Origin of the sequence: Bacillus sp. AY3-1 (assembly GCF_008368785.1) — a bacterium.
In the GTDB taxonomy this organism is placed as follows: domain Bacteria; phylum Bacillota; class Bacilli; order Bacillales; family Bacillaceae_G; genus Bacillus_A; species Bacillus_A wiedmannii.
The window spans coordinates 167,578-255,605 of sequence record NZ_QORZ01000014.1; the positions used below are offsets into that span (position 1 = coordinate 167,578).

Genomic DNA, 88,028 nt, shown 5'->3' on the forward strand with positions numbered 1-88,028 from the left:
TATTTTCCACCCTTTCATGTAATGTAAAATTAGTAAGGAATTTATTTTATGAAAAAATGTTAATTAAACAAGAGTTAGAAGTGGTTATTTGAAGAAATTAATACTATGTTTTTTATTAACTACATTCTGTCTATATATTGCAGGGTGTTCTAATAATATAACTACACCCGAGGATACACCTAAAACTTCAACACCTGCGAAGTGTAAATACATCAACAAAGCTTGGTATAAGAAACCTATAAAATGTAATAATTGATGATATAAGTTATAAAAAAGACACCGTAAGGTGCCTTTTTTTATAGAAATTAATAAGATATTCATCAGAAATTATGAATCATTTTTTATTTTGTTTTTCAAAATATTTTTCTTTAACCATTTTTATTAGATTTTCTTTTTCTGTTAGTTCAAAGATAAATAATGCTTTTTTCATGTTGTCAGCCACATCTTCTTCATTATATTGTTCTAGCTTTAGCAAGTTCCAAGATTTTCCATAATATAATTCACCTAATAAATATAAAGTATTTAGATTAATAGCTAATTTAATCCCCATATCATTGTATTTTATTGCCTCTTCATGTTGATTTGCAAGACCTAAAATTTTCGCTAAATTAAAAATGATTTTTAATTTAATCTCTTTATCTCTAGGAAAATCTAACTTATTAAAATTAGCTAAACACCTTCTTAATATAGTAATACTCTTTTCATACTCTTTATTTGCCCAATGAAATATAGCCATCGACTGCATAATATCTATTTCTCTTTCTGATAAAAAATCAACATTCGTTACAGTTAGTTTTAGTGCACTATTTAAAAGATTTAAAGCAGTTTTTATTGATTTATTTACATGAAATATAGCAATGGCTTCATGCCATATTAGAAATTGTTTATCTTCTTTTAACTGGAAATTATTTTCGTTTTTCTCTTGTTTCACTATTTCGTAAAGTTCATTATATTGTTTTTGCTTTGTACAATCTCTCATTACATATTTTACATTTTCTACATATTTTAGTTTTTTATTTTGCGTTAGTGCGAAAATATTATTTGGATCAATACCAAGTCTTTCAGATAACTGATATAACAATATACTAGATGGATAAATCATACCTTTTTCTATTTTGCTAATTTGACTTTGCGAACATATTCCATGACACAATTCGGATTGTGATATATTCTTTTTCATTCTAAGTTCTTTAATGGTAATACCCAAATCGTAAAATCCCATTTTCCCTCCCCAAATATAACCCTCAATGAGTATCAGAATATTTTTTCATCCTTTAATGTAATGTAAAATCAATATAGTTGCAATTATTGTTTCTTCTATCGGTCTTTTCACTTCTTTGTTCAGCTGCATTTTGAGGCAAGAGTCTTCCTTCACAGAAAAACAGGCTAGGGAGAAAGTATCCCTCCTTAGCCTGTCCCCTCTCAGCAGAAGAGTTTTCGCACTTATTAAGAACACACATCCATTACTCATTTCCGTCTCTTTTTAACAACAATTAAAAACGCAATAAACAATACGTTCACACCGACGATTAAAGAGATAAATAGCCAATTCACACCTGTTTCCCCGTTAACTTTATATACATTTGATTCTTCACGCTTTAAAACGAGATAAAAATTCCCGTTTTCTTCTCTTATAATTTCATCTTCTAACAATCCTCGTAACTCTTGTTTTTCGCCAATTGCACTTACAGGTAAAGCAACTTTTTGTGTTTCTTTCGTATTATTAATCGCTACTAATGTTACTTCATCTTTATACTTTCGTTTCAGTACACTCATTCCATCTTTATCGTATAAAAGCTCAAACGTTCCATGGCGTAAAGATGGTCTCGCTTGTCTAAGCTCACCGAGTTTCGTTATGTGCTGCACAAATTTTTCATCTGATTTGAAATCCATTAATCGTCTATTATCCGGGGTATCCCCTCCATCTAATGCAATTTCAGTCCCGTAATAAAAATTCGGAATACCTGGTGATGTTAATAAATAGGTAAGGGATAGTTTCAAACGAGATGGTGGATAATTCATATTCTCTTTTGCAATACGGGCAAACCTTTTTGTATCTTGATTATCTAAAAATGTAACGGATTCCCCTTCTTTTTTACTCACATCATATAAAGGTTTCACCGATACATCCACTTTAGAAAACGATTCTACTATTTTTTCGTTATATCCACTATCTTCCTTTGTCATAATACGAAAATCTTTCTTTATCACTTGCATATCTTTTTGCACGTCATCCCAGAAAGAACGCGACTTTTTTTCACCATGTATCACATAACTTCCATCTAAATCGACTTCTTTAATCCACCATTTCATCGCGTCGATAACTTGTTGTTCGTTTTCTCCAAGCGGAAATTGTAATATAACTTTCATCCCTTTTGCATGCGCTTCTTGTACAAGTTCTTTCACATCATTTTCTGTTCCGAAATGTTCATTTACCTTTTGAAAATTTTGCACATCTAACCCATCGTACTTTCCACTTTCAAAAAACGGTGAAAGCATAACAGTGGTAAAACCCATTTCTTTTATGTAATCCAGTCTTTTTATAATCCCTCTTATATCTCCACCCTGATATCCTTCTAAATTGCCAACTTCTAACTGTTTGTCATTTTTCGGTTCTCCATTATTGAAGCGATCAATCATAATGGAATATACGACTTCGTCTCGCCACTCTCTTTTTTCATCTGCAAACGTATGTATTGGCACAAACAAAACGACAGCTAAACAAAAACAAATAAATAGTTTCCTAGTCCGTATTTTCCTCACACGCATCCCCCATGTTTTTTAATTGTAAGAATATTATACCAATTTTCAGAGCGAATCACATACGTTGATTTCATTCCCTCAAAATACTTCACGTTAGATTTTCTAACATGAAGTATAAAGTTTTCTGAATTTTTAGTTGATTTTTCATTTCATTTCGAATATGATATGAAACATAACAAATCGATGTTATTTTTTCTAACATCATAGGAGGAGAGAGAATGAATACAGGAGATACGGTTTTTATGTTTGTAACGACAGTAATGGTCATGTTAATGACACCAGGATTGGCACTTTTTTATGGGGGCATGGTTCGCAGTAAAAACGTACTCAGTACGACAATGCATAGTTATAGTGCAATGGCTATCGTTTCGATTCAGTGGATTGTGATCGGCTATTCTTTATCATTCGGACCAGATTGGCACGGACTTATCGGTACACTCGATTGGTTCGGTTTAAACGGAGTTACCTACGCACCAAATCCAGACTACTCATCTACTATTCCTCACAATTTATTTATGATGTTCCAACTCATGTTCGCCATTTTAACTCCCGCTTTAATTTCAGGTGCATTCGCCGAAAGAATACGATTTTCTGCTTTCCTTATTTTCATCCTTCTATGGACAACAATCGTTTACAATCCTGTCGCTCATTGGGTATGGGGCGTTGGCGGATGGCTAAGAGAACTCGGCGCGTTAGACTTCGCTGGCGGTAATGTCGTTCATATTACATCTGGGGTCGCCGGCCTTGTATTAGCTATTTTCCTTGGAAAACGAAAAAACATAAACGGTACTTCTCCTCACCATTTACCATTCACAATGTTAGGCGCAGGCTTACTATGGTTCGGCTGGTTCGGTTTTAACGTCGGAAGTGCATTATCTTTAAACGACGTAGCTTTAACTGCATTTATTAATACAAATATAGCCGCTGCTGCCTCTGCATTAACTTGGATGCTTTCAGAATGGTTCTTCCAATCAAAACCGACTGCGATGGGAGCTGCTTGTGGTGTAGTTTCCGGTCTAGTCGCTATTACACCAGCTTGCGGGTTCGTTACACCTTTCTCCGCCCTTCTTATCGGAGCAATTGGCGGCGTATTATGTTTCGGTGCTGTCTTCTTCTTAAAAACGAAATTTGGGTACGACGATACACTTGATGCATTCGGATGTCACGGCATCGGAGGAACTTGGGGCGGTATTGCAACAGGACTCTTTGCAACTACTACTGTAAATGCTGATGGCGCTAACGGATTATTTTACGGAAACGCTGCTTTACTATTTAAACAACTGGTAGCAATCGGCGCAACATATGCATTCACGATCATAATGACGTACGCCATTATTAAAGCGATTAACTTCTTCCTCCCTGTTCGGGTAGATGAACACCAAGAACATATGGGACTTGATATTTCGATGCACGGAGAGAAAGCTTATGAGTATACAGAGCGAGTGAACTAAAAAAAGAGATGCAATCTATTAGTAGTAGATTGCATCTCTTTTTATTATACTGTCGGTGGTATACCCTAGTTGGTATATTCATGAATATATCAACGATTATTCGGATATATCGACGATTTTTTAAATATATCAGCGATTCTTTCATTATATCGACGTTTCGACACAGAATATCGATTTACCAACAAATTCCGACATGACGAAAACGAAAAACACCCCGTGTAAAGCTTATTTTACACATAAAAAGACGACCGAAACCCGGTCGTCTTTTTCTATTTATTTCGGAGCATTTCCCACATATTGCGTAATATCAACATTTAACGCTTGCGCTAAACGCATACCGTACTCTTGATCTGCACGGAAGAAGTTACAAACAGCTAGTAATTTCGTGCGCTCATTTACGTCTTTTAAGTCATTTGTTAAGTTTGCAATTAAATTGTCTTGCTCTTCTTTAGAGAATGAACGGTAACGCTCACCTGCTTGTTTGAAATCATTTGGTTTGTCAATTTTTTCACGAGATACATAGCCTTCTACTTTCATAGTTGAATCGCGGTAAGTTGGGTCTTCAACTGGATTTTCAGTATGACGGCTCGGTTCGTAGTTAATTGTAGATGGGTTTTGATTGATTTGCATCGCACCATCACGTTGTTGATTATGAACAGCTGCGTACGGGCAGTTTACAGGAATTTGTAAGTAGTTCGCACCAAGACGGTAACGCTGTGTATCTGGATAAGAGAATAAACGACCTTGTAATAATTTATCTTCAGATGGTTCAATACCATTTACAGTTGCACTTGGAGAGAACGCCACTTGTTCTACTTCAGCGAAGAAGTTTTTCGGGTTACGATTTAACGTCATCGTCCCTACTTCAATTAACGGGAAGCGATCTTCTGGCCATACTTTCGTTGGGTCTAGTGGATCAAAGTCTAAAGAATCCGTTTCATGTAGTTGCATCACTTGCACGTGTAAATCCCACTTCGGATAATTTCCTTTTTCGATTGCATCGAACAAGTCACGAGTTGCATGGTTGAAGTCTTTTCCTTGTACTTCTTGCACCTCTTTTGCACTTAAGTTACGTACACTTTGCTGTGGTTTCCAGTGATATTTAATGTAGACGATTTTACCTTCTGCATTAATCCATTTAAATGAATGGACACCGAAACCTTCCATTTCACGATAGCTTGCTGGTGTACCGTAATCAGAAAATACCCACGTCATCATATGTGTAGATTCCGGACTTAACGTCATGAAATCCCAGTAACGATCTGGTGTTTGAACATTTGTATCAGGTGCTGGTTTTAAAGAATGCACCATATCAGGGAATTTAATTGCATCACGAATGAAGAAGACTGGTAAGTGGTTACCTACGATATCGTAATTTCCTTCTTCTGTATAAAATTTAACAGCGAACCCACGTGGATCACGAGCTGTTTCCGGAGAACCTTGACCATGAATAACCGTTGAGAAACGAACAAATACAGGCGTTTCAGTTCCTTCATTTTGTAAAAATGCTGCTTTTGTATATTGCTTCATGCTGTTTTTCGTTATGAACACACCGTGAGCACCTGCACCACGTGCATGCACAACACGCTCTGGAATACGTTCACGATCAAAGTGCGCAAGTTTTTCTACTAAATGATAGTCTTCTAATAATACCGGTCCACGGCGACCAGCTGTACGAGAATTTTGGTTGTCTCCAACTGGAGCACCTTGGTTTGTTGTTAAGCGATTATTTGGATTCATCTAGGGGGATCCTCCTCTTTCTTTCATGGTAATTATTATTTATTTAAAATTATTATAAACTAATTATTATTCAAAACTAAATTCTTGTCAACTATTCCCTTCATTTTTTTGGAAACAATTTCAGCTAAGCAATCGATAAATACAGATTGTGAATTTGGCATATTTGGTCTAAAATATGCCACGTTTAATTCATCAGTTACAACTTTACATTCGTAATCATTGTCATATAAAACTTCTAAATGCTCTGCTACAAACCCAACCGGACAGTATACGAAAGATTCATAACCATGCTTTTCAAATAAATCTCTCGTTAAATCTTGCACATCCGGACCAATCCATGGGTCAGGCGTATTTCCAGCACTTTGCCAACCCGTTGTATAGTTTCGAATATCGGCAGCCTTCGCAATTAAATCTGCCGTATGCTGCAATTGCTCCACATAAGGGTCCCCTGCTGCAATAATTTTCTCTGGCAAACTATGTGCTGAAAAAATTACGACTGCTTTCTCTTTATCTTCAATCTTTGTAAATGTTTCTTTTAGTTGCTCTGCCCAATACGAAATAAACTTCGGTTCATCGTACCATTGTTCAATCGGTTCAATAACAGGACCACCGATTTCTTTTGAAAGACGAATAGCACGATCATTATACGCTTTAATGCTAAATGTAGAATAGTGCGGTGCTAATACGATACTAACCGCTTGCTCAATTCCATCGCGCTTCATCTCTTCTACTGCATCTTCTATAAATGGAGCAATATGTTTTAAGCCTAAGTAACAAGTAAATTCATACTCTGTAAATATATTATTCATAGAATCTGTTAATTTATGCGTTTGCTCTTTCGTAATTTTTACAAGTGGTGAAATTCCGCCAATCGCTTTATAGCGTCTGATTAAGTCTTGGAGTGCTTCTTCTGAAGGTTTATGCCCGTGGCGAATATGTGTATAGTACGCTTCTACATCATCTAATGATTCTGGCGTTCCATACGCCATTACGAGTAAACCTATTTTTTTCTTTGTCATCTATATAACACCTCAATTTTATAAATGAGAATCTTTTTCAAGAACATTTGTTTCCAATTATAACAACTAATAATAAGTACGTCAAAATAATTATTCTAAATAAGTATTATTTCTAATATATTTTTGAATTTTATATGACAATTTATTTAATAGAAAAGCGACTTACTTTTATGCAAGTCGCTTTTCTTCTATTCTTTAATATTTACCCCATACTCTTTAAACCAAACATGAATTTGCGCTAAATGAGCTAAAAGCTGCGGACCAGTCATTAATTGACCGAACCAAGGGGATTGAAATGCACTGCCACCTGACTCAATTAATCCACTCAGCTGTTCTTTATCAAATAGTTCGTGCAAAATTGAGCCTTTATCTGTTAATAAATCTTGTAGCCATACTGTTACCGCTTTTGTATAATGCGGATTATGGGTTTTCGGATACGGGCTCTTCTTTCTATATAAGATGTCATTTGGAAGTAATCCTTCTAACGCTTTACGCAATAGACCTTTTTCGCGGTTTTTATACATTTTCATTTCCCAAGGAATATTCCACGCATATTCGACAAGTCGGTGATCCGCAAATGGAACACGTACTTCTAAGCTTGCCCCCATACTCATACGGTCTTTTCTGTCTAATAATGTTGTCATAAACCATACCATGTTCAAGTAAAATAGTTGTCGTCTCTTTGCTTCAATTGGGCTTTCTCCCTCTAAAACAGGAACTTCTTGAATAGATTCTTCATAACGCTGCTGTACATATTGTTGTAAGTTTAATTTATTTCTCCATTCTTTCTTTAGCAGTTGTTCACGCGCTTCTGTAGAGCGCATCCACGGAAATGCACTCGATTGTAAATCATCTTCTCTATAAAACCACGGATAACCACCAAATATTTCGTCTGCACATTCCCCAGATAAACCGACGACAAAATCTTGTTTAATTTCGCGGCAAAACCATAATAATGAGGAATCGATATCTGCCATACCAGGCAAATCACGAACGAGTACCGCTTCTGTTAAATACTGTGCTAATTGTTCATTTGAAATGACACAGCGATGATGGTTTGTTTGAAACGTCTCAGTCATCAAATGAATAAATGGCGCATCTGAATTCGGCTGAAACGCATTCGCTTTAAAGTATTTGTCATTATCTTCATAATCAACAGAGTATGTGTGTAATTGCCCTTTTCCTGACTTTGCGTATTCTTTCGCAGCAATTGCTGTAATCGCACTCGAATCTACACCGCCTGATAGAAAAGTACATAGTGGTACATCAGAAACGAGCTGCCTTGTAATCGCATCTTGTAATAAAAAACGTGTTTTCTCTACTGTTTCTTCAAAGGAGTCTTCATGTTTTTTGCTTTCTACATTCCAATATCTCCATATACATAAACCGTTCTTTGAAAATGTCATCGCATGCCCTGGACGTAATTCTTTTATACCAGCATAAATGCCATGACCAGGTGTTCTAGACGGTCCAAGACCGAATATTTCGGATAACCCTTCTAACGTTACTTCTGCCTTCACATCTGGATGCGCTAATATCGCTTTTAACTCTGAACCAAATAGTAATCGCCCACTATCATATTTATAAAATAGCGGTTTTACACCTAGTCGATCTCGTGCAATAAATACTTGTTCCTTCTGTTCATCCCATACAGCAAACGCATATATACCGTTTAAATGATCGACACATTCTTCTTTCCATTCAATATACGACGCTAATAGCACCTCTGTATCAGAATGACCTTTGAACGTATATCCTCTTCTTAATAATTCCTTTCGAATATCTTCTGTATTATACAATTCACCGTTATAGCAAATTGCATAATTCGTTTCATCTTTTAAACAAGTCATCGGTTGTTTACCACCCTCAGGATCAACAACGATTAACCGTTTATGCCCAAATGCGACATTGCCTTTAATCCAAACTTTATTATCATCCGGGCCACGCTTTGCTAACGTCTCAGCCATCTTCGTAACGACGTCCCGTTCTCCTTCTAATGAGCGTTTATAATCCACCCATCCTGTAATCCCGCACATACGAATCATCCTTCCATCTTATTTCTTTTCCTAAACAAGCAGTAATCCACACCTTAGAGGTGCGGATCAAAAAAATGAAAAACTTGACGATAACGTACTATCCACATACGGAATAGCATTTTCACTCAGTAAAACGTGTGTTATTGTATGCCCACCTATGTCTAGGTGTGTCTAGTTATAAAGAATGCCCGAACTGTCTATAACAGAAATAACTACTTTTTATAAAGGAGAAATCATATATGATACAACGTAACCATATTTTATATAACCAGCCACGCGCTCATACAGTCGGTAATGTAGAATATATAAACAATGAATGGGTATTCTTTGATGATGAAAATGATGAAGCTTTTTTATTAGAAGATATTGTCGAAGATGGCTTTGAGATTTTATATAACAACAACTGGCTACCAGCTCGTTTCTATGAACAAGATGTACTACAAATCGCCAACGAACAGCACCATTTGCAAAACGGAGAAATGATACGAATTCGAAAAAAATTACTTCTTAGCTATACGGAATGGCTTGAGGAATTACCTGACTCTGTCTTTACATTATTAACCGAATCATTGCAATCCCTTCATTACTCTTTATATGATTGCATGTATTGTCATAATTATTTATCTTTCCTACCGAAAGAGGAAGCATGCGAAGGAGTAAATATTCTTTTATTTGATAACGAAGAGATGATTTGTACATTGCAGCACCATTTCGTTCGTCACGCTACGTCAAATAAAAACATGTTTCGTTTTACGAAAGTAAACGGAGAAGAGTTGCATATCGATGCAACATAAAGTAAAAAAACCACCTTATCTCCCAAATACTTGAGATTATAAGGTGGTTTTATTTTTAATTAAAATACTTGCCAACCAATTGGTAATTTCAGTCCAAGGTAAAATACTGCTACTAATGCAACAATAAATAGTCCCCAAACTGTCCCTGTTGCTTTGTTTTTGCTCATTTTTACAAGAACCATTTCCATTCCACCGATAACTAAAATACCAGCTACCATTTTTAAACCATACCACATGTGCATGTTACTTGTTGCAGTCTTCATTATACCCATGTACAACATGAAACCTGTCACAATAATGATAATGTACATAAGACGAAGCCCCATATGTACACCTTTACCTTTTCTTCCTGCTGAATAAAGTGAATACGCAACGAAGAATAAAATTAAACCTAACGCCCATGCTGTAATATGCATATGTACCATCGTATCCCCTACCTCCTCTTTTCACACTTTTTCACTCTATATGATAACATGTTCATTTATTTTCAGGAAATGTTTCGCTTTTTTACATTTAAATGATATAATATTTAGAGTATTTACAAACTTCTTGTAATAACAAAAGGGGGAACAATCATGATTCAAACTAAGGATATTATCGAACTTACAGACACATACGGAGCAAATAACTATCACCCACTTCCGATCGTTATTTCTAAAGCAGAAGGCGTTTGGGTAGAAGATCCTGAAGGAAATCGCTATATGGACTTATTAAGTGCATATTCTGCAGTAAACCAAGGTCATCGTCACCCAAAAATTATTAACGCTTTAATTGACCAAGCTAATCGCGTTACGTTAACTTCTCGTGCTTTCCATAGCGATCAATTAGGTCCTTGGTACGAAAAAGTTGCGAAACTAACTAATAAAGAAATGGTACTTCCAATGAATACAGGTGCAGAAGCTGTTGAAACTGCAATTAAAACAGCTCGCCGCTGGGCTTATGATGTGAAGAAAGTAGAAGCAAACCGTGCTGAAATTATCGTTTGTGAAGATAACTTCCACGGACGTACAATGGGTGCTGTTTCTATGTCTTCAAACGAAGAGTACAAGCGTGGATTTGGCCCAATGCTTCCTGGCATCGTTGTAATTCCTTACGGTGATTTAGAAGCGTTAAAAGCTGCTATTACACCAAACACAGCTGCATTCATTTTAGAGCCAATCCAAGGTGAAGCAGGAATTAACATCCCACCAGCTGGTTTCTTAAAAGAAGCTCTTGAAGTATGTAAAAAAGAAAACGTTTTATTTGTAGCAGATGAAATCCAAACAGGTTTAGGCCGTACTGGTAAAGTATTTGCTTGTGATTGGGACAATGTAACTCCTGACATGTACATACTTGGTAAAGCACTTGGCGGCGGCGTATTCCCAATCTCTTGCGTAGCAGCAAACCGCGACATTTTAGGCGTATTCGAGCCAGGTTCTCACGGTTCTACATTCGGTGGTAACCCACTTGCATGTGCTGTTTCTATCGCAGCTCTTGAAGTGTTAGAAGAAGAAAAATTAACAGAACGTTCTCTTCAATTAGGCGAAAAATTAGTTGGGCAATTAAAAGAAATTGATAACCCAATGATTACTGACATTCGTGGTAAAGGCTTATTCATCGGTATCGAATTAAACGAGCCAGCTCGTCCTTACTGCGAACAATTAAAAGCAGCTGGTCTATTATGTAAAGAAACACACGAAAATGTAATTCGTATCGCACCACCTCTAGTAATCTCTGAAGAAGATTTAGAGTGGGCATTCCAAAAAATTAAAGCGGTATTATCATAATAATAAAGAGGTTGTCCTACATGTTGGGACAACCTCTTTCTTTTTTTAGTAGTTTACTGTAAAGTTAGATTGAATATTCAGTTTATTTTACAAGGGGTAATTGTATGCTTTTGAAATACGGCAAACATATTAACTATTTAGCTACTATTCTCATTTCCATTACATTCATCGGATTCCTATTATCTATAACGTTACTCAGGTACTACTCAACACCTCATACATTCATGCTACTTAAAATCTCATTTTGGGCTGCTGTTTTCCTTACAGCTATCGGTTTTGGCCGCGAAAGAAGTTCTCTTGCCGTTATGCTAATCGGGATTTGTACGTTAATACTCATCGGATTATATATTTTTGCTATTTTAGATTTTTTCAATAACCCATGGCCATAAAAAAGAGCTATCTATTAATGAGATAGCCCTTTTCTTCATTTCACTACATTTCGCAAAGTACCAATTCCTTCTACTGTAATGACCACTTCATCACCCGCATGCAAAAACTTCGGTGGTGTGAAACCTTTTCCGACACCAGCTGGCGTTCCTGTTGCGATAATATCGCCTGGCTCTAACGTCATTCCTTTACTTATCGTTGAAATGATTTCTTCTATTGAAAAAATCATTTTATTTGTATTTGAAGTTTGTCTTACTTCCTCATTTACTATTGTTTCAATGTGTAACGCATTTGGCGTTTCAACCATTGATTTATGAATTAGATACGGTCCCATCGGACAAAATGTATCGAAACTTTTTCCAAGAAAAAATTGTTTATGCTTCCTTTGAATGTCGCGAGCAGTTATATCATTTATAATGGTGTAACCAAAAACATGCTCAAGCGCTTTTTCTTTTTTTATTTGTTTCCCTCGCTTACCAATGATGATAGCTAGTTCTCCTTCATAGTCTAGTTCATTCGTTGCGTGGGGGTGACTATTAATTTTTTCATTCATTCCAATAACTGTCGTTGGCGCTTTCGTAAAGATCATTATATTTTCTGGAATTGACTCTACTCCACCCATTTCTATCGCATGCTCACGATAGTTCTTTCCAACGCAAAGAATATTCTTCCTTGGCCTTGGAATTGGTGCTAATATTTTCACCTCAGTTAACGGATAATACGCCGCCCCTTCATTTTCCTTCGCCCAATTTACAATATCACATATTTTTTCAAAGCATTCGGTTCCTCTTTCAATACACTCTAACATTGTAATCGGAATCGTAACCTTTTCCCCTTTTTGTCTTTGCGCTTCTCTTACATGCAATACCTTTTCTTCCTCTTCATCCACAATACCTACAAATACCTTTTCATCTTTTTTCGCCGTTACCAAACGCAATATTTCCACTCTCCATCCTAAAACTCATGACCTTTAATTGTATTCGCATCCGTCAGAAAAAAACCTTCTCATGCACGCTAATTTTTACAATATTCTTCTCATATTCTATTCGTTACTCCTTTATATTTGGCATAAAATGTAGAAATTTTACTTTTTTTAGCGAAGGTGTTTCTTTTTTATTGGTTTTTTGTATAATATGTACTACATATATACTAAAAATTTCATTTAGAGATGGAGCCGATTTCAATGTTTGAGCAAGCGATTGAAAAAAAACGTGAAAAAATGATTTATTTTGCTGAACGCTACGGAATGACTTCTCAAAAAACAGTGGATTGTAGCCAAGAACTGGACAGGCTCTTAAATGTAATTTGGCATGTACATACGGATTTTTACCCTAATCAAACACTCAATACACACACGCAATAACGTGTGTGTTTCTTTTATAAAAAAAAACACATTTTATTGAAAACGCCCATACAATAGTAGAAAAGAAAATTTAAAAAACGAAAGGTGTTTTGTATGCCAGCTATGGTCGGACATATTCGTATCGTCAATATTGGATCAAGTGGTATTTTTCATATTGGAGATGTATTTGCGATTAGGCCTATTAGTTATTCACGCGCTTTTGCTGGGGCCGGCTCTTTTAATGTTGGAGATAACGTTTCTGTCTACAATTATCAAAGCGCAACGACTGTCAATGATTCAGATGTAATTGATCAAGCGATAATTGGTTCAACTTAGAGGAGGCGATTGCATTGAATTTTTATGTAAACCAAAGCATCATCATTAATAACATTAGAATTGATAGCATTACAACCTCTTCTGTATTCCAAATTGGTACTGCAGGAAGTATTAAAGCTCTATCTAAATTCTCAAATAGCGGTGGATTTACAGAGCCCCTTCGCCCATTGCAGGCGAAAGGACAAATTATTTCTATCAAACCATCAACTAGTTCTTCTTGAGACATCCTTGTCATAAATATATAGCAGGAATATTTTTACCCTCCCTACTGAAAAGGAGGTTTCACAAAATGAATCAAGATATATATACTTACTTACACCAACTTCAACAAGCTCTTCAAGCACAACAAGCAACCATCCTTAACCTAGAAGATCAAGTTCGCCAACTCCAAGAAGAGCTTAACGAATTAAAAAATCGCCCCTCCTCTTCTGTAGGAAAAGTGGAATACAAATTCGATCAATTAAAAGTAGAAAATTTAAATGGTACTTTAAATATCGGTTTAAATCCGTTTTCAGCAAAAGGACAGCAAATTGAAGATTTCCAAGTGGATACAGAAACATTAAAAGTAAATCCTGAAACAGATACAAACCCAGATTTTTACCAAGGCATCCTTCAAGAAATGCATCGTTACTTAGATGAAGAAGCATATAATCGAATTCTCCATTTTGAACAAGAAGAGAGAACGCCGCTCGATGAAATGTATCGACAAATGATGGTTGATGACATAAAAAAACAGATGGAGCATAGACTTCCTTATTATTTATCACAAACGCAATCCTATGAAGGGATTTCAACAGATCCAGATTATTTACGAGATATCATTATTCAAGCAATGAAACATGATATCGACAAAGCTTTCCTCTCTTTTATTCAACACATACCGGGCAATTTCCGAAAGGAGTAAGTATGTATGAATCTTAACGTTGTAAATCGCGAATTAAAAGTTGGCCAAATTAAAATGAACGGTGTATCGTCGTCCGCACTCTTTTTAATTGGGGATGCAAATTTCCTCATACTATCTTCTATTCTTGATACACCATTTGAAACTGTTACAGAGGGTCCATTTGTACCATTAGTCACAGATGTCCCTCCTACTCCAGGTTAAGGAGACTGAGAAACTATGTTACATCATGTGTCTGTTGTCCAAAATGTTTCTATTATTTCTTTAGGGATTAGTGCCGTATTTCAAGTTGGAGATGCCAATCAAATGGAATTAAAAAGTAGAGCTCTTGCCGTCCATAGGGAAATTCCTTGTTATATAAAAGACGAAGGCCGCTTAGACGCATTTGAAATCTTTACAGATGAACACATCACAATCCCAAAACGAACGACAGATGTAAAATTAAACATTGTAAATGAATGCCCTTTTATTGAAGTAAACAATGTTGAATTGCGAACACTTTTAAATTCTGGTTGCTTTCAAATTGGAAATGTTGATTATGTTTTTAATAACTCTCGTATTATGCAAATCCGCCAATATATTACGGATGAACCTTCCGCACAATAATTCATATAGTAATTAAAAAGCTTAGTAAAGTAGGTGGATGGTATGCCTTCTGTTGTTGGAAATCTCGTCGTTCAAAACAGTAATGGTTCTTTTAATTTAGGGGATTTTTATAACGTGTCTCCGAAAGAAAATACGAAAGCTTATAATGGTTCCGGAGCTTCCAATGTTGGATTTGTCGTGAATACGTTTAACGGTGTTAGTGCAACAAATACGTTTGATTCTGATGTGGCTGATCAAGATCAAATTGGAACAGCGTAAAAAAAAGTAGGAGAATATCTCCTACTTTTTTCTTTTACCTCATTCAATATTATCAAAAACTCCACTGTTTACTGTTTCATTTTATTTAAATGATAACCCCTTCTCCTCCAAAGCATTTCTAAGCTTCGGCATAGACGCAGGTCCCATACCATGTAGTTTTAAAATTTCTTTTTCACTATACTTTGAGAGTTCTTCTATCGTGTGAATTCCATGGTGCTCTAGCGCATTTCGTGCTGGTGATGAAAGAAGTGAAAGAAATCCTGTTTTTGGTTTCTTTTCTTTCTCACAGGTTGGGCAAGTTGGACAATCGCTACTTTTATAATATTCATGTCCTTTTTCACATGTTCTTAACGTTTTTTCCGTTGTCATTTTCAAGCCTCTCTATTCTTCAATTTTTACAACATGGTTGCCATCAAAGAAGTATAAGCATTTCTCTTTCACAGGATGTTGCAAGCTTTTTTCAAGTGCCTTTGCATATAAAGAAAGCTGCACTTTATATCGATCTTCTAAAATTGGTTTCGCTTGATCGAATCCGCCTGGGAACTTCCCTTCAATCGTATCCGTTTTAAAGTCGATTAGCGTGATACCATCTTCCTCTTCAATCATGCAGTCAATAACCCCTTGGACAAGAATTGATTCCCCGCTCTTCCCTTGCCAATCTTGATATGCTTCTTCTGCTGCAAGCATCATCGTAAATGGCACTTCACGCTCAACGCTTTTCGCCGCTAATACCCTTTTACCTAAGTCACTGTCAAAGAATGAAATCACTTTTTCAATCGCTATTTCCTCTGCTTGCTCGAATGTTAATAGCTCTTTATTAACCATGCCACTAATTTGCTCTCGAATCACTTCTTCTGTAATCAGCTTCTTCAAATCAACATGCTGCATGACAGCGTGAACTGCCGTACCTCTTTCAGCGTACGTTAATCCTTTTTTCTCCATAAAACGAGGGCGTGTTTTAATTGGTGCACGTAGTTTTTTAATAAAGGCATTATCGCTACCTTCTTCAGATTGATAATTTCTCTTTATTTCTGTAACAGACTGTTTCGCACGATGAGATGTCGCTTCCTCATATCCGTACTTCCACATTAATCTGTCGTACACTTCTTCTTTCCGTTCACTTTGTAGCGGAACAGCTTTTTTCTCACGAAGTGCTTCTAACAATTCTTGTTTCTCTTCTTGAACCGGTTCCGGTGCAAGTAACGTTTTGCCGTCAACAACTTCTACTTTCCAGCTCGTGTCATATCCATAAATTTCACCCGGAATGCTTCCTTGTCCTAATTCAAGAAGCATTTCACTATCACGATGTCTATATAATGAAGGTGCAATCCAGTCTAAATAACAAGACGCTCCGGCACGTATATGGTCTGGTAATAACCATTCACTATGCTCCCTTGCATCGAGCCATTTTTCCATTTCTTTATTGGCATCTTTAACCGTTCCAATTAAAATTAACTTCTCTTTCGCACGCGTTAACGCTACGTATAACACGCGCATTTCTTCCGCGATTAATTCCATTTTCATTTTACGCTTAATTGCTAGTTGCGATAATGTCGTATATTTAATGCGTTTACGAGGATCGATAAATTGTGAACCGAAACCAAAGTCTTTATGCAGTAAGAAACGTTTCATTAAATCTTGTGTATTAAAACGACGACCTAGTCCCGCTACAAATACGACTGGGAACTCAAGTCCTTTACTTTTATGAATCGTCATAATACGAACGACATCTTCTTGTTCACCTAAAGCTCTCGCCGTTCCCATATCATCACCGCGTTCTAAAATACGCTCAATAAAGCGTAAGAAGCGGAATAATCCTCTAAACGATGTTGCTTCATATTGTCTTGCACGGTCATAAAGTACACGCAGGTTTGCTTGCCTTTGCTTTCCGGCTGGTAAACCGCCAACAAAGTCGTAATAACCTGTCTCACCGTACACTTTCCAAATTAAATCAGAAAGTGACTGTTGACGCGCGAATTCACGCCATCCTTGCAGTAAGTTATAGAACCACTCTAATTTATCATGTAGTTCTTGTTCTTCTTCAAGCGGTGCCCCTTTTAAGAATGAGCTCATTACTTCATAAAACGAACCTTTCTTTCCGTGAGCACGCAATGTTGCAAGTTCTTCATCATTTAGTCCAACTATTGGTGAACGAAGTACGGCGGCAAGCGGAATATCTTGCATCGGATTATCGATCACTCGGAATACATTCATCATAATATTTACTTCTGTCGCTTCAAAGTAACCAGTCGCAAGATCAGCGTATACTGGAATTCCTTGCAGCTTTAACTCTTCCATAATTTGCGGCGCCCATGGCATAGAGCGAAGTAAAATAACGAAGTCGCGGTATTGTACAGGGCGCATACTATCCGTTTTACGATCATACACTTCATAACCTGAATCAACCATCGCTTTAATACGCTGCGCCATAAGGCGAGCTTCAAGTTGCGCTTTTTCTACTTCCGCACCTTCTTCACCGTCTAGCACTTCTTCTTCTGTTTGCTGAATACATAGTAGTTCAGCTGTTACATCTTCACCTTCTGGATAGCTAGCACCTAACTTTAATTCAGCGTCAGCATCATAGTCGATTTCTCCGACTTCTTCGCCCATAATTTGTTTGAAAATAAAGTTCGTACCTGCTAACACTTCATGACGGCTACGGAAGTTTTTCGCTAAATCGATTTTCATTCCGCCGTCTAATCCTTCTTGCGTAAAGCGTTTATACTTTCCTAGGAACAGGCCTGGTTCTGCTAGTCGGAAACGATAGATCGACTGCTTCACGTCACCTACCATGAACAAGTTCCCTTCACTCTCAGAATCTTTCGTTACGAATTTAATAATGGATTCCTGCACAAAGTTCGTATCTTGATATTCATCGACTAGTACTTCAGCAAATTTATTACGATATTGAAGCGCTACTGCTGACGGCTTCATTTCACCGTTTTCACTTTGTTCACTTAAAATTTGTAGACAGAAATGCTCTAAATCTGTGAAATCAACCATCCCTTTATCACGCTTCATCGCTTGGAAACGCTCTGTAAATACTTTTACAAGCTGTACGAGTTTTTCTAATACAGGATGCATATCTTGAAAATCTCGTAAGAAACTTTCAGGTCTGCGGCTAAATAACTCTTCTTGTAATTTCTTCACTTCATCTTTCGCTTTATTACGAAGAGAGTCTACTTGTTTTACAACATCCTCGTTGTAATCACTTTTCTTAATACGCTTTAACGTTTGCCACGATACATTTTGCATCGCTTCATACACATTTGTCCATGACTCACAAGCAGCTGATGACAACGTTCCAAGTAAAACTGCATCTGCTTGCAGGGTTTCAACGCGGGGCGCCGGACCGTCAGGAAGCATCGCGAGTTCAGTCGCTTTACGAATATGTGTCTCTGCTGTTTCAAGCTGGAATTTCACATCTTCTAATAAGTAAGAAGCGTACACTAAATCTTCAATTGTCTTTCCTTCCACGTCGTATGCTTCTACTAATTTATCGAGCCATTTTTCCGGATTTGGATGCGCTCTTGATTCTGTATGAAGCGCTAAAATCATACGCTGTAAGTCATCATCACTACGGTCACTCGTATAACGGTCAACGAGTTCAAAGAAAATACTATTATCTTCAATTCCATACTCTTCTTCTAATATGTCATCTAACACTTCTTCTTTTAATAATTCGTTTTCTGTTTGATTCGCAATGCGGAAACGAGGATCAACATCAAGCATGTAATAATATCCTCTAATTACTTGTAAACAAAATGAATGGATCGTTGAAATAGAAGCTTTATTTAATAAGCTAAGCTGCTTTCTTACGTGCTGCGATCCTGGCTCATCAATTAATACCTTTTCTAACGCTTCCCCAATTCTGTTTTTCATCTCTTGCGCCGCTGCATTCGTAAATGTTACAACGAGCAGGCGGTCGACATCGACTGGATTTTCTTCATTTATAATCTTTTTAATAATACGTTCAACTAATACTGCTGTTTTCCCTGATCCAGCTGCTGCCGCGACTAATATATCACGTCCGTTCGCTACAACCGCTTTCCACTGGTCATCCGTCCACTGACTACCTTCTGGTTTTTTAGGCCAATTTTCAATCATTCTCCGCCAACCTCCTCTCTAATTTTCTCCATCGCTTCGCTATCTTTCATATCTTTTAGCGTACGGAACTGGTTATCTTCGAGTGATTCATCGAACTGACAAACAGATTTGAAGTTACAGAACGTACACGCCGCTTTATTCCCCTTCTTATAAGGAGCAATATCAATAACGCCTTCTGTAATGTCTTTTCCGATATTTTCAAACGTATGGTGTACGTATTTTTGAAGTACGTTAAACTCTTGTTCACTTGCAATACTCGAACGCGCACTAAAACTGCCGTCTTTTTTCAAACCAGCAGAAATAATATCAGAGCTTCCTGTCGAAAGTTTGTTATCCATTAAACGAACAACATCAGCATCCCCTAGTACAAGTCCTTTCATTTTAAATTTCTTTAAAATCTCTTTCTCAATTTCCGCTTCAGATGCGTCACCCTTCATCTCAACGATCGGGTTATGAATATGGAAGTACAGTACACCAGCCGGTGATGCAGTACCTCCCTTTTTCATCCACGTATGTGCATTCGAAGTAACAACATCTAAATACGTTAACATTTGAAGTGCTAATCCGTAATACACTTCCGTTAAGTCTAACGCTTTTGAGCTTGATTTATAATCAATAATACGTAGGAACGTCCCATTTTCATCTTCCGCCTTATCAACACGGTCAATACGACCAACTACTTCCATCTTTACACCATTTGGTAATGAGAATTCCATCGGCGGAAGCGATCCTGTACCGCCCATACCGAATGGCACTTCTAAATCAACTGGTACGAAACCGCTTGACTTCGCATGTTCACGAAGAATGATTGATGTACGGAAAATGATTTGTTGTAGTTTTTGTTTTAAATAGAAATGACGATTTGAACTTAATAAAATTTGTCTTTGTAATAACGGTGCGATCTCTTCTATTACTACAACAGAAAGATGCTCACACTCTTTTATTGATAAATCCGCCCAAGTACGGTTTTCACGTAATAGCCTGTCCGCAATTCTCTTCAGCGCTGCATGGAATAGTTCCCCGATATCGGGTGCATCCAGTTTGAAAATGTCACGCTCTCTTAACGATAAACCGTGCTGCGCGAAATGAGCATATGCGCAACGGTTAAATAGTTCCATACGAGATACGCTTCCTTTTATTTTATCTCCATATAAATCTCTACTTACAACTGTACTTAGCTTTTGCGCACGATTTCGGTAGAATAAACTTGATAATACGCGGCTACTTTTTTGTTTCCATTCATCTGAAGTTACGTAGAAGTTATATACATCCCACCAAAAATCTAAATTCCCTTCAAATCCATATCGCTTCCACGTTTGAAGTTGCTGCATAACATATGACAACGTTACTTCTGGCGTTGCTACGTATGAAATTTGTTCCGAACGTGATAAATCATTTACGTCATTTGTAATAAATGTATCTTTCACATCAGGGAACATTCTTTTTATTTTCTTAATAAAGCTAGACGCAAGTAACGTCTTCCCTTCCTCATCTGCAAGCGGGCATGAAATATATAATTTCTCAGTTGCTCTCGTTACCATTTGGTACATAACGAACTGTTCTTCTAATAAGGTTTGTCTCGTCGTTGGTGCTAATTCGATACCTGCAACACTAAGAACATCTCTTTCCTCATCAGAAAGCATCCCTTCATCCATCGGTGCTGCCGGAATAACTCCTTCATTCACGCCAATGACAAATGTTGCTTTCACATTTGATAATCTAGAACGATCAATATTAGCAATTAACACTTGGTCTAATGACGGCGGAATGTTTGCAAATTGAAGCGCCTCAAGACCTGTCGACATAACGTCTGTGAACATAGAAAGTGACATTTTCTCTTCGCCAAGCATCTCAACGAACGTATCAAGAAGACTCATTACTTCTTCCCATACTTGCTCATGATCTGTCGCAAATAAGAAATCTCCGCTCTCTTCTGCACGAATACGTAATGCTTCTAGTTTTTTCGGAACGTCTAGCTCTTCTAAAAATAAATAAACAGCTTCGCACATTTGCATCACTGTTCCCGCTCGCTTCAGTCTTTTTTGCATACGAATAACAGGCGTTCTTACAACGTCGCGCAGTCGATTTATTCTCTCTTCCATTTCACGTTCACTGTCTGTAATCATCTCGTCTGTATCGTCAAGAGAACGATAGCGGCGATACAGCCACGGATCCTCAGAAGTCCATCTCTTCCCTTGTACACCGTACGCTAAACAGTAGTTTTCAAACTCATCCATCTCTTCGCGCATCGTTTCTTTTCTTACGTCTAATGGATATAAAAGCTCTGTTTTCACGCAGCGGAACACTGCATCATAACGCCAATTTCCGCTAATAATCTCGAGTGCAGAACGAATGCATTCTACTAGCGGATGATGTGACATCGGGCGTTTTTCATCGATGAAATGCGGGATATTATAATCTGTAAATAGCGTTCGCATCACATCGTAATAACTTTCTCCGTTACGAAGAATGACTGCAATATCTCGGTAACGATAGTCTTCATCTGCCACAAGTCTACGAATTTCACGGGCAACACCTTCTACTTCAGCTCGTAAATTCGCTGCTGTACTAATCGTTACACTTGCTTCTCCGTGAAACTTTTCATTTGGACGTGCTTCGTAATGCGTTTCTAAATGCGCTAATGCTTGCGAATGAAAACGCGGTTGTTCCATAAGTGGAATCGTTTTTTCAATTTCTATCTTCTCTTCACGCGCCACTTGCTTTATTTTTTCATACGTTAACGTCGTTTCATAAAATAAATCTAGTTCATTTACTGGCTGTGCTAACGTTTTTTCATCTATCGTTAACGTGATCGTAACTCGCGCACCGCAAATCATAAGCTGTCTTACAATTTCTAGTTCTTGCGGTGAAAATGAATGAAATCCATCTATATAAATTTCAGCCCCATTTACATATTCAGACTGTGGAAGCTTTTCGACTAGCAATTGTAGGTAGTCTTCTGAATCCAAATATTTTCCGATTAAAGCACGTTCAAAATCATCATATAATAGTTGTAAATCATACACTTTATTCGCTAATAGCTTTTGTTCTGCACTGCTACTATGCGCATCTAATTGTTGCCACATTTCATATACGTTAGATGGCGTCACGTTGTAACGTTTAAACTCCGCAATCATACTGCCAAGATGTTCAAAGAAACCGTTTTGCTCCGCTGCTTTTTGGAACACCGATAATCCATCTTTACGAGACTCTACAATTTTACGAAGTAACATATGTACGCCCGCTTCATCAATGTGAAGACGACTCGCTCCACCAACTTCTTGCAGTACCTTCCATGCTAATCGTGAAAAACTAAAAACTTGTGCCCGAATAGAACCTCTTACATCCTCACTACCAATTAACGCCTGCTGCGTTTGGAATGTCATCTGTTCTGGCACAAGATATAATATTGTTTTCCCTCTTGGGCGTTGCTTTAACTCTTCCTGCACTTCGTGTAAACAAAGTGTACTTTTTCCACTTCCCGCTCTACCAATTACAAATCGAAGTGACATGTAACCCCACCTTTCACTTACATAACGAACGTTAGTTTGCTACTATAATTGTATTATAGTACACGAAAAAAGACAAACAGAGTAGTTTGTCTTTTTCTATACTTCTACCTATTATATCAACCTTTTGAAAAATTCGTTTGCACCTCTTGAATTGGCCAATATCGTAAATCAACTTTACCGACAACTGTATCAGCTTTTACAAATCCAAAGTGTCTACTATCCCAGCTCCCGAGGCGATTATCACCTACTACAAAAATATATCCAGGCGGCACCGAATTTTCTTTCGTTAACTCTTCTAGTTTAAAATCACCCGTTAGTTGTCGTCCATTTATCTCTTTCTTATATGTCTCTAAATAAGGTTCATCCACGAATTGTCCGTTTATATACAGTTTATCATGCTTATATTCAATTTGATCCCCAGGTAAACCGATAATTCGTTTTACGTAGTCCTCTTTTTTATTCGCATGAAACACAACAACATCAAACCTGTTCAAGTCCCCTACTTGATAACTCACCTTATTTACAACGAGCATATTGCCATCTTGCAATGTCGGCATCATTGACTTCCCCTCTACAACGTACGTTGAAAAGAAAAACGTTCGAAAAAATACAGCTAATAATACACCAATTAAAATTGTTCGTATCCACTCTATGCCTTCTTTTTTCAAAGTTTTCTTCATCAGCTTCTCCCCTTATCCTTTAATAATGAAGCCTGCATTTATAAAATGAAACTGAATCGGCGGAAGTTTTGTTCATCCCACTCCTTATCAGCCGCACCAATCTAGCATTTACGAGCAACAAGGCTCTCACCTATCCAACCGAGTTTTGAGGCGGGAGTTTTACTGCCCTCAAATAGCTAGATAAAGAAGACTATTCTTAATGTAGTTCTAACTTTACTTCGATTTTCTTACCGACATACCATAAAATAAAAATACCAATTGCTACAATGACTGATTTCACCGGATTATGAATAAATGACATTAAATCATGACCGATATACGTTAAAATAAAAATCATCACAAGCTTTCCGAACGCAAGCGCAAGCCCGAACTGTTTTACACTAATGCGAGATAAACCAGCGACAACATTTATAAGCGCAGACGGTGTAAACGGAAAACAAAATATGACGAAAATTGGCGCAAACCCTTTCCTTTCAATCCACCCCATTGCCTTTCGTACTCTCTCATGCTTATTTACAAAAGAAAAGAAACGACTTCGGCCAAAATGGCGGATAATGAAAAAGACAAGTAAGGCGCCCATTACTGATCCAAGCCAAGAATAAAGAAAACCGAGCCAAAATCCAAATGCAACAGCATTTGCCAGTACAAATACGATGAGTGGCAATGCCGGAATCAACGCTTCTATCATCGGTAAACCAATACCAAGAAGTGGTCCGAACGCTTTATAGCTTTCAACAATATGATCCATATTTTCTGGTGAAAAATACTCTTTGATTGTCTGAAAATCCATTCTACACTTTACCCCTTTACTCTAAGTACTACCTCTACTGTATCATTGCTTATATGAAAGAGGAAATGGTAGATACGACATATGGAGATGTAATTATTAAGTTTCCATATCTTTCATTAGAATTCCTTCATTATTACGCTATGATAATCTATCAATATTCGACAGGACGTTTCGCGGTTTTAGAAGTGACACTTTTGTTTTGTTGACAAATTCCTCAGTAGGTGAAATTATATCGGGGATTTCTCAAATATATCGACTTACCGATAAAAACTGACAAATAAAAAAGATGGGGATTTTTCCCCATCCTCTTAAACTTCCTCTTCTTTCACAAAATATACTTTCTCGTATGCTGGTTTTAATCGAGATTCTTGAGTTTTATCAATCTCTTTAAAACAAAGGTTTCCTTGTTTTTTTCTACGATCTTCATATTCAGTACGCAATTTCGCTGTACGATTTAGTTGATTTTCAAAACTGCTTTTTGATATTTCTAATTTCACAGCAAATCCATTTATAAATCTAACAATAACATTTCCATCTTTTAACTCTTTATTACTTTCAATATAAAAATGAGACAACCAAGCGCACTCTTTTCTAGAGTAAGAATAAGTAGGAAAAAAATAAAGTTGATCTGCTGGACTAATCGCAATCGGTGCTTTATGTGTAATATGAGTTAACTCTTTCGTTCCTTCTTTTCTGCCTAAGAAACTAGAGCCATGCTTGCGGCAACTTCTTTCTATAATATCTAGGGGCCTTTGAAATACGAAAAAAGAATCTTCCATCTCAACAACTCGTGTAACAATTTTCTTCTCACTTAGAATAACAGGAAGTAAGGCCATTGTATTTTTATTTACCACATAGTTTTCGACATAGCGTTCTACTTTACTTTCCATATTCTACTGTCTCCTTTTTTCCATTTATATTAGCAGCTGCATATATAATTTTAGCATCTATGAAAAGGAAATGGCTTACAGATTCCGCTTTTTTACAATACTTTATCATTTATCAAACATCTTTTAAATTATAAAATAACAATATAGTGTTTTTGTAATAAAAACCTATATAAAATGTATTTATACTACCAATAAATATTTACAACTGCTTCCTCATTTCGCATCATTACGACAATTAACTTTGCTATAATTAAAAGAAAAATCCAATATATGGAGGTCCACTATGGAAGAAAAAGAAATGCAACCAACGATTCAAATGAAAAATAGTAGCATTGTGATCGTGAAAAATTCAGCTAGTATTATATTCGGTTTGTTTTTCATTCTACTATTCTTCGCAAAGCCTTTCCGTAAATCGAAATGCTCTGAATGTAAGAAACGTGAGAAGAAAAAGATTGGAAAAGAAGAGTAAAAGGCCTTCCATTTTGGAAAGCCTTTTACTCTTCTTCGTCCTCAAAAAAACCGACTATTTTTTCTTATTCATCTAAAACGGGCGAATGAGATTTCTTCAATCGTATTGTGTAGATCTTCTTTATTCCCACTACGAACATCGAGTATGACTTCATTTGTATACTTTTCCCCCAAATATAATCATTATGCTCGTATATTACAACAAAAAAAAGGATGGCAGCAGCCATCCTTTTTCCATAATGAACTATAAAATTATAGTTTGATTACGTTTTTAGCTTGAGGTCCACGGTTACCATCTTCGATTTCGAAGCTAACTTTTTGACCTTCTTCTAGAGATTTGAAACCTTCAGTTTCGATTGCAGAGAAATGTACGAATACATCGTTTTCGCCTGGAACTTCGATGAAACCGAATCCTTTTTCGTTGTTAAACCATTTTACTTGTCCTGTTACTGCCATAATTATTTCCTCCTAAAGAAAACACAATTTATTTTAGTCTTCCTGTATAAAAAAAGAATCCACACATTATCAAACACGAAACATAAACTAGTTCTCACATACTTTTTCTCGTTCGTTTTTCGGCACTTGATAATATATGGATTGCTTAATTTAACTATTCAACTGACTTCATCATAGCATACTTAAAATGAAATGTACAATCTTTTTTGAAAATAACTGACAAATTAAATTGATTATACATTCGTAAATAATTGATTTTAGTATGTGCGGATTTCACTATGAAGTGAACACAAACATCATTTGAATACGATTACATCCCTTGTTCTGAAGTGTTACAATATAATCGTACAGTCGTTATATTGGAGGGGATTATATGTCAAACTACACCAACGAAGAAAAGCTTACAGGGGGAAATGTATCAAATGTGTATCGTTCTGAAAATACTGTTCGGCGAGAATTAAAGCCAGGTAGTGCAAAAATTCATACATTATTACAGCACTTAGAAAACAAAGGGTTTCATCATGCTCCAAAGTTTTTAGGTGTAGATGAAAAAGATAGAGAGATTTTATCCTTTATTGAAGGAGACGCTGGGAATTATCCTTTAAAAGAATATATGCGATCTAATGATGTTTTAAAGGAAATAGCAAAGATGCTCCGCCTTTATCATGATGCGGTAAGTGACTTTCCCTTATCAGATGAATGGCAACCGATGGATCTTACTCCAAATAACATTGAGGTTATTTGCCATAACGATTTTGCTATATATAACATTATTTTTCATGACGAGAAACCAGTAGGTATTATTGATTTCGATGTTGCTGCTCCTGGTCCGAGAATTTGGGATATCGCTTATACGCTTTATACTTGTGTACCTTTAAGTAGAGTGTATTATACAGAATCGGGTGAGGCAGTTCATTATGAATCGGCACAACATGCTAGCCGTATGAAAGAAAGAGTGAAATTGTTTGTCCAGTCCTACGGTAAACATATGGACGAAGATTACTTAGGAATAGTGTTACTACGATTAGAAGCATTATGTACATATATGAAAAGAAAAGCACAAGAAGGCGACTTGAATTTCCAAAAAATGATTGATGAAGGACATTTAGAGCATTATGAGAAAGATATGAAGTTTATTCGCGATCATAGAGCTGAGTGGATTTGATAATATCTTCTTTTTTGTCGGTAAATCGATATATGTGAAAAATCGTTCCGAAAATAACAAGGGCACCCTTTAAAAAGGTGCCCCTTCCTTTTATTTCGTAAACTGTGCTTCCTCTGTAGAACCTTTTAACGCTGTCGTTGATGAAGTACCGCCTGTAATAACTTGTGCTACTTCATCAAAGTAACCTGTTCCTACTTCGCGTTGATGACGAGTTGCAGAGTAGCCGTGTTTTTCTGCTGCGAATTCTGCTTGTTGCAGTTCAGAGTACGCTGCCATGCCGCGCTCTTTATAGCCACGTGCTAATTCAAACATGCCGTAGTTTAACGAGTGGAATCCAGCTAGTGTTACGAACTGGAACTTATAACCGTAAGATGCGATTTCTTTTTGGAAGCTTGCAATTGTTTTTTCATCTAATTTTTGTTTCCAGTTAAATGAAGGTGAACAGTTATATGCAAGCAATTTCCCTGGATGCTCTTTATGAATTGCATCCGCAAATCGTTTTGCATCTTCTAAATTTGGTTCAGATGTTTCGCACCAAACGAGATCTGCATAAGGAGCGTATGCTAAACCACGTGCAATTGCTTGATCAAGACCTGCTTTCGTACGGTAAAATCCTTCTGGAGTTCTTTCACCTGTAATAAATGCTTTATCAACTGGATCGATATCGCTCGTAATTAAATCTGCTGCATCCGCGTCTGTTCTTGCAACAATAATTGTCGGCACTCCCATTACGTCTGCTGCAAGGCGTGCCGAGATTAAATTACGCACCGCTGTTTGCGTTGGTAATAATACTTTTCCGCCTAAATGGCCGCATTTTTTCTCTGAAGATAATTGATCTTCAAAGTGCACACCTGATGCACCCGCTTCAATCATACCTTTCATCAGTTCAAATACGTTTAGTTGTCCGCCAAATCCTGCTTCTGCATCTGCTACAATCGGTACGAAATAATCTGTATCATCGCTTCCTTCCATATGCTGAATTTGATCCGCACGTTGAAGTGTTTGATTAATTCGTTTCACTACAGCAGGTACGCTGTTCGCTGGATATAGACTTTGGTCTGGATACATATGTCCAGAAAGGTTCGCATCCGCAGCGACTTGCCATCCACTTAAATAAATTGCTTTTAGCCCAGCTTTCACTTGTTGCATCGCTTGGTTTCCTGTTAATGCGCCAAGTGCGTTAATATAATCTTCCGTATGAAGCGATGACCAAAGCTTTTCAGCACCGCGGCGCGCTAATGTATGTTCAATATCAATTGACCCGCGCAAGCGAATTACATCTTCTGCCGAATATGGGCGTGTAATCCCTTTCCAGCGCGTATCTAGTTCCCAACTCTCTTGTAATTCCTCGATTCTTTCGTTTTTCATTTGTTCCATCCCCTTTTCATTTTTTATAAAATTTCATAACCCGGTAATGTTAAAAATGGTACGAATTCATCATTCCGAACGAGATTTGTAAACAACGTTGTCGCCTCTTGGAATCTCCCTTTCTTAAAGGCTTCCTTACCAATCTCTCTTTCTATTTTTGCTAGTTCTTCTTCTTTTAGCTCTTCCATCAATTCAAGCGTAATATTACGGCCGTCATTTAGCTTTCCACCTTCATGGCGGATCCATTGCCATACTTGTGCCCTAGAAATTTCCGCTGTTGCCGCATCTTCCATTAAGTTATAAATTGGTGCCGCTCCCCGTCCGCTTAACCAAGATGCGATATATTGAATGCCTACGTTAATATTTAGGCGAAGCCCCTCTTCTGTAATCGTTCCCACTGGTACTTCTAATAAATCCTTTTCTGTAACATGTATTTCTTCACGTTTTCTAAAAATTTGATTCGGTGTTTTCATAATGTGATTAAATACTTCCGTCGCGACTGGTACAAGTCCCGGATGGGCAACCCAAGTCCCGTCATGACCGTCTAAAGCTTCGCGCTCTTTATCTGCACGCACTTTTTCGAAAGCTGCTTCATTCGCTTCTGGATTGTTTTTAATTGGAATTTGTGCTGCCATTCCTCCAATAGCTGGTGCATTACGGCGGTGACACGTTTGAATGACTTTCAAAGAATACGCGCGCATAAACGGCGCCGTCATCGTGACTTGCGCTCTATCTGGAAGTAAAAATTTATTATGATTACGGAAACTCTTTAGAAAGCTGAAAATATAATCCCATCTTCCGCAATTTAACCCAGCAGAATGATCTTTAAGCTCATACAAAATTTCATCCATTTCAAACGAAGCGTGAATCGTTTCCAGTAACACCGTCGCTTTAATTGTTCCGTTTGGAATACCGATATATTTTTGAGCAAATACGAAAACATCATTCCATAACCTTGCTTCTAAATGGCTTTCCATTTTCGGTAAGTAAAAGTATGGACCGCTTCCTTTTGCTAAGAGAGCTTTCGCATTATGGAAAAAATAAAGTCCGAAATCTACTAAGCTACCAGACATATTCTTCCCATCAACTTGCATATGTTTTTCTTCTAAATGCCATCCTCTTGGACGCACAATTAATACTGCTGTTTTACTATTTAAACGATATTCTTTTCCATTTTCATTTTTATGTGAAATCGTTCCCTGCACTGCATCTCGTAAATTTATTTGACCTTCAATCGCATTTTCCCAAGTTGGTGAATTCGAATCTTCGAAATCTGCCATAAAAAGATGCGCTCCTGAATTTAAAGCGTTAATAACCATCTTTCTATCCACTGGTCCAGTAATCTCTACGCGGCGATCCTCTAAATCTTTTGGCAATTGAGCAATTGTCCAATCCGCTTCACGTATGCGCTTTGTTTCTTCTAAAAACTTCGGAAACTCTCCTGCATCAATTCTCTTTTGTTTCTCCGCACGCTTTTGTAAAAGTTCTATGCGGCGCTTATTAAAATTTTCATGTAGTTCCTTTAAAAAACTAAGCGCCTCAGGTGTCAATATTTCGTTGTACGCTGGTAACATTTCTCCGGGCAATGTAACCCGTGAAGTTTGCGTCGACATATTAGCATCCCCTTCTTAAACTGTTTTATAACAGATTTGATTTTATGTTTTATATTATATAACAAATCTTCAGAAAAGGAAGTTTTTTTTGAAAATTCATTTCGTTTTTTTTCAAAATACCTTTCTTTCGCGCTTTATCCCATACAAAAAAGGCCACTGTTATACAACAATGACCTTTTTGTATTATTTTTCAAATATCAATTTACTAGTTAAACCTTATTGCTGTCCTTGTTCCATATCATGCAAAATTGCTTTGTATAAAAACTGTGCGTATTGCTCTCTTTTACTTTCATGGATGGGCCGAATTTATTATCTCCGATTCCCACCGTAATACCATTTGTTTGAATTGCACTAATTGCATTTGTTGCCCATGAATTTGCTGAAACATCATTAAACGTATGAGATCCCTTCGCCTGTAAATCAAAAGCATTCGTAAGCACTTGCGCCATTTCCGCACGAGTTAACGTTGCTTTCGGTCTAAAGTTTCCATGCTCGTCTCCCATAAAAATTTCTAGTTCCGTTAAAGCTAATATCTCTTCAATAAAGTTTGTTGAGTTTTCATCGATATCCCCATATGGGTTTTCATATTCCTCTTGTTCTTCTATATCAAATACACGATAAATTAAAGCTGCAACTTGTTCACGTGTTGTAAGGTCTCCAACACCATACTTTCCATTTCCGTATCCAACTATAATTTTATTATAAGCTAAATCTAAAATAGCATCATATGCCCAAAATCCGTATGGAACATCATCAAATACGATCATTTCCGGATATTCTTCCGCTTTTACAGGGGCCACATTCGTCCCTGCAAATATACCGCCTACCATTGTCGCAATCATCATTACACCCAATATTTTTTCTTCATTGTCCTCTCTCCCTATTTCTATTTTATGTTAAATAGAAAAATAATAGATAATACGAAGTTATCCATACTACATATGAAGTATTTTCAAATAAAATGAACTTCATTATTTCAGGAGTATTAATTTGTTGGTGAATGTAAGATAAAATGCAAATCTTCTAGAAGAACCATTTCGACTACCTCTCTGCTTTATACCTCCTTCTTTCTTATTTCAAAAAGGAAGCTTTCACATCTAAGGTACTATATATTAAAAATTCTACAATCTCTTTGTGAACTCCTTTACATTTTTAAATTTCACTTTATTGACACAAAAAGACGCAAATAGTATATATATGCGTCTTTTCAATATCATTTTATTCAAATTACAAAGTAGCACTTTCCTTCATCGATAAATCCTTCTCTGTTCCCTTGCGAAAAGTAAATGCCATTCCTACAAATATAAGAACAATCCCTACTACTTGCATACTAGTCGGTCTAAACCCGGTAAAGACTGTATCTAATAATATTGCAACCGCAGGATCTAAAAACACTAATACAGAAATTAATCTCGTCGATAAACCTCTTAAACTGTCAAAAAATAAGTAATATACAAATCCCGTATGTATAAGTCCTGTTGCTGTAATCATCATCCAGTTCATCTCTGTTAACCCTTGAAACTTGCCAAAATCTACGAATGGTAGCAATAAAAATATACCTAAAAACGTTTGTAAAAATGTCATCGCATATGCGCTCGTATGCTGAATTCCTTTTCCTAATAAAGTGGTAAAAGCATAAAATGACGCTGCAAGAAGTGCCCATACCATTCCAGATGACATTAATTTCTCTAACGACATACTACCGTCTACTCCAGCTACTAAAACGGTACCGATAAAACAAATGACAATGGACATAACCGCAAATACTGTAAGTCTCTCTTTAAATACAATACTACCAATCATTAATACGATAATGGGTGCAAGATGGTACACTGAAATCGCAATTGTAATCGACATAACTTCAAACGCTTTAAATAAAAATACCCAGTTAAAAACGAGAAATACGCCGCATGCTAATATTTGCATTACTTCTTTTTTATTCCATTTCTCACTTTTATACTGTCCTGTTACGAGCCAACACAATGCTAAAAATATAGTTGCACAAATGCAACGAACGAATACTAATTCAAAAGACGGTAAACCTGTTTGAGTAGAAAAAAATCCAATTGATCCGAAAATAGACATCGAAAGGATCATTTTTATAGCCGGCATTGATTTTTTATTGAACACCCTTTCTCTCCTCCTATAAACTATCTTTTACAAATGAAAAATCTCCAAAACATTACGTATTATTATATATTACAATCGGAAAATTGTAAAAAATTAGAATATATTAAGTGATAACTAAACAAAATTCCCATAAAAAAATCATCCTTTGTTATATAGGATGATTTTTTTATTTATTGAGTGGAATTTTTCTATATTGAAACTTAAATATACTACTACTTTTGAAGAGTAAATTGGGCAACTATTTGTTTTAATCCCCCTGCTGCATTATGCATATGTTCAATTGAAACCGAGATCTCTTGAACAGATTTTTCTTGCTGTTGAATAGACTCTTTTACCCTATCAGTGCGGTCAGATGATCTTTGGGATATTTGAGCCATGTCTTCTGCAGAAGCCGAAATCTCTTCACTACTCGCTGCAATTTCATCTGTAGACATAGATACCGTTTGAATTTGCTCAGATACTTGCTGTACTTTTTCTGTAATTTTTCCAAATACTTTTTCTGTATGCATTACTACTTGTGTACCTGCCTGTACCTCATTATCTACTTTCCCCATCATATGTACCGTATGGTTCGTTGTTCCCATAACTTGAGTAATAAGCTTCTCAATTTGTTTAGCAGAATCACTAGATTGTTCTGCTAATTTTCTTACTTCATCTGCCACAATTGCAAATCCTCTACCACTTTCCCCAGCACGAGCAGCCTCAATTGCGGCGTTTAATGCTAATAAGTTAATTTGAGAGGTAATACCTTGCATAACATCAATGATTTTAACAATTTCTTCTGATTGTTCTTTCATAGTCTCTACTTGTTTCACACCGTTATGTACTGAATTTTGGATTGTATCCATCTGTTGAATCATTTGTTTCATTAATTTGTTACCACTCTCTGCATCTAATGCTGATTGAGCAGACAATTCATTTACAGAGGATGATGTATTCACTATACTCTGCATTCCTTGTGTCAACTCTTCCATCGCACCCGCAGTTTGCTCCATTGCCTGCATTTGGCCCTCTGCACCATTTGCAACTTCTTCAATATCTATAGTGATTTTCTTCGCTGCACCACTAGATACTTCCGATGCAGATACTACTCCGTCTGCATGTTGGAATAAAAGCTGAATATTATTCTCTACTTCTTGCATATTTGTTCTTAGCCCTGCAATCATTTCGTTAAAATCACTTACTAATACACCTAATTCATCCTTAGCATTATACTCACCATGTACAGTTAAATCTCCTTCTTTTGCTCTTTCCATCATACGACTAACCGTTTGTAAAGGAGCAACTATAAGCTTGCTAATAATATAACTTACTATACATATAACGATTGTAGTAACTACTACAAGAATGATAAAAGTAATAACGGACCGATCTATCATTTTTTGAGAATCTTTAAATACTTGGTCAGCTAAATTTGAAACATACGCTTCTAGATTTACAGCATAACTAGCTAACTCTACTCCCTTCGGTTTTAATTCCTTATGAAATTCGTTTACCATTTGAGATTCATTTGTTACCTTCGCTTTATCAAACAACTTCTTATATGTCTCCATATAACTTGGCAAAGATTCCTTCATCTTCTGAAACAGCTCATCCTCTTGCTTACTTAAATTGAAGCCATCATCATATTCTTTTAATAAAGAATCATATTTTTCAAGATCCTTTTCAATATTACCAATAATCCCCTCTTTATTTGTCCCCTCATTTGGTGACGCTGTAATTAATTCTAGTAAGTTATACTCTAGTGAATTTTGTGTACGAAGCATTCCTTCTAATAAAACTACAGAATGTTGATAATCATCTACTACAACCTCTGTATCATGCTTAATCTTGTTAATAGAATTAATTGCTACACAGCTCATAATTACCATACCTAAAACTGCTAATGAAATAAGCGATAATAATTTATATTTCACTTTTAAATTTTGTAAAAAATACATTTTTCCACCTTTATTCCTTTATATATAGATTTTTAGAATTTTATAGCTTATTATTTACAAAATCACAATAAAAAGCAATGATAAATATTCCCAATATCAAACTTATATCTCTATAAAGAAAGAAGTAGCATAATAGCTACTTCTTTTTGCTTTGTTTCTCATATTGTTCAAACGTATGAATTCTTTCGAAAATTGGTGGATGTGTGTATAGGAAAAACTTCACTAACGCAGGCGGATTTACTTGGCTTAAACTCGTTTTTGATAAATATTGAAACGTTTTTACACCAGATTTCCCGTCCTTCGTCATATCTAAAGCATATTGATCTGCCGCTCGCTCTTCTATACGAGAAACATAGTTTGTTGCTGGTTGTGATGCAAAAGAGAGTACAGAAGAAATTAAGAAAAATAAAGGTAAAATTGAAAAACATGCTACTTTTGAAATTTGCAGCGTACCTCCCCATTTTCGAATACACATATTTATAATACGGCTAATGAGATACATCCCTATAAACGATAGCAACACATAACTCGCAACGCCCCAATATATATGTTTCATAACATAATGCCCCATTTCATGGGCCATTATAAATAAAATCTCTTTATCTTTTAATTGCTTAAGCGTTGTATCCCACATTACAATACGAGCGTTAGGGCCAATTCCTGTTACATATGCATTTAATGCATTCGTTTTTTCCGACATATTTACTTCATATACATGTTTAGCTGGAATATCAGCTTTTTCTGCTATCGCTAAAATCTTCGTTTCTAATTCTTTATTTTTCAGCGTCGAGAAGTCATTATAAAGTGGATCAATAACGACCGGCTGTATAAATGTTAAAAAGATTGTAAATGGAACAGAGAGTGCCCACCCTGCTAGCCACCATCTCTTCGGGAATTTACGGATAAGCCATAACAGAACGGTAACTACGATTAGCATCGTCGCATAACTCTCCCAAAAACCGATAACGTGATCTTTTATCCAGCTTTGTGTACTTTGCGTTGAAATGCCGTAATCAACGGACACTTTTCTGCCAATCCATTGCATCGGCAGAGCAAGAACTGTTGTGAGTAGTGATAAATAAAAAAAATAAATCGCAACTTGCAGGACACTTATTTTCGTCGTTTCCTTCGACCATTTCTCAAACTTTTTCGAAACACCGAGCACAAGTACAAATAATAATATAATCCATTCCAGAGGCGCCGCTAAAAAGTACAGTAAATTTTTCACGCGCGAATAATCTTGGCTTAGCGTAAGCTCTCTTGCATTCATAAACGTTTCTGGATCTGCACTCGTTCCTTTATACATGTCCGGAATAAGTTCATGATTCCATCCAAATAAATACCAATATATAAGCAATGCAAACCCAACGTACAAAAAAAGCGACCACCCAATAACCTTCCTCACGCTATTCCCTCCTCTATGCTGCCTGTCTATTATTATTGTAAGTTCGTACATGCTAAATTAGAACAAGCTTATTACGCGAATTGCTCGAGATCCTTTTATTTACATAAAAAAACTCTTCTACAAATAGAAGAGTTTTACCTACCTTTAGACACTTTCTTCGGTTCATACTCTGGGATAAGAAACGTACTTACAACCCAGCATATTAAACCAGCTCCTTTTATATAGCGTATATATTCATAGTCTTGAAAAAATAAAGTCGTTACAATAAGCGTAAAAAATCCAATTAAAACTAGTACGTATCCTATTTGCTTCTTAGATAACATAACGTTCCTCCTTAAGGAAGTACATCCACTAACAAACTAAAATCTTGTAAAGAAAAAGAACTATATTTCATAATACCTTGTACAGCTAAAAGTAAAATAAGACCGGTCACACACATATAATTAACGCTTTCTTCACTCTTTTTTTCAGCAACTATTCCGCCGCTTATACATAATATTCCTAACAAATGGAGTGCTAAATACATAAAGAAATAAGCTTCCTCCCAGCGAAGAATAACATTGACTGTCGTTATCAGCACAATACTAAGCAAAATCAAATAAAAAAACTTATTTGATGATATTGTTTCATTCATATAATTTTATACATCCCTTTCAAATTTAGAATTAATGATGTTTCAAAGCTATAAAGTAAATAATTGTTTTCATACTATAAAACAAAAGGAAAGCCACTATTACTTTCTCGAATATTTTATGAACCCACATATACTTCTCTTCATTTCTTCTGAAGATGCGCTTCATCATTTCTTCTACAATTAGACCAAATATTAATAAAACCCCTAACACAATAAGAAGAGAAATAATATTTTCTTTTAAATGAGTACTAGAAAATAAGTAATACTCTGGAAACACAATCGTATCTACTACAGGTTGCACCCAATGACAAACGCTTTTATCACACATATCTGTAATAGACGTAGCATCTATAATGTCTTTCAATATTTTTTCAATCGTCTTCTTCATCTCATTTACTCCCCACTACGTCTGAAAAACTCTTTTCCTGCTCTACATCTATAGCTGGCATTTCTTTACTCCAATATTTGCGGTTAACAAATAAAAAGATGAGTACTAAGTTTAATCCTGTTATAAAAATAATAAGTCCTGGAAAGAACGTCGTATAATTTGAGAAATCTGCAAGACTTATTATCTCTTCTTTATTTACTAGAAAAGAAACGCCGATTACAAATGCATTGTTTAACATGTGAATAGCAATTGGCATAAGTAAACTATTCGTACGAATATATACGATTGATAGTACAACGCTAAATACTACTGCGCCCAAGAAGTCAACATGTAACAACGCAAACAACATCGCTACTACAATGATCGCTATACTCGTTCCCCATTTTGCTGCAAAGCGTTGCAGTAAAAATCCGCGAAAAACAAATTCACCAATAATTGGTGCGATGAACACGACCATAATAATTTGATATACATATCCCCCTGTGCTATCAATAACCGGTTCACGTAACGCGTTCATAATAAATTCGGGTGTAATCCATGCAAAACTATACATGTACAAAATAAGATATCCATAACTAAACACGGCTAACATAAGTGCAATGTATAAAACTTGCACCAGGTTAAATGTTTCATTTTTATTAATAAATAATGAAAATGAAACACGGTGTTTTCTATACTCAAAAAAAATCCATGTAATCGGAAGGATATAGAATATAAGAATATTTATAAAAGTAGAATTTTGCATATGAAATGTATTTTCTATCAATTCATTACTGACCCTTGCAACTAAAGTTAATAGTGCAAATACAATTAAAAAATACCTAACTCGCATCGTTTGAAACGGATTCACACTCATCTCCTCCCCTATGTTACTTTTATCATATCATTTGATTCTTAATTTTTTGAGAAAGAAAACCTTAAAATTCCCTTAAAAATTCCATAAGTTACCGAAAGATGATATGATATTCGAGGAAATTAGGAGGGATTTTTATGTATGAAGCAAATATTTTGCTCGTTGATGATGAAACAGCAATTTTACAATTACTAACTACCATTCTTGAAAAAGAAGGTTTTTCTCATATTACAACTGCAACATCAGCTGAAATAGCGTTATCTCTCACGCAGCAAAACGATTACGATTTGATTATTTTAGATGTCATGCTTCCTGGACAATCTGGTTTTGATATTTGTCCAATCATTCGCCAGAAAACAGATTGCCCTATCTTCTTCCTCACAGCTAAAACATCTGATGTAGATAAAATATCTGGATTTTCACATGGTGCAGATGATTATATTACGAAGCCATTTAATCCACTTGAAGTAGTAGCTCGTATGAAAGCACAACTCCGTAGACATATGAAACAAGCAGTACCCAACGAACAAAAAGCACACTCCAGTTCATTTGGCAGATTTGAAATTGATCGATATTCCGCAGAACTTACAGTAGGTGGACATGTTGTCGAATGTTCCGCCCAGCTATTTCAGCTATTACTCTTCTTTTGCGAGAATCCGAACTACGTATTTTCGAAAGAAGAAATATACGAAAAAGTTTGGGGAGCACCTGCCTACAATGGCGATGACAATACCGTTATGGTCCACATTCGAAAACTACGTGAAAAAATTGAACAAGACCCAAGTAAACCAGAATATATAAAAACCGTTCGCGGACTTGGCTATAAGTTCATTACAAAGTAGGGTGACGATATGAACTTTAATAAACGACTTATTATCCAGTTTATCATGCAACACGTATTTGTTTTAGTTACATTACTGATTGCTGTAGTAGCGGCTTTCACTTATTTATTTTTTCTTGTTACGAGTACTTCATACGAACCGAACATTCCAGATTCTGATAATTTTACGATTTCCAGATATATCTCTTCAGAAGATGGCGATATTTCGTTAAAGGCTGAAGTAAAAGACTTAATTAAAGAGAAAAATGATTGGATTCAAGTTGTAGAGAAAGACGGAAAAGTTCTCTATCACTTTAATACGCCTAGTGACGTGCCAACATCTTATACGGAAACATCATTATTCTCTTATATACAGAATCACATAGAAAGCCCTTATACGTTTACATATTGGGAAATTGAATTGGAAGAAAAGAACGTACTTGTTATTTACGGCGGTACGGTAAAAAGCAATGTATTACTGAAAACAATACAGAAAGAGCACCCTTCTGTATCTACGGATACGTTCACATTAACAGAAGAAGAAAAACAGTTACTTTCTAAAGAAAAAGCAACGCTTCAAATCTTTAATAGTATCGGCGAAGAAGTATTCTCCTATCCAAATGAAAAGAAAAAAACGTTTTCTGCCATACAAGCTGCTCTTAGCGAAAAGGAACCGTGGAATCATAAAGAAAACACGTCTAGCTTTTACGATACAAATAGCAATCACCTTCTCGTTATAACTGCAAAAAATGAGCACTACTACCCAGATGATGAAATAGACGATGTATTTGCTAAAAAGTTTCTAATCGGATGCGGGTTAATCCTTCTTATCGTATTTGTTTATTTAGTCATTCTTTCTATTTGGTACGGTAATAAATTTGGAAAACCGTTACTCCATGCGATGCGCTGGCTTAAAAACATCGCTGGTGGAAAGTACGAAGAACCTGTTAGTAAAAAAGGGAAACCTGTCAGGTTCCGGCGATCTGGTAAAGAAAAATGGTCATTCCGCTTATTTAGTGATGTGACAAATTCACTAGAGCACCTTTCTATTACACTCAAAAAAAATGATGCGATGAGGCAAGTACTGCAGCAAACACGTGAAGAATGGATTACCGGTCTCACACATGATTTAAAAACGCCACTAAGTTCTATGTATGGCTACGCATTATTACTAGAATCACAGCAGTACAACTGGACTGATCGCGACATTCAACAATTCGGCAGCGTTATGAAAGAGAAATCGCAATATATGACGACATTAATTGATGACTTAAGCTTAACGTATCAATTAAAAAATAACAGTCTTCCTGCGCAGCACGTAAACATTGAAATGAATCAATTCGTTCAAAAAGTATTATTACAATTTATTAATAACCCGACACTTCAAAATCAAAATATTGAATTCGTACCGAGCTCAAACAAAATTCAATATTTCATTGAAGAAAAATGGTTCCAGCGTATTATCGAAAACTTACTCGTAAACGCTGTAAAACATAATAATGAAACGACAAATGTCAGCGTAAAACTTTCCCAAAACGCTACTTCATTTACACTCTCTATTTCAGATAATGGAAAAGGAATGGATGACAAAACGAAAGAGCTTCTCTTTGAGCGCTATTACAGAGGAACAAATACAGAAGAAAGCAACATCGGAACTGGACTTGGCCTCGCTATTACGAAACAGCTCGTTCATGCTCATAACGGAACGATTTCTATTGATAGCGAACTTGGAAAAGGAACAACGATTATACTTGTGTTCCCATTTCATTCGTAGAAAAGACGCTATGTGGCGTCTTTTCTTTTTTCTTTTCTAGGAGAATTCAGCGGTTTTTCAAATATATCGATTTGTCGACAAAAACCAACAATACCAGTCTACTTCTCCTACTATACAAAGTAAAAATAAAACTAGTAACAACTACATTTCTAAACTGTTATACTATAAATAGAAATATAAACTAACTAAGTTTTGCATAAAATGAAGTAGACGAGGTGCTTCCAACACCCTGTCACTGCAACTAAAGCTTATTTGCGCTTAGAAGACTTCCCACGCTTCGCAGGCAGACGGGTGGTCTTCTTTTTGCGCTTTTTTGTCGTTAATTTCTTAAATCCCATAACTATACCTTCTCTAGCTATAGTTTTTGTGATTTTCAACGAGGTGGGGTTCTTACTGCCCATTAAAGCGGGGTAAAAATAACCTTTCACAACTCACTATGAAAGGTCATCTCCATATTTTAGCTATTTCCCTACTAACACAAACACATTCTCATCAGGTGCTTCCATTACTGCAACATGCCCTGATTCTGTTGGAAATGGTTCGCGAATCCATTTCACATCTTTATTATCTTTTAAACTATCATACGTTTGTTGCACATCTTCTACTAATACTTCGACTTCCATAAAATTAATATCTGGATGATTGCTTATTACTAACTCCGAACTTTTCTCATCTGGAAACTTCAATCCTATTAACGTCCAAATAACCCCTTCTTCTAATTCTCTTTCTATAACCCAGTTTTGCTTCATTCCCATTTCTTTATAGAAAGAAACTGATCTTTCTATATTCTTCGTATGTATAGATACACATTCTAGTTTTTTGAACATTGTCCCATTTCCCCCTTTATAAAAAAGCGAACCATCTCCCAATGATTCGCTCTTATCCTATTACTTCTTCTTCACCGGTATCCAAAGTTCAATTTGAGCGAACTCACTTTTATCTGCATGCGAACGCTCATCGTATAGTTCAAATTCATTAACGCCGCAATGTTCGTATCCTGAATGCGGGAACCATTCTGAGAATACAGCATTCCACGTTTGGTGAATAGACGATACCATTTCTTCATGAGGGACTTTCGGCGTTGTAAATACAGCATATGTCGCTGCTGGGAAAGTACGCTTCGCAACTCCATTTGGTACATTTTCAAATCCTGTAACTTCCATTCCAATTATATAAGTGAAGTCCCCTGTTTCTAAATTAAAATCAGTACATAATCCAAGCTCTACCCATTGGCTCGTATCTTTACGATTCGGAATTGTCGTTCCAAGATCTTTCTGTAAATATTCTTGCCAAAATGCTGGGATGTCTTGATGGTTTTTCCCTTCTTTACTTGTCGTCTTCAGCTCATAACCCGCCACTAAAAATTCTGGTTTATTTACAATACGATATTCCATTTGTATGCCTCCTAAATACGGATTTAATTTTCTTTGCTTTACATTTACGCTGTAATACATCGGTGTTTCAATTTCTTGTTTTCGATATTCACTCGGTGTCATTTGAAATATTTTTTTAAAGGCTCTCGTGAACGTTTCGTGAGATTGAAAGCCATGCTCAAATGCGATATCAATAACTTTTTCATCCGTATGAGAAAGTTGATAAGCTGCCCGGGCTAACCTCCTCTTTCGAACATACTCCATTACTGTATCACCTACTAATGCCTGAAATACACGATGAAAATGTGACTCAGAAAAACCTGCAATACGTGCTAAATTACGCAGCGTTTGTTTTTCCATTACATCTTCTTCAATATAATCAATTGACCTTTGAATTTGTGTTTCATAGCTTTCCATCTCTGTTCACCCGCCTTATATGTATTATGATAAAAGAGAATTCTATCCAATTCTTGACGTTTTTTACTATAATTCCATAAAAGATTGTAACTTTTTTATATGTATTTCGTTGTTATGTATGAAGGGAGGGAAATGTAGTGAAACATAAACAATCATTAGAAAACATTTACTCCGAGCATATGCATGATTTATTTCGCTATCTTCTCTCCCTAACCGGAGATTCTCACTGTGCTGAAGATCTCATGCAAGAAACATTTTACCGAATGCTCGTCCATATTGACTATTATAAAGGAGAAGAAATTAGGCCGTGGTTATTTACAATTGCCTACAACGCCTTTATCGATTGGTATCGAAAAGAAAAAAGATATAAAACAACAGAGGTTACAGAATTCCATTTACCAAACGTACCAAGTACAGAGCACTCTTATTTTGTAAAACATGAGATTGCTAGTTGGTTAGACAGTTTATCTTCTCTTCCCCTTGAAAGACGAAATGTGTTACTACTACGAGATTACTACGGATTCTCATATAAGGAAATAGCAGAGATGATCGGTCTCTCACTAGCAAAAGTGAAAATTGAATTACACCGGGGACGAAAAGAAACGAAAAGCGTAAAGGAGTGATAGAGATGGGTTGTACAGAATTAAAAAAACTATGGGAGAAGTACGAAAACGGAACGCTCACGCATGATGAACAAGAGCAATTAGAAAGTCATATTGAGACATGTGAAGAATGTGAAGCTTACTTAGATGAGTTGCTTTCAAAAAGTGAACCGATAAAGAAAAGACTACCACCACAAAATCTGAAAGTCCCGTTTTGGAAAATAAAATGGAAACAGCGTTGGCAAACCTTTAGTTTTGTCCTTGCTGTTTGTATAGCAATCTATTTTGTTGGTCATTTTGCATCTTCTTTTTACTTCTATTCGAACGAAATGGAAAACTTCCGGAAAGTGGATGAGATTCCAGCACTCGCACTAGAAGCAACAATGCCGAATAGTCGTTCCGCTGGAGGAAATACGAAGGTTAAACCCTTCTTCCGTACAGAAACTGAAATGAATTTATATAAAACAATCGGCAAAAAAGAATTTCCAATTGGTACAGTAACAATGAGTAGTTTCTTATCATCTGTAACTGTCACAAATCAATCTTGGGAAAACAGAACCTATTCAAAAAAACTTTCCTTTGTTCATCCAAAAATCAAGGAAGATGCTTCTTTGAAAGAATCATCTAAAAAAGTTTGGGATACACTTGGAAAAATACATGAAGGCACCGTTGCAGAATTAGCCATATCGTTTGACAAACCTTACACGTTACAAGAAATAGAATCCATTCTATATAGCGCATTTGAAGTACAAGAAATGCCGCCAACTCCTGTATGGTACGCTTTAGACACAGGACAAGAAAGAATAAATGAAGAAGATTTTATCTTGCATAGCGGAGAGATTATCGGATTTCGAGAACATATAGATCTTCCTGAAGATGAAACAAAAAAACTACACACAAAAGAAGATAAAGTAATCGAAATGATGCGCATTCTTTCTATAAATAAAGAAACTGTAAGTAAAACGACTTGGACTCCTGAAAAAGAGCTGAACTTAGATAAGCGCTATCAGTATGTAAAAGATAACGGTGTCAAAGTATACGGCATGGTCATTACTGGTCCATCGAAAGAGTTATTAAAACTACAAAACTCGTCGCACGTTCGTTATGCGACTCTTGGAGATATTGAGGTTTGGAATTGGTTTGATTATTAATGAGGAAAAGGAGAGCAAAGATATGCTCTCCTTTTTAATCCGAAATCACTTTCACATACATCCCTCTCACCGCTTTTTCATAAGCAATCTCGCTCATCTGTCTTATTTTTTCCGACACAGCAGACGATGGAACAACTTCACCTTCACGAAATAATGGAGGATCAATGAGACGGACTTTATTTTTCTGATACAAATCATAATTGTTTCTATCTTCTTTTACGTTTACATTCGGATGAACTTTGCTTAATAAAGCATGTACTTCTGGATCATTACATTGCTGCAATTTCGAAATAAGCTCATCATCTTCAAGAAGAAAGTCATCTGCATGAATAATCTTTTTATGAAGAGCTAACTTTAGCGTTTTCGCTAACATGTCGTTTCCGTATATATTCATTGGCTTCATAAAGAAATCGATTACTTCTTTGTAATACGTTTCTGTAAACCATTCAGCCATTTCGATATTTTGAAGAACCATCTTTCCATCAACTGGGATTAAATCATCTAAAAAATCTTGAGCTTCTTCCAAAGAAATATATCCATATGTATACATATCTCTCAATGTATAATCCACTCGATCTGCGCATAATTCGGGCGCTGACCTTTCCAGTAACTTCCACTTCGAATCATCTAACAAAATATCTTCATAGTTATAGCCATACTTCGCAAGGATCGCTGGAATTTCTGAGTTTTTCACGACAGAACTAAATATCTCTTCATGATAACTTTCATTTCTATTATCAAAAACGTAATCAATCACATGAGAAAAAGCAGTATGTGATACGTCGTGCAGTAAACCTGCCATTTGCTCTTCTACTGAACCACCGAGTTTTTTTATTAACAACATAACACCAACTGAATGATCAAAACGTGTTACATTCCATTTCTCATTCATTAAGTAACTTGCTCCTGCTTGATGAATTCCTTTCAGTCTTTGCACAGACTTACTTAAAATTAATTCTTCTAACACTTGATCCACTTCAAATTCTCCGTATAGTACATCTGATATGATCACTTATAATCCCCCTTTATTTCAGCCATGTCTTATAATCGTACCTCTTTTATGAAATTAGCACCAACAGAGATATTTATTGTTATTTGTTTTTATTGAAAAAAATAGAGAGCCATCAGCTCTCTATTTTTTAATCCTATTCAAACGTAACCTCCACCTGTACAATCTCCGACCTACTTCCAAGTCTAAGCGGTGGTCCCCAAAATCCGAAACCAGAAGAAACAATAGCGTGGAATGCACCTTTTTGTACGTATCCCCAGTCTAGTTCGTACATTCTTCTCGTTACAATATGATTCGGCGCCATTTGTCCACGGTGCGTGTGACCGGATAATAGTAAATCTACACCAGCATCCGCTGCTTGTTTTAATTCAAATGGTTGGTGATCCATTGCGATAACTGGCATGGATTTATCCACTGTACTCATAAGTTTTTCAAAGCTTTGGCGATCTCGCTCAGTTTTATCTCTTCTTCCAACGAGATAAAACTGATCTTCAATTGTAATCACTTCATCTAACAGAATACGAATATCGATCTTATCCATCTCTTGTAAAAACTCTGGAACTGCTCGTCCGTAATATTCGTGGTTTCCTAACACACCATATACGCCTAGTGGAGCTTTCATTTGTTTCATAATTGATCCCATATTTTTTTGAATGAACACACCTGGATGATCATCTATAATATCACCTGGCAGTAAAATAATATCGGGCTCCATCTCCTTTACATGACGGACAAGCCTTTTTAAATGCGAAACGCCAGATAATTTACCGAAATGCATATCAGAAGCCATCGCAATGCGTAAGCTTTTACGTCCCTCTACTTTTTTCGGTATGTGCACCTCGTATTTTCTTACTACTGGGCTATATGCGTTGAATACTCCATACGCAAAAATAAAGATAAATGCAACTAACACAGCCGTTCCTGTCCAAATAATTGCCGCTTCTTTCTCCACTGAAAACTGTAAAAGAAAGACTGTAATATTTGCTAACGGCAATAACATAAGCGCATATTGTATGACCGCAAACCAAATTGAACCTATCGTTCGTAGAAATGGCAAAAACTTAAACACTTGTACGAGAATGTATGCATATGAAATAAATCCGACTACGAAAGCGTAATATCCCCAAGATTGCCAGCCGAATACTGCATGAAGCCAAACCCATCCGTTCCAGCCGATGTAAAACATAAGTAGTGTGTATATAATTAATATCGTAAATATATTGAGATAACGAAGATTTTTCACAGCGAGCCTCCTTCTTGATTTCTTCTATTATATCTTGTTATGCACGTTTAACGTAAATATTAAGCACAGCAATCTTCACAATAAAAACCTCTAACTGCTAGATGCAAATCTAACAATTAGAGGTGCAATTCAAAACAAAACTACTTTTACAGATTTTCATTATAGAAACTTATAAAACCACCCTTACTTTATTTTTAATTTACACTTGTGAGAGTTAATACTCACGTGTATATTTATAATAAAGCGAGCAACCACTTGTTTCAATGACCACATTTACGCATTTGGGTGATAATACACACATAACGAAATATATGTATCAATAACGGAGGAACATCATATGGAGAAAATCGATAGAAGAATTATAAAATCACAAAACGCCATTCAATCCGCATTTATTGAAATGTTAATTGAAGATGGCTTTGACGAAATTACAGTAAAAAACATTACAGAAAAAGCGAACATCGGAAGAAAAACTTTCTACCTACACTACCTAGATAAATACAATTTATTAGACAAAATTGTAGACGACCATTTAAATCAATTAAGAGAAATATGCGATATAAAACAAACAAAAGGCTATATAGAAGGAACTGTCATATGGTTTGAATACTTCAAAGAACACAAGCCATTTTTCGCATCGTTATTTAGAAGCAACAGCACATTATCATTTCAGAAAAAGTTCCTAACATTTATCATGGGGGAACTAGAAAAAAAATTAAACACAAATACGTCAGTAAATAAAAACATTGATACACACATCGTTTTAAAATTTTTAGGAACAGCTGTCATGGGCATTTTGGAATCTTACGTATTGGATGAAATTGATAATGATGTTGAGTATGTTGCGACGCAGGTTGGGGAGTTGATGGAGAGGAATATATAAACAATACAGCGGCGATTCTCTTGATAAGGATTCATAAAATTTCATTATCCAAAACTCAACTATGCAATTCTGCATATGCATCCCTTCCGTTTTATTTTCATATTACGATACAAACGAAATATGACATATATCGACAAAAAATAAAAGGAATTGATTGCATGAAACGTTCTAAAACATATTTAAAATGCTTAGCATTATCCGCTGTTTTTGCTAGTAGCGCTTTAACCCTTTCAACACCGGCTGCTTACGCTCAAACGACATCACAAGTTGTAACAGATATCGGGCAAAATGCCAAAACACATACAAGCTATAATACATTTAATAATGATCAAACTGATAATATGACAATGTCTTTAAAGGTAACTTTTATTGATGATCCAAGTGCCGATAAACAGATTGCTGTTATTAATACAACTGGTAGTTTTCTAAAAGCAAATCCTACTATAAGTAGTGCGCCTATTGATAACTACCCAATCCCTGGCGCTAGTGCAACATTACGCTATCCTTCACAATATGATATTGCATTTAATCTTCAAGATAACAGCGCTCGCTTCTTTAACGTAGCACCTACAAACGCTGTAGAAGAAACAACTGTAACCTCTAGCGTATCTTATCAACTTGGTGGTTCTGTTAAAGCTTCTGCAACACCAAATGGGCCTAGCGCTGAAGCTGGCGCAACTGGTCAAATCACTTGGTCTGACTCTGTAAGCTATAAACAAACAAGTTATAAAACAAACTTAATTGACCAAACAAATAAAAACGTAAAATGGAACGTATTCTTTAACGGATATAACAACCAAAACTGGGGTATTTACACACGTGATTCCTACCATTCTTTATATGGAAACCAACTGTTCATGTACTCTCGCACATACCTATATGAATCTGATGCAAAAGGTAATTTAATACCGATGGATCAACTTCCAGCACTAACAAATAGCGGTTTCTCACCTGGTATGATTGCTGTTGTTATCTCTGAAAAGAATACAGACCAATCTAACTTACAAGTCGCTTATACAAAACACGCTGACGACTACCAACTTCGTCCAGGCTTCACATTCGGAACTGCAAACTGGTTTGGAAACAACGTAAAAGACGTTGATCAAAAAACATTTAATAAATCATTCACACTAGATTGGAAGAATAAAAAGTTAGTAGAGAAAAAATAAAAAAACCGAACCGCTATTTAGATGGTGGTTCGGTTTTTTATGTGAACAGCAAACTTTTCATTTCTTTTAGGTAAAAATATACAATATTCATTTTTTCGTAACACAATCATCCTTATCCCCCGAATCAATATCTACTGATAAAATATATTATGTTATTGTACTGCTTCCGCGCGGCTTACCGCTTCATCTGGAACCCAGCCCTTATCTGCTCCAACTGAAATATTTTCTTGAATTAAACTATTAACATACTTCGCACCCCAATAATTTTTTTAAGCAGCACATTTTTTAGTAGTTTCATATTTTCATTTGTTTGCTCTTTATAAGTTTTAAAATTAACATCGTATGTATCAGCTGCTTCCATATGAATATACGCAACACAATCCCTTCATTGATAATAATTATCAATGAAGTGTAAAAAATATCATTTCCTACACAAATATGCCTTTCGCTCATTTTTAAACAGTAAATAATGCGCCGTGTGAACTTTTCTTTCCAAATAATCAATAGAATACGAGCTTGATGGATCGACTAAATCACCTATCGCACCTGAAAGATGATCGATTACTTGCTGCAGTATTTCTAAGTTTTTCTTCTCACTTTCAGCGTTCATTTCATCCATAATGTCACAAATAAGGTATTGAACTCTCCGTAAACGTAATTCCTTTTGCTCCACGTATATCTCCTCCTTATTAGTCATATTACGGTTTAAATATATGGGGCTATAGCTTAACCAATTCTAAAAAATACAAAGGCAACCACCTTCATAAAGATGGTTGCCCCCCATTTTTAAACTTGCATCGCTTTCTCTTTTAACGCTCTTCTTAACAATTTACCTGTCGTATTCTTTGGTAATTCTGTTAAAAACTCGATACTCTTTGGTACTTTATATTTCGCTAAATGTAACGTGCAATAATGCATCAGTTCTTCTTCTGTTACTTGAGCTTGTTTCAAAACGACGTATGCTCGGACTGCTTCTCCTAAGTTTTCATCAGGAACGCCAATTACGACAACTTCTGCTACAGATTCGTGTGTATATAATACTTCCTCTACTTCACGAGGGTATACGTTATAACCGCCAACTAAGACGATATCTTTTTTACGATCAACGATATAGAAGTAACCTTCTTCATCCATTTTCGCTAAGTCACCTGTATACAACCAACCATCTTTCAATGTCGCTGCTGTATCTTCTGGCGCGTTATAGTATCCTTTCATAACGTTAGGCCCGCGAACAATTAATTCACCGACTGCGCCAACAGGTACTGCTTCCCCAAGTTCGTTCACAATTTTGTTTTCTACATGCCAAATATTTGTACCGATTGATCCTGGTTTACGCGGACGATCTAGCGGATTAAAACAAGTAACTGGTGATGCTTCCGATAAACCGTATCCTTCTGAAACGATTACGTCAAAACGTTTTTCAAAGTTTTGCAGAAGAGCAACAGGCATTGATGCACCACCTGAAATACAAAGGCGAAGCGTCTTCACATCTTCTGCGCTTGCTTCTTCGAATAAATATAAATAATTGTACATCGTCGGTACACCAGCAAAAATCGTTGGCTCATACGTACGACAAATACGGAATACTTCTTTCGGACTAAATTTCGGTAACATTAAAATAGTTGCTCCGTTCACAATCGGTGCATTTACCGCCACTGTTAAGCAAAATACATGGAACATCGGCAGTGCCGCAACGACGCGATCATCAGCCGTATATTGTAAATATGCCGCCACATCGCTCGCATTACTATATAAGTTTTTATGTGTTAACATCGCACCTTTCGGTTTTCCAGTTGTACCTGAAGTGTATAGAATAACCGCTACATCTTCTTCATCTAATTCTGGGCCTTCAAAAGTTAAATCTCCAGCCCCTATCATTCTCGTAAACGTTTTCATTTTTTCGGTTTCTGTATAGTTAAAATCTGATGAGGTTTCGCATATGATGATGTTTTCAAGTGAAGGAAGTCTTGTTGTAAGAGATTGTATAACAGGTAGAAGGACGTCGAGTACGATGATTGTTTTTACATCTCCATTTTGTAAAATATAATGCATTTCGTCTGCTGTATAAATTGGATTAACTGGAATAACAGTTGCTCCAGCTTTCATTGTTCCGTATAAACCGACCAAAAAATGTGGTGAATTTCCAACAACTAATGCGACATTGTCCCCTTTTCCAATGCCCATTTCTGCTAAATTGCTAGAAAACCTTGTGACCATTTTGTTTAATTGGTCATATGAGACCGACTGATCCATAAATATATAAGCCGGTTTATCCCCCTTCTTTTTCGCCGTTTCAGCCAAAGATTGAACGAGATTCACACAAACCCCACCTTTATAAAATTTAGAATATTTAAAAATTCTAAATTAATTATATTAAAAGAAAATTAAAGTAGCAAGTGATATTCCATTAACTGCATATACAAGGATCACCTCCTGTTGATTCACTTTAGAAAAATAAGGGAATTCTATTCGCCTACACATTATGAAACTAAGGCTAAAATCATTTCAGGATAATATGCACTCATCTTTTCACTAAGTTTTTCTAGTTCCTTTTTATTCAAGCTCGTATGCTCCCCATACAAGTTGATTGCATCCGCTCCGTGTTCATGAAAAAACAATGTTACATATAATGTCGGTAACCCGGTATTGGCCTCATCTATTGACAAGACAAGATCTGGCGTTTTATTCATCGTACTAAAAGCTTCATTTCTTTTCCATTTCTTATTTTGAAACATAGCTTGTATATCAGCTATCTTTCGTTTATTATCCGTATTCGTAAAGTATATAACATTATCCTTCCCTGGCTTTCCAATCGATAAAAGTGTGCGACTTGAGGAAGTTTCATCGTTACAAGCTGTCATTCCGATGACGAAGCTGAGCAATAATGCAACGTACATTACCCTTCTCATTTCAATTCGCCTCCTTTTGAATATATATATTCCTTTATGAGAGGCAAATGTCCTGTGATTTTATGATGAGTGAAATTATATCGGTGATTTTTAAAATATATCGACTTACCGATAAAACGTGACAATCTACGCAAAAATAAAGAGGCTGCCCGTTACGGCAGCCTCCCTTATTTTTAGAAGAATAAATGTAAGAAATCTTCTGTTGTAATATTACCGAAGTAGCGTTTGATATCTACATCTTCTAAAGCTACAGTGAATGCATCTTTATCAAATTGTACGCCTGTTAGACGCTCTTCAATGTCATGGACATCTAGTGAACCGAAGAAGTCACCGTAAATTTTACATTCTGTTACTGTTCCTTTTTTCACTTCAAGACGAACGTCAACTTGTCCAACTGGGAAGCGGTGTGAATGTTGTAAGTTGAACTTCGGAGATTTTCCGTAGTTCCAGTCCCAATTTTGGTAACGTTCTTCAGAAAGTTTATGGATCTCTTTCCAATCATTTTCTGTTAATTCGTACGTCGGAATTTCTGTTTCCCCTTCGAAAATTGTTTCTAGAAGAAGTTGTCTAAACTCTTCTGTCGTCATTTTTTCGTTTAGGAACTCTGTAATGTTCGCAACGCGGCTACGGATTGATTTGATTCCTTTTGATTGGATCTTATCCATTTTTACTTTTAACGCTGATACGACGTGATCGATTTCAGAGTCAAATAGTAACGTACCGTGACTGAACATACGACCTTTCGTTGAGAACTGCGCGTTACCTGAAATTTTTCTGCCTTCAGCTAAAATGTCGTTACGACCACTTAGTTCTGCATTTACGCCTAATTTACCAAGCGCTTTCGTTACAGGTTCTGTAAATTTTTTGAAGTTGCTGAAACTGTCTCCATCATCTTTCGTAATAAAGCTGAAGTTTAAGTTTCCTAAATCATGATATACTGCACCTCCGCCTGATAGACGACGAACGACATGAATTCCTTGTTCTTTTACGTAATCTGCATTAATTTCTTCTACTGTGTTTTGGTTTTTACCAATAATAATGGAAGGTTCGTTAATGTAGAACAGTAAATATGTTTCGTTAATATCTAAATTCTTCACACAATATTCTTCAATTGCTAAGTTTATTCTAGGATCTGTAATCCCTTTATTATCAATAAATAACATCGTATCACCTCATGAGTTCCAAATGTAACCACTATGCGCTAGCGTAATATGGCCACTGAAAATTTGTTTTGCTTCTGTTACTAAATCAGATGTGTTTCCTGTATGCGGTAAGTGCGTTAATAAAAGTTCTTTTACATTCGCATCTTTCGCAATACTTGCCACTTCTGTACTATTCATATGCCCTGCTTTTGCAGCCTCTTGATGTGCATACATATTACACTCACAAATGAAAAGATTAGCATCTTTTGTGAATGGAATGAATTCAGGAATATAACTTGAATCAGCGCTATATACTACAGCGTCACTACCAGCTGTAATACGCATCGCAAAGCATGTAACAGGATGAACAGTTTTTAAGAATGAAATCGAGAACGGTCCAATTTGAAGTGTTTCTTCTGGATTGTACGCGATTCCTTTCGTATGTGGTTCATGCGTTAAAGAATGGAATCCATTCTCGTCAAACGTATGACCGTATATTGGTAATTCCGGTAGTTGCCCCTTTGTCGCACTTGTAATTAATCTCGCATATTGCAATACCCCAATGTCTGCAACATGATCGTGATGATAGTGTGACAGTACAACTGCATCTATATCAGATGGTGTTATATATTTTTGAAGCTGTGCTAGTACACCACTACCACAGTCTACAAGTAAACGAAAACCATCGTGTTCAAACAAATACCCCGACGTTGCGTCTCCCGCTTCTGGAAAGCCGCCCCAAAAGCCGACAACAGTCATTTTCATATGTATCCATCCTTTCTAAAACCGAGTAGGAATGCATGTTTCACTTACATTCTACATTGTTAACTATAATCCATTTCCTAAACTTTTTCATTATTTTTCACTTTTGTTATAAAACAGTTATTGACTTTTGTTTTTTGTACTAATACAATGATAGTAAGAAATGGAAATGGAGGGATTGACATGATCGATCAACCAATGGAGTTTTTCAGAAATTTACCGACGAAAACTTGTGCACATTGCGGGAAAGAAATTGATGAGCAGCACGAAGCATACCATAACAAATGTGACGATTGCGTTCACGAAGAATAGTAGTTTGTGAACATAAAAAAACCTAGCAGACATAGTCTACTAGGCTAATAACATCGTATCCTTCTTCATCGTCGAACCTTTCACCAAGAGCTCCAGTTCAAACTCATATAATTCTTTTTTTCGATAATTTTTCGTATGGATTTTATCCATCATCAGGTCAACAACTTTTCGGGCCATCTCATCGATTGGCTGTTCAATTGTCGTAATACCTGGCTCTGTAATCTGTGATAAAATTTGATTATCAAAACCGATAACAGCGAGATCATCTGGAATGCTCCAGTCATGGCGTTTCGCCTCTGAAATAATTCCAGCTGCTACTTCATCGCCTCCTGCCAAAATCGCGGTAGGATTTTTTTTGTCCTTTAATACTTCATGGAATATTCTCTTTCCATCATCCCAAGAGAAAGCGTTTTCAAGAAAATCGATCGCTTCTACTTGGCGGCTCTTCTCAGTTATTGCACGTAAAAAGCCCATTTTTCGCTGCTGGCTAACCACTTTGGTTTCGTTACCACGACAAAAAATAAGATTACGATATCCTTGTTCTAACACATGCTTAGCAGCTATGTATGCTCCTTGCGCATGATCAAACTTCACTGTTGGAACATTTGCTTCCTCAATATATTCATTACATAACACGATTGGACCGTGCTGTAAGTATGGCTCTACATCTTCCCACGGATTTTCTAGTGAACATAGAATAATCCCATCTACTTGTTTCGTAGATAATAATTGTAAATACTCCATCTCTTTTTCCGGTAAATATCTTGTTTGACAAATAATCAGTTTATATTTATGTTCAGAAGCAGCAATCTCGATTGCTTCAATAAATCTACTGAAGAAAGGATTTGTAATCCTTGGAACTAGCACCGCAATTGTTTCCGTCTTTTGTTTACGAAGCCTTCTCGCCGCAGAATTAGGAACGAAACCTAAATGCTTCATTGCTAATTGAACCCTTTTTTTCTTCTCATCTGAAACATATGGATGATTATTAATCACCCTAGAAACCGTTGTCCTTGATAACCCCGCTAATTTCGCCACGTCCTCTATAGTCGACACGAAATCCTCCCCCTTTGCATGAAAACGTTTTCTTAAACTGATTATATAGTATATTATTGGAAACTGCAATATGGGTTGTTATGATTTTACTATATTAATATTATACATAGGAAAAAGTCTGTTAATGGGAGGAGAGTTTATACTACTTTTAGAAGTTTATAGTAGGCATATTCATAAAAGATAAAGGGGAATTTTCATGAATCGGACAGATCGTTTGTTAGCTATATTAATTGAATTACAAAGAAGACAAACTGTTACAGCACAAAGCTTAGCCGAAAAATTCGAAACAAGTATAAGAACTATTTATCGAGATATGGATGCACTTAATGAATCGGGTGTTCCTATTTTTTCAATGCCTGGCCAAGGTTATTCATTAATGGATGGTTATTTCTTACCACCTATTCAGCTTACACCTGAAGAGGCTGTTACTCTTTTACTAGGCGGTGATTATATCGAGAAAACTTTCACTTCTTCTTTTTCTGTACATGCAAAATCGGCAAAAGAGAAACTTGAGGTTGTCCTCCCTACTGATCAAAAAAAGAAAGCCCAGGAATTACGGGGAACTTTTCGTTTCCTTTCTCCTATATTTTCACACAAACAATCTGAACAAGAAAAACTTGAAAAACAACTTATCCTGTTGCAAGAATCTATCCAAAAAGAACAGGCTATCTCTTTTTCTTATCGTAAACCAAGAGAAACTACAAAAATAAAACGGACCGTTCATCCTTACGGCTTAGTCAATATTTCTGGAATTTGGTACGTCGTTGCCCATTGTTTACTTCGAAAACAAATACGTAATTTCCGCTTAAATCGAATGGAGGAATTACAGCGAGAACAAGAATTCTTTACAAAACCCGAAGACTTTTCTTTGCAAAAATATCAGCCTGAAAGCAACCGTACTGTGATGATTCATTTATTATTCCCAGCCCATATTGCACATAAAATTATTGAATCACGATACTTCTTTATCGATTCATACGAGCATAGAGAAAATGGTTTTCACGTCTTTTTGAAATCAAGAAACATAGACGAAGTATTTCAATGGGTATTAAGCTGGGGAAGCCAAGTGCAAGTACTTGAACCAAACGTTCTATCTGAGAAAATCCGTGATGAAGCAAAGAAAATGTTAAAACTTTAATTTTTTTATTTCACTACTGACATAATGTTGTCAGCATTAGTTCTTTATAGTAGGTAGTAACAAATACATTTTCATAAAAAGGAGTTAGTGATATGAAGAAATTTGAAGAGTTAGCAACGTACTACATAGAGGAATTAGAAAAGTACTCTATAGAACAATTTAGGATGAAGCCTTCTAATGAGGAATGGTCTCTCGGTCAAATGTATAATCACTTAATTTCAGCTACCCGCATGCAGTTAGATGCAATCGTGAAATGCAGAACTGAAGTACCTTCTGTAACTAACAAGAAAACGGATATGGGAGAAAAGGTATATATGATGGGAGCTTTCCCAGACATAAAAATCAAATTACCAGATCATCCTGGATATACGCCTGAAAACCCAGCTAATAAAGAAGACGTACAGAAACAGCTTCTAGAATTAATTACAATTGTAAAAAAAATAGAGCCAACACTTCCTTCTATTCCAAATGATTGTAAGGTACAGCACCCTGGGCTTGGTTACTTACATGCAGCAGAATGGTTCCAGCTTATTTCTATGCATTTTGCACATCATCTGCGCCAGAAAGAGCGACTGGAACTTAAAGTTTACTAAATGTAAACATTTCCACTAAAAAGAGACTGCCAATATGCAATAATACATATCGGGAGTCTCTTTAGTTTTGATATAATATCTTTAAATCTATATAAAAGGAATATATAAAATGAATCCAATCTTAACAGCTGCAAAACAACTATTACATAAAGAAGAAAAAATTTTATCAACTTTAAATTGTTCACTTACCGGCTACATTATTACACATAATGTCCCGTATCCTGGTATGCTACTGGCTACTAATAGAAGACTCCTCTTTTATAAACAATCTAAAAATACATTAATCGCTGAATTCGAGTATAAAAAAATTGAATCCATAGAAACGAAGCGAAGAATTTTTGATAAAAAAATAATATTTTATTATGAAGATGAATATATACGAGTGGGATACATTACAAGTTCAAATGTTGAAGAGTTCCTAGACTTACTTCAAAGAAAATGTAAGACTAGCACGGACTTATAATCAGCAGGGATTCCCCCTGCTGATTCATTATTTTAACTCCTCCCACTTCGTCCAAACTTCTCTCCCGTTTATATGGTACATATTATCCTCTCGATCCATAAATCCGTGCACAATAAACTCACGTCTAATCGTACAGAAATCATCGTGATATTGTTTTATAAATGTATTAATTTCTTTTTCCGTATATTGATTTTCAGCGTTTAACTTGCTAATTAAATGCTCTAACAATACTAGTTTTTTCTTCTTTTGACCTGGAATCGATTTTAGGCGGTCCTCTTTATCGAAAAAGTTACGAATGGTTGTATCACGAAATTTCATTTCACTTTCAGTCATTTTGTTGTCCTCCATCGGTTTTTATGCCATGAAACTTTATTATTTGTCCTTACTATTCTTCTTCATTCTTTCACTTACAACATCCATAAGGTAATACCCGCTAATTAGCACATAGTAAACTAAAAGTATTCCTAGTGCATCTTTCATATTTATATATTTTTCTTTATGAAACAAGATAGGTGAAAGGGCGTAAACAAGAAAGATGATTAGCGGATTTAAGATAAAATAATAAGTAAGATTTCCTTTCATCATATCAACTCCTCTATTCTAGTTTTCTCTGTAAATTGTTGTAAATCCTTTTCTTTCGTCTCTATAGCTTTTAAAAAGGTTTATATATAAACTACAGAAAAGATACCCTACATTAAAATAAAAAAGCACCGAAAAGGTGCTTTTTTCTATGCTTCAATCGATTGGTTTTCCGCAATATTTCTAAATTGTCGTTTGTGCATCCAAGTTAAGGATGCGATTGTTCCAAGTGATAATACAACGATGAAAATCATGAGTATTCCTACATTTTGCCACATGAAGTTAAAGTCTCCACTTGATACGACTGCTTTCAATCCTGATACAGAGTATGTCATCGGTAACCAAGCATTGAATGGTTGTAAAAACTTCGGAATCAATTCTAGTGGGAATGTCCCAGCACTTGTTGTAAGCTGAATGATTAATGTGATGATGGCGATGAAACGTCCTGCATCACCGAATGCAGTTACTAAACATTGAATTAATGCGATAAACGCTAAACTTGTAACGATGCTAAAGAGTATAAAATACGGCATACTTTGTACTTCTACACCTAATCCAAATAGTAATATAATATCTGCTACAATCGCTTGAATAATACCGACTGATAGTAACACACCGAACTTACTAATAAACCAGCTAAATCCTGATTTCGGAACGCCCACTGTATCACGTAATGGATATACGATTGATAATAGTAATGCCCCAACAAATAAACCGAGTGATAAGAAATACGGTGTAAATCCAGTTCCGTAGTTTGGAACTTCCGCCATTTTCTCCGTCTTCACTTTTACAGGACTTGCAAACATATCATACGTTTTATCCGTCCCTTTCACTTCACCCGTTTTCTCTGCCCCTTCGCCAAGTTTCTCAGCAAGTTCACCTGAACCATCGTTTACTTTTACGAGACCATCTGTTACTTTTCCGGATCCGTCTGCTAGTTTATTTACGCCGTCGATTAGTTGGGTTGAGCCGGTTGACATTTTATTTAGGCCACCATTTAGATCGCCCAGACCTGTTGTCACTTGATTTGAGCCATCTGCTAATTTGGTTACTCCTACTGATAATGTACCTAAACCACCTGTTACTTGACTTGAACCGTCCGCTAATTGATTTATTCCACCTGCCATTTGGTTTGCTCCTACAGATAACGTACCTAAACCGCCTGTTACTTGGTTTGAGCCATCTGCTAATTGATTTGCTCCTGCAGATAATTGACCTAATCCAGCTGTCACTTTTCCGGATCCGCTTTGTAATTGTGTTACTCCATCAATTAATTGAACTGATCCATCTTTTAATTTATCCGCACCTATTTTTGCTTTATCTAATCCTTCACCAAACCCATGAAACTTACTAACAAATTCATTTTGTGCGTTCGTTAATTTCTCAACACCACCTGCCAGAGTTTTCACCCCTGCTGGATTTGGTAATTTGTTTTGCAATCCATTTGTTGTTTGATGTATTTCGCCTGTTAATTGTTTTACTTCTTCATTTAATTTATTTGTTCCACCTGCTACTCCGGCAGCTTTTTGCTGAACTGTCGCTGTACTTTTTACAGCACTTGTTACGAATGGTTGTAACTGCTCTTGATATTCTTTCGGTAAACTTTCAATTTGCTTTTGTAAATTCGCTACCTCTTGCGCTGCATTTTTTGCATCTCCTGCTGTTGATTGTGTAATTTCATTTAACTGATTTACATTCGCCCCAGCTCCATCTATTTTCTCATTTACTGTATTCAATATAGAAGGAACTTTCGACTGCATTTCCTCTAAGCCTACAGCAGACTTTTGTACGTTATTATTTAACTCTTGCAATCCCTTTTGAATTTCTTGAGACCCTTTTTCTAATTGACTTTGCCCTTCAGCAAGTTTTCCCATACCATTTGATAGGTCAGTTGTTCCTGTTTGTAATTCACCAGATTTACTTACTAGTTTGTTCAAGCCACCAGTCACTTTCTCAGATCCATCACGCAATTCACCCGTTTTGCTATTTAACATATTTAAACCGTTCGTTACTTTTCCGGATCCGTCCACTAATTTTCCTATACCTGTCTGCATTTCACCTGTTTTGCCATTTAGCGTATTTAAACCGTCTGTTACTTTTCCGGATCCATCTTGTAATTTCCCTATACCCGTTTTGCTATTTAATGTATTTAAACCTGCTGTTACTTTTCCAGACCCATCTACTAACTTATTAGATCCATCTGCTAATTTCCCAACTCCATCCTTCATCTCCCCAGACTTTCCTTGAAGTGTATGAAGGCCATCTGTCACTTTACTTGAACCATCGTGCAATTCACTTGATCCGTCATGTAGTTTATTTGCTCCTTCCGCCCCATCTGCTAATCCTTTTGAGACGTCTTGAATAGAATCAAACATTTTCTCTGCATATGTTTTCGTTAACGTACTTGATACTTCACCTTTAATTTTTTCAATGGCTGTTCCGCCAATTTGTGAAGATAAGAAGTTTAAGCTTTCGTTTGGAATGTATTCTAAGTTTAATGGTTTTGGATCATCTTTTAATAACGTTGTAGCGTTACTTGAGAAGTCATTCGGAATGCGTACTAACATGTAATACTTTCTACCTTCCATTCCTTTTTTCGCTTCTTTTTCACTTACAAACTCCCATTTGAAACTTGTATTATCTTTTAAATTATCAACGAGCCCTTTTCCAACCTCAATTGGTTTCCCATCAAATACTGCACCTTTATCTAAATTGACTACCGCAACTGGTAAATCATCTAACTGTTTATACGGATCCCAAAAGGCCCATAAAAACATACCTGCATATAAAATTGGCACGAATAAAACCGCGATAATTGGAATTAATATTTTTTTACTTTTTATAATTTCAGTAAACTCTTTACGAAGTAATTGATTCCATTTCATCATTTCTCCCCCCTTCATTAAAATGACCAAAATGTTCATTTGGTCATTTTCACCCAAACAAAAAGGCTATACCTATTCATACATATGCCTTATCCCCGAATTTATACTATGCAACTGTTCCTTACTATGAAGTGAATATTTCTATTATCCCTCCTAAAATTAATATATGACCATTTTGTTCAATCAGTCACTTTTTTATAATAATAAAAGGATTATCTTAGTTTGACAATCCTTTTAATAAATAAAGTTCAAATAATTCTGCGATTTTTTCTTTTTCTAACGGTTTATGATTTTTTTCCCAATCAAAAATAAGCGATACGTATAAGCGAAGCATAATAAATGCTGTAATTTCTGGATCACATTTGCTAATTTCACCTTTATCAATCGCAATCTTTAAATACGATTGAATAACAGAAACGATTTCCACATCTACTTGTTGCATCACTTCTTGTACTTCTTTCGTCCCCATATCGCGCTCTTCTTGAATTAATTTAATCATGAGCTGATGTTCTTTTCTGAATTCTAATATGCTATATAATGCTCTATGTACATTTTCAAAAAATGAAACATCTGAACGAATTGCATTTTCTGCAACTTGCTTCATTTCTGTAATTAAATTAGAAATAATTTCACCAAATAGCTCTTCTTTATTTTTGAAAAAAGTATAAATCGTTCCTTTTCCTACATTCGCTAACTTCGCTACTTGATCCATCGTTGTTGCTTTATAACCGAACGCTGAAAAAGACTTTGTTGCAGCTTCAATAATAGAACGTTTTCGATCTATCGCCACATCGTCACCTCCAAAAATGACCAATTGGATAATTTAGTCAATCAGTACATCTTTGATATTACCACACGCTTACATTCTAGACAAGTTCTCTTTTTTATTATTTCCAGTATAAAAAAATTCCAGTCAGTGTATATCATACTGTCCATAGTTTATCAGAAGAAAAGAGAAAAGGAAAAGGTGTTCTTAAGATATACAATTAAACCTTACTTAACAACAACAAATTTCCCTTTTTTCAAATAATCAAATAAAAAAACAAGAAAATCTTTACATTTAATAGTAATATAGAAAATAGACAAGTTTATCAAAATAGTGGAGGCTTTTTCAGTCATGATGCGTGCGCTTCGTTTAAATATAAAGCAAGCTTTTTGTAGTCGTATTTCTTTAATTATTATGTTTAGTGGATTCGTTCTTATTTGTATTTATCACTATTACTATGTCATTCGTTATTTAGGAGACGCAGCGAGTGGACCTATTTCAACAGATATAAAATGGATCGGATTTCGCGACAATGAAATGGATGTTTATTTATTATTAATGCCAGTTATTGCGAGTTTCCCCTTTAGTACAAGTTACAATTCGGATAAGTCAGATGGTTTTAAACCGTTTGTGAGTAAGGGGATTTCTTTATTTCCTTATTCAGTAATGAAATATATCGTTACGTTTTTTTGCGGAGGATTTCTTTATACATTTCCATTCATCTTATCGTTATTATTTTGCAAATTAACCATTCCAGACGGAACACCTACGATTGGTTCAGGCATCATAAATGCTGATGGAATGTTCGCAAACCTATATTTCGATGCGCCTCTCACTTACATTACTGTATATATCGGAATTAATTTTTTATTTGCAGGTTTAATGGCCCTTTTAGGACTTGCTGCATCTGTATGGTCACAAAAGGACTATATGGCAATTCTCTTTCCATTTGCAGTTGCCTCCATTCCTTACGTCCTGCTAAATACAATATTTCCTTCAATAGGCGGAGCACCTATTCATTTATACGATCCGAAACAACCACTGCAGGGCATGTCACCGTATATTTTAACGATGCAATGTGCTTTCTTCCTTCTCGTTAGCTTATTTATGTATATACAAGGAGTAAAGCGGGATAGAAAAAAATATAGAAGAAGACTGCAAAAAAGAGAGCGGTGTAGAAAAGCGTTTCAAGCAATTTCGGACTAAATAATTGAACGAATAAGAGCGTAATTCCCTAAGTTAGCTTAGAGAATTACGCTCTTATTCTCATTTACATTTATCAATCGTATAATCATCTCCCCTTTACGGCGTACCTGCCAATCCCCATAAAATAACGACCGCCGCAAAATAAATCGCTTTAATACCTACAACTAAACATAATAAAACAACTGCATATTTACTTAATTCTCTTCTTGCGCCTATTAGAGTAAAAATGACTGCGAAACTAAATGTTACATAGGACAATGCTGTATGTATTAAGTTATACGTAATATCCAAATTTTGAGTAAGTCCTGTTACCTCCGCTACAAATTGGAGCATGACGATTGTACAAAACAAAATTGCAAGCTGATTCATTAATTTTCCATTTAACCACGCTTGCATCTTTAACCTCCTCATTATAAAAAGCTGAATTTTTAATTAATTTTAACATGATTTTTACAGAAAAAGAACGCTCAGTATATCTCTAAGCGTTCTTTCATGACTATTTAAGAAGCTTTCTTCAAATCAATTTGAGCAAGTACTGGATCGTGGTCACTTACACGTCCATGTTCTTTCATAATGTTTGAGTTTAAGTGTACTGGGTCTACAATTGTGTGTGGTGCGATGTTGTTTGTTACTAAAATATGATCTAACACTTGTGCATTTCCTTCATGAATGTACGTGTAGCGGTTCTCTTTCGGCACTGTGTTTAACATATTTTTTAAGTTTGTTCCTTCTAATGTTTTTAGTGGTTTAGCGAACTCAAAATCGTTCATATCTCCTAACACAACAACTGGTGCATTCGTGTTCTTTTTCTGAATTCCTTGTACGAATTGATTTACTTCTTGCGCTAACTGAATTCGTTTTTCTTCACTCTTTAATACGAGCGGCTGCACTTTTCCAAATGGCGTTGCATCTCCTATTTTTGAGTTTAAGTGATTTGCAACGACAACAACGTTTTGTCCTTGGAACGTAAATTCTGCTGCAAGCGGTTTACGTGTACTTTCAAATAATGGATTTTCGTCTCCAATGCGAACGACATTTTTATCAAGTAACTTCGGTACTGCTGCTAATTTCACGCGTGATGGGTTGTAGAAGAAACCGACGCGAATATTCGCTCCTGGTGCTCCTCCGTCTAGATTATTATTCGGAGCAATTTCTACATACTCATACTTTGGTCCACGAATTTCTAGAACTGCATCAATGATACGTTTTGCGCTTAAAGAAGCATCTGTTGTACCGTCATTAATCGTTCCGTTATTATCTTGCATTTCCTCTACACCGATAATATCTGGCATTTTTAAGTTGTATTTAATAGAATACGCTAACGCTTTTACTTTTTCATCTGTTGTTTCTTTTTTATTCGCCGAGAAGTTTTCAATGTTATATGTAGCAACGGTTAACTTATCAAGACGAGGCTGAATATTCGCGCCTACTTGCTTAAATCCACCTTCCACTACAGATGGTAATTCCGTTATTGGCGCAATGCGGAACGAACCGTAATCATATCCGACTACCCCTGTTATATCTCCAGTGAAAGTATCTCCTACTTTTGCTACATAATCACGAGGGACTTTTACAGAAAGACGCTCTGGATTTAATTGATTTTCATCTAATACAGGTGTGCCATATTTCGTTACGACTTTATTTCCGCCATTTTCTACTGTTACATATAAATTCCCGTTTTTCTGAGGTGCAATAATTTTTGGCGTTGGCATCGTAACGCGCATACCTTCTATACTTTCATAAAAGTCGATTGCATCTTCATTTGGATCAAATAAACCAAATGCATCATTATCGATAATTTGATCAGGAATTTTCACACCGTTTTCTCCAAGTACAATCGGCGCTGGTAAAGCTTGATCTTTTGCGATTACAGCAACGCGGCTCGCTTTAATTTCCGTCGTCGTTAAGTCTGTTTCAAATCGCTCTGCATATCCAGGCCCAACATATTCTTCTACTTCTCCATCAACTTGAATAAGATCTCCTACCGCTACATTCGCATCTTTTTTGTATACGTACATACCTTCTGACGTAGCTGGATCATTATCCGGCTGGTTATCTTCTATATAAAAACCATTTTTATCAAGTGCTGTTACAACGCCTTCCACATTGTATACTTTCTTTCCTTTGTAAGGGGAAAGATGTGATTTTCCTTGAATATCATGAATACGAACTGGTTCATTATTTACGATAATAAATGAAAATGTTGAAATGGCTGAAGAAGTAAGCCCTTCTTTCTCTGCGATTGCTTTAATCACACTATTTTCATTCACTACAATTTGTCCGTTATAACGAACACTCTTATTTGTAGGGTTAGAGCCATCTAACGTATAGTAGATTGTTGCTCCTTCTGTATTCGTTGTTAATGTTACCGCTGTTCCCTTCGCAACTTCTCCACTACCAGGCGAAGCTACTACATCGCTAACACGGTTTTGTCCTTCCCCTTGAAACTTATGAGCTGTTACCGATTTTAAACCTGGGCTACTAAAATATAATTCAAGCGTCCCTGTTAAACTAACTTTCTTCCCGATATTTTCAGGATGATCTTTCACGTTTACTGCCGCTCTCACATCGCCTTTTGGCAACTGAACAGGCATGATTTTGTCTGGATTCGTTTCAGTTGGCGAATCCGCAATTGCTACGTTTGTATCATCAAACTTAGCAGGATCTTTCGTGTATTTAGAAGGACTTTGCGTATATCCAACGATGTATCCTTCCACTGTCCCCTTCGTTTTCCCTTGCTGCTTAAATACTTGAATTGCTTTTTCTACTGACATAGAAGTATTTTCTTCTGCCTGCGCTAAAGTTCCAGTAAATGAAAGCAATAGCAATAATGATAAAAAGACACTTAACAATTTCTTCACAGCCATTTTCCTCTCCCTATTTCATATTTTCTCAGCATTTCTATCATAACAAATGATTCGTTATATAGAATGCTATTTCGACAAGTTTTACAAAAAATTTATTTAATTTACAAGCTTTCAAACTATAATACAAAATAATAATTTTACACCTTCTACGAATGCGACCTATAATAGTAGAGAGAGAAAACAGAAAATATCGAAATTTCATTGGCATGTAAAATGGATTCATTTGAATAGGAGTGATTGGATGGAAGTGCAAACAGAAACATACCGCGCAGCTATGAATGGAACATTAGAACGTCATTTTTCAGATATGATTGCCGTTATACCAACTAGAATTACAATTGAACAGTTAAAACAGCGGCTAGAGACTATCTCTACTAAAGTGGATGAATTAAAAATTGTTTACAGTGATGAGACAAGCCTTATTGTTGAGTTACATATGAATGAAACAATCATACCGTATGAACTGCATATTGATGAAACGAGCGATCCAGAAGAATATAAAATGTACAATAGACAAGATTCTACAATCGTAGATCGTAATTTTGAAGATGCTGCTTATGGCACTGAAATTTTCACTCGTACGCTATTTGTAGGCGATGTGCTGGACTGCTTTTTCCAGCAGTTACAGTTTTTATGGAACCTCGCTCCAGACTTGTTATTTGTAATCGATTCAAGTGCAGCAATGAAAGTAATATCTAGAAGCTATATTGAATATCACGTTGAAAATGAATTATTACCTGACATTCCTGACTTGTACGTTATTCATTCTGTTTATGAAGACGATAAAGAAGGTGAGCCTACGCAATATTGGTTTCATACACATGGCCTTTTAAGAGCAGGCGTAACAGAAATAGAATTAATTATTCCAAATCGCATTTCGTCCTATTACGGCATTGGTGATCTCTTTCAAACATTTGCTAATAATGCCGTTGAGAATGGACAAGTCCCTATGAATGAGCCTATCGTGATCGCGCATAGTCAGCAAGGTTCTATCCATACAGTAGCTGTTCCGTGGGAAAAGGGATTATCTTATATTGGGCATAAAACGAGTATGGATCAATTGTCTTCAATCGAGGATGAAGAAGTGAAACTACAACCAATAGATGCACAAAACGTATTCTTAGGCGGGATGGATGACCGAGATGAATACCATCAATCTCCGTCCGTTCTTTTATTCAAATTTAATACTTCAGAAGAATATATTGAAAGTTTTTTCAAAGAACGCGAGGAAGCTACAGGGCTCATGTTCTATAAAACAAATAGTGAAACCGATCGTATGGCTTACAATGCGAAGAATACTTTCGGGTATTTCAGCAATATTTTTCACATTGAACAAGCAAATGAAGATTTTCGTTTCCTCGCTAAGTTTGGTGTTTCCTACGAAGAAGGAAAAAGTGAACATATGTGGTTTGAAATGCAAAACATTACGGAAGATTTCATTCAAGGAATACTCATTAATGAACCATATTTTATAAAAGATATGAGTGAGGGAAATAGTTATCAGTTAGAGTTTGAAAACTTAACAGAATGGGTTATTTATGCGGGAGATTCCGTTATAAAGCCAAATAACTTATATATGTTTATTGGTGAATAAGTAACAAAACGCCTTCAATGTGATTGAAGGCGTTTCTTATATTTTATTGTGCGAGTAATTCCGTCTCCATTACTTTCTCCAAATGAGATAGTACACGCTTTGCGGCTTTCTCACCTTGATCAATACAGTCCGGAAGACCAGAACCGGCGTAAGAACTACCTGCCAAGTATATACCTGGCAACTCTTTCTCCATAAATGTTGTGAGTTTCTTCATTCGCTCGTTATGGCCTACTGTATATTGGGGCATCGCTTCTTTCCAGCGACTTACGACTGTAAACTCAGGATCCTCTGTAATATCCATCGTCTTTCGTAAGTCTTCTAGTACGAGCTGAACGAGTTCCTCTTCTGTTTGTTCTACAACTGCTTCATCACCAGCACGACCGACGTAACAACGAAGAAGCGTTTTTCCTTCTGGCGTTGTATGTGGCCATTTTTTATGTGTCCACGTACATGCTGTAATTGTGTAGTCGCTATTTCGAGATACGACAAACCCTGTGCCGTCAATATCGCGCTGAATGGCTGATTGCGGGAAAGCCATTGCCACATTTGCAACTGATGTAGACGGAATGTTGCGGAAGAAACGAAACTGCTTGTACTGCGCGAACATAGATGGCAATACTTTATGTGAGCTTGCCACTACGACCGCGTCCGCTTCTATTTCTTTTCCGTTACTAAGAGTAATCGTGTAAGCATCACCAAGTTTTGTAACTTTTTCAATGCGAGTTCCCTTTATTATCGTACCTTCATGTATCTTTGCTTCGAGAGATTCTACTATAGATTCTAAACCTGTTTTCACTGTTTGGAAGATTCCCTTTTTCGGTTCAGATTTCTCTTTTTTCGGAGCAAGCGTACGCATACCGAGTGAAATACTGCGATGTTTCTGCTCAATTTGATACATTTGCGGGAATGTTGACATTAAGCTCATTTCATCGATATCACCTGCATAAATACCCGATAGTAATGGTTCTATTAAATTTTCAACCACTTCGTTGCCGAGGCGATGTCTGAAAAACTGCCCGAGTGATTGGTCAGATACTGGCTTTGATCTCGGCATTAACAGATCAAAACCAGCTCTTAGTTTACCAATTGGGGAGAACAGCCTGGAAAATAGAAACGGCGTAATTTGCGTTGGAATTCCCATCATCGATCCGCTCGGCATTTTATGTAACCGATTGTTTACGAGGATAAATGATTGACCGGCCTTATTATTTACAATTTCATCGCCAAGACCTAATTCTCGCGCTAATCTAGCTGCACTTTCCTTTCGTGCTAAGAAAGAATCCGGCCCGCGTTCAATTGTAAATCCATCTTTTCGAACGGTTTGAATTTTCCCGCCAAGTTTACCCGATGCTTCTATCAGCAATGTATCGATCGGCAAGTTGTTGTCATGAATATCTTTTTGTAAGTTATACATTGTTGTTAATCCTGTGATGCCACCGCCGATGATTACAACTTTTTTCCTCAAGCATGCTCCCCCTTTCTTTTTACAATACAGATTCTTTTTTCTTTAATACAACATCTGTTAAGCACTCAATAAATGCGTCCGATGCATTTGGCATTTCTGGACGATAATATTTTGCACCAATTTCATCTGTTACAACTTTACACTCAAAGTCATTGTCATATAAAACTTCTAAATGTTCCGCAACAAATCCAACTGGTGCATATACGAATGAACTGTATCCATACTTTTCGTTTAGTTCTCTCGTTAAATCTTGTACATCTGGACCAATCCAAGGATCTGGCGTGTTTCCTGCACTTTGCCAACCTACTGCATAGTTTGCTACTTCAGCTCCGCGCGCAATATAATCCGCTGTTTCATTTAACTGATCTGGATATGGATCGCCAAGTGCGATAATTTTTTCTGGTAAGCTATGTGCTGATACGATTAATACTGCTTTTTCACGTTCTGCGTCTGACATACCGTTATATATACCTTTCACTGCATCAACCCAGTACTGGATGAATTTCGGTTCTTTATACCAGCTATCAATGCCGTGAATTGTTAAGTTTCCAAGTTTCTCAGCTTCTTCTTGTGCTCGTCCTACATACGATTTCACGCTAAATGTAGAATAGTGTGGCGCAAGAACAAGTGCGATTGCATCTTGTATACCGTCGTTATGCATATCTTTCACTGCATCTTCAATGAAAGGTTCGATATGTTTTAAACCAAGATACATATGGTACTCTACTTCATCTTGTACTTCATTTAAACGCCGTTCTAACTTTTTAGCTTGCTCTAATGTAATAGTAGCTAAAGGAGAAATACCACCAATTGCACGGTAACGCTCTGTTAAATCTTCTAGCATTTCAGGACTTGGCTTTCTTCCTCTGCGAATATGTGTATAGTAACGTTCAATATCTTCTTCTTTATATGGCGTTCCGTATGCCATTACAAGCAAACCAATTTTCTTTTTCATACAGCAATTCTCCTTTACTTCGCTAACTGCCCTTTAGAGTATTCATGAATAAATGTAGTTAAACGTTTTAATGTATCTGGATTTACTTCTGGGAATACACCGTGTCCTAAGTTAAAGATATAACCTGGCTCTTTCATCCCTTGATCTAAAATACCTTTTACATGTTCTTCAATAACAGACCATGGCGCAAGTAAGAATGACGGGTCCATATTACCTTGTACCGCCTTATGAACGCCGCGTGCACGTGCCTCTTCGATTGGTAAGCGCCAATCTAAGCCTACTACATCAAGTGGTAAGTCGTGCCATTCATTTACTAAGTGTGCAGCTCCTACGCCGTGCATAATCATCGGTACACCCATCGGGCGAACTTCTGCAAAAATACGCTCCATTGCCGGTTTAATAAATACGCGGTAATCTGCTACATTTACTGTTCCAACCCAAGAATCGAAAATTTGAACAGCTTTTGCTCCTGCGTTAATTTGCGCTTTTAAATATGTAATAACCATATCTGCTAGCTTATCCATTAAAGCGAACCAAGCTTTCGGCTCTGCATACATAAACGCTTTCGTATTATGATAATTACGAGATGGACCGCCTTCAATCATATAGCTCGCTAATGTAAATGGAGCTCCTGAAAAACCGATTAACGGTACGTCTAACATTTCTGTCGTTAATAAACGAATTGTATCTAATATGTACGGTACGTCATCTTCTGGATTGATTTCCCCTAGTTTTTCTACGTCTTGTAAAGAACGAATTGGATTATCAATAACTGGGCCAATACCTGATTTAATTTCTACATCCACACCAATTGCAGGTAGTGGTGACATAATATCTTTATAAAGAATTGCTGCGTCTACGTTATATTGATCGACTGGCAACTTTGTAACGTAAGCACATAACTCTGGATTATGTGTAATTTCAAATAAAGAATACTTTTCTTTTATCTTTCTATATTCCGGCTGCGAACGACCTGCTTGACGCATATACCATGCTGGTACATAATCAGTACGTTCCCCCCTACATGCTTTTAAAAATGTCTCATTTATAGTTCTTACCAAGACCCTTGCTCCCTTCCTTGCCAATGCTTTTGCTCTAAATACGTTCTATTCCGATTTTTATCTTTTTTTACTATACAGCTTGTAAAAACAAAATGCATAACATTATGTACGTTGTTCATGAAATTGACACAAACATTCGTAAAACCGCTTACTATTTTCACAACATTCTTATTATAGCACAGAGAAAAACTATGGTTTAGCTACTTTTGACTTTTCTCCTTCACGTTTCGTTTGTGTGTTATATGGTACAACGTAAAAACTCGGTTTTGAAAAGATGTTAACGAACTTTTCCTCATATTCTCCAGCACCATTTACAGTGCCTACATGCGTATGAACTCCGTTTTCCACTCTATAAATACGATACATAATTCTTTCATCTGGAAGTGGTGTCCAGCTTAATTTTGCTTTAAATAAACCGAAAGGGCTAAACGCTAATTTCATTTTCACATCTTCAATCTTGCGCAGCCGAATCGGAGCACCGATTGTTTCCACACCTTCTGGTTTCATAAACTGCTCTTTCTGTTCCACATTTGCCTTCGTTAAAATTTTCTTAAACAATTTCGTTGCTGACGCACTTTCTCCTTGCAACTGATGCTCTTTATCCGTACGGTCATAACCAATCCAAACAGCACCTACTAAATTTGGCGTATAGCCAACGAACCACATATCTCTAGCTCCATTATCGTCATTCGGTAAGGAAGTTGTACCTGTTTTCCCAGCTAATGCACCGCTATATATGCCTGCTTTTGCTGTCCCTTCCTTCACAACCCCTTCTAACATTTTTGTCATATACCATGCCGTTTGTTTCGAGAAAATTTTCGTTTCTACTTTTGGCGATTCTCCAATAACTGCGCCGTGTCTATTTAACACTTTATCAATCACGTGCGGCTCAATAATAGCGCCATTTGCTAAAAATGCACGATACATTTTCACAAGATCAAATGTTGAAACACCATTTTTCAGCCCGCCAAGTGCTGTACTTAAACCAGCATCGGCAATATGAACATTTCCTTTCTCTAAATATTGCTTTCCTTCTTCTACCCCTAACTCATTTAATAAAGAAACTGCCGGTACATTTGCTGACTCTAAAATCGCATCGTACATCGTCATTTCTTTCGAATACGCATGGTTATAATTTCGGGGTTCATAGCCTTCAAATGAATTTCTTTCATTCGTCAATAAAGAATACGGATTATACTTTTTCGTTTCGAGTGCTGGTGCATAGACGATAAGTGGTTTTAGCACAGAACCGGGCTGTCTTTTTGCGAAAATACGATTAAAGCCTCTCGGGACGTACTTTCTTCCGCCAATCGCCGCTTTAATTCCGCCCGTACGATTATCCATTAATAAAAAAGCACCTTGCGCCCCCTCTTCTTTACCAGGGAAATTCCTTGCATCTTGAAACTGGTTATACGCTACCTTTTGAATCTTTTCATCCATCGGTACGACAAACGTATATCCTCCGCGCAGTACTTCTTGATGAGACAATCCGTATAAACAAGCTGCTTCATCTATAACCATATCAATATACGGCATATATGCGAGTTCATTCTCGTCTAAGTTTTTATATAAAGCAATTGTCTTTCCTTGATAACGTACACTATCTTCGGCAGTCAAATAGCCTTGTTTATGCATAAGTGACAATACGAGATCACGCCGCTCCTTACTTTTCTCTGGTGAGAAATACGGTGAATATCCGTTTGGCGACTTCGGAAGACCTGCAAGCATTGCGCCCTCTTCCACTGTTAAATCTTCTACATTTTTATTAAAATACAACTTTGCTGCTGCTTGAATACCGTAAGCCCCATGGCCAAAATAAATATGATTCATATACATTTCAAGAATTTGTTGCTTCGTATATTTTTGCTCTAATTGAAGAGAAATTGCGACTTCCTTCAATTTACGCGTAACTGTTTTTTCACGAGTTAAAAAGACGTTTTTCGCTAGTTGCTGCGTAATGGTACTACCGCCCTCTACCTTTTCTCCAGCTAACGTATCTTTATAAAGAGCACGGAATATAGACGGGTAATCAATTCCTTGATGCTCATAAAAACGAGAATCTTCCACCGCAATAAACGCCTGCTGGACATGCTTTGGAATTTGCTCTACTGGTACGAGATCTCTATTTTCTACATATAATTTCGTAATCTCTTTCCCTTTCTGGTCAACGATACGTGATGAAGAGTGGAAAACGAGCTGCTTTTCATCCATCATATAGCCACCAGCTAACACAATAAGTTTATAAAGTACAATCGCTAATACTAGCGTTGCGAATCCACCTAATAAAGTCCACTTTACTTTCTTCATACATCGGCCTTCTTTCCAAATGATGGTACATTTATTATTTGAAAAAGAAGTATCTTTATGTATATAATCTTCGAAGTTTTTTAAGAGAGTTGATATAATAGAAACAAATAATTAAGGGGGCATTAAAATGAAGGCTATTATTTCATACGGAACACCTCTAGAACAAGCACATTTCACTGCAAAAAATAATGAAAAAGATATGTTTTATAAAGAAAATACAGAAGAATCTGTAGAAGGTTCGCTTCAGTATGACGTACTAGACGCTGTTGGAGAATTTAAAGGACAACCTGGCTATATCGTTTGTAACAACATTTCTGTAACAGACGAAGGTCGCCCAGTATTTGAAAACCGATTTAAAAACCGAGCAGGCCTTATTGAAAACGAACCCGGCTTCCAAGCAATCCGCGTTCTACGCCCATTAAGTAACGATACATATGTCATCTTAACGATGTGGGAAACAGAGCAAAACTTTAAAGATTGGACAGAATCACGTTCATTCGAAAACGCTCATAAAAAACGCCCTGCACAAGCAGAAGGACAAGCTCCGGCTCAGGCGCATCCACATGCGGAACAGCAGAAAAGTATTTTCTCTCGTCCGTCATTTGTGACTACTTTTGATGTGTTAGTTTAATTTTGGGTTCGGAGTTTGAAGACCGCGGTATGTGAAATTATATCAACGATTTTCCAAATATATCTATCATATCTTTGAATATATCAACGATTTTTTCAATATATCGACGATTCGACAAAGAATATCGACTTATCGACAAATGACGACATAAAAAAGGAAACACCGTTACGCACCGATGTTTCCTTTTTCTTTATACCAATTATATATGCGAAGCGCGTCTTCTTTTCGCATGTGCTTCACTTCATATCTATGCCCCGCCACTGATACGACAGCTGTACATAGCTCGTCTTTCTTTTGAAAATACGATTGATTGTATCCTACTGCTTGAACATGCCTTCTTCGCATGATTCCTGTATATTTTGCTAGGCCTCGGTATACCATGACTAACTGATTGTCTCGTATCATATATCCACCACTTTTATACCGGGCATATGCAAGTAACGTAAATATGATAAATAGTGGTATTAAAGTGAATAACGCCATATCTTGCTTAAAATATATACTCGCACCGACGATCGGCACAGCGAGTATGGCACTTGTAATCCAGCCCATTATTACGTAACGACGTAATGCGGCCTTCGGTAAATGAACGATTTCCTCTTCCGTTTCATACGGCAACTGCAAATATGTAAGTAACTGCTGGACATCTTTTTTCTTCATAAAAGGATGTAACATCACTTCATGCCCTGCTGCTTCTATACTTTGAATAACTTCCACTTCGACAGAGCAATAACCGAAAGGCTCGCGGAGAATTCCTTCTTTCACCGTAATTGCTTGAATGCGATGTAATTTTAAAACAAACTCTTTCTTATCAAATAACCCTTGCACGATGCGAACTTCATTTCCGTTTCGCTCTATTTTAAAGTTCGCATATTTTAACGCATAGCCAGCTGTCGAAACGACCCACGAAACCGCCATTAAAATCGCGGCCATAACGATTAATTCATATACACCGTTATCCATCACATACGCTTCCACTTTATTTATGATCCATTCTGGAAGAAATTGATTAAACTCTGTGTAAATAAGAAGTAATCCAGAAAACACTAATCCGAATCTACCAGACGTAATGGAAGCTGCTAAAATCTCTTTCATCGTTAACTGATAAATCGTCTTACTTTCTTCTGCCATGGGTACTTCTTCACTCGCAGCGCTTCTTTTTTTATTTAATAAGGCAATTAGTTCCTTCGCTTCATCTTCTTTAATGCCAGCTAACATCACTTCTGGCTCACTACCGCCGCCTGCTACTTCTATATTTAATTTCGTCAGTCCGAGCACTTGATAAATGATGTTAGAAGACGTACTAATATTTTGCACACGTTCTTTATTTAAGTAACTTTCCTTCTTAACGAACACACCGTGCTTAATATGTAAAATATTATTCTCAATCCAGTACACTTTGAAATACCATTTTATAGCTGAGAAAATTGCCATAATAAATAATATGGCCAAAAGAACAAGATGAAAGAAATACCAGGGTTCTACTTGACCATCTGATCGAAATAAAACAAGAAAAATAAAAGGCAATAAACCTGCAATTCGAATACCTAATAATATCGTGATCGGATGTTGCCTCTTATACATCCTCATCACTCACTTTCGCAAGTTCTCCAATTTGTCTTTTCAGCTGCTCTGCTTCTTCTTTCGTTAAGCCTGGAATACTATGAGAAGTTGCCGCTGTTGAAATATGTAATTCTGCTAAATTATACTTTCTCATAATTGGGCCCTGTTCAATCGTTACGTGCTGCACACGCATCATCGGAATAAGTACGCGTTTTACAACGAACATTCCCTTTTGAATCTCAATCTCTTCTTCATTTAATCTGTAACTATAATAACGTTGACGTAAATTTGGAAACACAAAATAATCAAGCGGGATAAATGTAATAGCTCCTGTTACTAACAAGCCAAACAACCAGCCCCACCAGTTAAAATTGACCATAAAAAAGAAATACGCAATTACGACTGCTAGTATAACTGCCGCCCCAATTAAAGCGTGGATTCGCCACACTTTCAGCATATTAGAATGAATCTCCCTTTCTAACGGCTGCATCTCATCACTCCAATTATATGAATTTATTAATTATATATTAGTTGGTATATACATATTTGTAAAATTACCCCACGTTAACGAGCAGTAAAACTCCCAAAAAATTTCAGCTGGAGCAAAGAAGTTAGGTGGGCGATCAACTGTCCGTTAACGTCCGATTGGTTCAACTAATAATCAGTGGGGATGGATCTCCCACTGATTAAAGTTTCACTTTATAGTTTTTCTACATCGTATCCATTACTTCTTTAAAATTCCCTTCATTAATCGAATACACTTGAAACTGAATGTAGTCTATTTCATTCGTATCTGGTTTAGCAAATGGCAAAATGTTAAATCTCGCCGCTGATCTTCCTAACATATCTACAATCATTAAAGAAACGTCAATATATTCGAAGTCTATACAGAATACTACTGCTTCTCCCGTAAATTCATAATCTTTAATCGCATCATAGGACTTATTCGCACTAATGAGCATCACTTTTAATAGTTGGTTCAAATTTTCTGGTTTAAAATTAATCATATATACAGCTCCTTTTTTCAACAAAACACTACAAAAATAGTGTAATCTTATACTTTCATAGCTTCACACATCAATTATATTAAAAATAAAGCTAGTTTTTTATATATTTTTTGATATAATTACATACGGGAAACGGGAAGAATTTTGTCTTCCCTTGTGTTTTTATTTGCATCTAGTACTTTTGCTAGATGCTTTTTTTATGCTAAAAAAGGTACCCTCATATACTTTGAGGATACCTTTTCCATCAATTTAGTGCACTTCAACGATTGTACCATCTTCGAATACTTTATATACACCAGTAAATCCTGGTCCACCTGCACCTTCTATTTTATATGTCGTATGCACTCTTATTTGATAATATTTCTTTCCATTCTCTACTTGCGTATTCTCTAGCGTGTAATTATAGTCTTCTTTATATTCATTTTTGATATATTCTTTCGCTTTCTCAAAAGTAAATGCATTTTGATTCTTTCCTGTTTCTACTTTTTGGTTCTTTTCTGCTTCTACCTTTTGATTCTTTTCTGTCTCAGTTTTTTGGTTCTTTTCTGTTACTACCTTCTGATTCTTTTCTGTCTCAGTTTTTTCGTTCTTTTCTGTTGCTACCTTTTGATTTTTTTCTGCCTCAGTTTTTTGAGTCTTTTCTGTTGCTACCTTTTGATTCGTTACTGCATTTGTTTTTTGTGCCTTCGCAGCTTCATTCTTTGCAGTTTTTTCTTCTTCATTCATTTTAGTAACTAACCCTACCGCTTTTTTATTATATTCTTCAAGGTTTTTGTTATCTTTTGTTTCTGCAACTAGCTTATTTAAGATTTCTTTCGCTTCTGCGTAATTTTTCTTACTTATTAACTCTTCACTTTTCGTCAGTTGCTCATTATACTTCTTGTTTTGCTCTAAGATGGCTAGTAATGCTGTGCGTTCTTCCTTTGCCTGTTTTACAAGCGTAGCATTTCCATTCTTCATGTTCTCTACTTTTTCAAATGACTTGATTGATTCTTCTACCTTTGTTTCTTCTTTTAACTTCACTGCTTCAATCATTACTTTCGTTTGTTCTACAAGCATCTTTGCATCTGAATCGTCTTTTTTCTCATCTAGCGCTTTTTCAAATGATGATAAGGCATTTTTATATTCTTTATTCGTTAACGCGCTCTTCCCTTCATCCATTGCTTTGTCGAAATTCCCATTACTACATCCAGCTAACATTAAAAACGTAAGTCCCATTACCATTAATAACTTTTTCATTTTTTCTCCTCCTATATATCCCTAAAACAATAAAGTGAAACTTTAATCAGTGGGGGGTTTTGTTCCTCCCCACTGATTATTAGTTGAACCAATCGGGCTTTTACGAGCAGTTGATCCTCACCTAAATTCTTTGCTTTCGCTGAATTTTGAGGTGGAGGTCTTACTGCTCGTTAATGCGGGGTAACAGCATATGTATAAAAGTCTGTGTAGTAATTAGACTGAAAATAAAGATGTACTTTGTGTGTGGGAAAGGAAGTACATTTCATTTACTATCATTACTTAAAACTCCTAAATAGTTGGTTTTCTTCTTTTAAGACAGAAAGGAATTTTAATAATGTGCATAAAGCTCTCACCAGGCTCTTTACTACACACACTCTTATACACATAGAAAAACTATTTTTAGGTTGCTATTTTTTTAGCTTTACATATTTTCGTAACATAAAGAAAAACAAAAGAAAACAAACCGTAACATAAGTTACCGTTTGTAACTTTTCTGTAACACAAATGTAACATAAGGTTTTTAAATATACAATAGTTTTTTTTACATTATTTTCCCCTATCTACATTTTAAGGTGTTAATACAGTGCTAAAACGAGTTTCATCTCCCACCTGCTATTGGACTATCACCCTTTGAATACTTTAGGAAAAAGCCCTCTTTCTTAAAGTACTCAAATTAATTACATAGATAACTCTTTTTTCACCCAAACATTACGAAGGCCTTTAACCTTTTATTTTCACATTAAATATATATAGCTATTTTTTGATATGACCATATCAAGAAAATAGGACGAACTTTTTCTTCCTTTTTGTTTCTATTTGCATCGAGTTCTTTTGCTAAATGTTTTTTATGCCAAATAAAAAAGGTATCCTCCAATACTTTGAGGATACCTTTTCATTTTTATTATCTCTGCTGTTTTCTACCTAATACGAGCAATCCAAAACTCATCATGATAAGAAGTGCTCCCATATATGGTTCCACAGGCATTTTCTGTCCTGTTTTCGGTAATTCTTTTTCAGGCTTCTCTGGATTCATTGTTCCAGGCTTCTCTGGATCCGTTGTTCCAGGCTTCTCTGGATCCGTCGTTTCTGGTTTCTCTGGATCCGTCGTTTCTGGTTTTTCTGGATCCGTCGTTTCTGGTTTCTCTGGTCCTGGTGGTGCTAAAGAAGTCAATTTGTTTAATACTTCTAATTGAACTGGACTTATCATTCCTTTTGTAATTTCAAATGGAATTGGATTAGTTAACTTTTCATAACCCTTTGGTGCTTCTACTTCTACAAGTGTGTAGTGACCTACAGATAAGCCTGAGACTTTCGCTTTTCCTTCTTTATCTGTTGTTACTTTCGTTACTACTTTGCCTTTTTCGTCATGAACTTCAAACACTGCCCCTGATAATACATTCTTACTTTCAGCAGCCATTTTTGTAATTTCTACTGAACCTTTGTCTAACTGTTCATTCTCTACTTTTAGTAATAAAACTTCTGTCATACCTTTTTTAATTTCGAATGATACTGATTCTGTTAGTTTTTTGTAACCTGGTAAACTTTCCGTTTCTACTAATTTGTATTTTCCTACTGATAGATCTGAAACTTTCGCTTTTCCTTCTTTATCTGTTGTTACTTTCGTTACTACTTTGCCTTGCTCATCTTGCACTTCAAAGACTACGCCTTCTAATGCTTTCTGACTGTCTTTATCCACTTTTGTAACTTCTACATTACCTTTGTCTACCAATTCATTCTCTATTTTCAATGATAAGACTTTCGTCATACCTTTTGTAATTTCAAATAATACTGGTTTTTCTAGCTTTTTATAACCTGGTAAACTTTCTACCTCTACTAATTTGTAACTTCCTACAGATAGATCTGAAACGTTTGCTTTTCCTTCTTTATCTGTTGTTACTTTCGTTACTACTTTTCCTTTTTCATCTTGCACTTCAAAGACTACGCCTTCTAATGCTTTTTGACTGTCTTTATCCACTTTTGTAACTTCTACATTACCCTTGTCTAACATTTCATTTTCGACTGTTAAAGCAAGAGATTTTGTCATGCCTTTTTCAATTTGGAAAGTAATCGGATCTACTAATTGCTTATATCCTTTTGGTGCTTTCACCTCTACTAGCTTATATGTTCCAACTGATAAATTAGTAACTTTTGATTTTCCTTTTTTATCTGTCGTTATTTTAGCAACTACTTGTCCTGCTTCATCTTGAATATCAAATACTGCATCAGCTAAAGCATCTTTATTTTCTTTGTCTACTTTTGTAATTTCTACATTTCCTGTATCCACTAATTCATTTTCGACTGTTAATTGTAATGCTGTAACTCTACCTTTTTCAATTTCGAATAAAATTGGTTTTTCTAGTGGTTTGTATCCGGCTGGTGTTTCTACCTCCACCAACTCATACTTTCCAATAGATAAATCTGAAACGTTTGCCTTTCCATCTTTATCCGTTTTTACTTTTGTTACTACTTTCCCTTTTGAATCACGTACTTCAAATACAATACCTTCTAATGGTGCTTTACTATCTTTGTCTATTTTTGTGATTTCAACATTCCCCGTATCCACCATTTCGTTTTCTACAGTGAACGCTAGAGATTTTGTCATACCTTTTTTAATTTCAAATGGTACCGGCTTTTCTAATTTTTTGTATCCTGGTAAGCTCTCTATTTCTACCAGCTTGTACTTTCCTACAGATAAGTCTGAAACGTTTGCTTTTCCTTCCTTATCTGTTGTTACTTTTGTTACTACTTTGCCAGTTTCGTCTTGAACTTCGAAGACTACACCTGCTAACGATACCTTATTATCTTTATCTATCTTCGTTATCTCTACATTTCCCGTATCTACCATTTCATTTTCTATTTTTAATGATAGAACTTCTGTCATACCTTTTGTAATTTCAAATGATACTGGTTCTGCTAACTTTTTGTAACCTGGTAAGCTTTCTTTCTCTACTAATTTGTACTTTCCTGCAGATAAATCAGCAATTTTTGCTTTTCCATCTTTATCTGTCGTTACTTCTGTTACTACTTTGCCTTGCTCATCTTGTACTTCGAAGACTACGCCTTCTAATACTTTTTGACTGTCTTTATCTACTTTTGTAATTTCTACAGATCCTTTATCTAACTGTTCATTCTCTACTTTCAATGATAGGACTTCCGTCATACCTTTTTTAATTTCGAATGACACTGGTTCTGTTAACTTCTTGTAACCTGGTAAGCTTTCTTTCTCTACTAATTTATACTTACCTACTGATAAATCTGAAATTGTTGCTTTTCCATCTTTATCTGTCGTTACTTTCGTTACTACTTTATCTTTTTCATCTTGCACTTCGAAGGTTACGCCTGCCAATACTGCGCCACTTTCTTTGTCCACTTTTGTAATTTCTACTGAACCTTTATCTAACAGTTCGTTCTCTACTTTCAATGATAAAACTTTCGTCATACCTTTTTTGATTTCGAACGATACTGGTTTCGCTAGTTTTTTATATCCTGGTAAGCTTTCTACCTCTACTAGCTTATATTTCCCTACTGATAAATCTGAAATTGTTGCTTTTCCATCTTTATCTGTTGTTACTTTTGTTACTACTTTATCTTTTTCGTCTTGCACTTCGAAGGCTACGCCCGCTAATACTGCGCCACTTTCTTTGTCCACTTTTGTAATTTCTACTGAACCTTTGTCTAACTGCTCATTCTCTACTTTTATTGATAAGACTTTCGTCATACCTTTTTTAATTTCGAATGATACTGGTTCTGTTAATTTTTTGTATCCTGGTAAGCTTTCTTTCTCTACTAATTTGTACTTGCCTACAGATAAGTCTGAGATTTTTGCTTTTCCTTCTTTATCTGTTTTTACTTCTGTTACTACTTTTCCTTGCTCATCTTGTACTTCGAAGACTACGCCTTCTAATACTTTTTGACTGTCTTTATCTACTTTTGTAATTTCCACTGAACCTTTATCTAACTGTTCGTTCTCTACTTTCAATGATAGGACTTCTGTCATACCTTTTTTAATTTCGAACGATACTGGTTCTGTTAGTTTTTTATAGCCTGGTAAGCTTTCTTTCTCTACTAATTTGTACTTGCCTACAGATAAGTCTGAGATTTTTGCTTTTCCTTCTTTATCTGTCGTTACTTCTGTTACTACTTTTCCTTGCTCATCTTGTACTTCGAAGACTACGCCTTCTAATACTTTTTGACTGTCTTTATCTACTTTTGTAATTTCTACTGAACCTTTATCTAACTTTTCGTTCTCTACTTTCAATGCTAGGACTTCTGTCATACCTTTTTTAATTTCGAACGATACTGGTTTCGCTAGTTTTTTGTATCCTGGTAAGCTTTCTACCTCTACTAGCTTATATTTCCCTACTGATAAATCTGAAATTGTTGCTTTTCCATCTTTATCTGTTGTTACTTTTGTTACTACTTTATCTTTTTCATCTTGCACTTCGAAGGTTACGCCCGCTAATACTGCGCCACTTTCTTTGTCCACTTTTTTAATTTCTACTGAACCTTTATCTACTAGTTCGTTTTCTACTTTTAGTGATAAGACTTTCGTCATACCTTTTTTAATTTCGAACGATACTGGCTCTGTTAGTTTTTTGTATCCCGGTAAGCCTGCTTTTTCTACTAATTTGTACTTGCCTACAGATAAGTCTGAGACTTTTGCTTTTCCATCTTTATCTGTCGTTACTTCTGTTACTACTTTGCCTGCTTCATCTTGTACTTCAAAGACTACGCTCGCTAATGCTTTTTGGCCTTCTTTATCTACTTTTGTAATTTCTACATTACCCTTGTCTAACATTTCGTTTTCTACTGTTAAAGCAAGAGATTTTGTCATACCTTTTTCAATTTGGAAAGTAATAGGATCTACTAATTGCTTATATCCTTTTGGTGCATTTACCTCTACCAACTTGTATGTGCCAACTGATAAATTAGTAACCTGTGCGTGCCCTTCTTTATCTGTCGTTATTTTAGCGACTACTTGTCCTGCTTCATCTTGAATCTCAAATACGACATCAGCTAAAGCATCTTTATTTTCTTTGTCTACTTTTGTAATTTCTACATTTCCTGTATCCACTAATTCATTTTCGACTGTTAATTGTAATGCTGTAACTCTACCTTTTTCAATTTCGAATAAAATTGGTTTTTCTAGTGGTTTGTATCCGGCTGGTGTTTCTACCTCCACCAACTCATACTTTCCAATAGATAAATCTGAAACATTTGCTTTTCCATCTTTATCTGTTGTTACTTTAGTAACTACTTTCCCTTTTGAATCACGTACTTCAAACACAACACCTTCTAATGGTGCTTTACTATCTTTGTCTATTTTCGTGATTTCAACATTCCCCGTATCCACCATTTCGTTTTCTACAGTAAATGTTAAAGACTTCGTCATACCTTTTTTAATTTCAAATGATACTGGTTTTTCTAACTTTTTATAACCAGGTAAACTTTCTACCTCTACTAATTCATACTTTCCTACAGGTAAATCTGAAACATTTGCTTTTCCATCTTTATCTGTCGTTACTTTTTTCACCTCATTGCCCTTTTCATCTTGGACAACAAACGTTACTCCCGCTAACGGTGCCTTATTATCTTTATCTATCTTTGTGATCTCTACATTTCCCGTATCTACCATTTCATTTTCTATTTTTAATGATAGTACCTCGATCATGCCTTTTTTGATTTCAAATGATACTGGCTCTGTTAGTTTCTTATAGCCTGGTAAACTTTCTTTCTCTACTAATTTGTACTTTCCTACAGGTAAATCTGCAACTTTTGCTTTTCCATTTTTATCTGTTGTTAATTCCTTTACTACTGTTCCAGCTTCATCTTGCACTTCGAAGACTACACCTTCTAATGCTTTTTGGCTGTCTTTATCTACTTTTATAATTTCTAATGAGCCTTTATCTAACTGCTCATTTTCTACTTTCAGTGATAAGACTTCTGTCATACCTTTTTTAATTTCGAATGATACTGGCTCTGTTAATTTTTTGTAACCTGGTAAGCTTTCCGTCTCTACTAATTTGTATTTTCCTACTGATAAGTCTGAGACATTCGCTTTTCCATCTTTATCTGTCGTTACTTTTTTTACCACTTTTCCTTTTTCATCTTGCACTTCGAAGACTACGCCTGCTAGTGCTTTTTGGCTGTCTTTATCTACTTTTGTAATTTCTAATGAGCCTTTGTCTAACTGCTCATTTTCTACTTTCAATGATAAAACTTCTGTCATACCTTTTTTAATTTCAAATGATACTGATTCTGTTAGTTTCTTGTAACCTGGTAAGCTTTTCGTCTCTACTAATTTGTACTTTCCTACTGATAGATCTGAAACGTTTGCTTTTCCATCTTTATCTGTTACTACTTTTCTTACCACTTTATCTTTCTCATCTTGGACTTCAAATTCGACACCCGCTAATACTGCGCCGCTTTCTTTGTCCACTTTTGTAATTTCTACATTACCTTTGTCTACCATTGCATTTTCTACTGTTATTGGGAATATGCCGTCCCCTGTTACATTTACTTCGAACTCTTTTTCTTTTAATTGGTATCCTTCGGGCGCTTTCGTTTCTTTTAAAATATATTTTCCTGGTGCTAACGGTTTAGAAATTGCCTTACCGTCTTTATCTGTAATAATATGCTCAACTACTACACCGTCTTTTACTATATCAAACTCTGCATTTGCTAACGCTTTACCACCATTTTCCGAATCAATTTTCTTTAATTCAATTTGACCCTTTTGCATGGTATTTTTAATTTCAATTGTTTTTGTTTCTCCAGCTTGAAGCGTAACCTCTACCGGACTTGTTAATTTTTGATATCCCTCAGGTGCTACTTTTTCATAAACTTTATACGTCCCAGGAGTTAAAGTTTGAGGTGCTGAAAAACCTTTTTCGCCTGTTTTCAGTACTGCAACAACCTTATCCTCACTATCTCGAACTTCAAATTCGGCACCTGTTAACTCTTTAGTCGGATCCTCAGCATCTATTTTATGAATAGCTACTGTACCGTCTTTTGGAGGTTCAGGCGGCGTAACCGTTACTTCATTTGATGTTAATTTCTTATCATCAAAATGTAATTCTGCTTTATTAGGAATCTTCTTATCTACGTAAGAAGATAAGTCTGCATCAGCTTTAATTTTCGCCTTAATATTCAAGTTAATTATCTGGTCTTCATATGACTTATAGTCAAAACTCTCACCGAACGTAAATGTTACTTCACTTTTTTGTTTATCTATCTTTAGTGTTCCTTTAGAAGTAATATCTTGGCCATTTTGATCATACACTTTTGCCTCTAATACTTCTAATACATCTTCTAAATCATCACTAATTACCATAGATGTGTATTTAGGAGGATCGTTTGGTATATGTGTACCAACTTGATATTGAATAGGTTGATCCATTTGCGCTAACTGCTGATTCTCTACAAGCTTACCACTCTCATCAACTATATTCTTTTCAATACTAGGTGGATGATCGTCGCCTGAACCAGTTCCTCCCCCACCACTTACGAATACTTCTCCTACTTTTTCTTCAGTTTTAATATTTTTGCCTTCTAATTTCACTGTATTTTTATGAGGCTTTGCAGCAGGATTAGTAATCTTTGTTTTATATCTTAAAATATAACCTTTTGAACTGTCTGGAAATTCAATTGTAAATCCAGTTTTCGTTGCATTGATTTTAATTTTAGATAAATCTGCTGGCTTAATATTTGTTGGTGCATAGCCATCTTCAAATACAGCCTCTTCTAATACTAAGCTATCTGTAATTAATTCATGCCCAGGTCCTAATGTGTCTGTTAATTTAAGATCTTGCATTTCTGTTCCAGTTGCATTTACATATACAAGCCAATCAGCAATGGATGGATCTTCTTGATTATAAGAACCCCATTTCAATAGATTATCTGTATTGGGCTGCGGCTGCGGTCTCTCTGTCGTATTACTTACACTTACTTCTTTATTTACGATTTGACCATCAACGTTAAATTCTAATGGAATTTCTTTGACACCATCATATGCTTCTAGCCCAAAGTAGAATTCTACGAATAAAGAACCTTTAACGTTATTCTTTCCTTCTACGTAATCACCCATAGTACATGTCAATAGACCTTTTTTCATCTCACATGTACCAACTGTTTTTCCTTCAGCATCTTTTAAAGGAAAACTCATATTCATAAGATCTTTTCGAAATTCTTTTGGCATATCAATTGTGAATTGATCTCCACTTTTTATTTTTTCTTTAGCTGACCACTTCACTTCTACTTTCATGCCATCTGAGGCTTGATATGGTTCAGACGTTGTACCATCAGTACGGGAGATATTAATCTCGTCCACTGGATTTTTTATCACAGCGGCTTGAATAACTGGAGCCCACACATTTAGCACTGAAAATAATACTAGAAAAACTAATGAAACCATCGAAATATGCCTCTTAGTACTTTTCATTTGCATAATTCCCTCCTATTTTTTATATTTATATAACAAAAAAAGACCGTCCGGTTGCATCAAAAATGTGCAACCAGACGATCTTAGTAACCAATATGTATTACCGTAGACTCTAAGCTTTGCGGCCTATCCTTTCGAATAGTGTGCTAAAAATATTTTTTATTCTTTTTTTGTTTCATTTTCCTCTTAAACCAAATATTACTATACCGTCTGGACGGTTATAATTCAATACTCTATGAAATTGTTCTATTTTTCTAATAAAAAAAACAATTCACCAGTGCATTAAATAAGCAATGGTGAATTGTTTTACATTATATAGTTCGTATATTCTATTTATATGAATTAAAAATAAGAGCTTGAATCACTTTTTCTCTTAATTCGGGGCTTAGTCTTCCAACCCCTAAATATTCCGAATACCATAATCCATCTGCCGCTAATCTAATAATTGTGGCACAAACTGAATCTATCTCATCATTTTCTATTTTATTTTGCAGTTGCTGAAATGATTGTTTTAACGGTTCAAGTAATTCAGGCTTTAGCATTAATGCTGCCATCATACTACTACCCAGCTCTTCTACTCTTCCCTCATTACTTAATCTTTCCTCTACAAAAGAACGTACCCACCTTCCTTTCTTCTCTAAGTCCTCCGCTACTTTATTGTGAATAGCGTCTTGATACTCCTCCGTCCCTTTGAGTATCATGCCCTCTATTAAAGCTTCTTTAGTTGAAAAGTGATACAACAATCCACCTTTACTTATCCCCGCCTCTTTTGCTACCGCTTCTAAGGTTAACTTAGCAACCCCTTTACATTGCACAATTTGAGAAGCGGCCGCTAAAATTTTTTGCCTTGTTATACTTATACTCATTCCTTTTTAAAACCCCCATTTCTACTAAATTTATATAAATACGTATCTTATTTTTAATATCGCTGAGTAATAATAAATATTTTCTTTATACAAAAAAGGCTTCATTACCTTTGAATTGTTCGTTGCTTCTTCTATTAAAAATTTCCATATCATTCAATATGATAACATCAAACAATCACGATTGACTATACATCTATACAATTATATTCGTTGAAAATATATCCATAAACACAAAATGCATACAAATTGATTATCCTTATATATTTATATCTATAATTTAAAGAGGTTTATATGTTCATAAAAATAAAGTGAACTTTTATAAGGATGATTCCATTAGAAAAATTTTCTCTTAGTTATTTAATATGCTTATTAGTTTTCTCTATAACAGTGAATTTTTTACCATATGCACGCACTCCAAATTATACGGATTCATGGGGACCAATTTGGGTACCTATTATTACCGTTTCAATTCTTGGAAGCATTCCTGTTCTTATCGGTTGTTTATTAGGTGAATTTTGTTATAGAAAAATAAAAGGAAGTCACGAATTAAAAATTGGAATCCCTTTATTTATATTGTTAGGTATTTCTTACAATCATTTACTCTTTATGTGGTTTAACAAAAGAGATTTTCTATCCTTTTATTTAGAAGCTTTTCTGGATACTGGCCTTCCTATTACTATATCATCTTTAATCTTTTATCTTATAAGACGACGTTAATTCTTTCATCATTGCATAAAAAAATGTTATTACTCCGGTTACATCGAGTAATAACATTTTTATTTAAAGCTATTTAACAAACTTGCTTCCAACTAGCATCCTTCACATCTTCACTAGTCGGCTTTCTAACTGATCCAACAAAACATTCCTCGCAAGCACCAAATGCAATGAAGTTTTTCTGTGCTTGTCTTAACGAAACTTCATTCGCTCCACCTGAATTTTGAGGTGGGAGTTTTACTGCCCGTTAATGCGGGATAAAAAAATAACCCTCTATGGTAAAACATAGAGGGAAGAATTTCTATATAAAAACCTATACCTTATCCTGAAGTGAACCCGAAAACAGAACACATATCAAAACACCTAAACCGTCTGTTCCCTATATTCTTTAGGGGACAAGTGGTTTAGGTGGTTTATTAGAAGGTAGTACCTTCTTTTTTATAATATTCTTTTGAAATCTCTTCATAAAATGCAGCTGATGTCGTGTAGAAATAAGGTACTAACCATAAGAAACCGATTCCTACAGTAAGAATACTTAAAATGAACCAACCTAAGAAACTTAAGCATAGTAAAAAGTAATCCATTTTATGTCCATTCATCATACGACGGCTTTCAGTAATCGCTTGATTCGCTGTATATTCTGGATGATCATTCAAAATAAAATATGTCATAGAATAAGAAAATGATTTAATAATACCTGGAATAATAAGAAGTAATGTCCATAGAACCAAGTACACATTCATTAGTAAATATGTTAAAAACGATTTCATAAACTTACTTCCATCGTTAAACCATCTAAATATATGACCAATACGAGCATTAGTCCCGCGAATTACATTTAAAACAAAATAAGAAGCACCTACTGTTAACGGGCCGATAATAAACATTGCAATAATAGTTACTGTAAGTGACTCATTTGCTTCTTCCCACCCCCAAAATATCGAGAAAATACCTGTAGTTAGAATTTCAACAGCTCCAATAAGGATTCCGACTAATAAGGTTGCCCCTACCGCTAATCCCCATTTTCCTTTTAATGCATCAAGTGATTCTCTTTTTAACTGACTTATCATATATAGCCTCCTAATACTTTTTCTATATTAGTATACCATTTATATCAAAAATTCCACAGATTTTCCTGAAATAGAAGCATACTACCTTTTTTGGTATGTATTGATATATGTGCGCTGTAGCTTTACTAATATATGAATTAAGTCACTCATTTTCCTATAATAAAAAAAGCCTGCCTTTCATGAAGTGAACCCGAATAGT

At 35.9% G+C, this 88,028-nt stretch carries 77 protein-coding genes, 4 pseudogenes and 1 riboswitch; of the genes and pseudogenes, 27 read left to right on the forward strand and 54 right to left on the reverse strand.

The genetic code is table 11. The annotated features are described in order from the left end of the window. Positions 1–334: 334 nt before the first annotated feature. Together DN389_RS09995 and DN389_RS10000 are read right to left on the reverse strand one after the other, a co-directional pair. Entirely contained in the window at positions 335–1,222 is an 888-nt protein-coding gene (locus tag DN389_RS09995; RefSeq protein ID WP_149237059.1) for a helix-turn-helix domain-containing protein, read from the reverse strand. Positions 1,223–1,467: 245 nt separating this feature from the next. Beyond that, positions 1,468–2,769 (reverse strand): alpha-amylase family glycosyl hydrolase, encoded by a 1,302-nt coding sequence (locus tag DN389_RS10000; RefSeq protein ID WP_098189643.1) that lies wholly within the window; start codon positions 2,767–2,769, stop codon positions 1,468–1,470. Positions 2,770–2,981: 212 nt separating this feature from the next. On the opposite strand from DN389_RS10000, the gene DN389_RS10010 reads away from it, so the two are divergent. After that, on the forward strand, positions 2,982–4,214 hold the full coding sequence (locus tag DN389_RS10010; protein ID WP_098802245.1) for an ammonium transporter: 1,233 nt from the start codon (positions 2,982–2,984) through the stop codon (positions 4,212–4,214). Between the two features lie 273 nt (positions 4,215–4,487). Here DN389_RS10010 and katB read toward each other — a convergent pair whose 3' ends face one another. The 3 genes from katB to asnB form a co-directional block, all read right to left on the reverse strand. Continuing rightward, entirely contained in the window at positions 4,488–5,954 is a 1,467-nt protein-coding gene (gene katB / locus DN389_RS10015; protein WP_149237060.1) for a catalase KatB, read from the reverse strand. A gap of 59 nt (positions 5,955–6,013) precedes the next feature. Next, positions 6,014–6,973 (reverse strand): ferrochelatase, encoded by a 960-nt coding sequence (hemH, locus tag DN389_RS10020; RefSeq protein WP_098189640.1) that lies wholly within the window; start codon positions 6,971–6,973, stop codon positions 6,014–6,016. Positions 6,974–7,161: 188 nt separating this feature from the next. Continuing rightward, positions 7,162–9,009 carry an asparagine synthase (glutamine-hydrolyzing) gene (gene asnB / locus DN389_RS10025; protein ID WP_088082757.1) on the reverse strand — a complete coding sequence of 616 codons (1,848 nt, stop codon included), beginning with the start codon at positions 9,007–9,009 and terminating at the stop codon, positions 7,162–7,164. Between the two features lie 239 nt (positions 9,010–9,248). On the opposite strand from asnB, the gene DN389_RS10030 reads away from it, so the two are divergent. Then, the gene (locus DN389_RS10030) at positions 9,249–9,803 is read left to right on the forward strand and encodes a DUF2777 domain-containing protein (RefSeq protein WP_000616070.1); all 555 of its coding nucleotides are present in this window, start codon (positions 9,249–9,251) and stop codon (positions 9,801–9,803) included. Positions 9,804–9,862: 59 nt separating this feature from the next. On the opposite strand, the gene DN389_RS10035 is transcribed toward DN389_RS10030, so the two are convergent. Beyond that, on the reverse strand, positions 9,863–10,228 hold the full coding sequence (locus DN389_RS10035; protein WP_060489301.1) for a YisL family protein: 366 nt from the start codon (positions 10,226–10,228) through the stop codon (positions 9,863–9,865). Between the two features lie 150 nt (positions 10,229–10,378). On the opposite strand from DN389_RS10035, the gene rocD reads away from it, so the two are divergent. After that, a complete protein-coding gene (rocD, locus tag DN389_RS10040; RefSeq protein WP_000616656.1) occupies positions 10,379–11,569 on the forward strand; it encodes an ornithine aminotransferase in 1,191 nt (396 codons plus the stop codon). A 104-nt stretch (positions 11,570–11,673) separates the two neighbouring features. Then, positions 11,674–11,958: a hypothetical protein gene (locus tag DN389_RS10045; protein ID WP_046958323.1), complete on the forward strand. Its 285-nt coding sequence runs from the start codon at positions 11,674–11,676 to the stop codon at positions 11,956–11,958. A 35-nt stretch (positions 11,959–11,993) separates the two neighbouring features. Here the strand turns inward: DN389_RS10045 and DN389_RS10050 are convergent, their stop codons facing one another. Further along, positions 11,994–12,893 (reverse strand): fumarylacetoacetate hydrolase family protein, encoded by a 900-nt coding sequence (locus DN389_RS10050; RefSeq protein WP_179955887.1) that lies wholly within the window; start codon positions 12,891–12,893, stop codon positions 11,994–11,996. A gap of 246 nt (positions 12,894–13,139) precedes the next feature. On the opposite strand from DN389_RS10050, the gene DN389_RS10055 reads away from it, so the two are divergent. The 7 genes from DN389_RS10055 (at position 13,140) to gerPF (ending at position 15,399) form a co-directional block, all read left to right on the forward strand. Beyond that, the gene (locus DN389_RS10055; protein ID WP_046958324.1) at positions 13,140–13,319 is read left to right on the forward strand and encodes an aspartyl-phosphate phosphatase Spo0E family protein; all 180 of its coding nucleotides are present in this window, start codon (positions 13,140–13,142) and stop codon (positions 13,317–13,319) included. A gap of 93 nt (positions 13,320–13,412) precedes the next feature. Continuing rightward, positions 13,413–13,634 (forward strand): spore germination protein GerPA, encoded by a 222-nt coding sequence (gene gerPA, locus DN389_RS10060; protein ID WP_001111187.1) that lies wholly within the window; start codon positions 13,413–13,415, stop codon positions 13,632–13,634. A gap of 14 nt (positions 13,635–13,648) precedes the next feature. Then, positions 13,649–13,855, forward strand: coding sequence for a spore germination protein GerPB (gene gerPB / locus DN389_RS10065; protein ID WP_097858139.1), 207 nt, complete (start codon positions 13,649–13,651; stop codon positions 13,853–13,855). A gap of 68 nt (positions 13,856–13,923) precedes the next feature. After that, on the forward strand, positions 13,924–14,538 hold the full coding sequence (gene gerPC / locus DN389_RS10070; RefSeq protein ID WP_001070746.1) for a spore germination protein GerPC: 615 nt from the start codon (positions 13,924–13,926) through the stop codon (positions 14,536–14,538). A gap of 6 nt (positions 14,539–14,544) precedes the next feature. After that, complete coding sequence (gerPD, locus tag DN389_RS10075) at positions 14,545–14,739, forward strand: spore germination protein GerPD (protein WP_001052804.1); 195 nt, start codon at positions 14,545–14,547, stop codon at positions 14,737–14,739. A gap of 15 nt (positions 14,740–14,754) precedes the next feature. After that, complete coding sequence (locus tag DN389_RS10080; RefSeq protein WP_000902337.1) at positions 14,755–15,141, forward strand: spore germination protein GerPE; 387 nt, start codon at positions 14,755–14,757, stop codon at positions 15,139–15,141. A 42-nt stretch (positions 15,142–15,183) separates the two neighbouring features. Then, the gene (gene gerPF / locus DN389_RS10085) at positions 15,184–15,399 is read left to right on the forward strand and encodes a spore germination protein GerPF (protein ID WP_001141566.1); all 216 of its coding nucleotides are present in this window, start codon (positions 15,184–15,186) and stop codon (positions 15,397–15,399) included. An 81-nt stretch (positions 15,400–15,480) separates the two neighbouring features. Here the strand turns inward: gerPF and DN389_RS10090 are convergent, their stop codons facing one another. The 6 genes from DN389_RS10090 to DN389_RS10120 all read right to left on the reverse strand — a co-directional run bounded on the left by DN389_RS10090 (position 15,481) and on the right by DN389_RS10120 (position 25,378). After that, positions 15,481–15,768 carry an RNA polymerase alpha subunit C-terminal domain-containing protein gene (locus DN389_RS10090; protein ID WP_087984722.1) on the reverse strand — a complete coding sequence of 96 codons (288 nt, stop codon included), beginning with the start codon at positions 15,766–15,768 and terminating at the stop codon, positions 15,481–15,483. A 12-nt stretch (positions 15,769–15,780) separates the two neighbouring features. After that, positions 15,781–19,506 carry a helicase-exonuclease AddAB subunit AddA gene (gene addA, locus DN389_RS10095; RefSeq protein ID WP_149237061.1) on the reverse strand — a complete coding sequence of 1,242 codons (3,726 nt, stop codon included), beginning with the start codon at positions 19,504–19,506 and terminating at the stop codon, positions 15,781–15,783. After that, positions 19,503–23,018: a helicase-exonuclease AddAB subunit AddB gene (gene addB / locus DN389_RS10100; RefSeq protein WP_088121611.1), complete on the reverse strand. Its 3,516-nt coding sequence runs from the start codon at positions 23,016–23,018 to the stop codon at positions 19,503–19,505. The genes addA and addB overlap by 4 nt, the downstream gene beginning before the upstream one ends. A gap of 116 nt (positions 23,019–23,134) precedes the next feature. Next, the gene (lepB, locus tag DN389_RS10105; RefSeq protein WP_000751908.1) at positions 23,135–23,698 is read right to left on the reverse strand and encodes a signal peptidase I; all 564 of its coding nucleotides are present in this window, start codon (positions 23,696–23,698) and stop codon (positions 23,135–23,137) included. A 196-nt stretch (positions 23,699–23,894) separates the two neighbouring features. After that, a complete protein-coding gene (locus DN389_RS10110; RefSeq protein ID WP_000347517.1) occupies positions 23,895–24,488 on the reverse strand; it encodes a TVP38/TMEM64 family protein in 594 nt (197 codons plus the stop codon). A 308-nt stretch (positions 24,489–24,796) separates the two neighbouring features. Beyond that, the gene (locus DN389_RS10120) at positions 24,797–25,378 is read right to left on the reverse strand and encodes a competence protein ComK (RefSeq protein WP_098189636.1); all 582 of its coding nucleotides are present in this window, start codon (positions 25,376–25,378) and stop codon (positions 24,797–24,799) included. 283 nt (positions 25,379–25,661) lie between these two features. Here DN389_RS10120 and DN389_RS10125 point away from each other — a divergent pair, with 283 nt between their 5' ends. Beyond that, the gene (locus DN389_RS10125) at positions 25,662–25,847 is read left to right on the forward strand and encodes a hypothetical protein (protein ID WP_000391438.1); all 186 of its coding nucleotides are present in this window, start codon (positions 25,662–25,664) and stop codon (positions 25,845–25,847) included. Positions 25,848–26,098: 251 nt separating this feature from the next. Here the strand turns inward: DN389_RS10125 and cspA are convergent, their stop codons facing one another. Further along, complete coding sequence (gene cspA / locus DN389_RS10130) at positions 26,099–26,302, reverse strand: RNA chaperone/antiterminator CspA (protein WP_000301521.1); 204 nt, start codon at positions 26,300–26,302, stop codon at positions 26,099–26,101. Between the two features lie 373 nt (positions 26,303–26,675). Here cspA and DN389_RS10135 point away from each other — a divergent pair, with 373 nt between their 5' ends. After that, complete coding sequence (locus tag DN389_RS10135; protein ID WP_149237062.1) at positions 26,676–27,467, forward strand: phosphotransferase; 792 nt, start codon at positions 26,676–26,678, stop codon at positions 27,465–27,467. A gap of 90 nt (positions 27,468–27,557) precedes the next feature. On the opposite strand, the gene aceA is transcribed toward DN389_RS10135, so the two are convergent. The 11 genes and pseudogenes from aceA to DN389_RS10185 all read right to left on the reverse strand — a co-directional run bounded on the left by aceA (position 27,558) and on the right by DN389_RS10185 (position 37,795). After that, positions 27,558–28,835, reverse strand: coding sequence for an isocitrate lyase (aceA, locus tag DN389_RS10140; protein WP_149237063.1), 1,278 nt, complete (start codon positions 28,833–28,835; stop codon positions 27,558–27,560). A 23-nt stretch (positions 28,836–28,858) separates the two neighbouring features. Then, positions 28,859–30,448 carry a malate synthase A gene (gene aceB, locus DN389_RS10145; protein WP_046958333.1) on the reverse strand — a complete coding sequence of 530 codons (1,590 nt, stop codon included), beginning with the start codon at positions 30,446–30,448 and terminating at the stop codon, positions 28,859–28,861. 216 nt (positions 30,449–30,664) lie between these two features. Beyond that, positions 30,665–31,242 (reverse strand): annotated as a pseudogene (locus DN389_RS10150) (S-layer homology domain-containing protein); the annotation flags it as partial. A gap of 433 nt (positions 31,243–31,675) precedes the next feature. Continuing rightward, positions 31,676–32,578, reverse strand: a complete 903-nt coding sequence (locus DN389_RS10155; RefSeq protein WP_149237064.1) for a DMT family transporter — start codon at positions 32,576–32,578, stop codon at positions 31,676–31,678. A 212-nt stretch (positions 32,579–32,790) separates the two neighbouring features. After that, positions 32,791–33,744: a methyl-accepting chemotaxis protein gene (locus DN389_RS29315; RefSeq protein WP_412678003.1), complete on the reverse strand. Its 954-nt coding sequence runs from the start codon at positions 33,742–33,744 to the stop codon at positions 32,791–32,793. After that, positions 33,739–34,518 (reverse strand): annotated as a pseudogene (locus tag DN389_RS29320) (MCP four helix bundle domain-containing protein); the annotation flags it as partial. The pseudogene DN389_RS29320 and the gene DN389_RS29315, both read right to left, overlap by 6 nt. A 136-nt stretch (positions 34,519–34,654) precedes the next feature. Next, entirely contained in the window at positions 34,655–35,923 is a 1,269-nt protein-coding gene (locus tag DN389_RS10165; protein ID WP_116867926.1) for a M48 family metallopeptidase, read from the reverse strand. Positions 35,924–36,057: 134 nt separating this feature from the next. After that, positions 36,058–36,246, reverse strand: coding sequence for a hypothetical protein (locus tag DN389_RS10170; RefSeq protein ID WP_016088942.1), 189 nt, complete (start codon positions 36,244–36,246; stop codon positions 36,058–36,060). Positions 36,247–36,257: 11 nt separating this feature from the next. Then, on the reverse strand, positions 36,258–36,557 hold the full coding sequence (locus DN389_RS10175; protein ID WP_001006046.1) for a hypothetical protein: 300 nt from the start codon (positions 36,555–36,557) through the stop codon (positions 36,258–36,260). A gap of 31 nt (positions 36,558–36,588) precedes the next feature. Then, a complete protein-coding gene (locus DN389_RS10180) occupies positions 36,589–36,945 on the reverse strand; it encodes a hypothetical protein (protein ID WP_149237065.1) in 357 nt (118 codons plus the stop codon). 1 nt (position 36,946) lies between these two features. Beyond that, positions 36,947–37,795: a CPBP family intramembrane glutamic endopeptidase gene (locus DN389_RS10185; protein WP_179955888.1), complete on the reverse strand. Its 849-nt coding sequence runs from the start codon at positions 37,793–37,795 to the stop codon at positions 36,947–36,949. Between the two features lie 140 nt (positions 37,796–37,935). Here DN389_RS10185 and DN389_RS10190 point away from each other — a divergent pair, with 140 nt between their 5' ends. Both DN389_RS10190 and DN389_RS10195 read left to right on the forward strand, forming a co-directional pair. After that, positions 37,936–38,640 (forward strand): response regulator transcription factor, encoded by a 705-nt coding sequence (locus DN389_RS10190; protein WP_075310558.1) that lies wholly within the window; start codon positions 37,936–37,938, stop codon positions 38,638–38,640. A 9-nt stretch (positions 38,641–38,649) separates the two neighbouring features. Continuing rightward, entirely contained in the window at positions 38,650–40,392 is a 1,743-nt protein-coding gene (locus DN389_RS10195; RefSeq protein ID WP_149237066.1) for a sensor histidine kinase, read from the forward strand. A gap of 461 nt (positions 40,393–40,853) precedes the next feature. Here the strand turns inward: DN389_RS10195 and DN389_RS10205 are convergent, their stop codons facing one another. Together DN389_RS10205 and DN389_RS10210 are read right to left on the reverse strand one after the other, a co-directional pair. Further along, positions 40,854–41,219, reverse strand: a complete 366-nt coding sequence (locus DN389_RS10205; RefSeq protein ID WP_088121600.1) for a VOC family protein — start codon at positions 41,217–41,219, stop codon at positions 40,854–40,856. Between the two features lie 60 nt (positions 41,220–41,279). Continuing rightward, positions 41,280–42,182 (reverse strand): AraC family transcriptional regulator, encoded by a 903-nt coding sequence (locus DN389_RS10210; RefSeq protein WP_046956984.1) that lies wholly within the window; start codon positions 42,180–42,182, stop codon positions 41,280–41,282. 137 nt (positions 42,183–42,319) lie between these two features. On the opposite strand from DN389_RS10210, the gene DN389_RS10220 reads away from it, so the two are divergent. After that, positions 42,320–42,805, forward strand: a complete 486-nt coding sequence (locus tag DN389_RS10220; RefSeq protein WP_098189627.1) for an RNA polymerase sigma factor — start codon at positions 42,320–42,322, stop codon at positions 42,803–42,805. Between the two features lie 5 nt (positions 42,806–42,810). Continuing rightward, positions 42,811–43,935 carry an anti-sigma factor gene (locus DN389_RS10225; RefSeq protein ID WP_149237067.1) on the forward strand — a complete coding sequence of 375 codons (1,125 nt, stop codon included), beginning with the start codon at positions 42,811–42,813 and terminating at the stop codon, positions 43,933–43,935. Between the two features lie 34 nt (positions 43,936–43,969). Here the strand turns inward: DN389_RS10225 and DN389_RS10230 are convergent, their stop codons facing one another. After that, entirely contained in the window at positions 43,970–44,947 is a 978-nt protein-coding gene (locus DN389_RS10230; RefSeq protein ID WP_149237068.1) for an HD domain-containing protein, read from the reverse strand. 133 nt (positions 44,948–45,080) lie between these two features. Then, complete coding sequence (locus tag DN389_RS10235) at positions 45,081–46,187, reverse strand: metallophosphoesterase (protein WP_149237069.1); 1,107 nt, start codon at positions 46,185–46,187, stop codon at positions 45,081–45,083. 337 nt (positions 46,188–46,524) lie between these two features. Here DN389_RS10235 and DN389_RS10240 point away from each other — a divergent pair, with 337 nt between their 5' ends. After that, positions 46,525–47,070 (forward strand): TetR/AcrR family transcriptional regulator, encoded by a 546-nt coding sequence (locus DN389_RS10240; RefSeq protein WP_149237070.1) that lies wholly within the window; start codon positions 46,525–46,527, stop codon positions 47,068–47,070. Between the two features lie 158 nt (positions 47,071–47,228). Beyond that, positions 47,229–48,239 carry a beta-channel forming cytolysin CytK2 gene (gene cytK2, locus DN389_RS10245; RefSeq protein ID WP_149237071.1) on the forward strand — a complete coding sequence of 337 codons (1,011 nt, stop codon included), beginning with the start codon at positions 47,229–47,231 and terminating at the stop codon, positions 48,237–48,239. A gap of 152 nt (positions 48,240–48,391) precedes the next feature. Here cytK2 and DN389_RS10250 read toward each other — a convergent pair. The 6 genes and pseudogenes from DN389_RS10250 to DN389_RS10275 form a co-directional block, all read right to left on the reverse strand. Further along, a pseudogene (locus tag DN389_RS10250) lies at positions 48,392–48,561 on the reverse strand (S-layer protein); the annotation flags it as partial. 99 nt (positions 48,562–48,660) lie between these two features. After that, positions 48,661–48,912 (reverse strand): hypothetical protein, encoded by a 252-nt coding sequence (locus DN389_RS10255; RefSeq protein WP_000435468.1) that lies wholly within the window; start codon positions 48,910–48,912, stop codon positions 48,661–48,663. A gap of 113 nt (positions 48,913–49,025) precedes the next feature. Continuing rightward, positions 49,026–50,558 carry a fatty acid--CoA ligase family protein gene (locus DN389_RS10260; RefSeq protein ID WP_149237072.1) on the reverse strand — a complete coding sequence of 511 codons (1,533 nt, stop codon included), beginning with the start codon at positions 50,556–50,558 and terminating at the stop codon, positions 49,026–49,028. Positions 50,559–50,719: 161 nt separating this feature from the next. Next, the gene (locus tag DN389_RS10265) at positions 50,720–51,148 is read right to left on the reverse strand and encodes a hypothetical protein (protein ID WP_098189620.1); all 429 of its coding nucleotides are present in this window, start codon (positions 51,146–51,148) and stop codon (positions 50,720–50,722) included. 173 nt (positions 51,149–51,321) lie between these two features. Further along, on the reverse strand, positions 51,322–52,311 hold the full coding sequence (locus DN389_RS10270) for a lipoate--protein ligase (RefSeq protein ID WP_097908043.1): 990 nt from the start codon (positions 52,309–52,311) through the stop codon (positions 51,322–51,324). Between the two features lie 9 nt (positions 52,312–52,320). Next, positions 52,321–53,055: an MBL fold metallo-hydrolase gene (locus DN389_RS10275; RefSeq protein ID WP_088121591.1), complete on the reverse strand. Its 735-nt coding sequence runs from the start codon at positions 53,053–53,055 to the stop codon at positions 52,321–52,323. Between the two features lie 180 nt (positions 53,056–53,235). On the opposite strand from DN389_RS10275, the gene yhfH reads away from it, so the two are divergent. Further along, positions 53,236–53,364: a protein YhfH gene (gene yhfH, locus DN389_RS10280; RefSeq protein WP_000567010.1), complete on the forward strand. Its 129-nt coding sequence runs from the start codon at positions 53,236–53,238 to the stop codon at positions 53,362–53,364. Positions 53,365–53,403: 39 nt separating this feature from the next. On the opposite strand, the gene DN389_RS10285 is transcribed toward yhfH, so the two are convergent. Further along, positions 53,404–54,420, reverse strand: a complete 1,017-nt coding sequence (locus DN389_RS10285) for a LacI family DNA-binding transcriptional regulator (RefSeq protein WP_088062396.1) — start codon at positions 54,418–54,420, stop codon at positions 53,404–53,406. A gap of 196 nt (positions 54,421–54,616) precedes the next feature. On the opposite strand from DN389_RS10285, the gene DN389_RS10290 reads away from it, so the two are divergent. The 3 genes from DN389_RS10290 (at position 54,617) to DN389_RS10300 (ending at position 56,614) form a co-directional block, all read left to right on the forward strand. Then, complete coding sequence (locus DN389_RS10290; RefSeq protein ID WP_098189618.1) at positions 54,617–55,558, forward strand: helix-turn-helix transcriptional regulator; 942 nt, start codon at positions 54,617–54,619, stop codon at positions 55,556–55,558. A gap of 92 nt (positions 55,559–55,650) precedes the next feature. Beyond that, positions 55,651–56,151: a DinB family protein gene (locus DN389_RS10295; RefSeq protein WP_098189617.1), complete on the forward strand. Its 501-nt coding sequence runs from the start codon at positions 55,651–55,653 to the stop codon at positions 56,149–56,151. Between the two features lie 109 nt (positions 56,152–56,260). Next, on the forward strand, positions 56,261–56,614 hold the full coding sequence (locus tag DN389_RS10300; RefSeq protein WP_088121588.1) for a PH domain-containing protein: 354 nt from the start codon (positions 56,261–56,263) through the stop codon (positions 56,612–56,614). A 27-nt stretch (positions 56,615–56,641) separates the two neighbouring features. On the opposite strand, the gene DN389_RS10305 is transcribed toward DN389_RS10300, so the two are convergent. The 4 genes from DN389_RS10305 to DN389_RS10320 all read right to left on the reverse strand — a co-directional run bounded on the left by DN389_RS10305 (position 56,642) and on the right by DN389_RS10320 (position 60,868). Next, on the reverse strand, positions 56,642–56,947 hold the full coding sequence (locus DN389_RS10305; RefSeq protein ID WP_000140288.1) for a DUF2087 domain-containing protein: 306 nt from the start codon (positions 56,945–56,947) through the stop codon (positions 56,642–56,644). Positions 56,948–56,986: 39 nt separating this feature from the next. Further along, complete coding sequence (locus DN389_RS10310) at positions 56,987–57,196, reverse strand: hypothetical protein (protein WP_061660104.1); 210 nt, start codon at positions 57,194–57,196, stop codon at positions 56,987–56,989. Between the two features lie 146 nt (positions 57,197–57,342). Then, positions 57,343–60,078 carry a YhgE/Pip domain-containing protein gene (locus tag DN389_RS10315; RefSeq protein WP_098189614.1) on the reverse strand — a complete coding sequence of 912 codons (2,736 nt, stop codon included), beginning with the start codon at positions 60,076–60,078 and terminating at the stop codon, positions 57,343–57,345. 217 nt (positions 60,079–60,295) lie between these two features. Continuing rightward, positions 60,296–60,868: a TetR/AcrR family transcriptional regulator gene (locus DN389_RS10320; protein WP_000963377.1), complete on the reverse strand. Its 573-nt coding sequence runs from the start codon at positions 60,866–60,868 to the stop codon at positions 60,296–60,298. A gap of 327 nt (positions 60,869–61,195) precedes the next feature. Here DN389_RS10320 and DN389_RS10325 point away from each other — a divergent pair, with 327 nt between their 5' ends. After that, positions 61,196–62,050, forward strand: coding sequence for a hypothetical protein (locus tag DN389_RS10325; RefSeq protein WP_046958356.1), 855 nt, complete (start codon positions 61,196–61,198; stop codon positions 62,048–62,050). Between the two features lie 96 nt (positions 62,051–62,146). On the opposite strand, the gene DN389_RS10330 is transcribed toward DN389_RS10325, so the two are convergent. Together DN389_RS10330 and DN389_RS10335 are read right to left on the reverse strand one after the other, a co-directional pair. Beyond that, positions 62,147–62,446 (reverse strand): hypothetical protein, encoded by a 300-nt coding sequence (locus DN389_RS10330; RefSeq protein WP_001149500.1) that lies wholly within the window; start codon positions 62,444–62,446, stop codon positions 62,147–62,149. A 104-nt stretch (positions 62,447–62,550) separates the two neighbouring features. Then, entirely contained in the window at positions 62,551–64,917 is a 2,367-nt protein-coding gene (locus DN389_RS10335) for a DUF6359 domain-containing protein (RefSeq protein ID WP_098189613.1), read from the reverse strand. A 241-nt stretch (positions 64,918–65,158) separates the two neighbouring features. Here DN389_RS10335 and DN389_RS10340 point away from each other — a divergent pair, with 241 nt between their 5' ends. Further along, positions 65,159–66,511, forward strand: a complete 1,353-nt coding sequence (locus tag DN389_RS10340) for a DUF4026 domain-containing protein (RefSeq protein WP_149237073.1) — start codon at positions 65,159–65,161, stop codon at positions 66,509–66,511. A gap of 43 nt (positions 66,512–66,554) precedes the next feature. Here the strand turns inward: DN389_RS10340 and hemY are convergent, their stop codons facing one another. From hemY to DN389_RS10360, 4 genes are all read right to left on the reverse strand, one after another. Then, positions 66,555–67,976, reverse strand: a complete 1,422-nt coding sequence (gene hemY / locus DN389_RS10345) for a protoporphyrinogen oxidase (RefSeq protein ID WP_149237074.1) — start codon at positions 67,974–67,976, stop codon at positions 66,555–66,557. 19 nt (positions 67,977–67,995) lie between these two features. Continuing rightward, positions 67,996–68,931, reverse strand: a complete 936-nt coding sequence (hemH, locus tag DN389_RS10350; RefSeq protein WP_088121582.1) for a ferrochelatase — start codon at positions 68,929–68,931, stop codon at positions 67,996–67,998. Positions 68,932–68,945: 14 nt separating this feature from the next. After that, positions 68,946–69,992, reverse strand: coding sequence for a uroporphyrinogen decarboxylase (hemE, locus tag DN389_RS10355; RefSeq protein ID WP_000252608.1), 1,047 nt, complete (start codon positions 69,990–69,992; stop codon positions 68,946–68,948). A gap of 189 nt (positions 69,993–70,181) precedes the next feature. After that, positions 70,182–72,299, reverse strand: coding sequence for a transglycosylase domain-containing protein (locus DN389_RS10360; protein WP_149237075.1), 2,118 nt, complete (start codon positions 72,297–72,299; stop codon positions 70,182–70,184). A gap of 127 nt (positions 72,300–72,426) precedes the next feature. Between DN389_RS10360 and hmoB the strand changes: the two genes are divergently transcribed. After that, a complete protein-coding gene (gene hmoB, locus DN389_RS10365) occupies positions 72,427–72,930 on the forward strand; it encodes a heme-degrading monooxygenase HmoB (RefSeq protein ID WP_149237076.1) in 504 nt (167 codons plus the stop codon). 165 nt (positions 72,931–73,095) lie between these two features. Here hmoB and DN389_RS10370 read toward each other — a convergent pair whose 3' ends face one another. The 6 genes from DN389_RS10370 to DN389_RS10395 all read right to left on the reverse strand — a co-directional run bounded on the left by DN389_RS10370 (position 73,096) and on the right by DN389_RS10395 (position 86,045). Beyond that, positions 73,096–74,514, reverse strand: coding sequence for a PH domain-containing protein (locus DN389_RS10370; protein WP_149237077.1), 1,419 nt, complete (start codon positions 74,512–74,514; stop codon positions 73,096–73,098). Beyond that, entirely contained in the window at positions 74,507–74,983 is a 477-nt protein-coding gene (locus DN389_RS10375) for a PH domain-containing protein (RefSeq protein ID WP_088121578.1), read from the reverse strand. The genes DN389_RS10370 and DN389_RS10375 overlap by 8 nt, the downstream gene beginning before the upstream one ends. 220 nt (positions 74,984–75,203) lie before the next feature. Further along, positions 75,204–75,500, reverse strand: coding sequence for a protoporphyrinogen oxidase (locus tag DN389_RS10380; RefSeq protein ID WP_149237078.1), 297 nt, complete (start codon positions 75,498–75,500; stop codon positions 75,204–75,206). Positions 75,501–75,749: 249 nt separating this feature from the next. Beyond that, entirely contained in the window at positions 75,750–76,739 is a 990-nt protein-coding gene (locus DN389_RS10385; RefSeq protein WP_149237079.1) for a hypothetical protein, read from the reverse strand. 901 nt (positions 76,740–77,640) lie between these two features. Then, positions 77,641–85,185 (reverse strand): SpaA isopeptide-forming pilin-related protein, encoded by a 7,545-nt coding sequence (locus DN389_RS10390; protein ID WP_149237080.1) that lies wholly within the window; start codon positions 85,183–85,185, stop codon positions 77,641–77,643. Between the two features lie 59 nt (positions 85,186–85,244). Continuing rightward, positions 85,245–85,337, reverse strand: a riboswitch (cyclic di-GMP riboswitch). Between the two features lie 171 nt (positions 85,338–85,508). Next, entirely contained in the window at positions 85,509–86,045 is a 537-nt protein-coding gene (locus DN389_RS10395) for a TetR/AcrR family transcriptional regulator (RefSeq protein ID WP_060489215.1), read from the reverse strand. Positions 86,046–86,369: 324 nt separating this feature from the next. Here DN389_RS10395 and DN389_RS10400 point away from each other — a divergent pair, with 324 nt between their 5' ends. Then, on the forward strand, positions 86,370–86,762 hold the full coding sequence (locus tag DN389_RS10400) for a hypothetical protein (RefSeq protein ID WP_098189607.1): 393 nt from the start codon (positions 86,370–86,372) through the stop codon (positions 86,760–86,762). A gap of 73 nt (positions 86,763–86,835) precedes the next feature. Here the strand turns inward: DN389_RS10400 and DN389_RS10405 are convergent. Further along, positions 86,836–86,976, reverse strand: a pseudogene (locus DN389_RS10405) (CPCC family cysteine-rich protein); the annotation flags it as partial. A 199-nt stretch (positions 86,977–87,175) separates the two neighbouring features. Further along, positions 87,176–87,829, reverse strand: coding sequence for a DUF975 family protein (locus tag DN389_RS10410; protein ID WP_149237081.1), 654 nt, complete (start codon positions 87,827–87,829; stop codon positions 87,176–87,178). Positions 87,830–88,028: the final 199 nt, after the last annotated feature.

What these genes read in the sequence shown, in the direction of transcription:
- DN389_RS09995 (WP_149237059.1), bottom strand. Translation starts at nt 1,222, where the DNA reads ATGGGATTTTACGATTTGGGTATTACCATTAAAGAACTTAGAATGAAA.
- DN389_RS10000 (WP_098189643.1), bottom strand. Translation starts at nt 2,769, where the DNA reads ATGCGTGTGAGGAAAATACGGACTAGGAAACTATTTATTTGTTTTTGT.
- DN389_RS10010 (WP_098802245.1), top strand. Translation starts at nt 2,982, where the DNA reads ATGAATACAGGAGATACGGTTTTTATGTTTGTAACGACAGTAATGGTC.
- katB (WP_149237060.1), bottom strand. Translation starts at nt 5,954, where the DNA reads ATGAATCCAAATAATCGCTTAACAACAAACCAAGGTGCTCCAGTTGGA.
- hemH (WP_098189640.1), bottom strand. Translation starts at nt 6,973, where the DNA reads ATGACAAAGAAAAAAATAGGTTTACTCGTAATGGCGTATGGAACGCCA.
- asnB (WP_088082757.1), bottom strand. Translation starts at nt 9,009, where the DNA reads ATGTGCGGGATTACAGGATGGGTGGATTATAAACGCTCATTAGAAGGA.
- DN389_RS10030 (WP_000616070.1), top strand. Translation starts at nt 9,249, where the DNA reads ATGATACAACGTAACCATATTTTATATAACCAGCCACGCGCTCATACA.
- DN389_RS10035 (WP_060489301.1), bottom strand. Translation starts at nt 10,228, where the DNA reads ATGGTACATATGCATATTACAGCATGGGCGTTAGGTTTAATTTTATTC.
- rocD (WP_000616656.1), top strand. Translation starts at nt 10,379, where the DNA reads ATGATTCAAACTAAGGATATTATCGAACTTACAGACACATACGGAGCA.
- DN389_RS10045 (WP_046958323.1), top strand. Translation starts at nt 11,674, where the DNA reads ATGCTTTTGAAATACGGCAAACATATTAACTATTTAGCTACTATTCTC.
- DN389_RS10055 (WP_046958324.1), top strand. Translation starts at nt 13,140, where the DNA reads ATGTTTGAGCAAGCGATTGAAAAAAAACGTGAAAAAATGATTTATTTT.
- gerPA (WP_001111187.1), top strand. Translation starts at nt 13,413, where the DNA reads ATGCCAGCTATGGTCGGACATATTCGTATCGTCAATATTGGATCAAGT.
- gerPC (WP_001070746.1), top strand. Translation starts at nt 13,924, where the DNA reads ATGAATCAAGATATATATACTTACTTACACCAACTTCAACAAGCTCTT.
- gerPD (WP_001052804.1), top strand. Translation starts at nt 14,545, where the DNA reads ATGAATCTTAACGTTGTAAATCGCGAATTAAAAGTTGGCCAAATTAAA.
- DN389_RS10080 (WP_000902337.1), top strand. Translation starts at nt 14,755, where the DNA reads ATGTTACATCATGTGTCTGTTGTCCAAAATGTTTCTATTATTTCTTTA.
- gerPF (WP_001141566.1), top strand. Translation starts at nt 15,184, where the DNA reads ATGCCTTCTGTTGTTGGAAATCTCGTCGTTCAAAACAGTAATGGTTCT.
- DN389_RS10090 (WP_087984722.1), bottom strand. Translation starts at nt 15,768, where the DNA reads ATGACAACGGAAAAAACGTTAAGAACATGTGAAAAAGGACATGAATAT.
- addA (WP_149237061.1), bottom strand. Translation starts at nt 19,506, where the DNA reads ATGATTGAAAATTGGCCTAAAAAACCAGAAGGTAGTCAGTGGACGGAT.
- addB (WP_088121611.1), bottom strand. Translation starts at nt 23,018, where the DNA reads ATGTCACTTCGATTTGTAATTGGTAGAGCGGGAAGTGGAAAAAGTACA.
- lepB (WP_000751908.1), bottom strand. Translation starts at nt 23,698, where the DNA reads ATGAAGAAAACTTTGAAAAAAGAAGGCATAGAGTGGATACGAACAATT.
- DN389_RS10110 (WP_000347517.1), bottom strand. Translation starts at nt 24,488, where the DNA reads ATGGATTTTCAGACAATCAAAGAGTATTTTTCACCAGAAAATATGGAT.
- DN389_RS10120 (WP_098189636.1), bottom strand. Translation starts at nt 25,378, where the DNA reads ATGGAAAGTAAAGTAGAACGCTATGTCGAAAACTATGTGGTAAATAAA.
- DN389_RS10125 (WP_000391438.1), top strand. Translation starts at nt 25,662, where the DNA reads ATGGAAGAAAAAGAAATGCAACCAACGATTCAAATGAAAAATAGTAGC.
- cspA (WP_000301521.1), bottom strand. Translation starts at nt 26,302, where the DNA reads ATGGCAGTAACAGGACAAGTAAAATGGTTTAACAACGAAAAAGGATTC.
- DN389_RS10135 (WP_149237062.1), top strand. Translation starts at nt 26,676, where the DNA reads ATGTCAAACTACACCAACGAAGAAAAGCTTACAGGGGGAAATGTATCA.
- aceA (WP_149237063.1), bottom strand. Translation starts at nt 28,835, where the DNA reads ATGAAAAACGAAAGAATCGAGGAATTACAAGAGAGTTGGGAACTAGAT.
- aceB (WP_046958333.1), bottom strand. Translation starts at nt 30,448, where the DNA reads ATGTCGACGCAAACTTCACGGGTTACATTGCCCGGAGAAATGTTACCA.
- DN389_RS29315 (WP_412678003.1), bottom strand. Translation starts at nt 33,744, where the DNA reads ATGATTGCAGGGCTAAGAACAAATATGCAAGAAGTAGAGAATAATATT.
- DN389_RS10170 (WP_016088942.1), bottom strand. Translation starts at nt 36,246, where the DNA reads ATGTTATCTAAGAAGCAAATAGGATACGTACTAGTTTTAATTGGATTT.
- DN389_RS10175 (WP_001006046.1), bottom strand. Translation starts at nt 36,557, where the DNA reads ATGAATGAAACAATATCATCAAATAAGTTTTTTTATTTGATTTTGCTT.
- DN389_RS10180 (WP_149237065.1), bottom strand. Translation starts at nt 36,945, where the DNA reads ATGAAGAAGACGATTGAAAAAATATTGAAAGACATTATAGATGCTACG.
- DN389_RS10190 (WP_075310558.1), top strand. Translation starts at nt 37,936, where the DNA reads ATGTATGAAGCAAATATTTTGCTCGTTGATGATGAAACAGCAATTTTA.
- DN389_RS10195 (WP_149237066.1), top strand. Translation starts at nt 38,650, where the DNA reads ATGAACTTTAATAAACGACTTATTATCCAGTTTATCATGCAACACGTA.
- DN389_RS10205 (WP_088121600.1), bottom strand. Translation starts at nt 41,219, where the DNA reads ATGTTCAAAAAACTAGAATGTGTATCTATACATACGAAGAATATAGAA.
- DN389_RS10210 (WP_046956984.1), bottom strand. Translation starts at nt 42,182, where the DNA reads ATGGAAAGCTATGAAACACAAATTCAAAGGTCAATTGATTATATTGAA.
- DN389_RS10225 (WP_149237067.1), top strand. Translation starts at nt 42,811, where the DNA reads ATGGGTTGTACAGAATTAAAAAAACTATGGGAGAAGTACGAAAACGGA.
- DN389_RS10240 (WP_149237070.1), top strand. Translation starts at nt 46,525, where the DNA reads ATGGAGAAAATCGATAGAAGAATTATAAAATCACAAAACGCCATTCAA.
- cytK2 (WP_149237071.1), top strand. Translation starts at nt 47,229, where the DNA reads ATGAAACGTTCTAAAACATATTTAAAATGCTTAGCATTATCCGCTGTT.
- DN389_RS10265 (WP_098189620.1), bottom strand. Translation starts at nt 51,148, where the DNA reads ATGAGAAGGGTAATGTACGTTGCATTATTGCTCAGCTTCGTCATCGGA.
- DN389_RS10270 (WP_097908043.1), bottom strand. Translation starts at nt 52,311, where the DNA reads ATGTTATTTATTGATAATAAAGGGATTACAGATCCTAGAATAAACTTA.
- DN389_RS10275 (WP_088121591.1), bottom strand. Translation starts at nt 53,055, where the DNA reads ATGAAAATGACTGTTGTCGGCTTTTGGGGCGGCTTTCCAGAAGCGGGA.
- yhfH (WP_000567010.1), top strand. Translation starts at nt 53,236, where the DNA reads ATGATCGATCAACCAATGGAGTTTTTCAGAAATTTACCGACGAAAACT.
- DN389_RS10290 (WP_098189618.1), top strand. Translation starts at nt 54,617, where the DNA reads ATGAATCGGACAGATCGTTTGTTAGCTATATTAATTGAATTACAAAGA.
- DN389_RS10295 (WP_098189617.1), top strand. Translation starts at nt 55,651, where the DNA reads ATGAAGAAATTTGAAGAGTTAGCAACGTACTACATAGAGGAATTAGAA.
- DN389_RS10300 (WP_088121588.1), top strand. Translation starts at nt 56,261, where the DNA reads ATGAATCCAATCTTAACAGCTGCAAAACAACTATTACATAAAGAAGAA.
- DN389_RS10305 (WP_000140288.1), bottom strand. Translation starts at nt 56,947, where the DNA reads ATGACTGAAAGTGAAATGAAATTTCGTGATACAACCATTCGTAACTTT.
- DN389_RS10310 (WP_061660104.1), bottom strand. Translation starts at nt 57,196, where the DNA reads ATGAAAGGAAATCTTACTTATTATTTTATCTTAAATCCGCTAATCATC.
- DN389_RS10315 (WP_098189614.1), bottom strand. Translation starts at nt 60,078, where the DNA reads ATGAAATGGAATCAATTACTTCGTAAAGAGTTTACTGAAATTATAAAA.
- DN389_RS10325 (WP_046958356.1), top strand. Translation starts at nt 61,196, where the DNA reads ATGATGCGTGCGCTTCGTTTAAATATAAAGCAAGCTTTTTGTAGTCGT.
- DN389_RS10330 (WP_001149500.1), bottom strand. Translation starts at nt 62,446, where the DNA reads ATGCAAGCGTGGTTAAATGGAAAATTAATGAATCAGCTTGCAATTTTG.
- DN389_RS10335 (WP_098189613.1), bottom strand. Translation starts at nt 64,917, where the DNA reads ATGGCTGTGAAGAAATTGTTAAGTGTCTTTTTATCATTATTGCTATTG.
- DN389_RS10340 (WP_149237073.1), top strand. Translation starts at nt 65,159, where the DNA reads ATGGAAGTGCAAACAGAAACATACCGCGCAGCTATGAATGGAACATTA.
- hemH (WP_088121582.1), bottom strand. Translation starts at nt 68,931, where the DNA reads ATGAAAAAGAAAATTGGTTTGCTTGTAATGGCATACGGAACGCCATAT.
- DN389_RS10360 (WP_149237075.1), bottom strand. Translation starts at nt 72,299, where the DNA reads ATGAAGAAAGTAAAGTGGACTTTATTAGGTGGATTCGCAACGCTAGTA.
- hmoB (WP_149237076.1), top strand. Translation starts at nt 72,427, where the DNA reads ATGAAGGCTATTATTTCATACGGAACACCTCTAGAACAAGCACATTTC.
- DN389_RS10370 (WP_149237077.1), bottom strand. Translation starts at nt 74,514, where the DNA reads ATGTATAAGAGGCAACATCCGATCACGATATTATTAGGTATTCGAATT.
- DN389_RS10375 (WP_088121578.1), bottom strand. Translation starts at nt 74,983, where the DNA reads ATGCAGCCGTTAGAAAGGGAGATTCATTCTAATATGCTGAAAGTGTGG.
- DN389_RS10380 (WP_149237078.1), bottom strand. Translation starts at nt 75,500, where the DNA reads ATGATTAATTTTAAACCAGAAAATTTGAACCAACTATTAAAAGTGATG.
- DN389_RS10385 (WP_149237079.1), bottom strand. Translation starts at nt 76,739, where the DNA reads ATGAAAAAGTTATTAATGGTAATGGGACTTACGTTTTTAATGTTAGCT.
- DN389_RS10390 (WP_149237080.1), bottom strand. Translation starts at nt 85,185, where the DNA reads ATGCAAATGAAAAGTACTAAGAGGCATATTTCGATGGTTTCATTAGTT.
- DN389_RS10395 (WP_060489215.1), bottom strand. Translation starts at nt 86,045, where the DNA reads ATGAGTATAAGTATAACAAGGCAAAAAATTTTAGCGGCCGCTTCTCAA.
- DN389_RS10400 (WP_098189607.1), top strand. Translation starts at nt 86,370, where the DNA reads ATGATTCCATTAGAAAAATTTTCTCTTAGTTATTTAATATGCTTATTA.
- DN389_RS10410 (WP_149237081.1), bottom strand. Translation starts at nt 87,829, where the DNA reads ATGATAAGTCAGTTAAAAAGAGAATCACTTGATGCATTAAAAGGAAAA.